The organism is Streptomyces sp. NPDC006624, assembly GCF_040611555.1.
Classification (GTDB): Bacteria; Actinomycetota; Actinomycetes; order Streptomycetales; family Streptomycetaceae; genus Streptomyces.
In genome coordinates, this window is the sequence record NZ_JBEXOM010000003.1 from 187353 (window position 1) to 302695 (window position 115343).

A 115343-nucleotide genomic window follows, 5' to 3' on the forward strand; every position below is an offset into this window, starting at 1 on the left:
CCGATGCGGTCAACCTCTTCGACAGCCAGCGCTACCTGGGCGGCGTGCTCGTGCTCTACGCGCTGCGGCAGCAGGTCGGCGAGGCCGCCTTCAACGCCCTGGAACGCGCCTTCCTCGCCCGCCACCGCGACTCCACGGCGTCCACCGAGGACTACATCGCGGTCGCCTCCCAGGTCTCCGGCCAGGACCTCACCGGCTTCCTGCGGGAGTGGCTGTACGGCACGAGGACGCCGCGGATGCCGGGGCACCCGGACTGGACCGTGACACCGGCGAAGGAGTCCCTCCGGGCACCGCGTGACCGGAGGGACACCCACCACCACGACAACTCCGCGACCCTGTAGGGCGCGAAGACCCGGCGCGGCTCAGTCGAGCCGGGCGGACGTCAGTTCGCCCGGCTCGAACCCGGCGGTCCGCTGCTGCGGGATGACGGCCGTCTCGCCCTGCTGGAGCGTCACCGTCCGGGCGGGCGCCGGGATGCGGATGCCCTCCGCGCGGTAGCGCCGGTGCAGGCGTTTGATGAACTCGTGCTTGATCCGGTACTGGTCGCTGAACTCGCCGACGCCCAGGATGACCGTGAAGCCGATCCGGGAGTCGCCGAAGGTGTGGAACCGGATGATCGGCTCGTGGTCCGGCACGGCGCCCTCGACCTCGGTCATGGTCTCCGCGATGACCTCGTTGGTCACCCGCTCCACGTGCTCCAGGTCGCTGTCGTAGGCCACCCCGACCTGCACCAGGATGGTCAGCTGCTCCTCGGGGCGCATGAAGTTGGTCATGTTCGCCTGCGCGAGCTGGCCGTTGGGGAGTACGACGAGGTTGTTGGACAGGTTGCGGATCGTCGTCTGCCGCCAGTTGATGTCCTCGACGTAGCCTTCCTCGCCGCTGCTGAGCTTGATGTAGTCGCCCGGCTGGACGGTCTTGGACGCGAGGATGTGGATGCCCGCGAAGAGGTTGGCGAGGGTGTCCTGCAGCGCCAGCGCCACCGCCAGACCGCCGACGCCCAGGGCGGTGAGCAGCGGGGCTATGGAGATGCCCAGCGTCTGCAGCACCACCAGGAAACCGATCGCCAGCACCAGGATCCGGGTGATGTTGACGAAGATCGTGGCCGACCCCGCGACCCCGGAGCGGGACTGGGTCACCGTGCGCACCAGCCCGGCCACCACCCGGGCCGCCGACACCGTGGCCACGAAGATCAGCAGCACGGTGAGCACCTGGTTGGTGGTGTGCTGCACCGTCCGGGTCAGCGGCAGCGCCGCCGCCGCGCCCGCCGCGCCGCCCACCACGGCGGCCCAGGGCACCACGGCCCGCAGCGCGTGCACGATCACGTCGTCCCCGCTCCAGCGGGTGCGGTCGGCGTGCCGGCCCAGCCAGCGCAGCAGGAGGCGCAGGGCGAACGCCGCCAGCAGGCCGGCGCCCAGGGCGATGCCGGCGAACAGCAGATCGTCCACGGTGAGCGCCCGGTTCACCGGTCGCCTCCCGGGACCTCGACTGCGGCGAACGCCGTCGCCGGCGGCCGGATGTGGAGTCTCGTCACGTCGTCACCTGCTCGTTTCCGGGATGTCCTACGGTGCCCGACCAGCCCGCCCGGCGGTCGGCGCAATCGTTCATCCTGCCGTATCCCGCACGGCGTTCCGTACCGGAGACGGCAGGCTGCGCCACGTGAGGTACTGCACATGACGCAGGGTCACCCCCGCCGGGCTCACAGGTCCGTGAACGTCCCGTGCCGGCCCGCGCCGGAGGCGAACCGGGCGGCGCCCCGCAGGCTTTCGGCCAGGACGGCCGAGCCGTGCCGGAACTCGGCGTCCAGCGCGGCCGGTTCGTCCAGCCCCTCCTGCTCCAGGACGGAGGCGCGGTCGGCACGCAGGCAGGCCTGCGGGAACCGGGCGATGGCGGCGGCCAGTTCCTCCGCCGCGGCGCGGGCCCGGCCGGGCGGTACGACGCGGTTGACCAGCCCCATGGCGTGGGCCTCGGGGGCGGGGACGGGACGGCCGGTGAGGATCAGGTCGAGCGCCCGGCCCGTGCCGATCAGCCGGGGCAGCCGTACCGTGCCGCCGTCGATCAGGGGCACGCCCCAGCGGCGGCAGAACACCCCGAACACGGCGTCCTCCTCGGCGACCCGCAGATCGCACCAGAGGGCCAGTTCCAGACCGCCGGCCACGGCGTGCCCGGCGACCGCGGCGATCACCGGCTTGGACAGCCGCATCCGGGTCGGTCCCATCGGGCCGTCGCCGTCCGCCTCGGCCCGGTTGCCGCGGTCGGTGCCGAGCGCCTTGAGGTCGGCGCCCGCGCAGAACGTGCCGCCCTCGCCCCACAGCACCGCCACGCGGGCATCCTCGTCCGCCTCGAACTGCCGAAAGGCGGCGGCCAGTTCCGCCGCCGTCGGGCCGTCCACGGCGTTGCGTGCCCCGGGACGGGAGAGGACGACCGTGGTCACGGGTCCCTGACGCTCGACGCGCACCGCCATGGCGCACTCCCTTCCGCGTGCCGCAACCGGCACGCCACCGCGGTCAGATCACCTTCAGCCGCACCAGAGCCGCGAGCGTCAGCGCGCCTGGCAGCAGCGGCAGCCAGACGGTGATGACCCGGAACGCCAGGACCACGGCCGTGGCCACCGCCGCCGGGCCGCCCGCCGCGACCAGCGCCACGACCAGCGCCGCCTCCACCGAGCCGATGCCGCCCGGCGTGGGCACCAGTGCCACGGCGACCGTCGCCGCCAGGTACGCCACCGCCATGTGCGCGGCCGGCACGTCCAGCCCCAGCCCCTGCCCCACCAGCACCAGCACGGAGGCCTGCAGCGCCGGGAAGGCGAACGACCCGCCCCACAGCGCCAGGGCACGGGCCGGACGGGTGTGCACCGAACGCGCCTCACCGAGGGCCGTGCGCAGGAAGGACACCAGCGCCGAACGCACCCGCCGCACCAGGACCAGCACGGCCACCACGAGAACGACCAGCGCGCCGGCACCGGCCAGCAGCGGCCCGAACGCCGTCTCCGGCACCAGCGCGCCGAGCCGCAACGCGTCGGGGAACGCCAGCAGCAGAGCGCCCAGCAGGGCCACCCGGCCCACGCTCTCCGCCAGCAGATACAGCGCGAGAGCGGCCGAGGAGCGGGCGAGCGGCAGCCCGCACACGGTCATGAACCGCAGGTTGACCGCGCTCGCGCCCAGCCCCGTCGGCAGCAGGTGGTTGGCCGCGCCCGCCGCGAACTGCGTGGCCAGCAGCCGCCGTCGGGGCAGCCGCTCGACGACCGCGCCCTGCCGGGTGCAGGACGCGGCGACCCAGGTCAGACAGGTCGTCCCGGCCGCGGCCAGCAGCCACGGCCACTCGGCGGTGCCCAGATGCGCGAAGCCCTCGGCGAGCACCGAGCGGTGCCGCACCGCGACCACGGTGACGAGCAGGAGCGGAAGCAGGCACAGGATCTGCCGCAGACGGCGGACCGGGACGCGCAGGGGGAGTCGTCCCGGGCGGATGCCGGGGCGGGTGTCGGGGAGTTGAACCGCTGTCACATCCGCAGAGGTTCCCCATTCCGGGCCAACGGCGGGTTGCCGGAGCGGAGCCTGCGCATTGCGCGCGGGAAGCGGCTGCGTGGGAAGCGTCATCGGGGCCTTCGCGCGGGAAACGGGGAGAGGGGAGTCGGGCTGATTGTGCGGTATGGCGGCGAAATGCGCGAGCGCCTTGACCTCGATGTTGCTTGAGGTTCTAGGTTCGCTCCCATGAGCATGGAGACCACAGCGTGGACCCAACTGCACAGCGTCATGAACGCCCAGGCGGATCGGCGCCCCTTCGCCCTGGCCACGCTGCGCCGCATCGGCACGTTCGCCCGCCCGCACCGGCGCCGCATCCTCCTCTTCGTCCTCCTCGGCGTAGGGACCGCCCTGCTCGCCGTGGCGACGCCCGTCCTGGCCGGGCGGGTGGTGGACGTGATCGTCTCGGACGGCGACGAGGACACCGTCGTACGGCTGGCGCTGCTCATCGCGCTGATCGCGGTGGCGGAGGCGGTGCTCGGCATCCTCGGCCGGCGGCTCTCGGCGAGGCTCGGCGAGCACCTCATCCTCGATCTGCGCACCGCCGTCTTCGACCATGTGCAGCGCATGCCGGTGGCGTTCTTCACACGCACTCGTACGGGCGCTCTCGTCTCGCGACTCAACAACGACGTCATCGGCGCCCAGCGCGCGTTCAGCAACACCCTGTCCGGAGTGGTCAGCAACCTCGTCACGCTGCTGCTCACCCTCGCCGTGATGCTCACCCTGTCCTGGCAGATCACGCTGCTCGCGCTGGTGCTGCTGCCGGTGTTCGTGATCCCGGCCCGCCGCATGGGCAGCCGGATGGCCCGGATGCAGCGGGAGGCGGCCACGCTGAACGCGGCGATGGGAACCCGGATGACCGAGCGCTTCTCCGCACCCGGCGCCACCCTCGTCAAGCTGTTCGGCCGGCCCGACGAGGAGTCGCGGGAGTTCGCCGAACGAGCGCACCGGGTCGCCGACATCGGCGTGCGCACGGCCACCGCGCAGGCGGCCTTCATCACCGCCCTCACCCTGGTCTCCGCCCTCGCCCTGGCCCTGGTCTACGGCCTCGGCGGCTACCTCGCCCTGCGCGGCACCCTGGAGGCGGGCGCGGTCGTGTCGCTCGCGCTGCTCCTGACCCGGCTGTACGCGCCGCTGACGGCGCTCGCCGGAGCGCGCGTCGAGGTGATGAGCGCCCTGGTGAGCTTCGAGCGCGTCTTCGAGGTGCTCGACCTGAAGCCGCTCATCGCGGAGAAGCCGGACGCCCGGGCGGTGCCCGAGGGTCCCGTGGCGGTCGAGTTCGAGGAGGTCCGCTTCGGCTACCCCGCCGCCGACAAGGTCTCCCTGGCCTCCCTGGAGGAGGTCGCCACCCTGGACGGACGGGGCGGCGACGAGGTCCTGCGCGGCATCTCCTTCCGCGCCGAACCGGGGCAGACGGTGGCGCTCGTCGGCTCCTCCGGCGCCGGCAAGTCGACGATCGCGCAGCTGCTGCCGCGCCTGTACGACGCCGACGAGGGCGCCGTGCGCGTCGGCGGCGTCGACGTCCGCGACCTCACGGCGCGGTCCCTGCGCGAGACCCTCGGCATGGTCACGCAGGACGGGCACCTCTTCCACGACACCGTCCGCGCCAACCTCCTGCTGGCCCGGCCCGGGGCCGCGGAGGCCGACCTGTGGGACGCGCTGCGCCGGGCCCGCCTCGACGGCCTCGTCCGCTCCCTGCCCGACGGCCTCGACACCGTCGTCGGCGAACGCGGCTACCGCCTGTCCGGAGGGGAACGCCAGCGCATGACCATCGCCCGCCTGCTGCTGGCCCGCCAGCGCGTCGTCATCCTCGACGAGGCCACCGCCCACCTCGACAACACCTCCGAGGCGGCGGTGCAGGAAGCCCTCACCGAGGCCCTCGCGGACCGCACCGCGGTGGTCATCGCCCACCGCCTGTCCACCGTCAGGGCGGCGGACCAGATCCTCGTCGTCGAGGCGGGACGCATCGTGGAGCGGGGCACGCACGAGGAGCTGCTGGCGGCGGGGCAGCGGTACGCGGAGCTGTACCGCACCCAGTTCGGCGCGGAGCCCGTGGCCGAGGCGGAGGAGGCCGCGTAGCGGCGTGAACACCGGGCCGGGCCTGCGCGTACTCCTGTCGAGTACTCCTGCCCGCAGTGACCCGGAGAGGCGACGTGTCCCAGCAGCAACCGCTCCCACGATCCGGCCGCCGGACCCCCGCCCGGGCCGGCCGGCTCCGCGCGACCGCCGCGGCCGGCGTCCTGGCCGCGCTCGCCCTCCTCACCGCCTGCGGCGGCGGTGAGGAGGGGAAAGCCGCCGGTGGGGGCGGAACCGCGGCACCGGGCGTGTCCGCCGCTCCCGCCGCCGGGGTCGTCGCGCCCGCGAAGGTGGAGGTGATCGCCGGACTGACCGGCTGCACGGCGAAGATCCGCACCGAGGCGGACGAACTGCGCGAGGGCGTGTGCCGCACCGAGCAGGGCGACTACCTCATCACCACCTTCCCCGAGGAGAGACTCAAGGAGACCTGGCTGGAGTCGGCCGCCGTCTACGGCGGCACCCACCTCGTCGGGATGCGCTGGGTGGTCAGCGCCGAGCCGGAGCTGCTGGAGTCCCTCCGCCCGAAACTGGGCGGCACGATCCGGGACCTGCAGGGCATCGGGCCCAAGCGGCACGAATAACCCCCTCCGCGCCGCCTCTCTTTCGATTTCCGCTGGTGGGCGTCATGATTGTGCGACTCGGCACATGAGCCGCCCCACCCTGCGCCGGCATCGAAGAGTGAGTTCACCGTGGTCACCATCTTCCGTCACCCTCCGCTCACGGGCCGGACGCCGGTGCTCCGGCCCGCCGTCGCCGCCCGCCCGCGGGCCACGCCCGACCCCGCCCAAGGGCGCCGGAGCGGCACGGTGGCGGAAGGAGCGGCCCCGTGACCGCGGGCAGCGACACCCCGGACGCGATCGACGTCCTCGTGGTCGACGACGACTTCATGGTGGCCAGGATCCACCGCGCCTTCGTCGAACGCGTCGAGCCGTTCCGCGTCGTCGGGGTCGCCCACACCGGCGCCCAGGCGATCGAGGCCGTGGACGAACTGCGCCCCGACCTCGTCCTGCTCGACCTGTACCTGCCGGACCTCTTCGGCCTGGACGTCATCCCGCGGCTGCGCGCCGCCGGCCATGACTGCGACATCATGGTCATCAGTGCCGCGCGGGAGGCCGAAACCGTCCGCGGCGCCGTCCGCCGCGGTGTGGTCGACTACCTCCTCAAGCCCTTCGACCTGGAGGAACTGCGCTCCCGGCTGCAGCGCTACGCCGCCCAGCGGGGCCGGCTGCTGACGACGGTGGTGCGCGGCCAGGCCGACATCGACCGCGTCCTGGCCGGCGCGTTCGCGCCCGCACCGGCCCACACCCTGCCCAAGGGCATGAGCGTGGAGACCGCCGGGCTCGTCGAACGGGCCCTGCGCGAGGCCGACGGCACCCTGTCGGCCACCGAGTGCGCCGCCCTGACCGGTGTGTCCCGCGTCAGCGCCCGCCGCTACCTGGAGTACTTCCACAGCACCGGCAGCGCGGAGGTCTCCCTGCGCTACGGGGCGGCGGGGCGGCCGGAACGCCGCTACGGCTGGCGGGCCTGACCCGGGCGGGAGGCGCCGCCCGCGAGGGCGGCTCCGCCGGGCCGGGGGACGGCACCCGGTAGCCTGGGGGCGACAGTGCTGGCCATCGCACAGGACGGGGAGGCACCAGGGTGCTGCACATCAGCGAGCGTGAGGGCGACCGCGTCGTGGCGGAACTGCCCGAGGACGTCGACCTCTACACGGCGCCCTCGGTCGTGACCGCGGTGCACGCACTGATCGACTCCGGGTGCCGCCACCTGGTCCTGGACGCGTCGCACACCCTGCACATGGACTCCACCGGCGTCAGCGCCCTGGTGGGCTGGTACCAGCGGCTGGACGAGGCCGGCGGCTCGCTCAGCGTCATCGGGCTGCACGACGGCCTGCTCCGCATGTTCGGCGTCCTCGGGCTCGACACCGTCATATCGCTCAAGCCCGCCGGCCCGGCCGCCACCGCCTGACCCCACCGCTTCCGCGCACCCGACCCCCGTCACACCGCCGTCGCCCCGTCATCGCGGGGAGGCGCCGGACCCAGGCCCCCCCGGTCCGTGCACCGGGACCAGCTCCGCCAGCCCCGACACGGCGAGCACCGGCGCCAGCAGCGGCGGCACCACCAGCTCCAGCCCGGCGCTGCGGGCGAACAGCACGTTCAGGCCCGCGCTGTCGAGATACTCCACCCCCGTCAGGTCCAGGACGACGGCCCCGCGGGCCTCGTCCAGGGCGGCCGCCAACGCGTCGGCGTTGCTCTGGTCGATCTCCCCTACGACCGTCAGGACGGACGCGCCGTCGGCGCGCCGAGCGTGGGACAGGGTCAGGGGGCTGGTCATCAATCGGTCCTCGTCTGCATCTCTACGACGGTGCCGTTCGGGCCCGGCGTCATGGTGACCCGCTGCATCAACGCCCGCATCAGCTTCACGCCGCGTCCGCGGTGCAGGTTCTGCTCGGGCCGGGGGTCCTTCCAGCGGCCGGTGTCGGCGACGGTGACGCACAGATCGTGGCTGTGGGCGCGAGCACTGAGGCGGATGGTGCCCCCGGGGTCGTCGCGATGCCCGTGCTCTATCGCGTTGGCGCACGCCTCACCCGCCGCGACCAGGACGTTCTGGACGATGTGGCGGGGCAGCGCGCATTGCTCCAGCCAGTCCCGCAGCGCCCTGCGCACCACGGAGAGCTGCGCCGACTCGGCGGGGAACGCCACCTCCAGCGGCACCGGGTGGTGGTACAGCAGCAGGGCCACGTCATCGGTGTACCCACCCTCGGGTTCGAGGCGCCTCATGATCCGCGAGGCCAGTTCCTCCACCCCGGCGTCCCGCCCCTCCTGCACCGCCCGGCCGGCCTCCTCCATCCCGACGGCCAGGGAGCGGCGGCGGCGCTCGACGAGCCCGTCCGTGTACAGCAGCAGCGTGCCGCGGCCCGGCACCGTGCAGGTGGCCTGCGGCCGCTCCCGCCCGGGACGGACCGCCAGCGGCAGGGCGCGGCCCTCCTCCAGCAGCCGGACCGTGCCGTCCGGCAGGGCGAGGATCCCCGGCGGGTGCCCCGCGCTCGAATACACCAGCCGCCCGGTGGCCGGCTCCAGCACACCGCAGAACACGGTCGTGCACACGGCACCGGGAACGCCCGCGGCGAACTGGTCCAGCGCCATCAGGGTGCGCGCCGGGTTCGGCTCCTGCAGCAGCAGCGCCCGGCACGCGCTGCGCAGCTGCCCCATGACGCTGGCCGCCTCCAGACCGTGCCCGACGCAGTCGCCGACGACGATGCCGATACGGCCGTCGGGCAGGCTCACCGTGTCGTACCAGTCGCCGCCGACCTCCAGGGGCGTGGTGGCGGGCTCGTAGCGCACGGCGAAACCGGCCGGGAGGCGCGACGGGCCCAGGATGGCGCGCTGCAGGGCGATGGCCGTCTCGCGCTGCTGGTCGATCTGGTGGACGCGGACCAGCCCCTGCGCGAGGTGCCCGGCCAGCAGGGTCAGCAGCAACTGGTCCTCGCCGGTGAAGGGCCGCCGCTCGCCCAGGTCCACCCAGAGCGCCAGCGGGCCGTGCGGGTGCCCGAGGAGGATGCCCGCCCCGCCCTCGGCGGCGACCGGGGTCAGCAGGGGCTGGCGCCGCAGCTCCTCGAGGAATCGCCGCCGCCCGTCGGGCAGCGCCGTCCACGTCAGGGACGCGTCGGTGGCGGTCACCACCGGTTCGCCGCGCGGGGCGAAGACCACGGCCAGCACGTTCCGCGCCCGCCACAGCCCCTTCAGCTCCAGCAGCGCCCCGGCGAGCGCCTCGGTCAGGCCCGCGGCCTCCGACAGCCGCGTGCTCAGGGCCGCCAGCGCGGTCTCCCGCTGGACGGCGTAGTGCTCCGCGGTCACGTCCCGGAAGGTGCCCACCGCCATCCGGCGCCCGGTGTCGGGGTCCTCCGCCGTGTTGAACGTCGCGCTCACCCACAGCCGGTGGCCGTCACGGTGCCGCACGGGTATCGCACGGGTCTCCCGCGGACCGCTCCTCAGCGGGTCGAAGGCCTCCCTGACCTGCCGGTACGCGTCGGGATCGGTCTCCGCCTCGGGCCACCACGGCTGCACCGGCCGGTACGGCAGCCCCTCGGGCGGGTAGCCGAGCATCTCGGTGAACGCCGTGTTGATCTCGATGACCGACCCTTCCTCGTCGCAGACGAAGAAGGCCTCCTGGAGCGAGTCGATCAGGGCGGTGCGCCACCGCAGGTGATGGGTGCGCAGCCGCGCCAGCTCCACGTTCGCGCGCACCCGCGCCAGCAGCTCGGCGGCGGCGAACGGCTTCACGAGATAGTCGTCGGCACCCGCCTGCAGACCCTCGATGGAGGCCTCCTGACCGGCGCGCGCAGACAGCAGCACCACGGGGATCGACGCCGTGCGCGGATCGGACCGCAGCGCCGCGACCAGCGCGAGACCGTCCAGACCCGGCATCATCACGTCGCTGACCACCAGGTCGGGCGGGTCGGCCCGGACGGCGTCCAGGGCGCTGGTCCCGTCGGTCACGGTGGTCACCCGGTACCCGGCCCCCGTCAGCAGGCGCTGCAGGTACTCGCGCATGTCCGCGTTGTCGTCGGCGACCACCACCCGCGCGGCACCCACGGCGGCCGGAGTGCCCTCGGGCGCCTGCCGGACCGCCGCCACAGCGGAGCAGGAGGCGTTCGGCAGCCAGCGGAGCGCCTCCTGCACGAACGGGTCCGCGGCCGACAGCCGGGCCGACCCGGTGGCCGCGGCCACGCCCTCGGCGGGCAGGTGCGCGGTGCCGAAGGGCAGCCGGACGGTGAACGTGGTGCCCCGCCCCTCGGCGCTGTCCGCGCTGATCGTCCCGCCGTGCAGCCCCACCAGCTCCTTCACCAGGGCCAGGCCGATACCGCTGCCCTCGTTGGACCGGGAGCGGGTGCTCTCGATCCGGTGGAACCGCTCGAACAGCCTCGGCATCTCCTCGGCGGGCACCCCGATGCCGGTGTCGGACACGGTCACCTGGGCATGGCCGTCCACCGCGCCCACGGCGACCCGGATCGTGCCCTCGAAGGTGAACTTCAGCGCGTTGCTGAGCAGGTTCAGCACCACCTTCTCCCACATGCCGCGGTCCAGGTGCACGGGCCGGTCCAGCGGCGGGCACTCCACCTCGAAGGCCAGCCCCGCCTTGTCGACGGCGGAACGGAAGACGCTCGCCAGCTCCGCGGTCACCGCGGCCAGGTCGACCGGCTCGTAGACCGCCCGCATCCGGCCCGCCTCGATGCGCGAGAAGTCCAGCAGCGCGTTGACCAGCTTGCCCATCCGCAGCCCGTTGCGGCGGATGGCCTCCAGCTCCTCCCGCAGCCCCGGGTCGTCGCCCCGCCGCGCCAGCAGCTCCTCCACCGGGCCCATGATCAGTGTCAGGGGGGTGCGGAACTCGTGGCTGATGTTGGAGAAGAACGCGGTCTTCGCCCGGTCCAGCTCGGCCAGCTCCTCGGCCCGGCGCTGCTGCGCCGCGTAGCTGCGCGCGCTGCCGACACCGGCCGCCACATGGTTCGCGACCAGCTCGACGAAGCCGTGGTACGTGTCGTCCGGCGGCCGGTACCGGTTGAGCCCCGCCACCAGGAACCCGTACGGCGAATCGCCCTGCCGCAGCAGCGGCACCACCAGCGCCCGGGCCGGGGGCCGCGGCCAGGCACCGGCGGGCAGGTCCCCGAACGCCGGACCGTCCAGGTCCACCAGCACCCGCTCGCCCCCGGCCGGCCGCGCCGCCGGCCACACGGCCCCGGGATCGTCGCACCGCAGGACCGGCGGCGCGGCCGGATGGCCGTCCGGGAGCCCGGTGGCGGCGGCCAGGCGCGCCGAGCCGTCGTCCTGGAAGAGGTAGGTGCAGGTGAACGGCAGGTCCTGGGGGTTGCGCGCGAGCTGGTGGGCGGCGAAGTCCAGCGCCTCCTGCTCGGTGCGCGCCACCTCCGGGTCGGAGCCCAGTTCGCGCAGCGTGGTCATGCGCCGGTCGCCGACGACCCGCGTGGTCTCCTCGCTGACCACGCACAGCATCCCCACGACCGCGCCGCAGTCGTCCCGCAGCGGGCTGTAGGAGAACGTGTGGTACGTCTCCTCCGGGTATCCCGACCGCTCCAGGAACAGCAGCAGGGCCTCGTCCCACGTGGCCCGTCCCGTCGCCAGCACACTGTCGATGCGCGGCGCGGCGTCGTCCCACACCTCGGCCCACACCTCGCGGGCGGGGCGGCCGAGCGCCCAGGGGTACTTGCGGCCGAGGGTGTCGCGGCGGTAGGCGTCGTTGCAGAAGAACGTCAGGTCCGGCCCCCACGCCATCCACATGGAGAAACGGGACGACAGCAGTGTGCTCACGGCCGTGCGCAGACTCTGCGGCCAGCCGTCCGGCGGACCCAGGGGCGTGGCGGCCCAGTCCACCGCGGCGAGCGCCGCGCCGACCTCGCCGTGCGCGGCGAAGACGTCGGCACGGTCCGGTCTGTGCTCCGCGTCGTCCTGTCCGGCCATGGCCACTCCCTCGTTCCCGGTGTGCGGCGGATCCCGCGCCCACGTGAGCGGATCCGCCCTCGCACCCCCTGCTGGTGCCCGCAAGCCCGTCGCCTGCACCTGATGACGAGGACATCTTCGTGCCCGCCCGGCCGCCGCGGTGACCGCCCGGTGCCGCCGCGCACCCGTGCTGGCCGACCGTCCGTTCCTCACGTACTGTGCAACTCCGGGCATCGGCTCCCCGATCGGTCCGTATCGCCCGCTCCGGCGCGGGACGGCGGGCCGCTGACCGGGAGCCGGCCACGCCTCCGCGGCCGGCGGACTCCGTCGGCAGGCTTGCGTCACGTCGTTTCGGGACATACGACGGGCGGGGCAGGACCGGGCCCCGCGCGCGACGAGGACCTGCCTCCCCTCCCCGGTTGCGGAAGCCGGCGGTGGCAGGCGCGGGGGCGACATGACGGCAGGGGTGAGCGACGTTTGACGCTGGAGACGCACGGCCGGGACGCGGCGAGGGCCCACGACGAGGACCTCTCGCTGCTGCTCGGCTCGTCCAGGGTGCTGTTCGCGTCGATGACCGGCCCCGCCCATGTGCTGGAGGCGGCGAACCCGGCCTTCTTCGCCGCGATCGGCGGCGAATCCAGGGAACGCACCGGTGTGCCCCTGGTGGAGCTCATGCCCGAGCTCAGCGCCCAGGGCTTCATCGGACTGCTGGACCGGGTCTACCGCACCGGGGAGCGCCACGTCGGCCGGGACGTCCGGGTCGTCCTCGGCGAGGGCGGATCCGCCCGCGAGGCCTACGTCGACTTCACCTACGAGGCACGCCGCGACCCCCGGGGCCACGTCCTCGGCGTGCGGATGATCGGCGTGGAGACCACCCCGGTCCAGCAGGCCCGGCGGATGGCCGCCGAGCAGCGCGCACTGCTCGAGCAGATCGCCCGCCAGGCGCCGCTGCCGGACGTCCTGGACGGCATGTGCCGGGCGATCGAGGAACTCTCCCAGGACGTCCTGGTCTCCGTGCTGCTGGCCGACGAGGACGGCCGCCATCTGCGCCACGGCGCGGCCCCCAGCCTGCCCGACTTCTACAACCGGGCCATCGACGGCATAGCCACCGGCGAGGGCGTCGGCTCCTGCGGCACCGCCGCGCACCGGCGCCGGCACGTGGCCGTCGGCGACATCGCCACCGACCCCCTCTGGACCGACTTCCGCGACCTGGCCGCCCGGGCGGGACTCGCCGCCTGCTGGTCGACGCCCATCCTCGCCCGCGACGGCCGGCTGCTCGGCACGTTCGCCCTCTACCACCGCACACCGAGAGCGCCCCAGGACGTCGACCTCGCCCTGGCCCGCGCCTTCGCCGACACCGCCGCCCTCGCCGTGGAGCGCCACCACACCGAGCGGGCCCGGCAGACGGCGATGGAGAGGGAGAAGGCCGCCCGCGACGACCTCGCCTTCCTGCTCGCCGCGAGCACCGCCCTGTCCGGGCGGCTGAACGAGACGCAGATCCTGGAGCGCCTGGCCTCCCTCGCCGCCCCGGCACTGGCGCCGCTGGCCGCCGTCGACGTCCTGGAGTCCGGCCGGGTCCGCCGCGTGGCGTCCGTGGCCCCGGCCGGCACCGCGCACAGCCGGCTCGCCGCGTCCGCGCCGGTCCACGACACCGTCGCCCGCGTCCTGCTGTCCGGCGCGACCGAAGTGGCCGATCTGCCCCCGGCCGGTCCCGGCGGCCTCGACACCACCGGCCACGTCTGCGTGCCCCTGGTGGACCGCGGGCGGCCCTTCGGCACCCTGACCCTGCTGTCCGCACCGGGACACTCCTTCGACGGCCACAGGATCGCCCTCGCGGAGGAACTCGCCCGCCGCGCCGCCTCGGCCGCCCACAGCGCACGTCAGTACACCCAGCGCGCCGTCCTCGCCCGCGACCTGCAGGCCGGCCTGCTCCTGCCCGACCTGCCCGACATCCCCGGCGCCCAGCTCGCCGCCTTCTACCACCCGGCCGGCGAAGGGCTGGACATCGGCGGTGACTTCTACGACGTCTTCCCCCGCGACGACGGCAGCTGGGCGTTCATCCTGGGCGACGTCTGCGGGCGCGGCGCCAAGGCCGCCACCACGACCGCCCTGGTGCGCCACACCGCCCGCGCCGTCGCCGCACTGCTCGACGACCCCGTCGACGTCGTCCGGGCCGTCGACAAGGCGCTGCACGACCGCACCGCCCACCGGGACAACGGCTTCGTGACCCTCGTCTACGGGCATCTGCGCCCCGTCGCCGACGGCCTCGCCGTCCACCTCGTGCGCGCCGGGCACACACCGCCGCTGCTGCTGGACGACGACCGGGCGGTCCGCACCGTGGAGGCGCCCGGCGGGCTGCTCGGCGTCGGCATCCCGCCCGGGCTCGAGGCCTGCCGGTTCGCCCTGCCTCCCGGTTCCAGCCTCGTCCTGTACACCGACGGCATCACCGAGTGCCGCGCCGTCAGCGCCGAGCAGTACGGCGAGGCACGCCTGCTCGGGGCGCTCGCCGCGGCGCCCCCGCGCCCCACCGCCGAGGACATCGTCCGGATCGTGGCCGAGGACGTACGCGGTTTCGCGGGCGGCAGGGACGTCGAGGACGACCAGGCCGCGCTCGTCATCACCGCCGGCGCCCGGCCCGCCTCCCTCCCGCCTCCCTAGAATGGGAGGGCAGGTGCCCCGGTCGCAGGGGTGTCGGACGGGAGGACGGCCGTGCGGCAGCGAGCCGGTCGACGCGACGCCACGCAGGACGCCCTGACCGGCGTGTTCGTCCACCGGGTGCCCGAGGACACCTGGTGGTGGTCGGACGAGCTGTACCGCCTGCTCGGCCACGCCCCGGACTCGGTGGAACCGACCAGCGAGCTGTTCCGCGAGCACTGGCACCCCGACGACCGCGAACGGGTGGAGAAGGCGCTGGCCTCCGTACGCGCGGACGGCAGGCCGTTCGGCTGCTACCACCGCCTCACGGACACCTCGGGCGAGGAGCACGCCGTCGTGCTGGTGGCCGACGGCCGGACGGACGACGGCGGCGACGTGGTGACGGTGCGGGGTTTCGTCGTCGACGTCACCGAGCCGCTGGCCGCGCACGCCCGGGATCTCGCCGAGGGCGACGTCGCCCGGGCCAGGGTCAGCCAGGAGGACATCGACCTGGCGCGCGGGATCCTGATGGCCCGGTACGGCGTGGACGCCGAGGTCGCCATGCGGCTGCTGCGCCGACGGTCCCAGGACACCAACCGCAAGGTCCGCGATCTCGCCCGGGAACTCCTGGCGGCGGCACCCGCACCGGCGGGAGAAGGACGGCACGACCCGGCGCGGCGGATCGGCGCGGTCCTGTACTCCCGGGAGACCGACTAGTTCCACCGCCGTGCCCGCACCCTCGGTGCCGGGGATCTCGGCGGACGTGCGCCGCGGTCACCCCCTGACCTGGCACCCGCCGACCGGACCTTCCGCCTCGACGGGCCGGGAGCCCCGGGCCGGAGCCGGTGCGCGGACTCACGGAGCCGCCGCCGAAGCGGTCCCGGAGGAAGGCCGCCGGGCCTGGCCACCTCCCCGCCGGAGACGGAGGTCCGCTCACCGGCGGACGCGGACGGCCGGCGGGCGCCGGCATCGGGCTCGGCCGTGCCGCGTACGGGTGCATCCGATCGCGGGCACGCCACCGAAGTACCCGTATCCGCCCAACGGGCCGACCGGCATCCGGAGGTGTGACCATGACCGAACCGCTGCCCCCGCCGGGGGAGACGCCGCCCGTGGAGGGGTCGACGGCCGAGGCCCACCCGGAACGGCCCGACGGCGGACTGTGGGAGCACCCGCGTCTGTGGCTGTCCCTGATCGTGATCGGCTGCCTGCTCGTCGCCGCGTTCTTCGTCGCGCGCGTCACGGGCCTGTGAGGACCGCGTGGGGCGGGGAATCCGGGGCACCAGGCACCTGCCCAGGCCGACACCCGAGGAGACGCCCAGGTGACGCACACCCTGCCCCGGAACGCCCCGCCACCCCGCCGCGCCCGGCGCCGGCCGCTGCTGCTCCTGCTGCTCGCGGTCTGCTACGCCGTCGCCGCCCTCGGCGGACTCGCGTCGTCCGACGCCGCGAGCACCTACCGCTCGCTCGACCGTCCGTCATGGGCCCCGCCCTCCTGGCTGTTCGGCCCGGTCTGGACGGTGCTGTACGCCACCGTCGCGGTGTCCGCCTGGCTCGTTCTGCGCCGCGGCCCCCTGGCCGAGGTCAGGGCGGGGATCGTCGCCTGGAGCGCGCAGCTCGCCTTCAACCTGGCCTGGACACCGCTGTTCTTCGCGGCCGGGCAGTACGGCCTCGCGTTCCTCGACATCTGCCTGCTGCTGGCCGCGCTCGGCACCACGATGCTGCTCTTCCGCCGCAGCAGCCGGGCCGCCTCGCTCCTCCTCGTCCCCTACGCGCTGTGGGTGCTGTACGCGGCGTCCCTCAACTTCGCCATCTGGCGGCTCAACGGCTGACGGCCCCGGAGCCGGTGTCGGGGCTCCGGGGCCGGAGAGGCGCGCTTACTTCAGGTACGGGCCGGCCGTCCCGATCTTGCCCGGGCCGTCGAGGACGTAGACGCGGAGGTTGCCCTTGCCGGGTGCCGCGACGGTCATGCTCCCGCCGGAGACGGTCCGGGTGTCACCGGTGACGGCGTCCCGGTAGGTGCCGTCGGGGATGCCGGTGAAGGTGGCGCCGTCGGTCACGGTGACGAGCGCGAAGCTGTCCGTGCCGCCGCCGGTGTAGCGGCGCTTGAACGCCATGCCGCCCGAGACGCCCTCCGTGGAGTACTGGCCCATCTGCAGGGCGGGCACGGCGCGGCGGATCTGGTTCAGCCGCTGCAGGTGCTTCACCAGCGGCTGGTCCAGGGTGGTGGCGACGGCGCCGCTCGCGGAGGCGACCGTGCCGAAGCCGGACGCGGTGACCGAGCCGGCCAGGTGGTCGCCGAAGTAGGCGCGTCCGGTGGTCGCCAGGGGGCAGGTGGGACCGCAGTCGATCTTCTTGCCCTTCTGGAACTCGATCTCCGACCCGTAGTACAGGGTGGGGATGCCGCGGAAGGTCCACATCAGCGACATGTTCTCCGCCCAGGCGTCGGTGCCGCCCGTGTAGCGCTCGTTGCTCTTGTTGGGGCCGTAGTCGTGGCTGTCGACGTAGACGACGTTGTAGGTGGCGTCGTTGACGCTGTCGTCGGAGTCCTTGCCGTTGCCGAAGGCGTTGTGCGCGTCACCGAAGTTCATGTGCATGCGCATGTCGATGATGTGCATGCCGGAGAACTTGCTGTGGTCGGGCGCGTGGTAGGCGTTGCCGTTCAGGAAGGCGTTGGTCGAGGTCGGCTGGTTGCCCGTGCCCTGGCCGTTCTCGTAGTCGTACTGCTCGATGGCCGCCTTCTCGTCGTCGGCGCTGTACTCCTTGCGTTCCTTCCACGTGTAGAACTGGGCGGAGTGGTTCACGGACCCGCGGTTCCACTTGTCGTTGACGAACGCGGCGACCTCGCCGAAGACGAAGAAGTTCTTCGCGGCCTCGGCCCCGAACCTCTGGGTGACGCGCTCCTGGATGGCCGGCAGGAAGCGGCGGTTCCAGGTGACGCGGGGAATGTGGACGGCCGTGTCCACGCGGAAGCCGTCGACGCCCATGTCGATGTACTTGCCGTACGCGCCGATGAGGTAGTTCTGCACGGGCGCCGACTCGGTGTCGAAGTCGGCGAGGTCGTCGTGCAGCCAGCAGGAGCGGGAGTCCTCGCCCTCCCAGTTGCCGATCCAGCAGTTGTGGTAGTACGCCTTCGGGAACATGCCCGAAGTCGGGCTGGGCCACTGGCAGTTGTAGAGCGTGTACCCCTCGGGGCTCTTGCCGCCGGTGGGCTTGCCCCAGTTGAGGCAGGTGTTGCCCGACGGCTCGGCGGTGGACCAGAGGTCGCCGTTGTAGTACGACTTGCCGGACTTGGTCTCGACGGTGAGGCCGTCGTACTCGAAGCCGGTGTTCTTCTCGTCGTAGTACCAGCTCCACTGGCTGTCCCGGACGCCGTACACGGTCGGGGTGAACAGGCCCTTGGCGCCCCAGCGGGAGCTGTGGTTGTAGACGACGTCCTGGTAGATCTTCATGCCCTTGGCGTGGGCGGCGTTGATCAGGTCCTGGTAGGTCGCGCCGGCCGACTCCAGGCGGGCGTCGACCTTGTAGAAGTCGTAGCCGTGGTAGCCGTGGTAGTCGTAGTCCGAGCGGTTGAGGACGACCGGGGTGATCCAGACCGCGGAGAAGCCGAGCGCCTTGATGTAGTCGAGCCGCTCGACCAGGCCCTTGAAGTCGCCGCGGAACATCGGGTCGTCGTGGGCGGCGTTGCCCGACTTTGCGTGCTGGCTGCCGCCCCGGTTGTTGGAGCTGTCGCCGTCGTGGAAGCGGGCGGTCATCACGAAGTAGATCGGGTCCTTGCGCGGATCCGTGCCCAGCTGGGCGCCCGCCGCGGGCGCGGGCGGCTTCGTGCCGGTGGTCGCGGTCGCCGCCGCGGAGGCCGCGGAGGTGTTCCCGGCCGCGTCCACGGCCCTGACCGTGTAGGTGTAGGCGGTCCTCTCCTCCAGACCGGTGTCCGAGTGCACGGTGGAGGTGACGTCGGTGACCGTGCTGCCCTTGGTGCCGCCGGTACGGGTGACCTGGTACTTCGTCACACCGGTGTTGTCGGTGGCGGCGTTCCAGGACAGCACCACGGAGGTGTCGGTCGCGCTCGCGCGGACGCCGGACGGGGCGGTGGGCGCCTCGGTGTCCGGTTCCTCGGCGGCGCACGGGTCCTTCGCCTGCGGGGTGACGGTGTTGTTCTTCACCGTGCTCGTCCCGGAGGGGAGGGTGTAGTCCGAGCCGTTGTTGTTGTCCCAGACCCCGTTGCCGTTGTTGAAGGCGGCCTTCAGCGAGGTCGCCGACCCCAGGCCGACCGTCCGCTTCCACCAGCCGGCGCAGGCGGCCTCCATGCCCACGCCGGGTGCGGTGGTCCAGGAGCCGCCGGCGGGCTGGTAGTGCAGGTTGGCGGTGGTCCAGCCGAGGGTCTGGGCCGAGTAGTAGACTGTCGCCTCGTTGCCGGGGTCCTCGCCGGAGCCGGAGCCGGCGCACGGGTCGCTGTGCGCCACCGCGCCGTCCTTGACCGTGATGTTCCCGGTGCCCAGGGCGTAGTTCTGCCCGCCGTTGTTGTCCCAGACGCCCTTGCCGTCGTTGAAGGTCGCCTGCAGTCCGGAGGCGGACCCCAGGTCGACGGTGAGCTTCACCCAGTCCGTGCAGGCGGCTTCCATGCGCCTGCCGGGGGCGGTGGTCCAGCTTTCGCCGTCGGGGGCGTAGTGGAGGTAGTGGTCCGTCCAGTTCTTCGTCTTGGTGTAGTAGAAGACCGTGGCCGATGCGGCGGTGGCGGAGACCGGCTCGGCGGCGGCCTCGGGCGCGGTGGGGGTGGTGACCGGCAGGACGAGGATGCTTGCGGCGAGGGCTCCTGCCGCCCAGGGGCGGGCGAGGGAGCGGCGGCGTCTCATGCGCGTCTCCAGACGGGGTGGGGGAGGGGAGCTGCCGTGCGGGACGCCGGCGGAGACCTAGACGCGCCTCGAGGTCCCCTGCGTCCGTGTCGCGCTGCTGCCGCGTGGTGAAAAGTTGCAGCAACAACTTGCAGGCATCCGGAGATTACTCGTACATGACAGGTGCGTAAAGGGTGAGGGAGCGGGTGCGGGCGCCCTCTGCGCCCCGGCGTCCGTGGCCGTCCGCGCTCAGCTCCGGCCCGCCGCGCGCGGCCCGCCCCGCGGGCCGGCGGCGGTGGATCCGCGCACCACCAGTTCCGGCATGAGGACGAACTCGGTGCGGGGCGGCGGCGCGCCGCCCATCTCCTCCAGCAGCGCGTCCACGGCCATCTGCCCCATCGCCTTGACGGGCTGTCTGATGGTGGTCAGCGGAGGGTCGGTGAAGGCGATGAGGGGCGAGTCGTCGAAGCCGACGACGGAGATGTCGCCGGGAACCGCGAGGCCCCTCTGCCGCGCCGCCCGCACGGCGCCGAGGGCCATCATGTCGCTGGCGCACAGGACGGCCGTGCAGCCCCGGCCGAGCAGCGCCGACGCCGCGGCCTGGCCGCCCTCCAGGGAGAACAGCGAGTGCTGGACCAGCCTCCCGGCCTCCTGCGCGGGCAGCCCCAGGTGCTCGCACAGGGCCGTGCGGAAACCCTCGATCTTGCGCTGCACCGGCACGAAACGCCCCGGGCCCACCGCGAGCCCGATCCGCTCGTGCCCCAGTTCGGCCAGGTGTGCCACCGCCAGCCGCATGGCGGCCCGGTCGTCCGGGGAGACGAAGGGCGCCTCGATGCGGGGCGAGAACCCGTTGACGAGCACGAAGGGCACGCGCCGCTCGCGCAGCCGGTCGTACCGCGCGGTGTCCGCGGTGGTGTCGGCGTGCAGCCCGGAGACGAAGACGATGCCGCTCACCCCGCGGCTCACCAGCATCTCCGTCAGCTCGTCCTCGGTCGAACCGCCCGGCGTCTGCGTGGCCAGCACGGGTGTGTAGCCCTCGCGCGTCAGTGCCCGCGCCATCACCTCGGCCATCGCCGGGAAGATGGGGTTGTCCAACTCCGGGGTGATGAGGCCGACCAGTTCGGCGCGGCGCTGGCGGACCGGGTACGCGTAGTCCAGCGCGTCGAGTGCGGTGAGCACGTTCTCGCGGGTCCGGGTCGCCACGCCGGGCGCGCCGTTGAGCACGCGGCTGACCGTCGCCTTGCTGACGCCCGCCCGGGCTGCGATGTCGGCGAGCCGCGTGGTCATGGCGACGCACTTTACCCGTCGTCCGCCGCTGTGCCCACTGCGTGCGGAAATCGCCGGGACCGGCGGTGATGGGCTGATTCCGCCGTCGGGCTCCGGAGTGCGCCCGGGGGTGTGGAAGTCCAGTCCGGCGGACCGGGCGCGTGGGCCCGGAGAGGTCCCCGGGCCTCCGGTCCGCCGGACCGGACGGTGATTGAAACTAACACCTCTGAAACACTTGCGAAAGAGCTTGCACAACTGCAATTCGCCTTCCTGTCAGTGACGTTGGGCTTTCCGCCGGAAGAGCCATGCCTCGTGGTGGGAAGGGTTGACCCGGCGTGGAGGGGCTCGTACGGTCTCGATCGCAAGGGCTTGCTGCAGCGTTTCAGCAAGTACCCCCCACTGGCCTGTCGGGCACGGCGCGTTGCTGCGGGAAGGCCTCTCGTCCGCATCACGTGGATCAGGAGGAACGATGGTCAAGAGGACCGTGGCCACTGCACTCGCCCTGGTGGCGGGAGCCGCTGTGGTCGTCACGGCACCGGGGACCGCGCAGGCGGCCCCACCGGGCGGCAAGGACGTCACCGCCGTGCTGTTCGAGTGGAACTTCGCCTCCGTGGCCAAGGCCTGCAGGGAGGATCTCGGGCCGGCCGGGTACGGGTACGTGCAGGTGTCGCCGCCCAACGAGCGGATCCAGGGACCGCAGTGGTGGACCGCGTACCAGCCCGTCAGCTACAAGATCTCCACCAGGCTGGGCGACCGGACCGCCTTCAAGGAGATGATCGACACCTGCCACGGAGCGGGCGTCGAGGTCGTCGTCGACACGGTCGTCAACCACATGGCCAACAGTTCCGGAACCGGCACCGCGGGCTCCTCCTTCAGCAAGTACGACTACCCCGGCCTGTACGCGTCGTCCGACATGGACGACTGCACGCGGGACATCAGCGACTACGGGGACGCCTGGAACATCCACCACTGCGAACTGGGGAGTCTGCCCGACCTGGACACCGGTGAGGAGCACGTCCGCAAGACGATCGCCGGGTACCTCAACGACCTGCTCTCCCTCGGCGTGGACGGCTTCCGCGTCGACGCGGCCAAGCACATCCCGCCGGGCGACCTGGCCGACATCAAGGGCCGGCTCGCCGACCCGGGCGCCTACTGGAAGCAGGAGACCATCGGGGCGTCCGGCGAGGCCGTGCAGCCCGGCCAGTACACGGGCACCGGCGACGTCCAGGAGTTCTCCTACGGCAGGGACCTGAAGCGGATCTTCACCGGGGAGAAGCTGGCGAGCCTGAAGAACATCGGCGAGGCCTGGGGATACGTCCCCAGCGGCAAGGCCGCCACCTTCGTCACCAACCACGACACCGAGCGCCACGACGCCACGCTCACCTACAGGGACGGCGCCCGCTACATGCTTGCTCACGTCTTCATGCTGGCCTGGCCCTACGGCTCGCCCGACGTCCACTCCGGCTACGCGTTCAGCGACAGCAACGCGGGCGGGCCCAACGGCGGCCAGGTGAACGCCTGTGGCGCCGACGGGTGGAAGTGCCAGCACGCCTGGCGGGAGATCGCCGGCATGGTCGGGTTCCGCAACACCGCCGGCGGCGCCGCGGTGACCGACTGGTGGGACAACGGCAGCAACGCCATCGCCTTCGGCCGCGGCAGCAAGGCCTACGTCGCGATCAACCACGAGTCCGGCCCGCTCAGCCGCACCTTCCAGACGTCGCTGCCGGCCGGCACCTACTGCGACGTCCAGAGCGGCAAGGCCGTCACCGTGGACGGCTCCGGGCGGTTCACCGCCACGCTCGGCGCCGACACGGCGCTCGCGCTGCACACCGGGGCGACCGGTTGCCCCGCACCCGGCGACGGGAATCCGGTCGAGGACCCCGGCACCGCCACCGGCGCCTCCTTCAGCGTCGACGCCACCACCGCCTGGGGCGAGAACATCTACGTCACCGGCGACAAGTCGGCGCTCGGCGACTGGAACCCGGCCGACGCGCTCAAGCTCGGCCCGGCGGCCTACCCCGTCTGGAAGCTCGACGTCGCCCTCCCGGCCGGCACCTCCTTCGCGTACAAGTTCCTCCGCAAGGACGCCTCCGGCAAGGTCACTTGGGAGAGCGGAGCCAACCGCACCGCCACCGTCCCGGCCGACGGCAGGACGCCGCTGAGCGACACCTGGCGCGGCTGAACCAGGAGCACGCCCCGCGATACCGCCCGGGATAGCGCCCGCAACACCGCCCGAATCGCCGCCCGGTTCGCCCCACGAGGGTGAACCGGGCGGTCCGCTGTGCCCGCCTCCAGCCGCGGCGACTGCTTTTGGCCTCTTCGCGGTCCCTTCACCCGGCACGGGCGCGCCTTCGATTCCCGACGGCGGCCAGGGCCGGTGGCAGGAGTAAGTCCAGCCGCTTCATCTGGAGGAAACCTTCCCCGATGATCCCCCGCGCGCGACGACCGTCATGGCGACCACTTCGCTCGCGCGACGCGCCACAGCGCGCTGACCTGGTTGTTCGTGGGCCGCATGGGGCGTATCCGGTCGTTGAAATCAGCACTGCAAGTCTCTGAAACGTGCCGCAAAATCTTTCATGACCGGTCCGGCCCCGCTTACGCTGGCCGCGTTCGTTCACCAAGTGAAGGGAAGCGGTCCCATGAAGCGGTTCGTGCGTTCAACTGTCATGGCGTGTGCGGTCGTTGTGGCCACGGTGGCGCCCGGTGCGGCGGCCCACGCCGAGACCCGGGAGGCTGCCGCAGAGCAGGTCCCCGCCCCCGACTGCCTGCACGTCAACGCGAGCTGGCGCTACACGTTCGTCGGCAACGACTGCGCCGCCACGTACACGGTGAAGGTGGTGTACCGCAACGGCGACGACGTCCCCTGCCGGGTGGCGCCTCCCGGAGCGCTGATCACCTTTCCGGGGTACGGGACCTCGGGCAACGAGGTCCTGGGCGTCGTCCTGTGCGACGGCGGTGACGGCGCCTGACCCGGCCGCTCCGCGTCACGGCGTCTGCCGGCGCAGCGCGTCGGACACGGACTTCACGCCCCCGTGCGCGGTGAGCCCGCCGTCGACGGGGATCTCGGCGCCCGTGATGAACGACGACTCCTGCGACAGCAGGAAGACGACGAGCGGGGTCACCTCGTCGACGGTCCCGGTGCGGCCCAGCGGGGTCTCGCGGATGTTGGCCGCGCGGAACGCCGGGGCGGCGGAGGCGGTCATCTCGGTCTCGATGTAGCCGGGGTGGACGGTGTTCACCCGGATCCCGCGCGGTCCGAGTTCCAGCGCGGCGGCCCTCGACAGCCCCCGCAGCCCCCACTTGCTGGCCGTGTAGGCGACCGGGTAGTGGGCGGTGAGCGCGGCCGAGGAGCCGACGTTGACGATCGAGGAGCCGGGCGGCATCAGCGGGGCGAGGTGCTGGATGCCGAGCAGGGGGCCGGTGACGTTGACCGCGTGGACCCGGTCGAAGTCCTCAGGCCGTACGTCGCCGAGCCGCGCCCGCCAGGTGACGCCCGCGTTGTTGACCAGGCCGTGGATCCGCCCGTACGCCTCCTTCAGCTCGGCGGCGAGGCCGGCCCACTCCTCCTCGCTGGTGACGTCGAGCCGGCGGCAGTCGCCCTCGGGCCGCACGTCGGTGGCGATCACCCGCGCCCCCTGCCGGCTGAGCGCCTCGGCCCCGGCGGCCCCCTGGCCGCGGGCCGCGCCGGTGACGACCACGACCCGGCCGAGGAGCCTGCCGGGGCGGGGCGTGCTCACGGCCGCTTCCTCTCGCGGCGCCGGCCGGCCGGAAGCGGCACCGGATCGGAGCCCGGGACGACCGTGCCGGACACCGTCCCGAGGCCCTCCACCGTGAGCGTGACGGTGTCGCCGGGCCGCAGCGGCGGCGGGATCTGCTCGCCGCGCCGGCCCCACAGTTCCGCGAGGCAGCCTCCGTTGCCGCAGGTGCCCGAGCCGAGGACGTCGCCGGGCACGACCCGGGTGCCGCGGGAGGCGTAGGCGGTCATCTCCTCGAACGTCCAGCTCATGTGGGACAGCAGGTCCTCGCCGACGATCTCGCCGTTGACCTCGGCGGTGAGCGCGAGGCGCAGGAAGCCCTCCTCGTCGCGGTACGGCTCCAGCTCGTCGGCGGTGACCAGGTACGGGCCGAGTGTGGTGGCGGTGTCCTTGCCCTTGCAGGGGCCGAGACCCACCCTCATCTCGGCGGACTGCAGGTCGCGGGCCGACCAGTCGTTGAGGACGGTGTAGCCGGCGATGTGGTCGCGGGCCCGCTCGGGCGTGAGGTCGCGGCCCTCGCGGCCGATGACGGCGGCGACCTCCAGCTCGAAGTCGAAGGCCGCCGAGCCGGGCGGCACCGGCACGTCGTCGTGCGGGCCGTACACGGCGTGCGGGTTGGTGAAGTAGAAGGTCGGGGCGGCGTACCACTGCCCGGGGACGCCCGCGGCGCCGTCGACGGACCGGCGGACGCCCTCGACGTGTTCCTCGAAGGTGACGAAGTCCCTGATCGAGGCCGGCCGGAGCGGTGGCAGCAGCCGTACCCCGGAGACATGGGGACCGGGGGGCACGTCGAGGGCGGCGGCACCGGCGGCGAGCAGTCCCGGCAGACCGCCGGTCTCCGCGAGCAGGGCGGTGAGCGAGGTGACGCCGGGCAGGGGGAGGAGGGTGCCGTCGTCCTCCACGACGGCCACCCGGTGGCGGTGCTGGTGCTCGTACGCGGCGAAGCGCATGGGACTACTCCTGGGGGAGCGGGGCCGGGGTCAGACGGGCGGGGCGACGAAGACGCCGCGGTCGGGGTCGTTGAACGACTCCTTGGCGACGAGCTCGTTCATCGGGTTGGCGGTGCCCCACTGGTCGGTGACCTCGGGCCGGGAGAAGTCGTAGACGTGGGGGTGCCAGGTGTCCTCGTCCAGGCACTCCAGCTCGGTGGTGTACTCGACGGTGTTGCCGTGCGGGTCGAGGAAGTACGTGAAGGTGTTGTCGCCCGCCATGTGCCGGCCCGGCCCCCAGATCTTCCGGAAGCCCGCCCGCATCACCCGGCCGGAGCCGCGCATGTACTCGTCGAGGCCGCGCATCTCGAAGGACACGTGGTGCAGGGAGGTGTGCGGGCCCTTTGCCAGGGCCATCGAGTGGTGCTGGTTGCTGATCCGCATGAAGTGCATGACCTCGCCCATGTGCGGAGAGCTGAGGGTGTCGGACAGCGCGAAACCGAGGTGCCGCTCGTACCACTCCCGTGTGCGGTTCAGGTCGGGGGAGTTGAGGACGACGTGGGACAGCTTGACCGGGATCGACTCCTTCTCCTCGATCTTGCGGTGCTGCCGCACCGCCACGTCGGCGGAGACCTCGACGGTGCGGCCGTCGACGTCGAAGAAGCGGAAGCCGTAGCCGCCGCCGGGGGTGCCGACCTGGCCCGGCCTGCTGATCAACCGCACTCCTGCGGCGAGCAGTTCCTCGGCGAGGGTGTCGACGTCCGCCCGGCTCGCGGCGCCGTAGGAGACGAGGTCGAGGCGCTTCTCCTCCGCCTTGCGCAGCCGGATCACGTACTGCTCGGGGGAGCCCTCGGCGGCGAGGAAGGAGATGCCGGAGTCCTCCGCGACCTTGGTCAGGCCCCAGACACCGGCGTAGAAGTCGAGTTGCTTGTCGTAGTCGGGCACGGCGAGGTCGACGTGCCGCAGGTGGGTGAGCAGACGGCGGCTCATGATGACTCCTTGGTGAGGAGGGCGGCGGCGTTGCCGCCGCGTACGGCGTGGAAGTCGGCGTCGGGCAGGCGGGCCGCCCGCAGTGCGCCCACGGGGTCCTCGGTGCCCATGTCGAAGGGGAAGTCGGAGCCGAGCAGCACCCGGTCGGCTCCGGCGGCCCGGACCAGTTCCCGAAGGACGTGCGGGTCGTGGACCAGGGAGTCGAAGTAGACGCGCTTGAGGTAACTGCTCGGCGGGTGCGCGCAGTCGGCCCGGGCGTCGCGGCGGGCCGACCAGGCGTGGTCCGCGCGGCCTATGTGGGTGGGCAGGTAGCCGCCGCCGTGCGCGGCGATCAGCCGCAGACCCGGGTGCCGGTCGAGCACCCCGGAGAAGATCAGGTGCGACAGCGCGACGGCGTTCTCGGTGGGCTGGCCGACGGTGTTGGACAGGTACCACCGGTCCAGGCGCTCCTCCAGCGTGCATCCGAAGGGGTGCAGGAAGACGATCGCACCCGTCTGCGCGGCCCGCGTCCAGAAGGGCTCGTACGCCGGGTCGGACAGTTCGCGTCCCGGGGCGTGGCTGGAGATCTCCACGCCCAGCAGCCCTTGGTCCAGGGCGTGTTGCAGCGCGTCGACGGCCTGGCCGGGCTGGTGCAGGGGCACCAGCCCGAGACCTTTGAGCCGGTCCGGGGCGGCCGAACAGTGCGCGGCCGTCGCCTCGTTGGCGAGGCGGTACACCTTCTCGGACGTCCCGGCGCCGGTCCAGTAGTGGTAGTGCGAGGGGGAGGGGCTGACCAGCTGCACGTCCACCCCCTGGGCGTCCATCGCGGCCAGCCGTACGGCCGGGTCGGTCAGCTTCGGGAGGCGCTCGCCGACCATGGGACCGTTGACGGCGAGGGCCGCCGGGCCGTTGCGGCGGGCGTCCAGCGCCTTCGCCCCGGCCAGTCCCGGCAGACCGGCCACCAGGGCGTCGACCTCGGGCAGCAGGACGTGCGCGTGCACGTCCACGGTGGGTGTCGCGGTCACGGCAGTTCCCTCAGCATCGTCATGGTGCGGCCGATCAGCCCCGGGACGTCGGCGTCGCGCACCCCGTCGAGCTGCCACTGCCCGAGCTGCACGGACGCCTCCACCACCGCCCGCACGCGCGGCATGCGGCGCTCGTAGTAGGCCCGGAACAGCGCCTCGTCCCACGCGCGGCCGCTCGTGAGCAGTTCGGCCAGCACCCAGGCGTCCTCCAGGGACATCGCCGCGCCCTGGGCGAGGGTGGGCGGGCAGCAGTGCGCGGCGTCCCCGGCGAGGACCACGCGGCCGCGGTGCCACGCCCCCTCCACCAGCAGGCGGTCGAACCAGGTGTAGTTGACCGTCGCCGGGTCGGTGATGTGCGCGGTGATCTCCGGCCAGCAGCCGCCGTAGGCGGACGCCAGGCGGCGCATCTCGTCGGCGTAGGTCTCCGGCGGGATGGACGCCCGGTCGCGCTTGGCCTCGACGACGTACGCGTAGAGGGTGGTGTCGCTGGTGGGGCAGTACCCGGCGATGTAGGCCGGGCCGCCGTAGGCGAGGTCCGTGCGGGTCACGCCGGCGGGGCGGGGCGTGGCGACGCGCCAGATGCCCATGCCGGTCGGCTCCGGCTTGTCGGTGACGCCGATCGCCGCCCGGGTGGCGGAGCCCAGCCCGTCGGCGGCGACCACCAGGTCGTAGCGGCCCTCGGTGCCGTCGCCGAAGCGGACCGTCACCCCGTCGCCGTCCTGGTCGAACGACTCCGCCCGCGTGCCCAGCCGCACCGTGGCGCCGCTTTCGCGGACCGCGTCGATCAGGATCCGCTGCAGCCGGGGCCGCTGCATGCCCACGGTGGCGGGCAGGTCGTCGCCGCCGGTGCGGATGTCCCGGGCGACGTGCAGGACGGTGCCGTCGGGTGCGGTGATGCCGACCGAGCCGAAACCGTAGCCGGACTCCCGTACCCGCTCCCACACGCCGAGTTCGCGCAGCACGCGCAGGGCGTTGCCCTGGAGGGTTATGCCGGAGCCCGCGGTGGCGTTCCAGTCGTCCTCGGCCTCGATCAGGTCGACGGCGACACCGGCCCGGCGCAGCAGGACCGTCACGGCGTTGCCGGCCGCGCCGCCGCCGACGACGAGGACGGTAGGGGATGTGCTCATGGGTGACTCCCTTGCTCCGCTGGTTACTTGACGGCGACCGGATTGACCGGGGAGCCGACGGCGCCGGTGATGGGCAGGGGCGCGGCGGTGAGCCAGAACGCGTACGCGCCGTCGGCCGCGCAGTCCTCCGCGAGCGCCTCCAGGTCCCACATCTCGCCGATCAGCAGGCCGATGTGCGGGATGACCACCTGGTGCAGGGGCTGGAAGGCGTGCTCGAACTCGTTGGGCCGCACCTCGAAGCCCCAGGTGTCCGTGGCGATCGCGGCGATCTCGGTGCGGTGCAGCCAGCCCGCGGTGGTGAACGACAGACCGGGTGCGGGGCCGCCGGCGTAGTCGCCCCAGCCGTCGCGCCGGACCCGGGCGAGCTGACCGGTGCGCACCAGGACGATGTCGCCCCGCCCGACCTCCACGCCCTGGGCGGCGGCGGTGGCGGTCAGGTGTTCCTCGGTGATCGCGAAGCCGTCCGGCAGTTCGCCGCCGGTCCCGACGACCCGGCCCACGTCCAGCAGCACACCGCGCCCGGCGACCTGGGACGCCATGTGCTCGATGCCGGTGACCAGGTCGCCGTCGGAGGTGACGACCTTCTCGGCCGCCCTGCCGTTCCACGCCCGGCCGTGGTCGAAGATGTGGCCGAGCCCGTCCCACTGGGTCGAGCACTGCAGCGGCATGCTGATCACGTCGTCGGCGCCGCCGATGCCGTGCGGGAAGCCCTGGTTGCCGAGCGCCGCGTCGGTGCCGGTGTCCAGCATGGTGTGCACGGGGTTCGTCCGCCGCCGCCAGCCCTTCTGCGGGCCGTCCATGTCGAAGCGCTGCGACAGCGAGAAGCTCACGCCCCGGCGTATCAGCGCCGCGCCTTCCCTGCGCTTGGCCGCGTCGAGGAAGTTGAGGGTGCCGAGCACGTCGTCCCCGCCCCAGCGGCCCCAGTTGGAGCACTGCTCGGCGGCCTCGGCGATCGCGCCCTCGGGGTCGTGCGGGTCCGGGGTCACGGCGTCGCCTCCGCCACACACCGGGTGCGCTGCACACCCAGCCCGGTGACCGAACCCTCCATGACGTCGCCGTCGCGCAGCAGCCGGCCCCAGTGCATGCCGTTGCCCGCCGGGCTGCCGGTCAGCACAAGGTCGCCGGGCAGCAGCCGGGCGGTCCGGGAGGCGTACGCCACCACGCGGGCGGCGTCGAAGACCATGTCCTTGGTGGACTCGTCCTGCATGGTCTCGCCGTTGAGCTTGAGCGTGACACGCAGGTCGCCGGGGTGCGCGATCGACTCGGCGGGCACGAGCCACGGGCCGAGCGGGGTGAAACCGGGGGCGTTCTTGCTGCGCAGCCAGTCGGTGCCGATGGCCGGCATGTCCCGGCGGAAGACGGTCGCCCGGTCGGTGAGGTCGTTGGCGATGGTGTACCCCGCGATGCAGTCCGCGGCCTCCGCCACGCCGACCCGGTGGGCGGGACGCCCGATCACGACGGCCAACTCCAGTTCCCAGTCGGGCTTCTCGGCCCAGGCGGGCAGGACGACGTCGTCGTACGGGCCGGTGATCGCGCTCGGCAGGCCGATGAAGACGTACGGCAGGTCCTCGGCCGCCCGGCGGTCCATGATCTCCGCCGCCTCGGCGCGCCGCTCCTCCTCGGGCCGGTCGTCGCCGGGGGCGCGGTGGGCCACGTGCAGGTCGATCACGTGCTGCCGGTAGTTCGCGCCGGACTGGAACACCTGGCGCGGCTCGACGGGCGCGTGCACGCGCAGGCCGTCCAGCGGACGGCGTTCCACGGTCCGGTCGGCGGCCAGGTCCCGCAGACGCGGCAGGACCGACTCCCAGTCGTCCAGCAGTCCCCGGATCGTCAGCGTGCCGTCGGACAGGGCCGCCCGGAGGTCGGTCACCCGGCTGTCGGACGTCACGAGGGCGGGGAAGGCGGGCCCGCCGGGGGCGGAGAGGGTGGCGAGGGCGAACGGCCCGGCGAACAGCGGGGAGGTGGGTTCAGGTTTCACGGACATGTCCTCCTGAGTGCGGTGCGACCACTCTGGACCCGGCACTGATGATCAGGGAAATAGATTCTGTGGATGACTGATATCCACCGGGTTTATCGTTGGTTCCGATGCCGCACCGCGAGGGAGCCCCCGTGAACCTGGCCCGTCTCGATCTCAACCTGGTCGTCGCCCTGCGCGCCCTGCTGGAGGAGCGCAACGTGACCCGCGCCGGGCAGCGCGTCGGGCTCAGCCAGCCCGCCATGAGCGCCGCCCTGGCCCGGCTGCGCCGGCACTTCGACGACGACCTGCTCGCCCGCGTCGGCGGCCACTACGAACTGACCGCCCTGGGCCAGGTCCTGCTCGACCGCACCACCACCGCGCACGACGTCCTGGAACGCCTCTTCGCGAGCCAGGCGGACTTCGACCCGGCCAGCGAGGAACGCGAGTTCAAGCTGCTGGCCTCGGACTACGCGGTCGCCGTCTTCGGCGCCGAACTCGCCCGCGCCGTGCACGAGGAGGCCCCCGGCATCCGGCTGCGCCTCACCCAGACCCCGCCCCACGTCACCGAGGACACCGCCACCCTGCTGAGCGCCACCGACGGCCTCCTCATGCCGCACGGCGTCATCAGCGGCTTCCCCGCCACCGACCTCTACGACGACCGCTGGGTCTTCCTCGTCTCGGAGGACCACCCCAGCGTCGAGGACCACCTCACCCGGCAGGACCTGGCCCGCCTGCCCTGGGTCGTCTACCAGCGGACCTACGACGCGCCCGCCGTGCGCCAGCTCGGCATGCTCGGCGTCGAGCCACGCGTCGAGGTCTCCGTGGACAGCTTCCACCTGCTGCCCCTGATGGTCGCCGGCACGCGCCGGATCGCCCTGGCGCAGGCCCGCCTCGCCCGCCTGCTGGCACCCCTGGCCGCCGTCCGGGTGGTGGAGCCGCCGTACGAGGCCGTACCGCTGCGGGAAGCGCTGTGGTGGCATCCGGTGCACACGCACGACGCCGCCCACATCTGGCTGCGCGAGACCGCCGCCAGGGTCGGCAGGCGCATGGCCGGCGTGGACCGGGAACCCGACGCGCCCTGACCGGGCGGTGTGCGGGGGCGGCCCGCGCCGCCGTCCCCGCGGGTATCGAGGCGCTGGATGGACGGCATCCGGAATACCGATGACGCCGGGGGTGCCCGTGCCCGCGCCGGGAACGCATAGTCATGGCACGCCACACGCCCCTGTGCCGGCTCCCTCACCGGAGGGCCCGCCCGCCGTGCGGTGTCACCCCTTCCCTTTCGCGCCCCGGAGTGCCGCCATGCCCGCTCCCGCCTCCCCGCCCGCCCCCGACCGGACCGGCCTCCCGTCGGTGCCGGGCCGGCTGCCCGCCGTCCTGCTGATGGCCGGCAGCTGCCTGCCCGTCCTCGGCGCCGTCCTGCTCGCCCCGGTCCTGCCGCGTATGCAGGACCACTTCGCGGGCGTTCCCGGCAGCGCGGCGCTGGTCCCCCTCGTGCTCACCGTCCCCGCGCTGTCCCTCGCCCTGCTCGCCCCCTTCGCGGGCGCCGTCGTCGACCGGCTCGGCCGCAAGCGGCTGCTGGTCGTGGCGACGGTCCTGTACGCGCTGTTCGGCACGGCTCCGCTGTGGCTGGACTCGCTGCACGCCATCCTGGCCAGCCGGATCCTCGTGGGGATCGCCGAGGCGGCCGTCATGACCGCCTGCACCACACTGATCGGCGACTACTACACGGGCCGGGTCCGCGACCGGTACCTCGCCCTGCAGACGATGTGCGCGTCGGCGTCCGCCACGGTGTTCTTCGTGGCCGGCGGTGCCCTGGGGGCGGCGGGCTGGCGCGCCCCCTTCTGGCTGTACGCGGTCGGGCTGCTGCTCGCCCTCGCCATGGCCAGGGCACTGCCGGACCCGCGTCCGGCGGCCGGAGCCGAGCGGCCCGGCGCCGCGACGGAGCGCCGCCCGGTCCCCCTGCGCCGGATGGCCGGCATCTGCCTGCTGACGGTGTTCGGCGCCGTCGTCTTCTACACCGTGCCCGTGGAGATGTCCTACCTCCTCGACGACCTGGGCGTCGGCTCCACCGGCGTCATCGGCGCCGCCACCGCGATCGCCAGCGCGGCCACCGTCGCCGGTTCCGTCCTGTTCACCCGGCTCACCGGCAGTCCGCGCCGCCGGCTCCCCGCCGTGCTCCTGCTGTGCGGCGCCGGATTCCTCCTGATGGGACTCGCCGGCAGCGCGCCCCTGCTGGTCGCCGGTGCCGTGGTCAACTGCGTCGGCACCGGGCTGCTGCTGCCGTCCCTGCTGACCCTGGCCATGTCCCGGCTCGACTTCGCCGACCGGGGGCGCGGCACCGGGCTGTGGACGTCGGCGTTCTTCCTGGGCGAGTTCGTGTGCCCCCTGGTCCTCCTCGGCGGACAGGGACCCCTCGGAGGTCTGGCCACGGCCGTCGCCGCGCTCGGGCTGGTCACCCTGCTGCTCGCGGGCGTACTGCTGCCGCTGACCCGCCGGGCCGCGGTGGCGCTGCCGCAGCCCGCTCCCGAACAACCCTGACGCCGTCCGCGCGGCCCGTGCCGCCGCCTCGGCGGCGGGCATCGCCGTCAGCACCACTCCGGGACTGCCCGACCAGGCGGCCTCGGCTCTCTACGCGGTCGACGTCGAAGGCAAGCGTCCGACCGTCCACCGGTCGGCCCCCAAGGAGCGCACCTGCCCCTCGCCGAACTGCGACGGCGGGGACCGCGCGCGGGCCGACCGGCGGTCCTTCAGCTGGGCCTCCTAGGGCCGTTGCGGGCGGATCCCCGCAACGGCCCCACCGGGCACGACGTCAGGCGCAGTCCGTGACCCGGACCGTGTTGTTGCGCGCGCCTTCCTCGAAGACGGTGTTGGCGGCGGTGCTGCGCAGCACGGAGCACACTCCGCCCCGCACGGTGATCGTCTTGTTGCGCACGCCGTCCTTCCAGACGTACAGGGGCGCGGTGCGCATGCCCGGGGCGGTGCTCCGGATCAGGCCCCGGCCCGTCAGCTGAACGGCCCGGCTGTCGGGCTTCGTGCCGCCGGCCCAGGAGAACAGGCCCTGGTTGTAGTGGTTCTTCGAGTGGGAGACGACCTTGAGCCCGTCCGCGACGAGGGTGCCCTCGCCGTAGTCGCCCCACGCCATCTGGACCGGCGCCCCGTTGGCGTTGTGCAGAACGGTGGTGTTCCGCACGGTCAGCTCGCCGTTGTACAGCTTGAACGTGTCGTCCCAGGTGTCGAAGTAGGAGTTCTCGATCACCGAGCCGTCGCCGCCGCCGAAACCGTCGGAGTTGTTGTGGTACTCGTCCCGGTCGTCGATGACACGGATCCCGGAGGCCAGCACCTTCGCCCTCTTGGCGATGATGTGGAAGTGGCGGGGGTTCAGCGACGTGAAGGTCCGCAGCGTCAGGTCCATCCTCGCTTCGGTGGAGACGGCCGCGAAGTCCGTGTCCTTCACATGGCCGCCGTCGCCGACCAGCCGGGACGTCTCTGCGTCCTCGCCCTGGATGGTCAGCGCGGTGGTGCGGTCGGCCGGGATCAGGAAGTTGCCGCGCAGGGTGACGCCCTCGCCGATGACGATCTTCTTCCAGGACGACGGCACGGACAGGCGCCCGATGGTCGCGTCGGAGTGGAAGGTCGCGACCCCGCCGACGACCTCGGGGCCGTCGGCCGCCTGCTGCTGCGGCGTGCCGGCCAGAGCGACGGAGCCGGCGGCGATGAAGCCGGCCGCCGCCGCGGCCGCGCCGGCCGTCTTCAGCCGGCGACGGGAGTTGCGGGTGTGTCGTGCCACGGGACACCTCTTCGATGGTCGGGAGTCGTACGGGCGCCCGTTCCGCCGGCGCCCTTCGCGGGAGACACTCCGCACGGCCCGGTCGGGTTTCGTCCGGCTTGGACTCGGGCGGGAGAGCAGTCCGTGGATCACCGGACCGGCCGCGGCACCGCGGATTAGACTCGGCCCGACCCGGCCGGGGCCGCGGCGGTGTGCGACCGTCGCGAGAGGGTGTGAAGAGGCGTGCGCGGACCGGGGCGGAGCACCGGCGCGAGGACCCGTTCACGCAGGGGTCGCCGGGGGATGAACGAGTTCGTCCAGGGGGAGGGGACCGCCGATGACACAGCACCGGCGAAGCCGGTCTCACGAGGCCGGTGCACGACGGTGGTGGAGTGGGAACCGCGCCTGGGTCGCCGCGGCCGTCGGGGTGCTCGCCCTGCTCACCGCCGCGCTGGTGCACCTGTTCGCGCGGCCGGTCGATCCCTTCGAGCCGCCGGTGCTCCTGCCACCCGCCGCCTCGGCGGCGACCGGGACCGCTCCGCCGGGCGGCGCCTCCCCGCCGGGCGAGGCAGGGACGAACACGCCGGAGAACCCGCCCCCTTCACCCTCGTCCGCACCACCCTCGCAGCCACCGGCCTCACCGTCGGGCGCCCCGTCCCCGACGCCGCCCGGGAACGGCGGCCTGGAGCCGGACGGATCGACCGGCGACGGCGCCGTCGTCCTGGCCCGCGGTGACCAGGGGCGTGAAGTGCTCGACCTGCAGCGCAGGTTGCGGGAAGCCGGTGTCGACACGGCACCGGTCGACGGGGTGTTCGGCCAGCCCACCGAGGCGGCCGTGCAGAACTACCAGGCCCTGAGGGGCATTCGGACGGACCCGCCCGGCGTGTACGGCCCGGACACCCGGTCGGCCCTGGAACGCGAAACCTGACGGTACGCCAGCGGTACTGCGGGGACCGACGGGCTGCGTGGGTGCGTCAGTAGGTCCCGCGTCCAAAGGTGGTGACGCGTCCTCGGGTCTGTCCGGGACCCTCGTCTCGTGGGTGGGGCCGGGCTGCTCGCCGTTCAGGGGTGTTGCTGGGACCGGTGGGCTGCGTGGGTACGCCAGGAGGCCGCGTCCGCAGCCGGTGACGCGTCCTCGGGTCCGTTCGGCGTGCCCGTCTCGTGGGTGGGGCCGGGTTGCTCGCTCGCCGTTCATGGGTGTTGCGGGGACCGGCGGGCCGCGCGTGCGCGTCAGGGGGCCGCGTCCGCAGCCGGTGACGTGCTCTCCGGGACGCCCCGCGTCCCCGGTCCCCGTGCTCGGCCCGGCCGGTCGCCGCCCAGCCGCAGGAGCAGCTGTGCCCCGCCGTGGCGGCTCCTGCCGATCAGCAGACGGCCCCCCGCCTCCTCGGCCACCCGCGCGGCGATGTCCAGGCCGAGGCCGCTCGACGCTCCTCCGCTGTGCCCGCGGACCGAGGCCGCCTCCAGGGCGGGGATCCCCGGCCCCGCGTCCTCGACCACCAGGGAGGGCACGCCGTCCAGCAGTCCGGCGTACACCTCGCACCGGGTGCCCGGCGGGGTGTGCCGGAAGACGTTGCCGAGCAGCGCGTCCAGCGCCGCCACGACCTCTTCCTCGCCCACCTCGACGGCGACGGGCGCCGGGTCCACCGTGACGTCGCAGTCTCTGCCCTGCGCGCGGGCCAGCGTCGCCCAGAAGGCCATGCGGGTGCCCACCACGGCGGTGAGGTCGGTGGCCTGGTCGCTCGCGGCCGTGGCGTCGGCGGACCCCTTGCGCGTCAGGCCGATCAGATGGGTCACCTGCTGGTCCAGCGCGGTCACGGCGGCCCGCAGGCGGTCCGCCGCCGGTCCCTCGACCGCGTCCAGGTCCAGCTTCAGGGCGGTCAGCGGAGTGCGCAGCCGGTGCGACAGGTCCGCCGCGAACTCCCTTTCCGACTGCATCAGTTCCGCTATCCGGTCGGTCATGGTGTTGAAGGCGGCGGCGACCTTGCGCACCTCCCGCGGTCCGCCGACCGGCACGCGCACCCCGAGCTCCCCCTGGCCGACCGCGGCCGCCGCGCGCACGAGTTGGCCCGCCGACCGCACGAGCCGGCGCGAGATGAGGTCCGCGCCCATGACCGCGATCAGCGTCAGCGCCGCGACGGCGGCGGCCAGCACCGCCCACGCGGCGGCCACGCCGTCGGTCCTCTCGGTCTCGCGCACCAGCGACTCCACGAAGGCGGTGCGCCCCTCGGGCAGGCGTACCGGGAGCAGCAGCACGTCCTGGCCGTCCGCGGTGCGGGTCCGCACCGCCCGGCCCTCCCGGGAGGCCTGCCCCAGCGCGCTGCCGGGAGCCCGGCAGCGTCCCACCTCGGCGGATCCCGGGACGCGCACGCACGTCGAGGCCGCGTCCGCTCCCGTGCTCTGCCAGGCGGCGCGCACCGCACGCGGATCACGGGTGGCCGCGAGCACCGTCACCAGGGCCGCGGCCCTGCGCTCCGACCGCTGCTGCGCCCGGTCGGCCGCCTGCTGCCGTGCCGCGTACCCGAGCGGGAGGGCGAAGGCGAGGGTGGTGAGCAGCGCGATCCCCAGGGAGAGCCGCAGTTGCCAGGTGCGCAGGGTCATGCCGCGGGCACCACCAGTCTCAGGCCGACGCCCCGGACGGTCTCCACGTAGTCGCGGGCCCCGCCGCTCTCGGCCAGCTTCCGCCGGAGCCAGTAGACGTGGACGTCGATGGTGCGGTCGTACACGTCGCAGCCACGCCACACCTCGGTCAGCAGCTCCCGGCGGGTGACGACGGCGCCCTGACGCCGCGCCAGGTAGGCCAGCAGGTCGAACTCCCTGCGGTTGAGGTCGACGGCCGCGCCGTCCAGGCAGACCTGACGCTGTGTCAGGTCGATGACCAGGCCGCCGACCCGCAGGGTGTCCGGCGGTGCCTGTCCCGAGCGGCGCAGCACCGCCAGTACCCGCGCGGCGAGTTGTTCCCCGGAGAACGGCTTGACCAGGTAGTCGTCGGCTCCGTCGCGCAGCAGCCGGATGATGTCCGACTCGTCACTGCGCGCGGTCGCGACGATGACCGGGATGCGGCTGACGGCGCGCATCATCTTCAGCGCCTGGCCGCCGTCGAGGTCGGGCAGCCCCAGGTCGAGGACGACCAGGTCGGGGAACGGCGGCACGAGCCGGCGCATCAGCTCCATGGCCGTGCCCACCGGGGTCACGCGATAGCCCGCGGACGTCAGGGAACGGGCGAGCGCTTCGCGGACGAGTATGTCGTCCTCGACGATGAGAACCGAGGTCATGCGATCACCGTAGGGCAGAGGCCGCGCGGTCAGAGGGGTCTCCGCTCCTCCAGCGCCGCGGCGAGACGCCGACGGCCGCGCGCGAGCCGGGTCTTGACGGTGGCCTCCGGGATGCCCAGGTGCTCGGCGACGTCGCGGACCGGCAGGTCGAGCAGATGGTGCAGGACGAGCACCTGGCGGTACGCGGACGGGAGTTCGCGCATGCTCTGCACCACCACGACGCGGTGCTCGTCGGCCGGCGGCTGAGGAGCGGCGGGGCCCAGGCGGACCAGGGCGGTCCTGGCACGCTGGGCCTGGCGCATGCGGGAGCAGGCGAGATTGTGGGCGACGCGCCGTACCCAGGCGTACGGGACGTCGTAGGACCGGATGCGCTCCCAGCGGGGTACGGCCCGGGTGAAGGCCTCCTGTGTGCAGTCCTCGGCGACGTGGGCGTCCCCGGTCATCAGATGGACGTGCCCTGCGACGCGCCGGAAGGTGCTGGCATAGAAGTCCTCGAACTGCGCCGTCTTGCTCACCGATGCTCCTCACGTACGGCTCCGTCCGGCGCCGGAGAGCGCCTCATGCCGTGATGTCGGCCCGGCCCTTCCGCTGGGGGCTGAAGGGACGGAGGGGGCCGGGCCGGTGTGGCCCTCCGCGGTGGGCGAGGCGTCAGGTGTCACTCGGGCACCGCGGGGGGCCATGCGGACGGTGGTCGTCCGAGGCAGATCCTTACGGGCCGGAGCGGGCGGGCACCATGCCTGCCGGGCACGTCAACGCGCCGCTGCGGCTCAGAAAACCCTGAGATAACACAAGCGCCCCGTGCGCCCTGCGAGGCGTGAGCACACGGTCCGGCGAAGGACAGTGTCCCTGCGGACCGCACGTGCGCGTCCGCAGCACCCCACGACGAGCAGCCCGAGGAGCGGAGCGGGGCCGTCGGACCGCGCCGGGACCGCCCACGGGGAGTCCGCACCGGCGGGCCGGTGCTGTGCGTGCGGATGCGCAGGCGCGTGACGGGCCGGCTGCACCGTGCGTCCGGAGGGCTCCTGGGCAGCGGTCACGGTCAGCGCCCCGAGGAAGGCGGCTGCGGCCGCACCGGTCAGTGCCGATCTCAGCCATGGGCGGTTCCGGCGGTCAGGGAGCATGCGGTCGTCTCTCCTTGTCGTCTTCGGCTGTGGGACGGGTGCCGGAGATCCGGCGGCCGGGAGAGACACCCCGCGCGACCCGGTCGGGTTTCGGCCGTGCAGTCCCGACGGCCCCGCACCGGGGCGCGTCGCGTTAACCAGGGCTTAGGTGAGGGTCAACGGTGCCTTCACCGCTTGTGCGGGCCCTTGCCGCGGTCCCACGCTCGATGGCGGTGAGGCACGGTGGCGGCGCTCCAAGGACGGGAGTCCGTGCGTCACGCGCATGCCGTGACCCGGTACAGGGACGACGTACCGGGTCACGGCCTTTTCCGTGTCTCCGCAGGCCGCCCGCCCCTCGCCCGCCCTCAGTGCATCGGGCCGCCCGCCCCACGCCCGCCGCACGCCCTCCGTGCACCGGGCCGCCCGCCGCAGGCCGCACGCCCTCCGTGCACCTGACGGAACCGGCCGGGAACGAGATTGAACGTTCAGCCTTCAGCGCCCGTACCTGTCCTCGACAAGCTGGCAGGGGTACTGGGGGCACCGGCACCCGTAGTGAAGGCCGACGGCTTCTCCGTGGAGAGGCCCGGCGGTCTTCGCAGGAGCCAGAGGACGTCATGACAGGCACGCGAGGAAAAGGAAAGTCCCGCACGTACCGGATCGCCGGGGTGGGTGTGCTCGGCGCCGGACTGATCGCAGGCACCTTCGCCGCGGCAGGCGCCTTCGCCGGGCAGGACGGCGGGGAGACGCCCGCCCGGACCTACAGTGCGCAGAGCATCGTCTGCCCCTCCGTCGAGGGTCTGCCGGAGATCCCGGCCCAGGCGCAGGAAGAGGTCACGAGGAACCTGGAGCTGCTGGACAAGCAGCTCGCCGAGGCCAACGACCGGCTGGCGCGTTCCCAGGGCGAAGGCGGCCCGAACTTCGTGCAGAACGCGATCCTCCGCCCCCTGGAGGGCAAGCGCACGGCCGCACTGAACCGCATCGAGACCGCCATCGGCCGCGTCGCCGAGAAGCCCGAAGGACTGGAGCGGTTCGCGCCCTGCGCCCTCGGGGGCGAGGGAGGCGCCGGCGACGCCGCGGCGGGCGGCGCCGAGGGCGGGGACGACGAGCAGGCGGAAGACGCGGGGGGTGAGCAGGAGGCCGGTGGCGAGGCCGCAGCGGGCGGGGCCCCGACCGTCAACTGCCCCGACGTGGCGAGCCGGTTGCCGGCCGACGTCCCTGCAGGGGCCCAGGGGCAGGTCGACCGCGAACTCGCGGCCCTGGCCAAGGAGATCGACGAGGCCGACGCGCGGCTGGCGCGGTCCCAGGGCGAGGGCGGCCCGAACTTCGTCGACAACGCCATCCTCGGTCCGCTCGGCAACAAGCGGAAGGCGGTGATCGACCGCATCGAGATCGCGTTCAAGCGCGAGGGCGGCACACCTCCGGCAGGGCTGGAAGCGCTGGCGGAGTGCCGGCTGAACGGCTGACCCACCTCTCCTCCGGCCGACCTCCTGGGACGGAGGGGCGCCTGGACTCGCCATGAGCCGGAGGTACGGCTCCCCACGCCGGCCCGCGTCGGCGTGGGGAGCCGGTCCGAGTCCAGGCAAACGTGCTGTCGGAAGTGAAGCGAGGACATGGTGACCCGATCGCCCGGCAGGGCTCCGCTGCAGAACCGGCTCAGGCTGATCACGGAACTCGGCAGCAGGGCGGGCGTCTCCCACTGGCTCGCCCGCGACGACTGCGACGGGCGGGAGCTGTACGCCCTGCAGGTCTCCGCGGGCCCGGGCGGTGGACTGCGACGCGCCCAGCAGGTCGCCGTGCGCTACCTCAGGCAGAGTGTCTACCTCCAGTCGGTCGACCCCGGCCGCTTCCCCGTCAGCGTCGGCGCCTTCGCGGCGGGCGGCAACGTGTGGTGCGTGGAGGAGCGTCCGCCCGGCCGGACCCTCGGGGACTTCGTCGCTCACCACCGGGTCTCCCGCCCGCATGCCGCGAGGATCGGTCTCGCCATGCTGAGCACGCTGTCCCTCGCCCACAGCAAGGGCATCGTCCGCGGGTTCATCGCCCCCGAGCAGGTGTGGATCGGGCGGTCCGGTGCGGTCGTGCTCAGCGGCAGCGGCTGCGGGGAGCTGCTGGCGTCCGGATGCGTGCCCCTGCCGCCCAGGGCGCGGATCCTCGCACCGGAGATCTGCTCTCGCTCGCCTCTCGAACCGGCGGCCGACCTGTGGGCCTTCGGCAGGATCCTGGCCTTCCTGCTCGTGGGCAACGTCAACCCGTCGAGCGGTGAGGCCGCCCGGGACCCCGCCGTGCGGCTCGTGCGCGGCCTCATGCGGGAGGAGAAGGACGCCAGACCGTCGGCGTCCGCGGCCCGCCGGGCCCTGCTGCGCATCCTCCAGGAGGAGAATCGTTTCCCCGACGCGCCGCCCCGTCCGACTGTTCCCCTCACCCGGCGTTCCCGGCGTCCTGAGGGGCCTTCCGGGACCGCCGAGACGGAGATGTCCTTCAGCTGACTCCCCTTAACGCCGAGGTGCGCGCTCTCCCTGGATGCGGGTGGCGGGACTGCTCTACCTTGCGATGCGTGGGGGCGCTTCCCCGGTGAGGCCGGCGGCGCGTGCCCCGAACGGGTTCCGGCAGCTGATGCGGAACGCGTACCCGCCGCTGCCGTAGCACCGGTGCCCGGCTGCCGCGTCGGCGGACGCGGCCGAGCGCGGGGGAGGCGACCGGGCGTCCCGGCCCGCGCCACCCCCGCGCCGTGCCTCACCCCCGGCGCCCGACCCGCCGCACCTCGATCAGCGCCAGGCTCTCCGGGTGGAGCGTCGGCGCCTGGACGCCGAGCACCGACAGGACGCGGCCCGGCAGTTCGACGCCCTCCGGTGTCCACCAGGGCAGCGGGCTGGTGACCGGGCCCCGGACCGCGTCCCCCGGCGGCAGCGGGGTGACGGCGTAGAGCGCGTCCTCCGCCAGGCCGGGCAGGCGCACGCGGCCCGTCGGCATCTGCACGCTGGTCGCCTTCTGCACCACCGCGTACACGGCACGGGACCGGTCGGGGGCCACCACGCCGTGCACCAGGACCGCGGGATCGTGGTGGTCGGCGTGGACCACCGTCCCGCCGTGCAGCAGCGGGCGCAGCCGCTTGTGGGTCTCGATCCACTCGGCGAGCCGGCGCCGCTCCTCGGGTGTCGCCCGGGTGAGGTCCCACTCGATGCCCATGTGGCCGAAGAGCGCGGTGCCCGCGCGGAAGTCCAGGCCGTGGGTCCGGCCCGTGGTGTGCGAGCCGGGGGCGCCGACGTGCGCACCCATCAGTTCGGGTGGCAGCAGCATCCCCGTCCAGAGCTGGATCTGCTGCCGCTCCAGGGCGTCGATGCAGTCGCTCGTCCACACCCGGTCGCTGCGTTCCAGGATGCCCAGGTCCACCCGGGCGCCCCCGGAGGAGCAGGACTCGATCTCCAGCCCGGGATGGCGCCGCCGCAGCTCGTCCATCAGCGCGTACACCGCGGTGGTCTGGGCGTGCACCCCGCCGACGCCGTACGGGCCGCTGCCGGCGTCGATCAGGTCGCGGTTGTGGTCCCACTTGAGGTAGTCGACGGCGTACTCGCCGACCAGGGCGTCCAGGCGTTCCAGCACGTACGCGTACGCCTCCGGGCGGCCCAGGTCCAGCACCTGCTGGTGCCGGGCCTCGGGCGGCATCCGCCCCGCCGCCGACAGGATCCACTCCGGGTGGGCCCTGGCCAGGTCCGAGTCCGGGTTGATCATCTCCGGCTCGACCCAGAGGCCGAACTGGAGCCCGAGGGAGCGGACGTGCTCGACGAGCGGGTGCAGCCCCTGGGGCCAGACCCCGGGATCCACGTACCAGTCGCCGAGCCCGGCCCGGTCGTCGCGGCGGCCGCGGAACCAGCCGTCGTCCAGGACGAACCGCTCGGCCCCGACCTCCGCCGCCGCGTCCGCCAGGGCGGTGAGGGTGGCCAGGTCCTGCCGGAAGTAGACGGCCTCCCAGGTGTTCAGCGTGACCGGCCGCGGCGTGGCCGGGTGGTGGGGGCGCTGCCGCAGGTGGGTGTGGAAACGCGCCGCCTGGTCGTCCAGGCCCCGGCCGTACGCGCCCATGAGCCACGGCGTGGTGTACGCGGCGCCGGGCGCGAGGCGCATCTCGCCCGGCAGCAGCAGCTCACCGCCGCCGAGGAGCGAGACCCCCGCGTTCGTCCGCTCGGCGAAGGTGCGGTGGTTGCCGCTCCACGCGACGTGCAGGGCCCACACCTCGCCCTCGCGGAAGCCGAAGCCGCGCTCGCCCACCGCGTGCAGCAGCGTGGCGTCGACGCCGGTGCGTCCGCGGCGGTTCTCCCGCAGGTGCGTGCCGAGCGTGAACTCGTGCCGCTGCGGGGAGCGTTCCCGAAGATGACGCCCCGTCAGGTCCAGTACCTCGGTGGCGTGCGCCGGTACGGGGAGCGTGAGCTGCAGCGCGTCCACCGTGTAGGGACCGGTGCCCTCGTTGGTGAGCACCGCGCGCTGGCGCACCAGACCGGACCCGGTCAGCTCCAGCTCCCACCGCAGGGCGAGCCGCGCATGGTCGTCCACGGCCTCGACGGTCAGCGACCGGGGGGCGGGGGAGCGGACCTCCCGGACGGTGAAGGCGCAGGAGAAGTCGGCGCCCTCGCGATGGCCGGACAGCCCCGGGGTGCCCAGCCAGCCGGCCGACTGCTCCGGCAGCACGCTCACCGGGACGGGGACGTCGGGAACGCTGGTGCCCAGCTCGGCGCGGCCGGCCGCGGCGAGTGAGGCGAGGACGCCCGGGCCGCCGGACGCCTCGTCGCCCGGATCGCCGATGCCGTCCGGATCGCCGATGCCGTCCGGGTCGCCCGGGTCACCAGGGTCGCCCAGGTCGCCGAGGTCGGCTCCCCAGTGCAGGATCCGGGGCAGCCGGGGGCCCGCACAGTCGAGGACGAGGCTCGTCCCCGCGGCGCGGAAGTGGAGGAGGTGCTCGGTGGTCACGTACCTGCGCTTTCGATCGGTCGGGTGGGCGCGGCCGGCTCGACGACGGTCAGCTCGCCGACGCCGGCCTCCAGTGCGTCCCGGGCGTGCGCGTCGATGCCCGAGTCGGTGATGAGCAGATCGGCCGTCCCCAGCGGGGCGATGGCCGCCAGGCCGGGGGTGTCCCACTTGGTGTGGTCGGCGAGCACCACGACCCGCCGTGCGGAGCGGCACATCGCCCGGTTCGTCTCCGCCTCCTCCAGGTTGGGGGTGCTGAAGCCGGTCCGGGCGTCCATGCCGTGGACCCCCATGAACAGTACGTCGACCCGCAGCGACGCCAGCGCGGCCACCGCGACCGGCCCCACCAGGGCGTCGGAGGGGGTGCGGACCCCACCGGTGAGCACGACCGTCTGCGTCTGCCGCCGGTGGGTCTCCAGGGTCTGCGCCGCCCGGACGCTGTTGGTGACCACCGTGATGTCGGGGACGTCGAGGAGGTACCGGGCCAGGGTCCAGGTGGTGGTCCCCGCGGTCAGCGCGACCGCGCAGCCCGGAGCGACCAGCCGGGCCGCCGCGGCCGCGATGGCCTCCTTGGCGCCGACCTCACGCGACCGCTTCTCGCCGAACCCGGGTTCCGCGGTACTGCCGTGCTCCGGTGTGACCGCCCCTCCGTGCACCTTGTCGAGATGACCCCGGCGCGCCAGGGACTCCAGATCGCGCCGGATCGTCATGTGGGACACGCCGAACCGCTCGGTCAGCGCGCCGACCCGGATCGAGCCGTGCTGCCGGACGAGCTCGGCGATCCTCTCCTGCCGTTGCCTTGCGAGCATCCCGTCACCGCTCCGGTGACGGGACGCTGTTCTCCCGGACGACCACGACGTCGCCCGCCCGCACGACGGCCCCGCCGTCGGCGACGGCGCCGCTCAGCAGGTCGGTGCCCACGGCGGGGACGGACACGTCACGGGAGGTGTGGTTGATCAGGAAGAGGTACGTCGCGTCCGGGCCGCGCCTGCGGACCGCCTCCACCCCGGCCGGGACCTCGGCCGCAGCCGTGACACCGGCCTCGCGGCAGACCCTGGCCAGCAGCGCGCGCAGGGCGTCCGCGTCCGGCCGCGTCGCCACGTACCAGGACACTCCGGCGCCATGGTCGTTGCGGGTGACCGCGGGGTGCCCCGCGACCGGGCCGCCGCGCGCGGGGTCCGGGTCGAACGACACCACCGTCCGGGCGCCGCGCGGTTCCACGAGCTCGCTCCACACCGTGGCCGCCGAGCCGTCGGAGAGCCGTACGGTCTCCGCCTCGCGCAGCGGGAAGAACTCGTCGACGCGCACGCCGAGCAGGTCCCGGTACGCCCCGGGGTGACCGCCGAGCCGCACGTGGTCGTTCTCGTCCACCACACCGCTGAAGAAGCCGACGGCCGCGTGCCCGCCCTCCCGTACGAAGGCGTCCAGCCGCGACGCGTCCGCGTCGGAGGTCAGGCACAGGCTGGGCACCAGCACCAGCCGGTGGCCGCTCAGATCGCTCGCGGGGTGCACCAGGTCGCAGGTGATGCCCAGCGACCACAGCGCCTCGTACCAGGCGCGCACCAGGTCGAGATAGCGCACGTCCCGCGAGGGGGTCGCGTCCATCTCCAGCGCCCACCAGGCGTTCCAGTCGAAGAGGAGGGCCACGTCCGACTCGACGCGGCTGCCGCGCACCTCCGCCAGGGCCTTCAGGTCCTGCCCGAGAGCGGTGACCTCGCGCCAGGTCTTGGTTTCGGTGCCGCCGTGCGGGAGCATCGCCGAGTGCCACTTCTCGGCACCGGCCCGCGACTGGCGCCACTGGAAGTACAGGACGCCGTCGGCGCCGCGTGCCACGTGCGCGAGACTGTTGCGCCGCATCTGCCCCGGGGTCTTCGCCACGTTGCGCGGCTGCCAGTTCACCGCGGAGGTGGAGTGCTCCATCAGCAGCCACGGAGCGCCGCCGCCCATGCCGCGCGCGAGGTCGGCGTCGAGCGACAGCCCGATGTGCGCCCCGGGGTCCGCGGCCGTGAGGTACTGGTCCACGGAGACGAAGTCGCACGCGTCGGCGAAGGAGAACCCGTCCACCTTCTTCTCCAGCGTGACCAGGAGGTTGGTGGTCAGCGGCACACCGGGGGAGAGGCGGCGCACGATCTCCGCCTCGCGCCGGTGCAGCGCCAGCAGCGCGTCCGAGGAGAACCTCCAGAAGTCGAGCTGCTGCGTCGGATTGGGTACGGCGGCGGTGGCGCGCGGCGGCATGACCTCCGCCCAGTCGCCGTAGCGCTGGCTCCAGAACGCCGTCCCCCACGCCTGGTTGAGCCCGTCGAGGTCCCCGTACCGCTCCCGCAGCCAGTCCCGGAACGCCTCGGCGCTGGTGTCGCAGTAGCAGTGCGCGTTGTGGTTGCCCCACTCGTTGTGCAGGTGCCACAGCGCGAGTGCGGGGTGGTCGCGGTACCGCTCCACGAGCCGTTCGGCGAGCCGCCCGGCCGCCTCGGCGTAGGCGGGACTGCTCGGGCAGAACGTCTGCCGCGAGCCGTGGGTGAGCCGGACGCCGTCGGCGGTCACCGGCAGCGCCTCGGGGTGCCGCAGCGAGAACCACGGCGGCGGGGACGCCGTGGCCGTCGCCAGGTCGGCGGCGACGCCGTTGGCGTGCAGCAGGTCCAGGACCTCGTCGAGCAGCCCGAACTCGTACTCCCCGGGGCGCGGTTCGAGGAACGCCCAGGAGAAGACACCGACGGTGACGAGGTTGACGCCGGCCTCCCGCATGAGGCGGACGTCCTCGTCCCACACCTCGCGCGGCCACTGCTCCGGGTTGTAGTCGCCGCCGTACGCGATGCCGCCGAGACGGTCGGACAGCTGCTTGAGGGCGTCGGTCACGACTTCACCGCTCCCGCCGCCAGGCCGGCCTTCCAGTACCGCTGGAGCACCAGGAAGGTGATGACGATCGGCACCACCGACACGAGGGAGCCGGTGAGGCTCAGGATCTGCAGCGAGGGGTCGCGGCTGACCTGGGACTGCCAGGTGAACAGCCCGAGGGTGACCGGGTAGAGGCGGTCGTCCTGGAGCATCACCAGCGGCAGCAGGAAGTTGTTCCAGATGACCACGAACTGGAACAGGAAGATCGTGACCATGGCGGGTGACATCAGCCGCAGCGACATGGTGAAGAACGTCCGCAGCTCGCCCGACCCGTCGATCCGGGCCGCCTCCAGCAGCTCGTCGGGCACGGAGGCGGCCGCGAAGATGCGCGAGAGGTAGACGCCGAACGGGCTGACGATGCTGGGCAGGAACACCGACCAGAACGTGTTGGTGGCGTCCACCTCGGCGAACAGCAGGAACAGCGGCAGTGCCAGCGCGGTGGCGGGGACCAGGACGCCGCCGAGCACCACGGAGAACAGGAACTCCCGCCCCCGGAAGCGGTACTTGGCCAGGGCGTAGCCGGCCATCGCGGACAGCAGGGTGCCGACGGCCGCGCCGGCCCCGGCGTAGAGGAGGCTGTTGAGGAGCCAGGGCAGGTACACCCCGTCCTGCTTGGCGAACAGCGCCCGCAGGTTGTCGAACAGGTGGAAGTCGGAGAACCACAGTCCGAACGAGTCGACCAGATCGCCCTGGCTCTTGGTCGCGGAGACGATCAGCCAGAACACCGGCAGCAGCATGTAGACAGCGATGACGACCAGGAATCCGGTGGCCGCGATCACGGACAGACGGCTCTCCCGGGGGCCGCGCGGTGCGGTCGTGGAGGTCTTGCGGGGCGCGTGGGCGCCCGCGGTGTCGGTGAGGAGGCTCATGACTCGGCCTTTCGCCCCGTGAGCTTGAGGAATCCGAACGACAGGACGAACGTGGCCAGCGCCAGCGTCACGGACATGGCCGCGGCCTCGCTGTAGTTGTTCGCCGAGGCGAGCGAGTAGGCCGCCAGGTTGGGCGTGTAGGTGCTGGTCACGCTGGTGGAGATGGAGCGCAGCACCTGCGGTTCGGTGAACAGCTGCAGCGTGCCGATGATGGAGAAGACGCCCGTCAGGATGAGGGCCGGACGCAGGATCGGCACCTTGATCCGCCAGGCGATCTTCGCCTCGCTCGCGCCGTCCATCCGGGCCGCCTCGTAGATGTCGCTCGGTATGGCCTGCAGGGCGGCGTAGAGGATCAGCATGTTGTAGCCGGTGTACGTCCAGGTCACGACGTTGCCGATGGACCACAGCATCATCGACGAGCCGAGGAAGTCCGGCGCGGAGCCGGCCTTGTCCAGCAGGTCCACGATGGGCGACAGCCGCGGGTCGTACAGGAAGGCCCACATGAGCGCGGCGATCACACCGGGGATGCCGTACGGCACGAAGTAGGCGATTCGGAAGAAGCGCTTGAGGCGGGCCACCGTCGAGTCCAGCAGCAGCGCGAGCACCAGCGCCAGCAGCAGCATCACCGGGATCTGCACCAGCCCGAAGACCAGCACCCGGCCGACGCTGCCGAGGAACTCGGCGTCGCCGAGCACTTCCTTGTACTGGTCGAGACCGGCGAACACGGTCGTCTTGCGGCCGAAGGTGCCGCCGGTCCGCTCGGTCTTCAGCAGGCTCTGGTAGAAGGCGTAGCCGACCGGCACCAGGGTGAACAGGACGAACGGCACGAAGAACGGCAGGAGAAAGAAGACGGGCGCCCAGTTCCGTCTGCGGCGGGCCGGGACACGGGCGGGGGCGGATTGCGCCGGCGGTGCGGCTGTGGCCGCTATGGGGTCGGCGGTCATGTCGTGGTCTCTTCCTGGGCTGGGCTGTGCTGGCGAGGGGGAACGGGCCGCGAGCGGGACCCGGCGGGCGGGGCCGGGGCCGCGGTGTCACACCGCGGCCCCGGCCCCCTGCCGCCTACTTGGCGACCTCGAGGGACTGCTTCTCCAGCGAGTCCACCGTCTTGGCGTCGGTCGTCTTCAGCGCGTCCTCGAGCGTGCCCTTGCCGCCCAGCGCCCCGGCGATGCCGTCGCCCATGAAGCGGTAGGTGTCGGTCATCGTCGGACCGAACGTCCAGTCCGTGGTGACGTTCTTGGAGGCGTCCGCGAAGACGTCGAAGACCTTCTGGCCGTCGTAGAAGTCCACCGGCTTCTTCAGCGCCGCCAGTTCCAGACCCGCGGTGGCCGCGGGGTAGAGACCGCCCTCGCGGTTGAGGATCTCCAGCGCCTTCGGGTCGGTGTTCAGCCACAGCGCGAACTTCGCGGCCTCGTAGGGGTGCTCGCTCTTGCCGAGGACGGCCGTGGTCGAGCCGCCCCAGTTGCCGGCCTTGTTCTCGCCCGCGGACCACTGCGGCATCGGGGCCACCGCCCACTTGCCGTCGGTCGCCTTGGCGTTGTCACGGATGGTGCTGTAGCCCCAGGCGGCGCTGACCCAGGTCGCCACCTCGCCGTTGTTCCACGCCTTGTACAGCGCCGGGGAGAAGCCCTGCAGATCGGTCGCGACCAGCTTCTCGTCGATCATCTTCTGCCAGTAGTCGGCCACCTCGCCGGCGGCCGGGCTGTCGACGTCGACCTTCCACGTGTCACCCTCCTGCGCGAACATGTTCGCGCCCTTCTGCCACAGCAGACCGCTGAACCAGTTCGGGTCCGTCTGCGAGAAGTGCGTCATGTACGCCTTGGGGTCGGCCTTCTTCAGCTTCTTGGCGGCCTCGTAGTACTCGTCCCAGGTCTTCGGCACGGCTATGCCGTGCTTCTCGAACAGGTCCTTGCGGTAGAAGAGGGCCATCGGGCCGGTGTCCTGCGGCACGGCCCAGACGCCGTCCTTGCCGTCGGCGCCGAAGGTCACCTGCGACCAGGTCCAGTCGACGAAGTCGCCCTGGGCCTCCTTGACGCCGGCGCACGAGGCGATGTCGGTGAGGCCCTCCTGCAGACGGAAGCTCGCCAGCGAGTCGTACTCGATCTGCCCGAGATCGGGGGCATTGCCCGCCTTCAGGGCGTTCGACATGTTCTGGTAGGTGCCCGCGTTGCCGGCGGGCGTCGACTTGACGGTCACCTGGATGTCGGGGTTCTGGCGGTTCCACTCGGCCACCGCCTTGTCGACGCCGGGGATCCAGGACCAGTACGTGAGCTTGACCTTGCCGTCGCTCTTCTCGCACTTCGCCTGCTCGCCCGACGCGCTGTCCTCGCTGCCCGAGCCGCCGCACGCCGCGGTGGCGAGCAGGGGGAGTGCGGCAAGGGCCACCAGGGCCCGGCGGAACGCGGGGCGATGGGTCCGCAGTGACATGGCGTCTCCTCGGGTACGTGCCGCTCCGCTATGTGTCCCGGTGCGGCGGGGTGTCGACACATTGACTGTTAACTACTCGTAAAGTCAACACATCCCATCGCTAGATAACGGAATCAAACAAGAACCGTTATCGGACGCCCGGGCGCTTCACGGATTGGTCTCTACCTGCGGGGATTGGCTTTGCCGATCACGGGACGGGATTGTCGAACGTTGTCAGAAAACGATTCAGTGAATGTGCGGATGTGAACGTTTGGGGTGGGGTGTGGGGCCCGCCCCGCCCTCGCGCGGTCGGCGGCACCGGGCGGCGCGGCATCCGGCGTGACACCTCAAAGTGCCCTGTTCGACTGGCTGAACGCGGGGTCGGGTGGTCATCGGTGTACGGCGCACGGGGCGGCGCTCGACCGTCACGCCGGGCCGGACTCGGCATATGCGGGCGCATACGGGCCCCCGGCCGCCGCTCACGGGCTCGGCGCACCCGCGAGCGGCCCGTGCCGGGGGCCTCACGCTCAGAGGTGGTCCCGCAGGTGGTCGAAGATCGCCCGGCCGTGGTCGCAGAGCTGGTCGGTCGGGGCAGCCGGGGCTGCTCGCCGTCCAGTGGGTCACGACGCGCACCTTGGCGAGGTAGGCGGGCGCGTGGGTCTCCAGTCACCGGACGGCGAGCGCGGTCTCCGTCGTCGGGCCCCAGTTGAGCACGGTCGGCCCGCCCGCGCGGATCGCCTCGACGAGATCGCCGACGGTGCCGGGCTTCGTGCCCTTGAGCGCGCTGTAGTCCTTTCCGCAGGTGGACGACCTGACCACGGGGCGGATGCGGGAGCCGAAGGCGTCGCGTGCGTAGGTGTGCGCCGCGTCGCAGTCGATCCGGACGGTCGTGGACCCGACGGAGACCCTGGCGATGTCGAATCCCGAGGCGTACGTGCCCAGTGCCGCCAGGGCCACGATGTCGTCACGGTCGGTTCCGCCACCGGGCGCTGAGGTCGCTCAGCACCCAGATCCTGGGCTTCGCGCCCACCGGGTCCGGGTCCGGGGCCGGGGGCCTGGCCGTGGCCCGTCGTCGGAGGTGCCGTCGGGGCGCCGGCGCGCTGCACGACGATCCGGCGGACGCGGTCGTTGAACCCGCCGCCGCAGACGTCGCGGTCGGCGGTGAGGGTGAGGGCGGGCCGGGTGGTGGCCGTGGCGTCGTCGAAGAGACGTCCTCGGTTCATGGGCCGTTCCGTTCTGTCGATCGGATGGGAGGAGGGCGGCGGGGTCCGGAGCGGCACGGCACGCCGGAGGGCATACTCCGCACGCGTCAGGTGGGTTTCACGGGTGCGGGACTTGGATTGTGGATCCGACGGCTGCTACCTGAGAGCGCTCTCAAGAAGTCGTCGGTCCCACCGGCGATCGCGAGAGAGCACCTGACGCCGAACGCGCACAACAGAGCCCTCGCGCATACGCCGTTGCCGAGGTCAGTCGCCGACTCGCCCCCGCCCGGTGACTCCCGTACCGATCGCCCCGTCGGCGGCCAACTCGCCCCGCGTGTAACGGATTCCTGTTTGAAGTGTTGACCGTCCCTTGACCTGAGCCTACGTTGACGGCGACTTGAGAGCGCTCTCAGAAGGGTTGCGCATGAGATTCCGCAGACGTCTCGCACTCCTGTCGGCGGCCGCCCTGGCCGCGACGGGCCTGGTGTCCACCGTCGGCAGCGGTGTCGCCTCCGCCGCCACCATCGAGGTGGGCAAGGGAAGTTACAGCGACACCCGGCCGGCCGGGAGACAGGGGCCGTCCAACAACGGGGGCCAGGCGGTCAAACCGAAGGTCACGCCCGCCATGGCGGACAAGCCGGTGCCGACCAACGACTGGTGGTCCTCGCTGATCTTCCAGCGGTTCGCCTCCAACCCGTGGTCGGAGAACATGTACGGCCACCCCCTCACCTACAAGGCGGTCTCCGGAGGTCTGGAGGTCGGCTATCCCACGGACCATCAGATCGTCGGCGGCGGACGGCAGTACGAGTTCGCGCACAAGGCCGACCTGACCCTCGGCCTCGCGGGCCTCAACTCGCCCGACGCCAAGGCGGACGGGTGGAGCGACTGGACCGTCACCCCGTACTGGAAGGACTCCGCGCGCACCCTGCGGGCGACCATCGGCCACGGCCTGCCGTACGTGTACGCCGAGGGCTCCGGCGGCGCGGCGCAGATCAGTGCGGCGGCCCCGCCGACGGTCTTCGCCGACCAGGGCAACGTCCTCGGCGTCACCATCTCCGGTCACCACTACGCGCTGTTCGCCCCGAGCAGCAGCGACTGGACGGTCTCCGGCAACGAGATCCGCGCCGACCTCGGCTCCAAGGACTACTTCTCCCTGGCCGTCCTGCCCGACAAGGAGGCGCTCGCCGACTACGAGAAGTACGCCTTCAGCTTCGTGACCGGCTCCGAGGTCGACTGGGACTACCGGGAGGGCGACGGCGAGGTCAAGGCGACCTACTCGCTGACCACCGAGGCGAAGGAGGGAGAGGAGACCGGCACCCTCCAGGCGCTCTACCGCCACCAGTGGCTGCACACCTCCGACCCGCTGACCGACCACGCCTACGTCTCCTCGCGCGGCGAGATGAAGGTCCGCGAGGGCAAGTCGTTCACCACCACGCAGAAGGTGAACGGCGTGCTGCCCGGGCTGCCGAGCGCCGCGGGCGTCGACAAGGCGAAGCTGAAGACCTACATCAACGACGTGCTGACGCAGGGTGATCCGTTCAGCGGCGCCATCGACACGTACTGGACCGGCAAGGCCCTGGGCAAGCTCGCCCAGCTCGTGCCCATCGCCGACCAGATCGGCGACACGGCCGCCCGCGACAAGCTCCTCCAGCTCATCAAGGCCCGGATGGAGGAGTGGTTCACCGTCGGCGGTCCCTCCGAGTTCTCCTACGACAAGGACTGGCGCACCCTCATCGGCTACCCGGCCTCGTACGGCAGCGACCAGGAGCTGAACGACCACCACTTCCACTACTCGTACTACGTGATGGCCGCGGCGATCGTGGCGCAGTACGACCCGCGGTGGGCCGCCGACTCCGAGTGGGGCGGCATGGTGAAGGAGCTGATCAAGGACGCCGCCAACCCGGCCAGGGACGACGCCAAGTACCCGTTCCTGCGCGGTTTCGACGCCTACGCCGGGCACAGCTGGGCCGCCGGCCACGAGGCGTTCGCCGCCGGCAACAACCAGGAGTCCTCCTCGGAGTCGATCAACCTCAGCGCCGGCCTGATCATGTGGGGCTCGGCCATGGGGGACAAGGCGCTGCGCGACCAGGGCGTCTACATGATGATGACCGAGTCGGAGTCGATCGCGCAGTACTGGTTCGACGCCGACCAGAAGGTCTACCCCGAGGACTTCACCCATGACGTCGTCGGCATGGTCTGGAGCAGCGGCGGCGCCTACGCCACCTGGTGGACCGCCAACCCCGAGGAGATCCACGGCATCAATTTCCTGCCCGTGACCGGCGGTTCGCTGCACCTGGCCCGCGAGAAGGAGATGCTCCGCCGCAGCGTGACCGAGATGGAGAAGGAGAACGGCGGCCCGGCCGTCGAGTGGAAGGACATCTTCTGGCAGGTCCAGGCCCTGTACGACCCGGGCAAGGCCATGCAGTACTGGAACCAGTGGAACGGCGGCTACGTCCCCGAGGCCGGCGAGACCAAGGCCCACACCTACCACTGGGTCGCCACCATGGACTCCGTCGGCGCGCCGGACATGACCGTCACGGCCAACACGCCGACCGCCGTGGCCTTCACCAAGAGCGACACCACGACGTACGCCGCGCACAACTACGGTGCCGAGGAGTGCTCGGTGGTCTTCTCCGACGGTGCCGTGCTGAACGTCCCGGCGAAGTCGACCGCGTCCGGAGCGGGCGACGACACCAGGCTCGGCACGCTGTGCGGCGCCACGGGCGGCGGCGAGGAACCGCCCCCGGCCGACGAGAAGCCCTCCGCGCCCGGCACCCCGGTCGCCGGCGACGTCACCGAGACCTCGGTCAAGCTGACCTGGGAGGCGGCGACCGACGACAAGGGCGTGAAGAACTACGACGTCCTCCGCGGCACGACCAAGGTCGCCACCGTCACCGGGACCACGCACACGGACACCGGGCTGACCCCCGGCACCGAGTACACCTACACCGTCAAGGCCCGCGACACGGCCAACCAGGTCGGACCGGCCAGCGGCGGCGTGACCGTCACCACCGCGGGCGACCCGCCCCCGCCGTACGTCACGGGCGACACCTTCTACCTGCGCTCCGGCGGCGCGCTCGCCACCGAGGCGACCGCGACGAGTTCCTCGGACACCATCCCGTCCGCGGGCGGCACCAACAACGACGGGACGCCGAAGAACCCGGCCGTCTACGAGGTGAAGAACGTCAAGGGCGCACTGAAGGCGGGCGCGGGCACCGCCTTCGCCTTCAAGGTGGACGCCGGCGCCAACGTCGGCTACGCCCAGCAGGCCCGGGTCTCCTACGACCTGACCGGCGACGGCACCTTCGACCGCGTCGAGACGTACCGCTACTTCGCCACCGACCCGGTCCCCGGCTGGGAGGAGTACTCCTCGGCCCGGCAGGGGCTGCACTCCGCGTCGGGCACCCTGGGCGATCTGAACGGCGGCACCGTCCGCGTCGAGCTGTGGAGCGCGCTCGGCAACGGCCCGTCGACCGTCGAGGTGGGCAAGGGCTCCGTCCTCACCATCCCGTTCGCCTGACCCGGAGGCCGGGCTCCGCCCCGGTGGGCACCCCTCCCGCCCACCGGGCCGGGCCGGGCTCCGGCAGCCGGTCCGAGGTGAGTGCGTGTGCGCGTCGTGCGTCGTGCGTCGTGCGTCGTGCGTCGTACGGCCGGCGCCGGGTGGGCGGCGTGCCGTCCCGGCCGCTGTCCGGAGCCGGCCGCCGTCCCGGGCCGGTCCGCTGCCCGCGCGGGGACCGTGCCCGGCCCGGGGCCTGGTCCGCCGCGGGTGACGGCCGGACGAGATCGGTGACATGACACCGCACCGGGCGGTGGGGCGCCGGGCGGGCGGGGTACTCCCCGCCACGGGGGCTACCGGCTTGTCGCCGGGCGGGGCTCCGTGCTTCTGCGGGTTCGTGCCGCGGAGGTTGTCGGCTTCCCGCCGGGCGGGGCTCGGGGCTTTCCCGGGTTCGTGCCGCGGGGGTTGTCGGCTTTCCGCCGGGCGGGCTCCGGGCTTCCCTGGGTTCGTGGCCCGGGGGCTGCTGGCTTCCCGCCGCGGGGGCTCTCCGGACCGGGCCGTTACGGAACGGAACCAGGCGTCACCGGCCGACGGGATCACCGTCGGCCCCGTCGCCATGGGCGCGCAGCGCCATGTGGCCGCCGTGGTGCAGCGGTGTGCTCAGCCGTACACGGGTCGCCTCGCGGCCCGTCGCCGCGTCGACGAGGTGCACCTCCCCGTGGCCGCCGCGGGTGACCGCGATCCAGTCGGAGCCCGGTGAGGCGGCCACCGCTCGCCGCTGGACGCCCTCCCAGGGGGTGCCGCCGCGCCGCGGAGCGCCGTCCATGGCGGGCAGGGGGACGCGGCGGATGCCGGCGGCGCCCTCGTCGGCGTCCAGCAGTACGAGTTCGTCGCCGTCGGGGTGGATACGGGTGAACGCGGTGTGGCGCCGCGCGAGCGCAAGGCGGAAGACGAGCCCGGGGCCGAGTTCCGTCAGCCGCGTGCGGCCCGTCTCCAGGTCGTGGTGCCATGCCTGGTTGGTCCACTCCGGCCAGCGCAGCGGGTCCGGGTCACCGCCGCGCAGCGTGCTCCACAGTGCCGGCCGGCGGGTGTCGAGCCGGAGGTACCAGCCCCGGGCGGGTGCTCCCCAGGGCAGGATCTCCTCGGCGGCGAGGCCGTGGCCCTCCCTCCGGGCCCGGTGCACCCCCTCGCCCGTGGCCGCGAACACCCGCCCCGCGCCGGGTGACTGGGCGTCTCCGTGCCCGTCATCAGGGAGCGGCAGGAGCGCGTGCGGTGTGACCGCCGGGCAGCCGGGCGCGGCCGCGAGGAGGTCCGCGAACCGGTGCACGGCCAGCGCGCCGGGCTCCCGGTGCCGCAGCACGACCAGCGGGTCGCCGCCGCCCAGCACCGTCACGCCCGGTTCGCCGGCGCGCGTGCGCACCCGCGCCGCGTCCCCGGTGGCCAGGTCGAGGACCGTCAGCAGGTCCGACCAGGGCTCGGTGTTCTTGCCCAGGCCGGTGGTCACTGCCAAGAAACGACCGGACGGGTCGCAGGCGAGGTGCTCGGCCGGTACGGCGACCGGGACCGTGCGTTCCACGAGCCGCTCGGCGAAGGGGTCGAGCACGAGGAGTTCCCCGCGACGGTCGTCGACGCAGGCCACCCGCCCTCCCGGCAGCGCCAGGAACCCGGCGTGCTCGGACAGATGCCGCCCGGTGAGCCGTCCCACCACGGCGCCGTCCGGCACGGTCAGCACATGGACGCAGCCGTCCACGTGGTCGGAGACGAACAGGACGGCAGGGGCAGCGGGCATGGTGTCCTCCGGAAAACAGACTGTTGAAAACGATTATCATGTATCTTCGGTGCGTTCCCGGCACCTGAAGAAGAAGCGAGGGCATCAATTGCTGCGCTCACCGTCCACGTTCGTCCGCAGTTGGATCACCGCAGCGATGGTGGGTTCCGTCCTGGTCGGCTGCGGTTCGTCGTCCCCAGAACCCGCGAGTGACAAGGCCGAGCCCGCGACGAGGACCGAGGTCACCGTCGAACCCATCAAGGCGGCGACGGAGTTGACCGACACGAACGGCGTCGAGGTCTCCCTGAAGAAGAAGCCCGAGCGCATCGTCTGCCTGTTCGCGCTGTGCGACGACATCCTGACCGAACTGGGCGTCGTCCCGGCGGCCACCAACAGCACGCTGCTCGCCCACCCGGACTTCCTGGGGAAGGAGAAGGCCAAGGAAGTCGACGTCATCCCCGGCGGATTCATCGCCCCGGAGGTCGAGGCGATCCTCTCCCACAAGCCCGACCTGGTGATCGGGCTGGGGGACACCCACGGCAAGCTCGCCCCGGCGCTCAAGGGCGCCACCACGTTCTGGGCCATGCAGCCCGAGACGTGGCAGGACAGCGTCGGGTACCTGCGCGACGTCGCCGCGCTCACCGGCCGCACCGCCGAGGGGGAGAAGGCGGAGCGCACCTTCCGGACCAAGCTCGCCGCGGCCGAGAAGACCCCGAGCGAGAAGACCGCGCTCATCATCTACGGCAGTGACGAGAACTTCGGCGTCGCCACCCCGGAGGGCGACGTCACCGCCAGCCTGTTCCCGAAGATCGCCCAGTACCCGTGGAAGTCCCGCGGCGTGGAGGGCAGTTACAGCCTGGAGGAGATCCTCGCCCAGGGCGTCGACGTGCTGTTCGTCGAGACGATGAGCTTCGGCGAGGCGGACGGCAAGCTCTCGGAGAAGCTCGCCGGCAATCCGCTCTGGGGCAAGATCCCGGCGGTGAAGAACGGCGACGTCCACGAGGTCAACTCCGAGGTGTGGGCCAAGGGCCGCGGCACCCGTTCGCTGGGCATCGTCCTCGACGAGGCCACGGCCGCGCTGCGGTGAGGACGCCCCTCTCGGCGCCCGCCGCGGCCGATCGCGCCGCGGCGGGCGGACAGCGGCCGAAGCCCGCGGCCCGGAGGTGGCAACCACCCCTGGTGCTCGTGCTCCTGGCCGCCTCCGCGCTCTGCGCCCTCAGCCTCGGCACCCCCTACGTCCCCCCGCACCGGCTGGCCGCCGCGGTGACGGACGTCGACGGCACCGGTCTCGCCGGGATCGTCGTCACCGAACTCCGTGTGCCCCGCCTGCTGCTGGCGCTCGTCGCCGGAGCCTGTCTGGGGGCGGCCGGACTGGTGCTCCAGGAGGCGCTGCGCAACCCCCTGGCGGTGCCGGAGATGCTGGGTGTGTCGTCCGGGGCCGCGCTGGGGGTGGCCGCGCCGCTGGTGCTGACCCTGTCCCTGCCCGCCGCCGTCCAGCCGCTGCTGGCCATCGGCGGCGCCGCGCTGGGCGGTGGGCTGACGTTGCTGGTCGCGGGGCTGGGCCGCAGTCCGTCCGCCGTGCTGCTCACCGGCGCCGCGGTGGCGGCCGCGCTGCAGGCCGCGCTGCTCGTCCTGATGGTGATGGCCGACCAGCTCGACCTCCAGCTGATCTACCGCTATCTGCTCGGTTCCCTCTCCGCCCGGACCTGGGACGACGTGACGGGACTGTGGCCGTGGCTGCTCGTCGCGGTGCCCGCCCTGGTGCTGTGTGCACCGGTGCTGTCGGTGATGCGCCTGGGCGACGAGGACGCCGAGGCACTCGGCGTGCGTGCCCATCGCGCACGGCTGGCGGCGCTGGCCATCGCCGTGGTGCTGATCGCCCCGGTGACGGCGGTGTGCGGGCCCGTCGCGTGGGTGGGGTTCCTCGCCCCGCATCTGGCCCGCTGGTTCGACCCGGCGGCGGGCCCGGTGCGCTGGCTTCCGTGGTCCGCCGCCTGGGGTGCCGTCGTGGTGACGGCCGCCGACGTCCCGGCCCGGCTCGCACTGGCGCCCGTGGAGACACCGGCCGGTGCCTGGACGGCGTTGCTGGGGGTACCGGCCGGGATCGCGCTGATGCGGTCGGGCCGCCGGGGCGGACCGGCCCGACGCGGCCGGACCGCTTCGGCCGCCGTGCGTGCGCTGCTGCCCGGAGCGCACCGCCCGGCACCGGGTGCGGCGGGCGACGTGCCCGGCGTCCGTGCGTCGGGCCAGGCCGTCGTGGACGTGCCCGGCGTCCGTGCGTCGGGCCAGGCCGTCGTGGACGTGCCCGGCGTCCGGGCGTCGGGCCAGGCCGTCGTGGACGTGCCCGGCGTCCGGGCTTCGGGACACGCCCACCCGGACGCGCCCCGCACCCGGGCGTCGGACCGAGCCGTCGCGGACGGGCTCCCCACCCGCGCACCGGCCCACGCCCACCCGAACGAGCCCTCCACCCCGGCATCGGGTCAAGCCCACCCGGACGAGCCCGGGCCCGGCGGCGAGGGTCCGCTGCCTGTCGACACGACCAGAACGGAGGAAGCGCGGTGACCCGGCGTTTCACGGTGCTCGCGGCGCTGGCCGTCGTGTGCGCCGGTGCGGAGCTGGTGGCCGGGCGCGGCATGTCGCCCGGTGTGGTCTGGGACGTGCTGAACGGGGGCGGTGACGCGACGGAACGCCACATCCTCCTCCAACTGCGCCTGCCGCGGATGCTGGTGGCCCTCGGCGCGGGAGCATGCCTGGCCGTGGCGGGGCTGGTCCTGCAGTCCGCCCTGCGCAACCCCCTGGCCGGGCCCGAGGTGACGGGTGTGACCCCGGGGGCTGTGCTCGGCGCCGTCACCGCCACCGCCCTGGGGCTCGCCGGGTGGGACTCGCCGCTGGCCGTGGTCCTCGCCGCCTGCGTGGGCGGGTGCGGCGGAGCGGCCCTGCTGTGGCTGCTGGCCGGGCGCGGGCGCGGTGACCCCGCGCAGACCGCCGTGCACGGGGTGCTGGTGTCGGCGGTGCTCGGCGGCCTCACCGCCATGGTGCTGCTGGTGGAGCCGGGTGAACTCGGCAGCGTGGTGCAGTGGTTGGTGGGCACCACGGAGGGCCGGGTGTGGGAGCACTGGCACCTGCTGTGGCCGTGGGCACTGCTCTGGGGGATCGCCGCCTGGCTGCTGGCCGGGCCGCTGACCCTGCTGCGCTGCGGGGACGACATCGCCCTCGCCGCCGGCCTCTCCGCCCGCCGGGCCCGGACCCTGGCCCTGCTGTGCGCGGTGGCCTTGACGGCGGGCGCGGTGGCCGCCGTCGGGGCGCTGGGCTTCGTCGGGCTGCTCGTCCCGCATCTGGCCGTCGCCGTCTTCGGCGCGGACCTGCGGGCGAGCCTTCCTGGTGCCGCCCTGGTGGGGGCGGTCGTGGTGTGCGGGGCGGACGCGGCGGCGCAGCTGTCCTCGCGGCTGCTGGCGACGGCGCTCGACTCCGGGGGGCTCACGCTGCCGGTCGGGGCGCTCACCGCCTGCCTCGGCGCCGCGCTGTTGCTGGTCGTCGTGCGCCGCACGCCGAGCCGTTCGTTCTGAAGTCGACCGGAGGACAGAGCATGACCGAGTCCGTGGGGATCCACGTCGAGGGGGTCCATTTCGGCTACCCCGGACGACCCGTGCTGCGGGGCGTCGACATGACCGTCCGGCCGGGCGAACTGACCGCCCTCATCGGCCTGAACGGCTGCGGCAAGTCGACCCTGCTGCGGCTGGCCGCCGGGCTGCTGCGCCCCGGCGAAGGGCGCGTGCTGCTCGGCGGGGACGACCTCGCCCGCCTCTCCCGGCGCGCCACCGCACGCAGGGTGGCGCTGCTGCACCAGTCCGCCCCCGCCGTCCCGGGGATGACGGTCGGTCACCTCGTCCGTCAAGGGCGGTACGCGGCCCGCGGCCCGCTGGGCATGCTGCGTGAGGGCGACGACCCCGTGGTGCGCCGGGCGCTGCGCGACGTCGGGGTGGAGGAGTGGGCCGACCGTGACGTCGACGCGCTGTCCGGCGGGGAACGGCAGCGGGTCCGGCTCGCGATGGCGCTCGCCCAGGACACCCGCGTCCTGCTGCTCGACGAGCCCACCACCTACCTGGACCTGCACCACCAGCTCGACGTGCTGCAGACCGTGGTGCGCCTGCGCGAGGAACGCGGGCTGACGGTGGTGATGGTGCTGCACGACCTGGCCCACGCCGCCCGGTTCGCCGAACGCGTCGTCGCCCTGCGCGACGGCCGTGTGGTCGCCGACGGCACGCCCCAGGAGGTCGTGACGCCGGGGCTGCTGGCGGACGTGCTGAAGGTGGCGGGCCGGGTCGGCCGGGACCCCGAGGGGGGCTGGCCGGTGTGTTATCCAGATCACCCCCTCCCCGCACTAGAATATGAAAATCAGATTCATTAAGGTGAGTGTCACGGCGCTCAACCGAACGCCGTATCTCCCCGTAGATGAAGGAGAGTTCATGGACCGCGAGCAGGTCTTCGCACCGATCGCCGACCCGGGTCAGCTGGCGCACGACTCGGCCTCCCACTCCAACGCCCTCGTCGAGAACCCCTTCGAGGACACCGAGGAGTAAGCGAGGGCCTAGCCACCCTCGACCGTGGGCCCGCCCGTTGCCTTCCGGGCGGGCCCCTTCCCGTCCCGCACCCCCCGCACCCCGTCGTCAGGAGGATCCCCGTGTCCCGCAGCCGACTCGTCCCCGGTGCCGAGGTCGTCGCCGTACCCGGGCGAGGGCTCGCCGTCCGTACCCCGGAAGGGGAGTTCTTCAGCGTCCGGACCGGGGACGCCGACGAGGACGCCCTGCTCTCCTTGCTCACGGGCACCGCCACCGGTCCGATGGACGACGAACTCGCGCGTGTGCTGCGGGCGTTCGAGGAGACCGGCTATCTGGCCGAAGAGCCGCCCGACCCGGAGTGGCCCGCCGCCCGCCGGGACATCCGCCTCCTCGGCGACCCGGTCCTGACCGCGCCCCTCGCCGAGCAACTGACCGCCCTGGGCGCGCGGCCCCGCACCACCTCGGCCGTGACCGCCTCCGGCACCACCCCGGCCGTGACCGCCTCCGGCACCACCTCGGCCGTGACCGCCTCCGGCAGCACCTCGACCGTCACCGACTCCGGCAGCACCCCGGTGACCGTCGACGACCTGCTCGACGGGGACCCCGCCGCCGTCGTGTGGTGCCTCGACGGACCCGTGCCGGACGGGCTGTGGGACGCCGCCGACAGCCTGCCCCAGCACGGCGTCGCATGGCTGCGCTGCCACCGCGAGGGCTGGCAGGCGTACGTCGAACCGGTGGCCGCCGCACCCGGCGACGTCACCTCGGCGCACGTCCGCTCCCGCCGGCTCGCCGCCACACCCGCCCACCGCGAACTGGCCGCCTACTGGAGCGGACCCCGCACCTCCGGCGCCCCGGTCCGGCTCGCCGCCCCCGCCGCCACCCTGCTCACGGCCCTCCTCGCGGACGACCTCGCCCGATGGGCCACCGGCGCCCCCGACCGGACCGGCCTCCCGGCCCGCCGCCGGCTCCGGCGCGTGGACCTGCGCACGCTGACCGTCACCGAGCACCCCGTCCTGCCGGTGCCCGACGTCGCCCCGATGCCGAAGAGGGACACGTGACGGCGTTCAGCGCGCCGGTGGGGGAACTCGCCACCGACGTTCAACTCCCGGACGGGGACGGCCCCTTCCCGGCCGTCCTGCTGCGCACCCCCTACGACCGGACACGGCACCGCGCCGAGGCGCGCGGCTGGGCCCGCCGCGGGTTCGCCGCCGTCGTCCAGGACGTACGGGGCCGGCACGGATCACCGGGGGAGTGGCACCCGTACGCCCACGAGACGGCCGACGGCGCCGCGACCGCCCGCTGGATCCGCCGGCAGCCCTGGAACGACGGCCGGCTGGTCGCCTCCGGCGCCTCCTACGCGGCCCACTGCGCCCTCGTCCTCGCCCTCGACGCGCCCGAGGAGGCACGGCCCGACGCCGTCATCGCCGCCGTGCCCGCCCTCGGCGCGGCCGAGACGGCACGCGAGGCGTCCGGCGTGGAACGGCTGCTGTCCCGCGCCGGATGGTGGGTCGCCCACGGCGACCGCCGGGACTCCGACGAGAGCGCCCTGGACAAGGCCCTCGCCGCCGACCCCGGGCTGCTCACCCACCTGCCGCTCACCGAACTCCCCGAGCGGCTGGGCCGCGCCCTGCCCTCCTGGGCCGGCCTGTGGCGGCGGCACGACCGCGGCCGCCTCGTCTCCCGGGCGGCACACGCCGGTGTGCCCCTGCTCGCCGTGGGCGGCCACCACGACCACTTCACCGAGGACACCGTCGCGCTGTGGCGGCACTGGGGCGGACCCTCGGCCCGGCTGCTGCTTGGCCCCTGGGGGCACGGCCTCGTCACCGCCCCCGGACCCGACGCCGGCCCGGCCCACCGGCTGAACCTCGGCGACCTGTACGTGCGCTGGGCCCGGCGCGCCCTGGCCGGCGACCTCGCACCCGGCCGCCACGGCGCGGTCGCGCTCGGCGGCGCCGGACTGTGGCTGCCCGCAGGCACCGAGGGCGAGCCGCGCGCGCAGCGGCTGCGGCTGCTGCACGGCGCCGCCTTCACCGCCGACCCCGGCCGCCCCGTCCGCTCCGACGACCTCACCGTCCCCGCCGACGGGCCCGCCGACCGCTGCCTGCTGCTCTCCCCACCGCTGCCGCGTCCGCTCGACCTGGCCGGACCCGTGCGGGTCCGGCTGCGGGCCACCGCCCACACGCCGTCCGCCGACTGGGCCGCCCGGCTCGTCGCCCTCACGCCGCAGGGGACCGCCGAGCGACTCGCCGTCGGCATCCTGCGGCGCGCGGAACCGGCGGGCCGGGAGAGCGGGTTCACCGTCGAGCTCGGCCGGCTCGCGCGCCGGCTGCGGGCCGGCACCCGGCTGCGCCTGGAGATCGCCGGACACCACTTCCCGGCCCACGCCCGCAACCCCCACACCGGCGACGACCCGATCACGGCCGTCCGGCTGGACGCCTCGCGGCGCGAGGTCGACCCGGACAGCGTGACGCTGACCCTGCCCGTGCTCCCCTCCCGTCCCACCCCCACCGACCCCGCCGAGGAGACCCTGCGATGACGGCGCTGCCGCTGGAAGCACTCGTCGACCCCGTCTGCGGCATCGTCCGCAAGGTCAAGCCCGTCGAGCACCCCGCGGGCGCCCCGCCCCGCTACACCGCGCTCACCGCCGAGATATCCGACGCCCGCAGACTCGGGCTGTGGCCCGCCGACCGGGTCTCCCTCGGCACGACCTTCGGCGACCCCGCACAAGCCCGCATCGCCGCCATAGCCGAGGGCGTCGAGCGGTACTGCGGCAACCGCGTGCCGCCGCCCGGCCACCCCGACGCCCCCCTGCGCGCCACCGCCGCCGAACTGGCCGAGAAGGGCCTGCGGCTCTACGGCCCCGGCGACCTGCCCGCCTACGCCGACTGGCAGTACACCCGGGAGAAGTTCCCCTACCGCCCCCTCACCGAGACCACCCCGGCCCTGTGGACGCGCGGCACCGAACGGCTGCCCGGCGGACGGGAGGCGGAGGTCTGGGCACCCGTCGCGCTCACCCACCTCAACTGGCGTCAGGGCGCTCTGCGCGAGCTGCCCCGCACCCACCACCTCAACTACGCCGGGATCGCCACCGGCCAGGGCCTCGACGACGCCGTCGACCGCGGCCTGCTGGAGATCGTCGAACGCGACGCCCTGGAACTCTGGTGGCATCTCGACGGCCCGGCCCGCGGCATCGACCCGGCGAGCGTGCCCGGCCTCGCCGACGACCTGGCCGGCTCCGCGCTCGACGTCCACATCGTCGAGATGCGCTCGGAGTTCGCCCCCTGCATGGCCGCGCTCGTCCACGACCCGCGCCTCGGCCTGTACGCCGCCGGGTTCGCCTGCAAGTACGACCCGGCCGAAGCCGCCCGCAAGGCCGTCCTGGAAGCCGTCCACACCTGGGTCTTCACCCAGGGCCTGACGGACCCCGACGGCTGGGTGTTCCAGGCCGTGGAGGCCGGGCTGCTCGCCCGCGGGCTCTACCTGGAGCACCGCGCCGACGGACGCTACCTCGACGCGTGCGGCGGGCAGTTCGAGCACGTCCGCGACCTGGGCGCGCACGTGCAGGTGTGGCTGGACGAGCGGATGGCGCCCGAGGCCCGGCGGTTCACCGCGCCCGCGCTCGGGACCGTGCCCGTCGACGCGGTCGAGCCCGGCAGCCGGGAGCGGCTCCTCGGCGCGCTGCACGCGGGCGGCCACCGCGTGATGACCTTCGACCTCACCACAGAGGACGTGGCCGAGACGCCCCTGCGCGTCGCCCGGGTCCTCGTCTCCGGACTCCTGCCCAACGCCCCCGCCGCCTTCGGCTACTTCGGCTGCCCGCGCCTCGCCGAGGCCGCCGTCGCGCGCGGCTGGCGCACCACCCCGCCGAGCGCGCCGGAGGACTTCACGCTGGCGCCTCCGCCGCACATGTGAGGGACGCGGTGGAACACCCCCACGAGGACCGCCCGGTGGAACACCCCCACGAGGACCGCCCGGTGGACCTCGTCGCCGCCCTCGCCCACGCCCGCTCCGCGCAGCGCCCCGGACCCGACACGTCCGCCGGGGCAGCCGTCCGCGCCTGGCCCGGACCGCCGCTGCCCATCCCGCGGTCCGGCCCGGCGGACCTCGACCTGGGAGCCCTGCTGCGCCTGTCCCTGGCGGCCTCGGACGACTCCGGACGCCTCAGGCCCGCGCCCTCCGCCGGTGCGCTGCACCCGGTCGACACCGAACTGGTCGTGGGCACCGGCTGCTCCCTGCCACCCGGCCGCTACGGCTACGACCCGCTGCGCCACCGCGTCCACCACCTCGGGCGGCACCCCGACGGCACGCCACCGGGCGTGACCGCGCGGCTCACCGTCACCGCGCGGCGCACGGTCTCCCACTACGGCCACCGCGCCTGGCCCCTGCTGCTGCTGGACACCGGGCACGCCGCCGCCGCGCTGTACCTCGCCGCCCACGCGCTCGGCACGCAGGAGCCGGACGTACGGCTCGACGGACTCGCCGAGAGCCCGCTGGCCGCCGTGCACATCCCACCGCCCGGCGACCGCGACCCGGCGCACCCCGCCGACGGCGCCCGCACCTCGGCGGCCGCCCGGCCGGCACCGCCCGACGCCGCCCCGGATCCCGCGCCGCCCCTCGGGCAGCCGCCGGATGGCCTGCCCGCTTCCGCCGAGCTGTTGGAGCGCCGCAGTACCCCGCCGCCGCTGTCGGAGGGCGCGCCCGCTCCCGGCGAGGCGTCGGCGCGCCGCGCTGCCCGACCGGCGTCGGTGGACGGTGCCCGTGCTTCCGCCGAGTTGATGGCGCGCAGCAGCACCCGACCGCAGTCGCCGGAGAGCCCACCGGCTCCCGCCGAACTGCTGGCCCGCCGCACTGCCCGACCGCAGTCGGCGGAGGGCCTGCCCGCTCCCGGCGAGGCGTCGGCGCGCCGCACCGCCCGACCGGCGTCGGTGGACGGCTCGCCCGCTTCCGCCGAACTGCTGGAGCGCCGCAGTACCCCGCCGCCGCTGTCGGAGGGCGCGCCCGCTCCCGCCGAGGCGTCGGCGTGCCGTACTGCCCGACCGCTGCTGCCGGGCGGCTCGCCCGCTCCCGCCGAACTGCTGGCGCGCCGCAGCACCCCGCCGCCGCTGCCGGGCGGCCCGTCGCAGGACGCGCTGCGGGCGGTCCTCGGCACCGCCGTACGGGCGAGCACCGCGCTCTTCCCGCCGGCCGCCGCCGACGGCCTGCGCTGGAGCGTGGCGGTCGGTCCGCCGCGGCCCGGCCTGGCCGAACTCGCCCCGGACGGGACGACGCTGCGGCGGTACGCGGCGGGCGAGGCCCGTCCGGCGCTCGCCGCCTGGGCCGCGGGACAGGCCTGGATCGCCGACGCGGGCGCCGTCCTGCTCGCGCACGGCTGCCCGGCGGACGCCGACGCCGCGCACATCCGCCGCACCCACCTGGTGGCCGGCTTCGCCGTCCACCTGGCCCATGTCACCGCCCTGCGCCACGGGCTGGCCGCCCGGCCCGTCGGCTCCTGGCAGCAGGCGGATCTCGGCGCCGCGCTCGGCGCCGCCCCGGGCCGCGACTGGGTCGTCCACGCCCTGGCCCTCGGCACCCGCCACGCCGACGAGGAGAACACCACGTGATCGTCCACCCCGAACTGCGCCGCGCCGCCGGACACGCACGGCGCCCCCTGCTCACGGCCACCCTCCTGCAGGGCGCCGTCACCCTCACCCACCTGGCGCAGGCCGCACTGCTCGCCCTGGCGCTCGCCGCCCTGGCCCGCGGCGACACCGGCCGGCTCCCGTGGCTGCTGGCCGCGGTGCTCGCCGTCGTCGCCGCCCGGGCCGGACTCGCCGTGTGGCAGCGGCGCACCGCCACCCGGGCCGGAGCCCGGGTCAGGGTGGCCCTGCGCGACGAACTCCTCACCCGCCTCGGCCGGTTGGGGCCCGCCCACCTGACCACCGCGAGGGCCGGAGCCGTCCGCACCACCCTCGTGGAGGGCGTGGAGGGCGTCGACGCCTACGTCTCCCGTTACCTGCCCCAGCTCCTGATCACCCTCACCGTGCCGCCCCTGGTCCTCGCCGCCCTGGCCCTGGTCGAACCGCTCGCCCTGCTCGGCCTGGTCCCCGCCCTGCTCCTCGCCCTGGCCGGGCCGCGCGCCTGGGACCGGCTCCTCGCCGCCCGCGGCAAGGAACACTGGGACACCTACGAAGGACTGGGCGCCGACTACCTGGAGGCCCTCCAGGGCATGCCCGCGCTGCGCGCCGCCGGCGCGGTCGGCCGGACCCGGGCACGCCTGGAGAAGCGGTCCGCGGCGCTGCACCGGGCGACCGTCGCCAAACTGCGGGTGTCGCTGGCCGACACCGGCATCACCGACCTCGCCATCCAGGGCGGCACCGTCGCCGCCGCGCTCCTGGCGTGCCGGTCGGCCGTCACCGGATCGACCACGGCGACCGGCACCTACCTGATGCTGCTGCTGGCCTCCGAGTGCTTCCGGCCGGTCCGCGACCTGGCCCGCGAGTGGCACGCCGGATACCTGGGCGTGTCCGCCGCGGACGGACTCGCGGCCCTGCGCACCGCCGAGCCGGCCGTCCCCGACACCGGTACGGCCCCCGCACACTGGCAGGCGCCGCCCGAACTGCGCTTCGAGAACGTCCACTTCACCTACGACGGAGCACCGGCACCCGCTCTGCACGGCGTCTCCTTCACCGCGCAGCCGGGCCGGACCACCGCGCTCGTCGGCCCGTCCGGCGCGGGCAAGTCCACGCTCCTGGCCCTGCTCCTGCGCCACCACGATCCGCAGCAGGGCCGGATCACCCTCGACGGGAGCCCCACGACCGCCTACGCGCTCGACGCGCTGCGCCAGGGCATCGCCGTCGTCTCCCAGGAGACGTACCTCTTCCACGCCACCATCGCCGACAACCTGCGCCTGGCCCGGCCGGACGCCACCGACGAGGACCTGACCCGGGCGGCGCGCGTCGCCGGCGTCCACGACGAGATCGCCGCCCTCCCCGACGGCTATGCCACCGTCCTCGGCGAGCGCGGCGCCACCCTCTCGGGTGGCCAGCGCCAGCGCCTGGCCCTCGCGCGGGCCCTGCTGGCGGACGCCCCGGTGCTCGTCCTCGACGAGGCCACCAGCTCCGTCGACGAGCGCCGCGAGGCGGACATCGTCCGGGAACTGCTGAACGCCGCACGCGGCCGGACCGTCCTGGTGGTCGCACATCGGCTGGACGCCGTCCGGCACGCCGACCGCATCGTCGTCCTCGACGAGGGACGGGTGGACGCCGTCGGCGAGCACGCCGAACTCGTCGGGGCCGGCGGCGTCTACACGCGGCTCGTCGAGGCCGGCCGCGCCCACCGAGGAGAACTCGCCGCATGAGCACCGCCACCCCCACCACCACTCCACCCAGCGCCACCACCACTCCAGCCGCCACCACCGACGCTCCCCGCGACCCGGACGCCCCCGCGCGGGGCGCGCTGCGCGCCCTCCTCCCCGCCCTCGCCGAGCACCGCGCCATGACGGCACGCACCTGCGCCGTCGCGCTCCTCGAACAGGGCTCCCTCGTCGCGCTGCTGACCCTGGCCGCGCACACCGTCGGCACCGCCGTCATCGAAGGACGCGCCCCCTCCGCAGCCACCGTCACCGCGCTCGTCGCCCTGGTCCTCGTCCGCGCCCTGACGACTTGGCGGGAGATGGACCTGTCGCACGACCTCGCCTACCGGGTGCTGGCCGCCCTGCGGATCCGCGTCTTCGACGGGCTGGCCCGCAGCGCGCCCGCCCGGGTCGCGGGCCGGCGCAGCGGCGACCTCGCCGCCACCGCGATGGCCGACGTGGAGGCACTGGAGTTCTTCTACGCCCACACCACGGCCCAACTGCTCGCCGCGGGAACGGTGTTCACCGGCGGTTCCGTCGTCCTCGCCGCCGTGGAGCCGTGGCTGCTGACCGCCGTGCTGCCGGTCGCGGCCCTGCTCGCCGCGGCGCCCTTCGCCGACGCCCGCGCCCGCGCGGCGCGCGGCAGCCGCACCCGCACGGCCGTGGCGGGACTGTCGGCCGACACCGTCGAGACCGTCGACGGGCTGCGCGAACTGCTCGCCTTCGGCGCTCTGGAGCAGCGCCGCCGCCGACTGGCCGAGCGGGGGCGGCAGGTGGGCGACGCCCAGCGCGCCGAGGCCACCTGGGAAGCCGTCGCGGGCGCGGTCCGCGACCTCCTCATCGTGGCCGCGGTCCTCGGCGTGGTCGCGGCGGCCGCCCAGTCGGTGACCTCCGGACGCCTGCACGGCGCGTGGGCCCCGGCGGCGATGACCCTGGCCCTGTCCGTCCTCGGCCCGGTCGCGGAGTCGGCCCGCGCCCTCAGCCAGGCCGTGGCCCTGCGCGCCGCCGCCGCCCGCGTCGGCGCGGCCGTCACGGCCCCCGCGCTCGCGCCGCCGCCCGCCGCACCCCGCGCCCTGCCCCCGGGACCGCTGGGCGTCCGGCTGCACCGGGTGCGGTTCGACTACGGCGGCGGGCCCGTCCTGGACGGCGTCGAACTGACCGTCCGCGCGGGGCAGACGCTCGCGCTGGTCGGCGCCTCGGGCGCGGGCAAGTCGACCTGCGCCCACCTGCTGGCCCGCTTCTGGGATCCGTCCGAGGGCGCGGTCCAGCTGGTGCCCGCCCACGGCGACCCGGTGGACGTGCGGGAGGTCAGCGACGAGGAACTGCGGCGCACGGTCGTCCTCGTGGGACAGGAGACGCCCCTGTTCCACGGCACCCTCGCCGAGAACCTGCGGCTCGCCGCACCCGACGCGGACGACGACCGCCTCACCGAGACGGCACGGCTGTGCGGCGTCGACCGCATCGCCCCGATGGACACCCTCGTCGGCGAGCGCGGCGCGACGCTCTCGGGCGGCCAGCGGGCCCGCATCGCCCTCGCCCGCGCGCTGCTGGCCGGGCCGAGGGTCCTCGTCCTCGACGAGTCCACCGCCCACCTCGACAACGCTGGCGACGCCCAACTCGCCACCGCGCTACGGCAGGAGGGCCGCACCACCATCGTCATCGCACACCGCCGCACCACCGTCCGCCGCGCCGACCGCGTGGCCGTCCTGGAGGAAGGCCGCATCACGGAGGAAGGCACCTGGGAGGAACTCACCGCCCGCCCGGACAGCGCGCTCAACCGCGTACTGGCCACGACTCCTTCGTGAGCGCGGGGCGCCCGGGGCGGCTGCGGACGTCCGGTGGCTCGGGGGCCGGGCAGGAGGACGGGACGGGCAGCCGGCGCACGGGCCTGGGTGGGGAGCGGAGGGCTTGCCGCTCACGTCGCCGGCAACGCCGTGGCGAGCAGGACGACCCCGAGGGAGCCGACGAGGGAGACGACCGCCAGGGCACGGGCCAGGTCGGCGCGGCCCCTGGCGTGGGCGATACCGTGGCCCGCGGCGGCGAGCATCACCGCCGCGAACAGGGCGAGTTTGACCGCCAGGGTGCGGCCGTAGCCGGGTTCGGCCAGGGAGGCCCAGGTCACGCCCTTGTGCCAGGCCATGGCCCAGCCGGTGGCCAGCTGCACGGGCAGGAACACCGCGCCCGTCAGCATGCCGAAACGGCGGCCGGCGGCGGCGGTGAAGGGGTCCTTGGCCTCCGGGGCGAGCAGGTGGCGGGCCAGCGGCAGCACCACCAGGGAGAGGGCCAGCTGGCCGCCGACCCACAGGGCGGCTCCGGCCACGTGCGCGAAGCGGACCAGGGACCACCAGCCGACGGTGTCCACTACTCGCTCACCTCCACCGTGCCGTGGGCTCCGGCCTCGGCGTGGCGCATGTCGTGGTCGACGAAGGCGTAGTGGCCGGCCTCGGGGAACGTCGTCTCGACGAAACCGCCCTGCGCCGGGGCCAGGTCCAGCACCTGCGCGCCGCCCGCCCCGGCCGGCCGGAGCAGGTGGGCGCCCTCCTTGTACACGGTGTCGAAGACGGTGCCGACCACGTGGAAGGCGATGCCGTCGCCGGGGCCCGCGGCGACCACCCAGAAGCGGGCCCGCTCGCCGGCCCTGGCCTTCAGGGGCCGCTGGGCGTACTGGTTCGCGATGCCGTTGAACACCCAGGCGTCGGGGGTGTTCCGCCGCATCTTCGTCACCTGGGCGGTGCTGCCCGGGGTGCCGAGGTAGAGCGCGGAGGAGAGCAGCAGGTACTCGCGGTCGACCCGGTCCAGGCCGGGCGGGTCGATGACGACGGCGCCGTACATGCCGTTGCCGATGTGCTGGAGCATCGGTGCGGTGCTGCAGTGGTACAGCCATGCCCCGGCCCGCTCGGCGCGGAAGCGGTAGACCAGGCGCTCGCCGGGCCGGATCGTGCGCATGGGCCGGTCGGGGGCGAGGGCGCCGGCGTGGAAGTCGATGCCGTGGCCCATGCCGTGGTCGTCGTTGACGAGGGTGATCTCGAAGACGTCGCCGACCTTGCCGCGCAGGGTGGGGCCGGGCGCGGTGCCGCCGAAGGTCCACATCTGCTGCTTCACACCGGGAGCGACCTCGACGGTGGTGTGCGCGGCGTGCAGTTCGGTCCGGTGGACCCTGCCGCCGGGGGCGGGGGAGAGGCGGGCGTCGCGTGGCCGCCAGCCGGGGGAGAAGCCGGCGGAGAGGTCCAGGGCGCCGTCGGGGGGTTCGGCCGTGGCGTGGCCGGAGTGCGCGCTCGACTCGGGCGTGCCGCCGGTCAGGACGATGTCCATGGACATCCCGGCCGCCCGGTGACCCGGCAGGGTGCACCACGCCTCGCGGTCGCCGGTGACCGGCCCGAGGTCGAGGACGCGGGTGTCGCCCTTGCCGAGCATGGGGGTGGCGGGCCCGTTCTCTACCTTCAGGTCGTGGCGCTGGGCACTGGTGTTGGTGACCCGCAGCCGTAGCCGGGTGCCTGCCGGGACTTCGATGCGGGCCGGGCGGATGCGCAGGTCGGTGAGGGTGACGGCCACCGTCCGGACGGCACCGGTTCCCGTGCCCCCGCCTCCGGTGGCCAGGGACCCGCCGCCCGTGCCGCCACCGCTGTTGGCCACCAGCACGGCCAGCACGATCAGCACGGTCCCCGCGGCGGAGCCCCATAGGACGGGACGCCGTCCCCCACCGCTGCCCCCGGTGTCCGTCCGGTGCGCCCGGCCACTGCGGACGAGCACCGCCACGGTCAGCGTGAGGAAGGCGACCGCCGACGCGGCGGCCAGCAGGGTGCCCGCCGTGCCGGCGGGGCCGGGCAGGGGCAGCGCCAGCAGGACCACACCAACGTTGAAGGGCAGCAGCCGGTGCGGCCAGCCCCGCTCGAGCACCGCCCGCAGACCGGCACGCTCCTGGGGGCCGGAGGCGAGCACCACCGGCAGCAGGTAGGTGAGGGCGCCGACGAGGATCTGGGCGACGAACCCGATCAGCAGCACCGGGACCAAGGTGTCGAAGCCGGTCTGTGCGGCGGGCAGCGGGCGGGTGAGGAGGAGCGCCAGGTCCGCCGTCACGGCGATGAGCAGCCAGCAGCCGGACGCGGCCAGCGTCCAGGCCGCCGCGGCGGACACGGGCCTGCCGCCGCGTACGGTGCGCACCAGCAGGTCGACGGCGACGGCGACTCCCTGCGCGTACAGGGCGAGACCGGCGGCGGCCGGCCAGCGCCACCCGAACGCCAGCGCGACCACCGTCAGCAGCAGTCCGCCGCCGGTGAGCCGCAGCACCCACCGCGCCACCCGGGTGGTCCGCTCCTTCATCCGCACGCCCAGCACGGTGGGCCACAGCATGAACAGCGTGCCCAGCACGGGCAGCCCGATCCAGCCCAGCAGCGTGACGTGCACATGGGCCAGCCGCAGCCCGGTGTGGTGCTGCGGACCGGCGCTGCCGGTGGCCAGCAGCCAGCCCAGCACACCGCCGACGACCAGTGCCGCGGCGGCGACCCGGTAGTAGCCGGCGATCGGCGCGAGCCGCCCGCCCAGCGCCCCCCGGCCCAGCCGGACCAGCACGGCCAGGTGCGCCGTGATCGCGACGACCAGCAGCGCGCACCCGGCACCCGTCAGCAGCGGCAGATCACCCCAGACGCCCGTGAGCACCCCGGCGACCGCCGCGTTGACGGCGGCCAGCCGGACGGCGCTCCACCGCCGGTCGGGCCGGGGCGCGTGCAGCATGGCGACGGCGAAGTGCTCGCTCCACACCACGATCGCCGTGGTGGCCGCGCCGAGCAGGAACAGGTGGACGGCCAGCCAGCGGGCCACCGGGAGCGTCTGCTGGGCGCTCGCCGCCAGCAGCGCGAGGACGGCCCACACCGCGACCAGGGCGTGGGCGGCCAGATGGTGTCCACGCCGGCCGGACGCCTTGAACCTGCTGGGCGGGGGACCGCCGGCGGGGGCGGGGTCTTCAGTCTTGCGGTACACGGTGCTCCTCGCCGCCCGGGGCGGCGGTCGGACGGTTGCGTGCGGGGGATGCGGTCCCGGTGGCGCCGGACAGCAGCGCGGCCAGTTCCCGCTGGTGGGGGAAGGAGCCCGGGACGTAGCCGCACCAGGGCTCCTCGGCGTACGGGTCGCCGTGGACGCCGTAGGCCCGCGACCGCGAGCCGCCGCACACCCGGCGGAACTCGCACCGCCCGCAGCGGCCGCCCAGCATGTCGGCGGCGCGCAGGCCGGTGAACAGCGGTGAGGTCCGGTAGATCGAGGTCAGGGGCGACTCGCGCACGCTCCCCGCGCTCAGCGGCAGGAAGCCGCTGGGATGGACGGTGCCGGTGTGGGAGACGAAGACGAAGCCGCGGGCCGCGTTGACGTCCAGGGGCGGGCGGCGCACCCGCCGCTCTCCCGCGTCCAGGCCCAACTCGGCTACGCGCTCGCGCAGTTCCCGGTACAGGGGACCGAGTCCGAGGGCCGCCACGTGGTCGTCCCCCTTGGCGGCGAGGATCTGCCGCTGCAGGGCGACACGGCGGAAGTGATGGGCCTCGGTCGTCTTGGCGGGCACGGTCAGACCCACGTCGTACACGAAGTTCAGGACGTCCTCCACTTCGCCCGGCGTCAGCGCGCCGAGGGCCCGGCCGCGCCCGGTGGGCACCAGGAAGAAGGCGCTCCACAGCATCGCCCCGTGCTCGGCGACCAGCCGGACGATGTCGGGCAGGTCGTGCAGGTTGTGCCGGGCGACGGTGGTGTTGATCTGCACCCTCATCCCGAGGGCGAGGGCGGCGTCCCAGGCGTCCAGGGTCCAGCGGAACACGCCGGGCACGCCCCGGAAGTCGTCGTGGAGCGCGGCGGTGGAGCCGTCCAGGCTCAGCGACAGCCCGGCCGCCCCCGCGGCGTGCACGGCCCGCAGCCTCTCCTCGGTGAGGGTCGGCGTGCCGGACGGCGACACGGCCACCCGGACCCCGATCTCCCGCCCGTACGCGATGAGTTCGGTCAGGTCGGGGCGCTGGAACGGGTCTCCGCCGGTGATCACGAACAGCGGGGCGGGCTGCCCGAAGGCGGCCACCTGACGCAGCAGGTCCCGGGCGGCGGCGGTGTCCAGCTCGCGCGGGTCGCGGTCGGGCACCGCCTCGGCCCGGCAGTGGCGGCAGGCCAGCGGGCAGGCGCGGGTGGACTCCCAGATGACGATGAAGGGCCGCTCGGTGGCGTCGTGCCGCTGGCGGCGGATCGCGCGGGCGGTGCCGGCGCTCATCGCGCCGCCCTCCCCGGGCCGTTGAGGGTGTGTCCGGCCGCCCTGGAGTCAGGGCAGACGAGGCGGGCGGCCGGACGGTGACCGGTCCCGACCATGCGCGGCAGCCCTCGCGAGCGCCGGCGGCGGAGCCGGCCGAGCGGGGGCCGGTAACGGTCGTGCACGGGAAACCTCCAGGATCGGTCGGCTGTCAGCATCCACCGGGGACCGCGGGCGGCGCGGCGGCCGATGGTCCCGCGAACACGGGGCAACGGTCCCTGTTCCGCGCATCTGCGGGGTCCGGGGGACCGCCGGGGGTGCGCGCGCCTACGGGTTCGGCGGGTCGCCGGGGTTACGGGCGCTTACGGGGTTCGGCGGACTGCCGGGGTTCGGCGGACTGCCAGGGTTTCGGGCGTCTGCGGGATTCGGCGGGCCGCCGGGGTTTGGGGCGTTTGCGGGGTTCGGCGGACTGCCAGGGTTTCGGGCGTCCGCGGGGTTCGGCGGACCGTCCGGGTATTTCGCGCGTCCACGAGGTCCGGCGGACCGCCGGGGTTCCGCGCGTCGACGGGGTCCGGCGGACCGTCCGGCCCCCGGGCCGGGGCGTGTTCAGAGGTGCCGCGGGCCGGCCGTGTTCAGCGGTGGTGCGCGGTACGGGGCGTCAGGGCGTCCGCGGTGGCGAGCAGGGCGACGCCCAGACCGGTCAGTGCGGCGCCGAGGCCCGTGACCAGGGTGGTGAGGTGCCACGCCTGGTAGGCGGACAGCAGCGAGGCGCGCAGGGTCTGGCCCATGAACGCGGTCTGGCGCAGCTCGGCCAGCTTCTCGTCGTCACCCCCGGCGGCATACAGCTCCGACGTGATCTCGGCGTAGGTGCGGCCGCCCGTGGCGTGGGCGAGATTGCCCTGGATGAACCGGGCGTAGGCGTGCGCCGCGGGGCCGGTGTCGACGTCGCCGCCGGCGTAGGAGGCGAGTTCGGCGGGCAGCCCGCGGCGAGGGAAGGTGATCTTCTGGGCCGTCAGCTCGGCGCGGATCTCCTTCCTGCCGCTGCGGGCGCGCAGCAGCATGACCGGTCCGGCGACCGACAGCGCGACACCGACCGTCCCGAGCAGGGCGGCGGCGCGCCGGTGTGATCCGTTCATGACCTGGTGTTCTCTCTTTCCTCGGACTCGGATCCGGATCCGGATCCGGATTCGGAGTCGGACTCGGACGCGGGGTGGTGTCGTACGCGTGTCAGTGACGGCTGAGCCGCAGCCGCCAGGCCTCCGGGCCGCGTACGAGGTACTCGACGGAGAAGGCCCCGGGGTGGCGCTGCTCGATCTGGGCCAGCAGCGGCAGCGGGTCGTGCGGGGCGACCAGCACCATCGCGGTGCCCGCCGGGACGGCGTCGAGCGCGCCGAAGACGGTGGCGTGGCGCAGGGCGTGCGGCACCTCCCGCACGTCCAGCTCCGGTTCGGCCGCCTCCGGCGCGTCGCCGCAGCCGCACGCGCCACCGCAGCCCCCGGCCTCCTCGGGCCGTCCCGCGCGCGGGGCGCGGCCCTCCGCAGCGCCCCCGGCGTCCCCGGCGTCCCTGGCGTCCCTGGCGTCGTCCCCGGCGCTCCCGGCGCGCGGGTCACCGGCGAGCCTGCGGTGCATGTCCGTCATCAGCCCGGCGAGGGAGACCTCGGGTGCCAGGGCGAGCAGCGGCAGCACGAGGCCGTTCTCCTTGGCCACGTGCTCTTCGAAGAGGACCTGCAGCGCCCGGGCGTCGGCCGCCGCGTCCGCCGGGCCGGGCGCGGCGCGCAGGGTGTCGGCCAGCGTGGCGAGGCAGCGGTGTTCGCCGACCAGGCTCTCGACGAGCAGGCGGGCCTCCGGCAGCCCGTGCGCGGCGGGATACAGCGCGGCCTCCTCGGCCGCGGCGTGCGGCAGCAGCGAGCGGTCGCAGAAGGCCACCAGCCCGGCGTGGATCCTCTCGGCGGCGCCGGGGTCGCGGCCCACGGCCGTGAGCAGCATCTGCACCCGGCCGGCCAGTTCCCCCGCCAGGCGGGCGTGGTGCGCCTCGGCGCTTTCGAGGGCCGCGGCGTCCTGAGGGTCCGAGGCGAGAGTGAGCACGCTCATGGTCGTGTCCTTGGCAGGTCGGGCCGGCGCGGCCGGGGTGTGCGCGCACAGGCGGCAGTCCGGGCGCCGGCTCTCGGGCGGGTGCCGCGTCCGGCCGCACCGCGCGACCGGACGCGCGAAGGAACCGGAGGGCACACGCCGTGCGCGCCGCGTCTCCTGCGGCCGGGGGACGGGTGAACGGCCGCAGACGGACACGGGAACTCGGTCGCACGGGCGGACGGGCCTCCGCGGTTCGATCCGTGCTCAGCATGCGGCCCCGGTCCCGGCGGTCCCCCCGGCCGACCGGACCCCATCACCGGGACCATTGGTCCCCTCTCCGGCCGGCAGGATGGGGCCGGAGGGACACCGTGCAGGGACCGCCGGCCCCGGGTGCGGCAGGTGCCGCGCCCCCTAGCGTTCCGGTCCATGGAGAACGATCACAAAGCCCGGCGTCAGGCGCCGGGCGCCGGTGCGGGCTGGCCGCTGGCCACCCGCAGACTGCTCACCCGCCGCGAGGTGTCGGCCGACGGACGCGCCGTGTTCGGCACGGGCGACCCCAAGTGGGAGGGCTTCTACCGGGACAGGTGGGCCCACGACAAGGTCGTGCGCTCCACCCACGGAGTGAACTGCACCGGCTCGTGCTCGTGGATGGTGTACGTCAAGGACGGCATCATCACCTGGGAGCACCAGGCCACCGACTACCCGTCGATCGGCGCCGACTGCCCCGAGTACGAGCCGCGCGGCTGCCCGCGCGGGGCGTCGTTCTCCTGGTACACGTACTCGCCCAGCCGGGTCCGCTACCCGTATGTGCGGGGCGCGCTGCTGAAGCTGTGGCGCGAGGCCCGCAAGCGGCTCGGCGACCCGGTGGCGGCCTGGGCGGAGATCACCTCCGACCCGGCCAAGGCCCGCGCCTACAAGCGGGCCCGGGGCAAGGGCGGCCTGGTGCGGGCCGACTGGGACGAGGTGAGCGAGCTGGTCGCCGCCGCGCAGGTGCACACCGTCAAGGCGTACGGCCCCGACCGGGTCGCCGGGTTCTCGCCCATCCCGGCGATGTCGATGGCGTCGTTCGCGGCCGGGGCGCGCTTCCACTCGCTGATCGGCGGCACGCTGCTGTCCTTCTACGACTGGTACGCCGACCTGCCGATCGCCTCCCCGCAGGTCTTCGGCGACCAGACCGACGTACCGGAGGCCGCGGACTGGTGGAACGCCGGCTACCTGATCATGTGGGGCTCCAACATCCCCGTCACCCGCACCCCCGACGCGCACTTCCTCACCGAGACCCGCTACAACGGCACCAAGGTCGTCGCCGTCAGCCCCGACTACGCCGACAACGTCAAGCACGCCGACGAATGGCTGGCCCCGCACCCGGGCACGGACGGCGCGCTGGCGATGGCCATGGGCCACGTGATCCTGCGCGAGTTCCTCGTGGAGCGCGAAGTGCCGTACTTCCAGCGGTACTTGCGGACCTACACGGACGCGCCGTTCCTGGTGACCCTGCGCGAGCACGCACACGGACTGGTCCCCGACGGGTTCCTCACCGCGGCCGATCTCGGCCGGGACGACGAGGAGCACGCCGAGCACAAGACCGTCCTGCTGGACCGGGCCACCGGAGAACCGGTGGTCCCCGGCGGCTCGCTCGGCTTCCGGTGGGGGGAAGCCGGGCGGGGCCGCTGGAACCTCGAACTCGGAGACGTCGAACCCGAGCTGAGCCTGCTGGAGTCGGCCGAGGAGACGGTGCAGATCGCCCTGCCCCGGTTCGACGAGGGCACCACCGAGGGCGGCACGGCCATGCTGCGGGGCGTGCCGGTCCGCACCGTCGGCGGCCGTCTGGTCACCACCGTCTTCGACCTGATGCTCGCCCAGTACGGCGTCGCGCGCCCCGGCCTGCCCGGCACCTGGCCCACCGGCTACGACGACGCGGCCGAGCCGTACACCCCCGCCTGGCAGGAGACGATCACCTCCGTCCCGGCCGGGCAGGCGGCGCGGATCGCCCGGGAGTTCGCCCGCAACGCCGAACGCACCGAAGGCCGCTCCATGATCGCCCTCGGCGCCGGCACCAACCACTGGTTCCACTCCGACACCATCTACCGGGCCTTCCTGGCGCTGACCACGATGACCGGCTGCCAGGGCGTCAACGGCGGCGGCTGGGCGCACTACGTCGGCCAGGAGAAGGTCCGCCCCGTCACCGGGCAGCAGCACCTGTCCTTCGCCTTCGACTGGCAGCGCCCCACCCGGCACATGGCGGGCACCTCCTACTGGTACCTGAACTCCGACCAGTGGCGCTACGAGGCGTTCGGGCCGGAGGAGCTGGCCTCCCCGCTCGGCAAGGGGCGGTTCGCGGGCAAGGGGTTCGCGGACTGCCTGGCGCAGGCCGTGCGGATGGGCTGGACACCCGGCCACCCCGGCTTCAACCGCAACCCGCTCGACCTGGCCGACGAGGCGGAGCGCGCCGGCCGGCCCGTCGCGGAGCACGTCGTCGAGGAACTGAAGTCGGGACGGCTGCGGTTCGCGGTCGAGGACCCGGACGACCCGGCCAACTTCCCGCGCGTGCTGACCGTGTGGCGGGCCAACCTGCTGGGCTCCTCCGGCAAGGGCAACGAGTACTTCCTGCGGCACCTGCTGGGCACGGACGCGGCGGTCCGCTCCGAGCAGACCCCGCCCGAGCACCGGCCCAGGGACGTGGTCTGGCGGGAGGAGGCACCCGAGGGCAAGCTCGACCTGCTGGTCACCATGGACTTCCGGATGACCTCCACCGGCCTGCTCTCCGACGTCGTCCTGCCCGCCGCCACCTGGTACGAGAAGGACGACCTGTCCAGCACGGACATGCACCCCTTCGTGCACGCCTTCACCCCGGCCATCGCCCCGCCCTGGCAGGCCCGCACCGACTACGACACGTTCCTGACGATGGCCGACCGGTTCAGCGAGCTGGCCGCCGAGCACCTGGGCACCCGCACCGACGTCCTCGCGGTGCCCCTGCTGCACGACACCCCCGACGAACTCGCCCAGCCCGGCGGGGTGGTACGGGACTGGAAGGCCGGAGAGTGCGAGCCGGTCCCCGGGCGGACCATGCCGAAGCTGGCCGTCGTCGAACGGGACTACGCCGCGATCGGGCAGAAGATGCGCGCCGTCGGCCCGCTGCTCGACACCCTCGGCACCACCACCAAGGGCGTCACCGTCCACCCGGACCGGGAGATCGAGGAACTGCGGCACCGCAACGGGACCGTACGGGACGGGATCGCCGCCGGGCGGCCCTCGCTGGCCACCGCGAGCGAGATGTGCGAGGCGATCCTCGCCCTGTCCGGCACCACCAACGGCCGGCTCGCCACCGAGGGCTTCCGCGAACTGCAGCGGCGCACCGGCAGCGAGGGCCTGGTGGAACTCGCCTCCGAGCGGGAGGCGGAGCGCATCACCTTCGCCGACACCCGCACCCAGCCCCGGGCCGTGATGACCTCCTACGAGTGGTCCGGCTCGGAGACCGGCGGGCGCCGCTACTCGCCGTTCGTCATCAACACCGAGCACAAGAAGCCCTGGCACACCCTCACCGGCCGGCAGCACTTCTTCGTCCAGCACGACTGGATGGCCGAACTCGGCGAACAACTCCCCGTCTACCGGCCCCCGCTGAACACCCCGCGCCACTACGGCGACGAGCACCTGCACGACACGGACCGGGCGGAGGTCACCGTCCGCTACCTCACCCCGCACTCCAAGTGGTCCATCCACTCGAACTACCAGGACAACAAGTACATGCTCGACCTGTCCCGCGGCGGACCCACCGTCTGGATGTCCACCGCCGACGCCGAGAAGATCGGCGTCAGGGACAACGAGTGGATCGAGGCCTACAACCGCAACGGCGTCGTCGCCGCCCGCGCCGTGGTCACGCACCGCATGCCCGAGGGCACCGTGTACATGTACCACGCCCAGGACCGCACCGTGAACGTGCCGAAGACCGAGGTCAGCGGCAGGCGCGGCGGCATCCACAACTCGCTGACGCGACTGCTGCTCAAGCCCACCCATCTCGCGGGCGGCTACGCGCAGTTCACGTACGCCTTCAACTACTACGGCCCGACCGGCAACCAGCGCGACGAGGTCACGGTCATCCGCCGCCGCTCGCAGAACGTGGAGTACTGACATGCGCGTGATGGCTCAGGTCGCCATGGTCATGAACCTGGACAAGTGCATCGGCTGCCACACCTGCTCGGTCACCTGCAAGCAGACGTGGACCAACCGCACCGGCGTCGAGTACGCCTGGTTCAACAACGTCGAGACCAAGCCGGGCGTCGGCTACCCGCGCCGCTACGAGGACCAGGAGCAGTGGAAGGGCGGCTGGATGCTCGACCGGCGCGGCCGGCTCGTGCTGCGCTCCGGCGGCCGGGTCAAGCGGCTGCTGTCGCTGTTCTCCAACCCGGACCTGCCGTCCCTCGAGGACTACTACGAGCCGGTCACCTACGACTACGACAACCTCGTCAGCGCCCCCGCCCGGAACGACATGCCCGTCGCCCGGCCCCGCTCGGTCCTCACCGGCCGGCCCACCGCCATCACCTGGGGCGCCAACTGGGAGGACGGCCTGGGAGGCGCGCCCGAGAACGCGGGCGGCGACCCCAACCTCACCGGGGAATGGGCCCGGAAGGTGAAGTTCGAGTTCGAGCAGACCTTCCTCTTCCACCTGCCCCGGCTGTGCGAGCACTGCCTCAACCCCGCCTGCGTGTCCGCCTGCCCGTCCGGCGCGATGTACAAGCGGGTCGAGGACGGCATCGTCCTGGTCGACCAGGACCGCTGCCGCGGCTGGCGCATGTGCGTCACCGCGTGCCCGTACAAGAAGGTGTACGTCAACCACGCCACCGGCAAGGCCGAGAAGTGCACCTTCTGCTTCCCCCGGATCGAGGCCGGCCAGCCCACCGTCTGCTCCGAGACCTGCGTCGGCCGGCTGCGCTACCTCGGCCTGCTCCTCTACGACGCCGACAAGGTCGGCGAGGCCGCCGCCACCCCGGACGAGAAGGACCTGCTGGACGCCCAGCGCGGCGTGTTCCTCGACCCGCACGATCCCGAGGTGCGCGCGGCCGCACGCGAGGCGGGCATCCCCGAGGACTGGCTGGAGGCCGCCCGGCGCTCCCCGGTGTACGACCTGGTCATGCGGCACAAGGTGGCGCTGCCGCTGCACCCGGAGTACCGCACCCTGCCCATGGTCTGGTACGTGCCGCCGCTGTCCCCCGTCCTCGACGCCGTCGACGCTGCGGGCGGCGACCAGGACGACCCCGACCACGTCTTCGCCGCCGTCACGCGGCTGCGCATCCCGCTGGAGTACCTGGCGGAACTGTTCACCGCCGGGGACACCGACGTCGTCGCGGGTGTGCTGATGAAGCTCACCGCGCTGCGCTCGTACATGCGCGAGCGCACCCTGGGCGAGGAGGGCGACGAGACCCTGCTGGAGGCCGTCGGCCTGACGGCACGTCAGGCAGAGGACCTGCACCGGCTCCTCGCCGTCGCCAAGTACCAGGACCGCTACGTCGTCCCCGCCGCCCACAAGGAGGACGCCGCCGCGCTCTCCGCCCTGGAGAACCGCTGCCCCGTCGAGACCTCCGGGGACGCCGAGCCCCGCAAGGTCATGCTCGGCATCCCCACCCTGCGCCGCAACACCCCCGCCGGAGGCCGTCCGTGAGCCCGATCCCGTCGACCATCCCCGGCCTCGTCCGCACCCGGGTCCGCGCGGCCGTACGCCGCCCGACCCGGCTCACCCCGCAGGAGACGGCGGGCCGGGCGCTGACCTTGCGGCTGGTGTCGCTGCTGCTGCAGTACCCGGACACCGAACTGACCGCTTCCCGAGCCGAGTTGGCGACTGTGGTGGGGGCCCTGCCGGCCACGCCCGCGGCGGACCACTTGGCCCGGTTCACCGACTGGTTCGCCGCGCAGGAGCCCGAGGCCCTGGAGCGGACCTACGTCGACATGTTCGACCTGCGCCGCAAGAGCAGCCTGTACCTCACCTACTACCTGCACGGCGACACCCGCCGCCGGGGCATGGCCCTGCTCACCCTGAACCAGCGCTACCGGGCCGCCGGCTGGGACACCGACGGCAGCGAACTGCCCGACCACCTCCCGGTCGTGCTGGAGTTCGCCGCCCTGGCCGGCCCCGGCGGCGGCGAGGCACCGCTGCGCCAGCACCGGCGCGGCCTTGAGCTGATCCACCGCGCCCTGACCGACGCCGACTCGCCGTACCGGCACGTCCTGGCCGCGCTGCTCACCCTGCTGCCGCCGCCCACCGAGGCGGACCGCGCCGCGGTGGCCGAACTCATCGCCGAGGGCCCGCCCGGCGAGGAGGTCGGCCTGGACCCGTACGGGACGTACGGGGACGGCGAGTTCGCGCCTCCCGGCACCTTCGTCCCGCCGGTGCCCGCCCCGCCGACCCGCGTACCGCCCGCCCCGACCAGCCGTACGGAAGGCCCACGATGACCACCCCGCTCCTCCCTCTGGCCGCCGGCCCGGCGAACGGCGCCGAACTGCTCCTGTGGGTCGCCGTCCCCTACATCTGCCTCGCCGTGTTCGCCGTCGGGCACGTCTGGCGGTACCGCCAGGACCAGTTCGGCTGGACCTCCCGCACGACCCAGCTGCTGGAGCACCGCTGGCTGCGCTGGGGCAGCCCGCTGTTCCACCTCGGCGCCTTCATGGTGATCGCCGGGCATGTCGTGGGGCTGGCGGTCCCCGACTCCTGGACCGAGGCCGCCGGCATCACCGAGCACGCCTACCACACCACGGCCGTCTGGGCCGGATCGGTCGCCGGCGTCGCCATGGTCGCCGGCCTCGGCATGCTGTGCGCCCGCCGGCTGCTGACCCGGCAGATCCGCCTCGGCACCGACCGCAGCGACAAACTCCTGTTCCCCCTGCTGTCCGCCACCGTCCTGCTCGGCATCACCGCCACCGCCGCGCACAACGTCTTCGGCGCCGGCTACGACTACCGTGCCACCGTCTCCGTCTGGTTCCGCGGCCTGTTCGTCCTCCAGCCCCACCCCGAGGCCATCGCGGGCGCGCCGCTGCTGTTCCAGCTGCACGCCCTGAGCGCCTTCCTGCTCTTCGCCGCCTGGCCCTTCACCCGGCTGGTCCACGTGTGGAGCGCCCCCATCGGCTACCTCGCCCGCCCGTACCTCGTCTACCGGCGGCGCGCCACGACCACCGCGGCCCCGACGGCCACCCGCCGGACCCGGCCGCCCTCCGGCTCCCGACGCGCCGCATGAGCAGCGGACCGGCGCTCGCACAGGACACCGCGGCCGTCCGGCGCCCGCGCACCGTCGGCGCGTCCCGCCGGACGGGCCTGGTCATGCTGCTCACCGGGATCGCAGGCTGGCTCGCCTCCTTCCAGCTCACCGCGGACGACTGGCGCCTGCTGCGCGATCCCGGCTACCGGCCGCCGTGCGACCTCAGCCCCGTCGTGAGCTGCGGCAGCGTCATGACCAGCCCGCAGGGCAGTCTGCTCGGCTTCCCCAACATGCTGCTCGGGCTGGGCGCCTTCGCCGCCGTGGCCGCCCTGGGCGCCGCCGTGCTCACCGGTGCCCGTCTGCACCGGCGGCTGTGGCTGACGCTGAACGCCGGGGCCCTCGCCGCGGTGGTGTTCGTCCACTGGCTGATCGGGCAGTCGCTGTACGAGCTCAACCGGCTGTGCCCCTACTGCGCCGTCGTCTGGGTCGTCACCATCGCCCTCTTCTTCCACGTCACCCTGCACTGCCTGGAACAGGGCATCGTCCCCGCCCCCAGGGGTGTGCTGGAGGTCGTCCGGGACACGCACGTGCTGCTGCTCGGCGCCTGGTACGGGGTGATCGCGCTGCTCGTCCTCACCCGCTTCTGGCCGTACTGGAGCAGCCTGCTGTGACCGCCGGCAGCCGGACCACCTGCCCTGTCGAACGGGACGTTCGGCCCTCTCCCCGCGACGGCTCCGCGGGTTAGGTTCGCCCGAGCGGCACCCGTGCGGTCAGAGAGCGAGGCACGGACGATGGCACCGACACACCACCCGAGCCCGCGGACCGTCCCGGTCCCGGTCCCCGTCCCGGTCCCGGTCCCCGTCCCGGTCCCAGTCCCCGTCCCCGGCGACGGACCGGCCGCGGACCGCCCGCCCGGGCACCGGCCGCCGGCCCTCCGGGGCAAGCGGATGCCGGGCCCCGGCGGAGGGGAGCCCACCCGCTGGATGCTCGGCTCGCCGGCCATCGGCCCCGGCTACCGGGTCGTGCAGCCGCCCGGCGGCCTACGCGCCACCGCCCGGCTGACCCGCGCCCTCCCGCCCTCCGCCGCAGTCGACCGCGACCCGGCCGCGGTCGCCCGCCCGGGCACCCCCGCCGCCCCGCCGCCCCGGCCCGACGCAGCCGTGCGCCGCACGGGCGGGCACCGCGGGCAGGCGGACCGCCCGCCGGGCGCCGTCAGCGTCAGACTGATCGCCGCCCCCGCCCCCGCCCCCGCCCCCGACCACCGTGTGAGGAGACGCCCGTATGTCCGCCACCGTCATCACCGATCTCGCCGCCGAACTGCCGCTGCCCGAGGACGGCACCCTCAGCCGCGTCCTCTACCGCGACGACCGGCTGCGCGTGGTCGGCTTCGCCTTCGCCGCCGGCCAGGAACTGACCGAGCACACCTCGGCCCTGCCCGTGGTCATCCAGGTCGTCCAGGGCCGCCTCGACCTCGTCCTCGGCCAGCAGAAGACCGAGGCCCTCCCCGGGAGCTGGATCCGCCTGCCCGCCAGGCTGCCGCACACCGTGCGGGCCGTCGAGCCCAGCATCATGCTGCTGACCATGCTGCCCGCCCCGGCACCCGCCGGCTCCGGCGACGGCGACGAACAGGGAGAAGCCGGTGTGTGAGTACTGCGGATGCCAGTCGCTGGCGTCGATCGACGAGCTGACCCGCGAGCACGACGAGGTCGTCCGTCTGATCAGTCACCTCCGCTCGTCCCACCGGGACGGCGACGTGGCCGCCATGGCGCGCGTCGTCCGCGGGATCGGTGCCGTGCTCGGCCCGCACACGCAGGTGGAGGAGCACGGCCTGTTCCCCGCGCTGGCCGCGGACTTCCCGGACCAGATCGCCGCCCTGGAGGCCGAGCACCGCCGCATCGAGGCCGTGCTGGCCGAGGCCGCCGGCGGCGCGACGCCCACCGACCCGGCCTGGTCGGACCGGCTCATGGAGGCGATGGCCGTGCTGCGCGACCACATCCTCAAGGAACAGGACGGCGTCTTCCCGGCCGCACTCGCGAACCTGGGCACCGAGGAATGGGAAACGGTCGAGGCCGTGCGCGCCAGGGCGGGCAGCGCCCTGGCCAGGCCCACCGCCTGACCGGCCGCACTCCCGCCCAGGCAGCCCCGTGCCCCCGCTCGGCCGAGCGGGGGCACGGGGCTGCCTGGGCGGGTCACCGGCGGTGCACGGTCTCCAGGGCGGCGGCCAACTCGTGGGCAGCGTGACGCCCCGTGAACACGGCGGGCGGCTGTCCGTCGAGGTGGAGGAGCCGGGCCACCGCCGTCCAGGCGGTGCGCACGGAGTACTCGACGCCGAAGGCGACGTCGTCCGGCACCTCCGCGAACCGGCCGACGAACGCCAGGTTCACCGACCCGGCGGGTACGACCTGCGGCCGGTCGCCCCGGCGCCGGGCCAGGAACGGGCTGGTGAGGTACGGCATCAGACACGGCACGACCGTCGACGCCGCGAGGACGCGCGCGGTCGTCGCCTCGTCCAACCTCAGGTGGTGCAGGACCTCTTCGAGGATCTCCCGGCCGGAGCACATCGTCATCGGCTTGGGTGTGGCGTCGCCCGCGCGGTCGGTGTACAGGCCGTGACCCCGCAGCACCACAGGGCCGTCGGGCCGGTCGCGGTGGCCGGGCCGGGGGCCGGCCGCGACGGTGAGCAACCACGGGGAGCCGGTGAAGGTCACCGAGCCGCCCTCGCCGGCGCCGAGCGCCTCCAGAGCCGTGAGGAGGGCGGGATCCTCCGTGGTGACGGTGAACGACACCAGGGCGGACTCCTTGACGGACTTGTCGAACACCGCCGGGTCGCCGAAGTCGTCGCGCCCGCGCGCCAGCCGGTGCCAGAGCAGCCAGGCGTCGGAGCGGTGCGGACGCGGAGCCGGTGCGGTGGTGTGCGAGCCGGTGCTGCACGCGTCGGTGACGGACCCGTTGGTCACCAGGACCAGGTCGCCGGGGGCCACGGCGATCTTCTCGTTGCGTCCGTGCCGCGTGACGTAGAGGGTCTCGACCGTGGTGCCGCGGCGTCCCGGTGCGAGTCCGAGGTCGGTGACGCGGCATCCGCTGTGGAAGGTGACGCGGTGTCCCCGCAGCCAGGCCGTCAAGGGGCGGGTGATGGAGACGTGGACGTCGTCTCGGGTGCGGATGACGCCGGACGTGGACGGGAGGCCGGGGGAGCGGCGCAGGAAGTGCCTCAGATGACGACGGAAGTCGATGGCGCTGTGCCAGGGCTGCAAGGCGAAGGGGGCGCACCACAGGAACCAGAAGCGCGTGGTGAAGAAGTGCTCGCCGAAGCAGTCGCTGATCCGCTTGCCGTCCAGCTGCCCCTCGGGCGTGGCCAGGCACAGGACCAGCTCCAGCCGGTCGCGCTCGGAGAAGCCCATCGAGAGCGTGTCGACGGTCTTCCCGTCCCCGTCGACGAGCCGGGCGATGCCGTCCAGGGTGACGTCCTCGTGCCCGTCCAGGACCTGCCGCGCCACGGACACGCAGGGGTCGTCGAGTGAGGGAACACCCGAGAGCAGGTCGCGGGTGCAGCGGGACTCGGCCTCGAACATCCGCCCGCCGAACGGGCCGTACGCGGCTTCCGCCGTACTGTGCGCGTCCGGGCCGGGGTTCGGCTCCTCCTCGTAGAGGTGGATGTCCGTTCCGTCGAAACCGCCGTCGCGGATCAGGAACGCCGCGGCCGCGAGCGCCGCGATCCCGCTGCCCACCACATGGGCCTTCGCCATCACACAACTCCTTCTTCTCACAAGGTCGTTCGGGCACCCCGCGGCGTCACGTCCCGGGGCCTGGACGGACCGAGCCGGACGGGCGAGGGCACGGTGCCCGCCCGTCCGGCCTCGGTCGCCCCTCGGTCGACTGCGCTCAGCCGTAGTAGGCGGCGCGCATGAGCTCCTGCATGTCGTCGAGCATCGGCATCCGCGGGTTCGCGGGGGCGCACTGGTCCTCGTAGGCGTTGAGGGCCTGCTGAGGGAGTGCGTCGAGGAAGGCGCGCTCGTCGACGCCGAGGGCCCGGAACGCCGGCTCGATGCCGACGGCGTCCCGGAGCCGTTCGACGGCCGCGGCGAGCGACTCCACGCCCTCGGCCGGGGTCGCCGCCGGCAGGCCCAGCGTGCGGGCGATGTCCTGGAAGCGTTCGGGGGCGCGGTAGTTCTCGTACTTGGGCCAGCCGGTCAGCTTCGTCGGGACGGTGCCGTTGTAGCGGATGACGTGGGGGAGCAGGACCGCGTTGGTGCGGCCGTGGGCGATGTGGAACGTGGCGCCGAGGGTGTGGGACATGGCGTGGACGATGCCGAGGAAGGCGTTGCCGAAGGCCATGCCCGCGATGGTGCCGGCGTTGTGCATCTTCTCCCGCGCCCCGGCCGAGCCGTCACGCTCGTTCACCGCCGCCTCGATGTTGCCGAAGATGAGGCGGATCGCGTGCAGGGCGAGGCCGTCGGTGAAGTCGTTGGCGTAGACCGACACGTACGCCTCGATGGCGTGGGTGAGGGCGTCGAAGCCGCTGTCGGCGGCCAGCGCCGGGGGCAGTTCGGTGGTGAGCAGCGGGTCGACGATGGCCACGCTGGGGGTGAGAGCGTAGTCGGCCAGCGGGTACTTCTTGCCGGACGCCGGGTCGGAGATCACGGCGAACGGGGTGACCTCCGCGCCGGTCCCGGACGTGGTGGGCACGCACACCAGGCGGGCCAGCCTGCCCAGGGTGGGGAAGCGGAAGGCACGCTTGCGGATGTCGGAGAACTTCTGCCGCATGTCGGCGAAGTCGATGTCCGGCTGCTCGTACAGCAGCCACATCACCTTCGCCGCGTCCATGGGCGAGCCGCCGCCCAGCGCGATGATCGTGTCCGGGCGGAAGTCCCGCATCAGGCGGGCGCCGCGCTGCACGGAGTCGATGCTGGGCTCCGGTTCGACGTTGTCGATGATCTGCAGGGTCACCGGCTGCGGCCGGCGCTGCAGGACCCGGCTCACCCGGTCGGTGAAACCGAGGCGCGTCATGGTGGCGTCGGTGACGATCGTGACGCGGTGGACGTCCGGCATGGAGGTCAGGTAGCGGATGGCCTGCGGCTCGAAGTAGATCTTCGGCGGGACCTTGAACCACTGCAGGTTGTTGCGCCGGGCGGAGACCCGCTTGACGTTGAGCAGCTGGGCGGCGGTGACGTTGTTGGACACCGACGTGCTGCCCCAGGAGCCGCAGCCCAGGGTCAGCGAGGGCAGCAGCCCGTTGTAGATGCCGCCGATGGCGCCGTGCGAGGAGGGCGAGTTGACGATGACGCGGACGGTCTTCATCCGCCTGCCGTACGCCTCGGCGAGTTCCCGGTCCTCGGTGTGGATGACGGAGCTGTGGCCCTGGCCGTGGAAGGCGACCATGTCGGCGGCCAGGTCGAAGCCCTGCCGCTCGTCCGCCGCCCGCAGCACCGCCAGCACCGGGCAGAGCTTCTCCCGGGTCAGCGGCTCGTCCGGGCCGACCCGTTCGGCCTCGACCAGGATGACCGAGGTGTGCTCCGGCACGAAGAACCCGGCCTGCTCGGCGATCCACGCCGGGCTCCGGCCGACGGCCGCCGCGTTGACCTTCGGTTCGCAGCCGCCGCCCGAACCGCCGGCGGCGGGGAACAGGAAGGACTCCAGCTTCGCCTTCTCCTCTGCGGTGGCCAGGTGGGCGTGCAGGGCGCGGAACTCGGCGAGCGCCGCGTCGTAGACCTCGTCGTCCAGGATGACGGCCTGCTCGGAGGCGCAGATCATGCCGTTGTCGAACGACTTGGACAGCACCAGGTCGTTGACGGCCCGGGACAGCTTCGCGCTCCTGTGGACGTAGGCGGGGACGTTGCCGGCGCCCACGCCGAGGGCGGGCTTGCCGGCCGAATAGGCCGCCTTGACCATGGCGTTGCCGCCGGTGGCCAGGATGAGGGAGACACCGGGGTGGTGCATGAGCGTCCTGGTCGCCTCGACGGACGGGCTCTCGATCCACTGCACGCAGTGCTCCGGCGCGCCCGCGGCGACGGCGGCGTCCCGCACGACGCGGGCGGCCTCGGCGCTGCAGCGCTGCGCGGAGGGGTGGAAGGCGAACACCACCGGGTTGCGGGTCTTCAGCGCCATCAGCGCCTTGAAGATCGTCGTGGAGGTCGGGTTGGTGACGGGCGTGATCGCGCACACGACACCCACCGGCTCCGCGATCTCGACCACGTCCTCGATGTCGTCGCGGGCTATGACACCGACGGTCTTCATGCGGCCCATGCTGTGCGTGACGTGCTCGCACGCGAACATGTTCTTCGCGGCCTTGTCCTCGAAGACGCCGCGCCCGGTCTCCTCGACCGCCAGCCGGGCCAGCGCGGTGTGCTGGTCCAGGGCGGCGACCGACGCCTTCTTGACGATGTGGTCGACCTGCTCCTGAGTGAGGGACTCGTAGTCGGCGAGCGCCTTGAGGCCGGCGGTGACCAGACGGTCCACGGCGACCGCGGTGTCGGAGGGGGCCTCGGTGGCCAGGGTGGCCGCGGTCCGCGAGTCCTGTCGGGTCATGGTGGTCTGCCTCCGTTGTCAGGGGCCGCCGTGCGAGGGCGGCGGCGTCGGAACGGGAGGGGCACCGCGGGGGATCGGTGCCCCTCCCTGACTCCACTGTCCTGCCTGGCCGGGCGCCGCAGCAGGCTCCGAAGGTCCCCTTGCGCACCCCTTGGGCCCTCTTCGGCAGGGACCCTCGGCCCGGGCCCCGGTCGTGCCCGCACGTGCGCGGGCCGGGCGGGTCACCGGACCTCGGTGCTGCCGGCGGCGACGGGCGGCGCGACGTCGTCGACGCGGAACGTCAGCGCGTTCATCACGCCGACGACACCCTCCAGCCGCCACACGGCGTGGACGGCTTCCGGCACCTGGCTGCGCAGCTCCACCCGGCCGTCGAGGGTCACGACACCGTCGCGGACAAAGACGCGGACGGCCCCGTCCGGCAGCCCCAGGGCACCGGCCAGCACCTCGTCGGTCACCTGGCGGCGGATGTCGTCGTCCGTGCGCAGGAAGACGCGGAGCAGGTCACGGCGGGTGGCGATGCCGATGAGCCGGTCCTCCTCGTCGACCACGGGCAGCCGCTCGACGCCACGGCGCTCCATCAGCCGGGCCGCGTCGGGGACGGACTGCTCCGGGTGCACGGTGATCGCGGGACTCGACATGACGTCCGCCGCCGTGACGGCGGCCGACGGATCCCGGTCGGCCCGCTGCGCCTGCGCGCGCACGAGGTCGGTTCCGGAGACCACGCCGAGCACCTTGTCGTCGTCGTCGAGCACCGGCAGCCCGCTGATCCGGTGCTGGTCGAGCAGCCGGACCACTTCCTTGAACGGTGTCGTCCGGCGGGCCTGCACGACGTTCCTGGTCATCACTTCACCGACACTGCGAGTGGGCACGGTGTCTCCTCCTTCACGAGCACGGCGGGGAAGGGGCATGAGGCCTCACCTCCCCGCCGGACCGGGCGCCGGGCGCGCTAACGGTCCGGGCCGCCGCGCCACGGGGGCGGCGTGGCCGTCCTGCGGGTGGCGTCCCAGCGGTGTGCGGCACGGTTGGTGCTGCTGCGCAGCCTGTCCTGCAGCCGGTCGGCGAGTTCCCGGGCGGTGGCCTCGCGTGCGTGGACGACCACCAGGTCGTGTCCCACCCGGATCTCCGCGCCGGCCGACCAGGGCAGCTCGTCGTGGTGGGCCGCGGCCCTGACCACGCGCACCTCGCCGCCGACGGGCGGCAGGCCGGGACGGTCCAGCGCGGCGCCGACCTTCTCCCGGATGTAGGCGAGCGACTGCTCGTCGACCTCGCCCTGGGCGCGCACCCGGACGGTGGTGCCGGGGCCGCCGATACCGATGTCCTGGTCAGTCATGTGCGCCACTCCTCCTGATCGCTGCGTCCTGTGTCCAGCCTGCCGCGCGACCCGTCCCGCTCCCAGGGGCGGTCGGCCCCGCTCCCAGGGGCCGACCGTCCTGCTCCCTCACCTGGTGTCGCTCCCCTCGGCACCCTCCAGCGCGGCCCGTCCCGCCTCCAGCCGCGCCACCGGGACCCGGAACGGCGAGCAGGAGACGTAGTCGAGGCCGGCGGCGTGGAAGAAGTGCACCGACTCGGGGTCCCCGCCGTGCTCGCCGCAGACGCCGATCTTCAGGTCCGGCCGCGCGGCACGGCCCTCCGCCACGCCGATCCGCACCAGCCGGCCCACGCCGTCCCGGTCGATCGTCTCGAACGGGGAGGCGGGGAAGACGCCCTTGTCGAGGTAGGCGGAGAAGAACTCCGCCTCGACGTCGTCGCGGGAGAAGCCCCAGGTGGTCTGGGTCAGGTCGTTGGTGCCGAAGGAGAAGAACTCCGCCTCCTCGGCGATCCGGCCCGCCGTCAGCGCCGCCCTGGGCAGCTCGATCATGGTGCCGACGGGGCAGGTGACCGGCACGCCCGACGCCTCGGAGACCTCGGCCAGCACCCGCCGGACCTCCTCCCGGACGATCCGCAGTTCGCTGACGTCCCCGACGAGCGGGACCATGATCTCCGCCCGGGGGTCGCCGCCGTCCAGGCGGCGCTGCGCGACCGCCTCGCCGATCGCCCGGACCTGCATGGCGATCAGCCCCGGGACCACCAGGCCCAGGCGCACGCCCCGCAGGCCGAGCATCGGGTTCTCCTCGTGCATGCGGTTCACCGCGGCCAGCAGTTCGGCCTCGTGCGCGTCCGGCACGTCGCCGCGGGCCTCCGCGGCGGCGATCCGCACCGCCAGTTCGGTGCGGTCCGGCAGGAACTCGTGCAGCGGCGGGTCCAGGAGGCGGATGGTCACCGGCAGGCCGTCCATCGCCTGAAGGATGCCGGTGAAGTCCGCCCGCTGGAGCGGCAGCAGGGCCGCCAGCGCCCGGTCGCGCCGGGTGTCCGTACCGGCCAGGATCATCTCCTCCACGAGCTTGCGGCGCTCGCCGAGGAACATGTGCTCGGTGCGGCACAGGCCGATGCCCTGCGCACCGAACCGGCGTGCGCGGGCGGCGTCCTCAGGGGTGTCGGCGTTGGCGCGCACCTCCAGCCGCCGCACCGCGTCGGCCCGGTCCAGCGCGCGGGCCACCGCGCCGACCACCCCGGTCGCCGCGCGGTCACCCGCACCGCCCTCCTCCAGGAAGCGCATGACGGCCGAGTCCACCAGCGGAACGGAACCCGGGTACACGGCACCCGCGGTGCCGTCCACGGACAGCAGCGTGCCCTCCTCGACGACGGTGCCGTCCGCCGCGGTGAAGCGCCGCGCCCCGGTGTCCACCGAGAGTTCCTCGGCACCGCAGACGCAGACCTTGCCCATCCCGCGGGCCACCACGGCGGCGTGGCTCGTCTTGCCGCCGCGGCTGGTGAGCACGGCCTGGGCGGCGATCATGCCGGGCAGGTCGTCGGGAGTGGTCTCCTGACGGACCAGCACCACCTGCTCGCCGGCGGCGGCACGCCGTACCGCCTCGGCGGAGTCGAAGACCGCGATCCCCACCGCGGCGCCGGGGGAGGCCGGAAGGCCGTGGGCCAGCGGGTCACCGGTCCCGGCGGTGTCGAAGCGCGGGAACATCAGCCGGGCCAGGCCCTCACCGCTCACCCGGGCGAGACCCTCGTCCGGGGTGATGAGCCCCTCGTCGGCCAGTGCGGCGGCGAGCGCGAAGGCCGCCTCGGCGGTGCGCTTGCCCACCCGGGTCTGCAGCATCCACAGGGTGCCGCGTTCGATCGTGAACTCGATGTCGCACAGGTCCCGGTAGTGCCGCTCCAGGGTCTCCATGTGCGCCCGCAGCCGGGTGTACGACTCCGGGTCCAGCCGCTCCAGCTCGCTCAGCGGCACGGTGTTGCGGATGCCGGCGACGACGTCCTCGCCCTGGGCGTTGGGCAGGTAGTCGCCGTAGAGCCCGGGACGGCCGGTGGCCGGGTCGCGGGTGAAGGCGACGCCGCTGCCGGAGTCGGGGCCCAGGTTGCCGAAGACCATGCGCTGCACGGAGACGGCGGTGCCCAGGTCGTCGGGGATGTGCTCGCGCCGGCGGTACAGGCGCGCCCGCTGCCCGTTCCAGGACTCGAAGACGGCCAGGATCGCCCGGCGCAGCTGCTCGGCGGGCGACTGCGGGAAGTCCTCGCCCGTCTCCCGCCGGATCAGGCTCTTGTACGTCTCCACCAGCCCGGCCAGGTCGTCGGCGTCCAGGCCCAGGTCGTCGCGGGCGCCTCGCCGCTCCTTGAGCCCGGCCATCGCCCGCTCGAACAGGCCGCCGTCGACCCCCATGACCGTACTGCCGAACATCTGCACGAGACGGCGGTAGGAGTCCCAGGCGAAACGCTCACTGCCGGCGGCCTTGGCCAGGCCGCGGACGGAGTCGTCGTTCAGCCCGATGTCGAGGATCGTCTCCATCATGCCCGGCATGGAGAAGCGGGCTCCCGAGCGGACGGACAGCAGCAGCGGATCGTCCCGCTGCCCCAGCTGCCGGCCCGCCGCCTCCTCGACGGCCTTCAGGTGCTCGGCGACCTCCTCCGACATGCCCGCGGGCTCACCGCCGCTCTCCAGGAAGGCGCGGCACGCCTCGGTGGTGATGACGAAACCGGGCGGCACCGGCAGACCGAGCCGGGTCATCTCGGCCAGATTCGATCCCTTGCCACCGAGCAGGCCGGCCATCTCGCGGCCGCCCTCGGTGAAGTCGTACACGTAGCGCGCCATGACGTTGCTCTCCTCGGCTGGGGGCGTGGCTCCTCCAGCGTCGGCCGCCGGCGCCGTGCCGGGGAGGTACCGGCAGGTCCCGACCCGAGGGCCGGCCGACCCCCTCCGGCCGCCCCCGCAGGGTCCAAAGGACCGGAATCAGGGCTGTGCAGCCCCTGAGCACCGGCCCCCGGACGGAGGAGGCTCGAAGCCATCCGAAAGCCACTCGGCAAGTCATCCGGAATCATCCGGAATCATCCGGAAGTCTTCCGGAAATCATCCGGAAGCCGGCCGATCAGGGAGGGGACGCGTCATGATCCACGACATCGCGGTGGGGGTCGACGGATCGCCCGCGAGCCTTGCTGCCGCACTGTGGGCGGCCCAGGAGGCCGAGCGGCGGGGGACCGGGCTCAGCGTGGTGCACGCCTGGTACCGCCATGTCCGCTCCGCGCCGTACGTACCCGGGGACAGCACCGAGCACGACTGGGCCGAGCGGACGCTGCAGGAGGCCGTGCGCACGGTGCGGGCGGCCCACCCCGGTCTGCGGGTCACCGAGCGGCTGGTGTGCGACGCGCCGGTCACCGCGCTGGTCGCCGCCGCGGCCGACGCCGAGATGCTGGTCCTCGGCTCCCTCGGTCTGGGGCCCGCGAGCGGGTTCGTGACGGGCTCCGTGTCCCAGCGGGTCGTGGCCCGGTCCGCCCGCCCCGTGGTGCTGGTCCGGGCGGGCCGCGGCGCCGCCGACGAGCACCTGCCGGCCGCCGACGGCCTCGCCCCGGAGGAGATCCCGCGGACGCCGTACCGCGAGGTCGTGCTGGGACTGAACGTCGAGCACCCCTGCGACGAGCTGATCGCATGGGCCTTCGACGCCGCCCGGCGGCGCGGCACCGGACTGCGGGTGGTCCACGCGTGCCGGACGCCCGCCCGGCACACCCCCGTGCCGTCGGTGCCGCTGCCGTTCACGGACGTCGAGGACGTGCCACCGGAGGGCCAGGCGCGGGGGCAGGCGCGGGGCCAGGCGCTGGGTGACGCGGAGCGCACGGTGACCGCGGTCCTGCGCCCCTGGCGGGAGAAGTACCCGGCTGTCCCGGTGACCGAGACCGTCACCGAGGGCCGGGCCGCCGTCGTCCTGGTGCACGCGGCGCGGGACGCCGGACTCCTCGTCGTGGGCCGCCGCACGAACGGACGCCGGATCGGCGCCCACTCGGGTCCGGTCACACACGCCGTCCTGCACCACGTGGGCTGCCCCGTCGCCGTGGTCCCGCACGACTGAGCCCACGCGCACGCACACGCGGCCCGGCCCGCCCGGGACCGGCCGGATCGGGCCGCCCAGGACCGTGCCGGGCCGGGCCGCTTGGGAACGGCCGGGCCGGGACGCCCACTGCCCCGGCACGGTCGGTGGCGGCGTACACCCGACGCCGACGAGGGGCCCGGCCCGGGCCCCTACCCGCCGTCCACGGGCCGCCGTCCACGGGCCGCCGTCCACGGGGCCGCCGTCCACGGGCCGCTGCCCCCTGGCCGCCGCCCCCGGCCGAGTTCTCCACGGTGGCGTGCGGCCCGGACCCCAAGGTCCCCGAAACGCCGACGCCTGGCGGCAGTTCACCGGAAGCGGCCGGCGTGAGCGCATCGACGTGTCCGACTTCCCCAGGCCGGGCGGTCCGGACAAGGACCCATGGCCCCACCGAGGGACCAGCGGCCACTCACGGTGGGAGGCGCCGCGCCGGAAGATCGTTGACGAAGGATCACGTCCTCAGTCGCCCGTGGCGTCCCCACGGACCAGTCCAAGGAGCAGCCCCGTCATGTCTCCCACCCCACGCGGCGACGCGAAACCCGCGCCAGGAGCGTCGCTCGGTCTGCCCGCGGCGTCGGCGCTGGTGATCGGCAGCATCATCGGCACCGGCGTGTTCGCGCTCCCCGCGGCCCTGGCACCGTACGGTCCCATCTCCCTCGTCGCGTTCGTCGTGGTCACGCTCGGTGCGCTCGCGCTGGCCATGACGTTCGGATCGCTGTCGAAGCGGGCGCCGGCGAGCGGCGGGCCCTACGTCTACGCCCGGGAGGCGTTCGGCGAGTTCGCCGGATTCCTCAACGCCTGGTCGTACTGGATCACCGCGTGGGCCGGCAACGCCGCGATAGTGGTGGCCTGGGTCGGCTACGTCGAGGTCTTCGTCAACACCCAGCACCGCACCTGGGTCTCCGCCCTCATCGCGCTGATCGGACTGTGGATCCCCGCGGCGATCAACCTCACGGGGGTGCGGAACACGGGCGCGTTCCAGGTGCTGACCACCGTGCTGAAGTTCGTGCCGCTGGTCTTCATGGCCACCGTCGGGCTGTTGTTCATCGACCCGGACAACTTCGGTGCGTTCAACGCCGGCGGCGGTTCCGCGCTCGGCGCCATCTCGGCGGCCGGTGCGATCGCCCTGTTCAGCTACCTCGGACTGGAAGCCGCCTCCGTGGTCGCGAGCCGGGTCCGGGAGCCGGGCCGCAACGTACCGCGCGCCACCGTCTACGGCACCCTCGCCTGCGCGGCCATCTACATCCTCGGCACCCTCGCCGTCTTCGGGACCGTCTCGCACGGTGAACTCGCGGTGACCTCCGCCCCGTTCACCGACGCCGCCAACAACATCACGGGCGGCACCTGGGCCGGTGACGTCGTCGCCGTGGCCGCGATCGTGTCCGGCATCGGTGCCCTGAACGGCTGGACCATGCTGTGCGCGGAGATGCCGTACGCGGCCGCCCGCGACGGTCTGTTCCCCCGTGCCTTCGCGACGCTGCGCGGGAAGAACGACGTGCCCGTGTTCGGCATCGTGGCGTCCACCGTGCTCGCCTCGCTGATCACCGTCTTCAGCTACACCCGCTTCGACGACGTCTTCACGAAGATCGTCCTGCTGAGCGTGCTGACCGCGGTGATCCCCTACCTGTTCTCGGCCGCCGCGCAGCTGTACTGGCTGCTGGAGCACGGCCGCGGGAGCCTGCGCCCGCGCACGCTGGCCAGGGACGTGACCGTCGCCGTGCTCGCCATGGCCTTCTCCTACTGGTCGATCCAGGGCAGTGGCTACCAGACCGTCTACTACGGGCTGTTCGTGCTGCTTCTCGGCCTGCCGGTCTACATCTGGCTGCGGCACGGCCGCGAGGACGACGCGCGGCCCAAGCCCGGCCGCCCGGTGACCCCCGACGAGCGGGCCGCGACCCCCGACGAGCGCCCCGCCGAGACCCCACCGCCCGCCCCCGCCCGCCGCCGGCCGGGAATCCCGCGCCCCCGCGGCACCGTCAGGGCCCCCCTCCCGCACCACGACTGACATGACCGACGTGACCGACGTGACTGACGCGGCCCTACGGCCTGACCGGCCTGACCGGCCTGGAGGTCACCGACGAGGTCTTCTCCTCACCCGCCCCACTCGTCTTCGACCAGGCGGAGAACCGGCTGCACACCATCAAGGCCGTACCCGCCGCCACCCTAAAGGACTCAAGCCATGCGCATCGTCATCGCCCTCGGCGGCAACGCCCTGCTGCACCGGGGGGAACGCCCCGACGCCGACGTGCAGAAGGCGAACATCGACCGCGTCGCCACGGCGGTCGCCTCCCTCGCCCGCGACCACGAGATCGTCATCACCCACGGCAACGGCCCCCAGATCGGGCTGCTGGCCGTGGAGAGCTCGGCCGACCCCGCCCTCAGCGCGCCGTACCCGCTGGACCTGCTCGGCGCGCAGACCCAGGGCATGATCGGCTCGCTGCTGGCCCGCACGCTGCACGACGTGCTGCCCGCCCAGCGGATCGCCGCCCTCGTCACCCACACCGTCGTCCGCGCGGACGACCCCGCCTTCAAACGGCCCACCAAGTTCGTCGGCCAGGTCTACTCCTACTCGCAGGCCAAGACGCTGGCCCGCAGACTGCGCTGGCGGATCGGCCAGGACACCACCGGCTGGCGCCGGGTCGTCGCGTCGCCCACCCCCGAGCGGATCCTCGAAGCCGGAACCATCCACGACCTGCTCAGCCTGGGCACGCTCGTGATCTGCGCCGGCGGAGGCGGTGTCCCCGTGGTCGCCGACCCGGCCACCGGCGCGCTCAGCGGCACGGAGGCCGTCATCGACAAGGACCTGACCGCCGCCCTCCTGGCCGAGGACCTCAAGGCCGACTTCCTCCTGATCCTCACCGACGTCCCCAACGTCTACACCGACTTCGGCACCCCGAGACAGCGCCCCGTCCTCGACGCCACCCCCGCCGAACTGCGCCGCGCCGGCTTCGCGGAAGGCTCGATGGGCCCCAAGGCAGAGGCCGCCGCCCGCTTCGTCGAACGCACGGGAGGAATCGCCGCGATCGGCGCCCTGGACGCGGCGTACGAGATCGTCCACGGCAGATCGGGCACGCTGGTGCGTCCGGAGATCCCGGCGGCTTGATGTATCCGGGGCGTATCCGTTGCACACCCGGGTGCGCGTTCCGGTCAAGGTCCGCCCAGATGGGCTTCCAGGGCCGACGGCCAGGAGCCGTAGGCCGCTTCCGGCCGGGCGTCGTCTACTCTGCCCGACATGGCCCACGCGAAGACCTCGTACGTCTGCCTCCCCTGCCGGGCCGCATACAAGCAGCCCCACGACAGGGACAGGCAGCGGATCTGCCCTCGTTGCGCGCAGCCGCTGGTCCACGTCGGCTCCGCCTTCGCCACGCCCCGCCGCCGGGACACCGCGGCCTGGCGGACGCTGGCCGTGCTGCTGCACGCGGGCGTCCGCTTCCACAAGAGTTGCTGCGGCGGGCCCGGTTACCGTCCCCGGACCTTGTCCGAGGTCCGCGAGCGGATGGCGTACGCCCGTCGCAGCGGTGAGCCCTTCGCGACCGCACTCGTACGGCGCGCAGTGCCCTGAGCCAGCAGGAAGTCCCGGTCGACGCCGGCGTGCTCCTCACCACCGTCATCGTCCTCGTCGGCGGGCCAACCCGTGTGGGGGACCAGCACACCGGCCCGGCCGCCGAACCGCAACGCGCCAACGCCGCCCCTGCGCCTCACGCAGGGCAATCGGCCTGCGCAGTGGCCGTGCCCCAGCGGATCATCAGGTAGCCGGATCCGCCGATCTCCGCCACCGCGTAGCGGTGGTACGGCCATGCGCCGCCCGCACTCCGCGATTCGCTCACGAGGGCTCGGCATGCCTTGCCGGCGGCCATGTCCGCCCAGGACTCGACCTGTTGCTCGTTCCACTGCACGTAGTCCGACCAGACGTACATCACCGATCCGACCGGATCGAAGCCCACCTTGATCTCCGCGTTCCCGAGTACCCGATCGGTGCCGAGGCTCTGGCGCATGCCGTTGGCACCCGCGATGATCTGCCGGGCGGCCCCGTCCGCGACCCGGATCTCGGCGCGGTCCGTGCTCGGGATCATCGCCAGGCCGAGACCGTCTTCGTCCGGCTCCCAGTCCTGCGGGGGGCCGACGGGGACCTGCCCGGTGTCGTCGTCGGCCGCCGACCGGCACCCTGCGTTCGTGACGAAGTCGTCCTGCCATGTGATGTGGGGACTCCGGCCGCTCCCCGTCTTGACCAGGATGTACTTGCGATACGGCAGATCCGCATGAAGGCGGAGAACGACATCCCGCAGCGTCAGACACATGGTGCCGGCGATCTCCGTCTCGGCGTACAGTGCCCCCTGCTCGTCGGAGGCCAGCGTGTACGAGAGGTAGACCTCGCCGCGCGACGGGTGAAACCGCACGGCCCCCGGGTCGAAGTCGATGCCGCCGCTGAGGTCCTGTGCCACCACACCCTCGTCGTGCAGAACGGCGCGCGCGACGTCATGCTCGGCCGCGCCCTCCGCGGGCCGCGCCTGCTCCCAGCTCTTCACGGTCGCCGAACCGCTCTCGGTCGTCTGACGTTCCGCGGCCGTATCGGCCTGCGCGGTGCTCGCCGAAGGCTGCGGGGATCCGGCCGCGGAGGAGTGCGGGGCAGAGGCCTTGGGGCCGGTTTCGGCGTCCAGGGGCAACAGCGACGCCGCGCCTCCGGCCAAGCCACCGATGACGCCAGCCACGAGAACGATCGCGCCGGCCAGGCGCTTGCGTGAACGGCCGCCACCCGGGGGCAGGGGCCAGGCGGGATCGTCCCCGGCGGGTACGTCCCACGCCGAAGCGACCATGTCGACGGTCGTTGCCGGCATCGCGTCGGAGCGCACCACCTGGGTGACCTGGGCGGCCAGCAGGGCCGCGCAGGCCTGGGCGGCCTCGGCTGCCGACGGGCGGTCAGCCGGTTCCTGCGCCAGGGCCGCCTCCACGATCCCGCGCAGCGTGGCGGGGACGCCCTCCAGGTCCGCCTCACCCGACATCACGCGAAAGGCCACCACATCGGGCGCGCCCGCCCCGAACGGCAGACGCCCGGTGGCCGCATAGGCCACCAGCGCTCCCCACGCGAACACGTCCCCCGCCGGAGTTGCGGTGCCCTGACGGTATTGCTCGGGACTGATCCAGCCGGGGGTACCGGTCATCACACCGGTGCGGGTGACGCTGGTGCCGTCGCCGGCACGGGCGATGCCGAAGTCCAGCACACGAGGCCCGGCGGGGGTGAGGAGGACGTTCTGCGGCTTCACGTCCCGGTGCACCACCGCCGCGGCGTGAACGGCGGCCAGCGCCTGCGCCGTGGCGGCGGCGAAAGCGTAGAGGCTCCCCTCCCTCAGAGACCCGTGCGCGCTCACATGCTGGTCCAGCGTCGGCCCCGGCACATAGGCGGTGGCCAGCCACGGTAGGTGCGCTTCCGGGTCGGCGGCGAGCAGCGGGACGAGATGAGGCCCGGTGACCCGCGAGGACAGTTCCACCTCACGCCGGAACCTGGCCCGGAACTCGGGATCCTGGGCGTACTCGGGATGGACGACCTTGACTGCCACACGTGTTCCGTCGGAGGTGACCCCGGCGTGCACGGTGCCCATGCCTCCGGCGCCGAGGCGGCCGATGATGCGGTAGGGGCCTATGAGGGTGGGATCGCCGGGGCGCGCCGGCTGAACTCTTCCGCCGGAGCCGTTCTCACTCACGCGCACTTCCTTGCCTGTGCATCCGACCTGAACAGGTCGGTGATCCAATGGGCGTTCAGGGAAAGATCGGTCTTGCCTGTGCGGCCCGCTCGCCACAGGTGCCCACCTCCCTCATACGTCGTCGGACCACAGCCAGCCGATGTGCCGCAGCACCGGCATGATCCGGAAGCAGACGAATGCCGCCTGTCGCGGGTCAGCGTGAGGTCGTTCATGAGTCGCATGACGGTTGTCCCCCTGTCGACGTCTCCGACGGCATCCAGTCCCGCCTCGCGAGATCCAGCGCCGCCGCCCCCACGAACCAGTCCGCTGCCTCGCGGATCCCTTCACCGTCTTCTGCGAAGACCGTCGCCGGAAAGGAGGAGCACGGCTCGTTGCATGTCCGGCGCTTCCCGGGCAGGGAGTGGCCGTCGGCTGAATCTACGTCTTGTCAGGCGCCGTTGTCCGCCGATGTCAGGGCGGAGCGACTGGAGATGCGGTGCATCGGGCGCGGATGCGCCGGCCGGTGTCCGTGCACGCCCCCACGAGAGTCGCGGCTCGCTGAGGTCTCGACCGGCAGGGACGTCAGCAAAGATCAATGTGAGTCCGGAGACACCCGGCGACAGCTGACCGGACATGCGAATGGTTGTACGCTGCGGGCACCGCCCTTGACCTGCACGGCAGGCAGGGAGCAGACGAACCGGGAGTTTCCTCATGCTTCGTACGATGTTCAAGTCCAAGATCCACCGCGCCACCGTCACCCAGGCCGACCTGCACTACGTGGGATCCGTGACCATCGACGCCGATCTGCTCGACGTCGCCGACCTGCTGCCCGGCGAGCTGGTGCACATCGTGGACATCACCAACGGCGCCCGGCTGGAGACGTACGTCATCGAGGGCGAGCGCGGTTCCGGCGTCATCGGGATCAACGGCGCCGCCGCGCACCTCGTGCACCCCGGCGACCTCGTCATCATCATCAGCTACGCCCAGGTGACGGACGCCGAGGCGCGGGCACTCACGCCCCGGGTCGTGCACGTGGACCGCGACAACCGGATCGTGGCCCTGGGCGCCGACCCGTCCGAGCCGGTACCCGGCACGGACCAGCAGCGCAGCCCGCAGGCCGTCAGTGGCTGACCGACACAGAGGAGCGTGGGAATGAGCGACACGGAGATCCGTGACGACCGGGCGGCGGGCCGTCTGGAGGCCGTGGCGGACGGTGAAGTGGTCGGCCGCATCGAGTACTTCGTCCTCGACAGTCCCGAGCGCGCCCTCGTCCCCGTCCACACGATCGTCGAGCCGGCCCACGAGGGCAAGGGCATCGCGGGCTCCCTCGCCCGCGAGCTGTACGGCATCGCCGCCCGGGAGGACAGCGCGGTCGCCCCGCTCTGCCCCTACGTCGCCAAGTGGGCCGAACGCCATCCGGACGAGGCCCCACCGGCGGGCCAGGACCTGCTGACGGCGGCGAAGGGCTGGCTGGCCGTCCATCCGGGCAGGTTCTGACGACGAGCCTGCGCCCGGGGCTGACGACGAACCTGCGACCGGTCCCGCGGCCCGTCTCCACGATCAGTTCCGCGACCTGTCTCCACGACCGGTTCCGTGACGCCCCTCCACCGGCGGGGCCGGGGCAGCCCTGCCGCCCCGGCCCCCCCCGCCGCTTCCCCACCAACCCCCACCGCCCCCAGCACCCCCCGCTACCCCCATCTGGCCCCCACCCCGTCCCGCCACGGGGTGACTGCCGAAGCCGCTGTCGGGTAGGCGGGGGAGTAGTCCAGAGCCGGAGTCGATCCACTGGCTGGAGGACCTGATGACCGACCCGTATCCCGACCCCGTGTCGCCGGCACCGACACCGGGCCCGGAGCCCCAGCCCCCGGAGCCCCCGGGCCCCGATCCGGTGCCGAACCCGCAGCCCCCGCCGGGGCCCGAGCCGACGCCGCCCCCGCCGTCGCCCACCCCGCCGCCGGGGCCCACCCCGCCCCCACCCGGCCCGACGCCCCCGGGGCCCACGCCCCCGGGCCCCGGTCCCGGTCCCGTGCCGGGCCCCGACCCGTCCCCGATCCCCCCGGGACCGGAGCCCGTACCGAACCCCGAGCCCGGGCCCCCGCTGTCCTGAGCGACGGCACCGCAGCACGCCACCTACCGACGGAACGGGCCGGTGGACAGCCGCCGATCCACGGCTGTCCACCGGCCCGTTCACCGTCATCCCGGCACAGAGCGCCTACGCAAGCGCCTATGCGGAGCGCCTACGCGGAGACCTCCGACCGGTCCCCGCCCCACAGCGTGTGGAACGACCCGTCCCGGTCCACCCTCCGGTAGGTGTGCGCACCGAAGTAGTCCCGCTGCCCCTGCGTCAGCGCCGCCGGCAGCCGCTCCGCGCGCAGGGCGTCGTAGTAGGCGAGGGCCGCGGCGAAGCCCGGCGTCGGTACGCCCTGGCGGGTCGCGGCGACCAGCACCTCGCGCCAGTCGTCCTGGGCGTCGGCGATCTCCTGCGCGAACGTCGCGTCCGACAGCAGGCTCGGCAGGTCGGGCCGGGCGTCGTAGGCCGCGCGGATCCGGTCCAGGAAGGCCGCGCGGATGATGCAGCCGCCACGCCACAGCGCGGACACCGCGCCCAGGTCGATGTCCCAGCCGTACTCACCGCGCGCCGCGTCGATCTCGTGGAAGCCCTGCGTGTACGACACGATCTTCGACGCGTACAGCGCCTGCTCCACCCGGTCGGCGAAGGCCCGGGCCTCCGCCTCGCCCAGCGGCTTCGCCTGCGGGCCGGCCAGCCCCCGCGAGGCCTCCCGCAGCTCCGCGTGGCCGGAGAGGGAGCGCGCGAACACGGCCTCCGCGATGCCGGACACCGGAACGCCCAGGTCGAGGGCGATCTGGACCGTCCAGCGGCCGGTGCCCTTCTGCTCGGCCTGGTCCACCACCACGTCCACGAACGGCTTGCCCGTCTCCGCGTCCACGTGGGAGAGCACCTCGGCGGTGATCTCGATCAGGTAGGAGTCGAGACGGCCCTGGTTCCAGGTGCGGAAGATGTCCGCGATCTCGGCGGGGGAGTACCCGGCGACGTCCCGCAGCAGCTGGTACGCCTCGCCGATGAGCTGCATGTCCGCGTACTCGATGCCGTTGTGCACCATCTTCACGAAGTGCCCGGCGCCGTCGGGGCCGACGTGGGAGACGCACGGCGTGCCGTCGGCCGCCTTGGCCGAGATCTTCTCCAGCATCGGGCCCAGCGAGTCGTAGGACTCCTTCGGGCCGCCCGGCATGATGCTCGGGCCGTTCAGCGCGCCCTCCTCGCCGCCGGAGACGCCCATGCCGACGAAGTGGATGCCCTGCTCGCGCAGGTCCCGCTCGCGGCGCCGGGTGTCGGCGAAGTGCGCGTTGCCGCCGTCGATGATCATGTCGCCGGGCTCCAGCAGCGGCGCGAACTCCTGGATCACCGCGTCTGTCGGCTCACCGGCCTTCACCATCACCACCAGCCGGCGCGGCCGCTCCAGCGCGGCCACGAAGTCCTTCGCGCTCTCGCACGCGATGAACTCGCCCTCCCCGCCGAACTCCTCGACCAGGGCGTGCGTGCGTGAGGGCGTCCGGTTGTGCACCGCCACCGTGTAGCCGTTGCGGGCGAAGTTGCGGGCGAGGTTGCGGCCCATGACCGCGAGACCCGTGACGCCGATCTGCGCTGTACTGCTCATTCGGTTCGCTCCTAAAGACCTCGGTATAGGTGCTGCCGGGGCATGCCCGCCGGCACGACCCCCGGCGACCATCCTGTCGTGCTCCACCCGCGTCCGCACGCGCGGGTCGTGCGGCGTGGCGCGGGGCGGGACGGCATGGCGCAGGACCATACGCACGAGAGCACCCGGGGCACTCAGCCGAGGCACGCGTCCCCGCGTACGCCGCACCCGTGCACCGCGTGGCGTACGCGGTGCACCGCCGGGGCGCACGTCGCGCAACAGGGGCCTCATACCGGCCATTTGTGACTCCCGGGCGGCCGATAGCCGTCTTGTTCCGGCCGGTTCGCCGCGCTTACTTTTGCCCCTCCTGACGCATGTCTAGGGGGGGCAATCGATGGCCGTACGCGGCCGGCACCGCCGGTATCAGCCGAACAGGATCAACCGCGCCTCACTCACCGTCACGGCGGGCGGCGCGGGGATGGCGCTCCCGTTCCTGGGCGCCGGCACCGTCCACGCGGCGGACGTGGGCACCTGGAACAAGGTCGCCGCCTGCGAGTCGAGCAACGACTGGGACATCAACAGCGGCAACGGCTTCTACGGCGGGCTGCAGTTCACCCAGTCCACCTGGGAGGCGTACGGCGGCCGGGCCTACGCGGCACGCGCCGACCTCGCCACCAAGGACCAGCAGATCGCCGTCGCCGAGAAGGTGCTGGACGGGCAGGGCCCGGGCGCCTGGCCGGTGTGCTCGGTACGGGCCGGGCTGACCCGGGGCGGTGCCGAGCCCGACATCCGCCCGGCCTCCGGGAGCACGAGGCAGGAGACCGGGAAGGGCACCGAGCGCGACGCGCGGAAGAAGGCCAGGACCTCCGTCGAGGACGTACGGCCGCAGTCCACACCGCAGTCCCGGGCGGGCAAGGCCGAGATGTACACGGTCGTCCGCGGCGACACGCTCTCCGGCATCGCCTCGGACCAGGACGTCCGGGGCGGCTGGCGGGGCCTGTACACGGCCAACCGCTCGACCATCGGGGCCGATCCCGACCTGATCGTGCCCGGCCAGCGGCTCGCGCTGCGCGGCGAGGGCGCGGCGAAGACGCGTCCGGCGCCCAAGCCGTCCGAGTCGGCCCGGCCCGTCCCGCACAAGCCGTCCGAGGAGCGTGGGAAGGAGCGCGCCAAGGAGGCCGCCAAGGAGCGGGCCAAGGTCGAGAGCAAGGACCGGGCGAGGGACCAGCGCAAGGACCGGGCCGAGGACGAGCGCAAGGAGCGCGCGGCCCGGTCCACGGCCACCCGGCAGGGACTCGTCGCCCCGGTCGGCGCCTCCCTGGGCACGCCCTACCGCAAGGCGGGCTCGTCCTGGTCGAAGGGCTACCACACCGGCATCGACTTCCCCGTGCCCACCGGCACGTCCGTGAAGTCGGTCGCCTCGGGCAGCGTCGTCAGCGCGGGGTGGGGCGGCTCGTTCGGCTACCAGGTCGTGATCCGGCACGCCGACGGCCGCTACAGCCAGTACGCCCATCTGTCGGCGATCTCCGTACGGGACGGGCAGACGGTGAGCGCCGGCCAGCGCATCGGCCGGTCCGGCTCCACGGGCAACAGTTCGGGCCCGCATCTGCACTTCGAGGTGCGGACGGGGCCCGGTTTCGGCTCGGACGTCGACCCCGTGGCGTACCTCAGGGCCGGCGGCGTCAGGATCTGACGCGCGTGCGGTGCCGGTTCACCGCGGGCAGCGGCACGTACGGGACGCCGTAGAAGGGCACGTAGGAGAGCGGGTGCCGGTCGTCGGCGGGCCCCGGCGCCGCCCCGCCGCCGTACGCCGCGTCCGGCCCGGCGGGGGCTGCCGGCCCCGGCACGAGCAGGTCGTCGACAAGCAGGTCCTCGGCGAGCAGCGGACCGCTGCCCCCGGGCGCGGCGTCCGGCCCGGCGGCAGCGGGGTCGGGCGGCCCGCCCGGGTCGGCGGGGGCAGCGGTGCCGTCCGGTGTCAGTGCCAGGGGGACGCCGGGCCCGCCGGCTGCCGACGGCATGCCGACCGGAGACGGCCCGGCCCGCTCCGCCACCCCGCACAGCGCTCCCACCGTCTCCGGGATCTCCCGCGGGCTCCCGGCCGGCCCGTCCGCGCGACCGCCCAGGACGCCCGTCGCCACGAGGTCCGCGTCCAGGTCCGCCCCGATGCTCGTCCGGCGAACCGCCTCCGCCCCGAGGCCCGCCCCGATGCTCGTCCGGCGACCCGTCTCCGCGTCGAGGACCGCCCTGCCGATGCTCGTCCCGCGACCCGCCGCCACCGCGACCGGCTGCCTCCCGGCCGACTCCGTCTCCGGCTGCGCCGCCTCGTGCTCCGGCTGGGTCCGGGCGAGCCGTTCCGTCGTCAGCAGGATCAGACCGCCGGCCGCCACCACGCCGCAGCTCAGGGCCAGCGCCGTGCCGGTCGTGCCGTAGCGGAAGGTCTCGCCGAACATGGTGATGCCGACCGCGGCCGCCACCACCGGGTTCACGACCGTCAGCGTGGCCAGCGGGGCCGCGAGGCCGGCACCCCGGTAGGACGCCTGCGACAGCAGCATGCCGGCCGTGGCCAGGACGCCGATCACGGCGAGGGAGGGCACGTCCGCCGCCGACACGCCGCCGGTCCAGTCGACCGCGACGGTCTTGGTGAACACCGAGGACATGCCGAACGCGATGCCCGAGGCCGTCGCCAGCAGCATGCTGCGGACCGCCGGGTGCCGGTGCGCGGCCCGCGCGGCGATCATCAGCGACACGACCACGCCCGCGGTGACCAGGGCCACCGCCACCCGCTCCGCCGCGTTCAGCGACTGCGCGTCGGACGCGGCGACCAGGGACAGCAGACCGGCGAGACCGACCGTCGCCATGATCGCGCCCCGCCAGGCCGTGGCACCGGCCCTGCGGCCGACGAAGAGGGCCGCCATCGGCAGCGCCACCACGATGGTCAGCGCGCCCAGCGGCTGCACCAGGCTCAGCGGACCGTAGGCCAGCGCCACCACGTGCAGCAGTCCGCCGAGGCCGTTCAGCGCGACCGCCGCCCACCAGCCCGGCCGCCGCAGCGGCGCGTACTGCTCACCCGGCGACGACTCCGCCACCCGCTCCTGCACGATCGCCCCGCCCGCGTAGGCGAACGCGGAGACGAGGGACAGCAGGACGGACAACGCGAGGGCGCTCATCGGCTGCTCCTCTGCGTCTGGCGGGGGCGCTCGGCCCGGCGCGGCGAAAGGTCGGCTTTCATGACCAACACCCTGCCGTGTCCAGGTGTTCCCGTCGTCGTCCCTGAGCACTCATTGGGTCCTACTGCCGATGGAGTACGAGGAGAACCCGGTCATCCCCAGGGTGGGCGCCGCCGGTGGGGGGTCCCCTGGTCGCATCCCTTAGGGGCCTTGGTACTACTGCTCTTCGTGGACCTCGACCCCGACCTCGCCGCGCTCCGGCCGCTCGGCGGCTTCTTCGTCCTGCGCACGGGGGGAACGCCGGCCGGGTCCCTTCCCACTCTCGCACAGGCCTACGCACAGAGGTCACCGGAGGTGTCACGAAATCCGCTGAACTTCCGGGTGCGCAAGGTCGCGCACGCCCTGCGCACCCCGGAGCCGCGCGTCGCCGCGTCCGTGGCCCACCAGGGCCTGGCGGCCCGGCTCTGGTCGGTCGCGCTGGGCTGCGCCGCGCTGTACGGCCGCCTCCCCGACCTCGACGCCCGGCTGCTGCGCTGGGACCCGGACGGCAGCGCCCCCGACGACCTGTGGCTGTCCGGCGTGCGGTCCTCGCCCGCGGATCCCGGCCGGCTCGCGGACACCGTGCTGCGCGGTCACCTCGAACCCCTGGCGGCGGCCCTGCGCGTCCACCACCGCCTCGCCCCGGGCCTGCTGCGCGGCAACGCGGCCTCCGCGCTGGCGGGCGCCGCACGCGAACTCGACCGCTGGGCCCGGCGGAACGACCGCGGCGACATCGCGGCCCGCGCCCGCTCCCTGACGGCCGGACTCCTCGCCCACCCCCTGCTCGACGGCGCCGGAACGCTCACCGGCACGGCCTTCCGGCGCCGCAGCTGCTGCCTGTACTACCGGGTGCCCGGCGGGGGCGTCTGCGGCGACTGTTGCTTCACAAGTCCGCCTCGCTCTTCCCCGGGCGCCCCATCTGGGTGACCATGAAAGGGAACGGCCGCTGAGAGCAGGGAGTTGCGGGTGCGAGTGGGACTGCTGACCCGGGAGTACCCGCCGGATGTGTACGGCGGCGCGGGCGTCCACGTGGAGTTCCTCGCGAGGGAGCTGAGACCGCTCGTCGACCTCGACGTGCACTGCTGGGGCGAGGGCCGCGTCGACGGCGTCCGGCGCCACCGGCCCTGGTCCGCCCTCGACGGGGCGAACGACGCGCTGCGCACCTTCTCCGTGGACCTCGCCATGGCCGCCGCCCTGGAGGGCCGCGAGCTGGTCCACTCCCACACCTGGTACGCCAACCTCGGCGGCCACCTCGCCAAGCTGCTGTACGGCATCCCGCACGTGATGACCGCGCACTCCCTGGAGCCGCTGCGCCCCTGGAAGGCCGAGCAGCTCGGCGGCGGCTACGAGCTGTCGAGCTGGGCCGAGCGCACCGCGATCGAGGCCGCCGACGCGGTGATCGCCGTCTCCTCGGCCATGCGCGAGGACATCCTCGGCTGCTACCCGGCGCTGGACCCGGAGAAGGTCCACGTCGTGCACAACGGCATCGACACGAGCCTGTACCGCCCCGACCACGGCTCGGACGCCCTGGACCGGATCGGCCTGGACCGCTCCCGCCCGTACGTGCTGTTCGTCGGCCGCATCACCCGGCAGAAGGGCGTGCCCCACCTGCTGCGCGCGGTGCGCGGCATCGACCCGGCCGCCCAGGTCGTGCTGTGCGCGGGCGCGCCGGACACGCCGGAGATCGACCGGGAGTTCCGCGAGCTGTTCGCGGAGCTGAGCGAGGTCCGCGACGGCGTGTTCTGGATCCCGAGGATGCTGCCGCGCCCGGAGGTCATCCAGCTCCTGACGCACGCCGCGCTGTTCGTCTGCCCCTCGGTGTACGAGCCGCTCGGCATCGTGAACCTGGAGGCGATGGCCTGCGGCACGCCCGTGGTGGCCTCGGCGGTCGGCGGCATCCCCGAGGTCGTGGACGACGGCCGGACCGGACTGCTCGTCCCGGCCGGTGACGGCTTCGAGGCAGGGCTCGCCCGGGCCATGGACACCGTCCTCGGCGATCCGGGGGCCGCGCGGCGGATGGGCGAGGCCGGGCGGGAGCGCGCGGTCGGCGAGTTCGGCTGGGACGCGGTGGCCCGCCGCACGGTCCGGCTCTACGAGGAGATCGTCAAACAGGCTTAGCGGGTACTGCTCGGGGGCAGGCAGAGGGAAATCGGCGTGAGGGGAGCGGCCATGCGTGGTGGTGGTCCTTCGGTCCTGGGGATCGTGCTGGCGGGCGGCGAGGGCAAGCGGCTGATGCCCCTGACCGCGGACCGGGCCAAACCGGCGGTGACCTTCGGCGGCACGTACCGCCTGGTCGACTTCGTGCTGTCCAACCTCGTGAACGCCGACGTGCTGCGCATCTGCGTGCTGACGCAGTACAAGTCGCACTCGCTGGACCGGCACATCACCACCACCTGGCGGATGTCCAACCTCCTCGGGAACTACGTCACGCCCGTCCCCGCCCAGCAGCGCCTGGGCCCCCGCTGGTACCTGGGCAGCGCCGACGCGATCCTGCAGTCGCTGAACCTGATCTACGACGAGCGCCCCGAGTACGTCGCCGTCTTCGGTGCCGACCACGTCTACCGCATGGACCCGCGCCAGATGCTCACCCAGCACATCGAGAGCGGGGCGGGTGTGACGGTGGCCGGGATCCGGGTGCCGCGCACCGAGTCCTCGTCCTTCGGTGTGATCACGCCGGGCTCGGACGGCCAGACGGTGGAGCGCTTCCTGGAGAAGCCGTCGGCCCCGCCCGGCCTGGCGGACGACCCCAACTCCGTCTTCGCCTCGATGGGCAACTACATCTTCACCACCAAGGCCCTCATCGAGGCGCTCCGGCGGGACGCCGAGGACGAGTCCTCCGTGCACGACATGGGCGGCTCGATCCTGCCCCAGCTGACCGACCGGGGCGAGGCCGCGCTGTACGACTTCAGCGACAACCACGTGCCCGGCGAGACCACCCGCGACCAGGGCTACTGGCGGGACGTCGGGACGCTGGACGCGTACTACGAGGCCCACATGGACCTGATCGCCGAGCGGCCCGCCTTCAACCTGTACAACCGCAGCTGGCCGATCTACACGCACTCGTACCAGCTCTCGCCGGCCCGCTTCAACGCCGGCGGCATCGCCAGCGAGTCCATCATCAGCGCGGGCTGCCTGGTGCGCGGGCAGGTCACGCGATCGGTGCTGTCGCCGGGCGTGGTGGTCGACCCGGGGGCCGTGGTGCAGGGGTCGGTGCTGCACGACAACGTGCACATCGGCCGGGGTGCGGTGGTGCGCGGCGCCGTCCTGGACAAGAACGTCGAGGTGCCGCCGGGCGCGACGATCGGCGTCAACCCGGAGCGGGACGCGGAGCTGTACTCGGTCTCCAAGGGCGGGGTCATCGCGCTCGGGAAGGGCCAGCTGGTCACCTGACGGGCTGTGGCCGGGACGGACTTTGTCCTGGCTCTGGACGAAGAAGCGGAATCCATGTTGTCATGCCACCTCCTGTACATGACAACGTTGTAACGGAGGATCCGTGCGTACCGGACGCCTCAGAGACCGGCTCGCGTTACTGCTCGCCGCACTCCTCGCCCTCACGGGCCTGACCGCCGCCCCCGCCCTCGCCGACGACCCCGCCGACCCGGCCGGGATCCACGGCCTCAAGGGCGAGTACTACACCCACTCCGCCCCCGGCGCCTTCGACTTCCACACCCTCAAGGCGACGACCTTCGACCAGGACCTCGACTTCGACAACCTGGAACCGCGCCTGGCCTTCACCACCGGCAGGTCCGACGACGTCAGCGTCCGCTGGACCGGGAAGATCGTCCCGGAGAAGACCGGGCCGCACACCTTCTCCCTCACCGCCGACAACGGCTTCCGCCTCTGGATCGACGGCCGGCTCGCCATCGACCACTGGGTCGACGACTGGGACCGCGAACAGACCGCCGAGCCCGTCGAGCTGACCGCCGGCCGGGCCTACGACCTCAAGGTCGAGTACTTCGAGCACTACGGCGGCTCCAACCTCCACCTGCGCTGGACCCAGCCCGGCGCCGCCAAGGCCCCCGTCCCGCAGTCGGCCTTCCGCCTGCCCGACGGCTTCGACTACGACGGCGCCCTCGCGGCCACCGTGCAGCCCACCGGCCGCACCCTGAAGCTCGACTTCGCCCAGGAGCTCACCGCACCCCCGGCGGGCTTCACCGGCCACCTGGACGCCGTGATCGGCGGCGCCGCCTGGCCCCTGGGGGAGGCCCGCCTCGACCCGGCCGACCCCACCGCCCTCCTGGTCGCCCTCGACGAGCCCGTCGTCGGCAACAAGACCGGCACGGCCCGCGGCACGGCCGACGTCCGCTACGACGGGGAAGGAGGCCTCACCGACACCGACGGCAACGTTGTCAAAGAGTTCTGGTCGTCCGGCCCGAACCACTCGACCCACCAGCTGCGCACCCGCTGGGCCGGCGAGGTCGGACCGGACAACGCCCTCCCGGAGTACCCGCGCCCGCAGCTGACCCGCAACGCCTGGCGCAGCCTCAACGGCCGCTGGCAGTTCGCCGCCGCCGAGGAGGGCGAGCAGCCGCCCGTCGGCAGGACGCTGAAGGAGCGCATCCTCGTCCCGTACCCGGTGGAGTCCCAGCTCTCCGGCATCGAGCGGCACGAGGACCGCATGTGGTACCGCCGCACCTTCACCGTCCCCGCCGACTGGCGGATCGGCTCCGGCAAGCGGCTCAGGCTCAACTTCGGCGCCGTCGACTGGCGCTCCGAGGTCTACGTCAACGGCACGAAGGTCGCCACGCACGAGGGCGGCTACGACAAGTTCAGCGCCGACGTCACCGACGCGCTCGAGCCCGGCCGCACCCAGGAGCTCATCGTCGGCGTGTACGACCCGACCGACGCCGCCTCCGGGGAGAACCCGCCGCTGGGCAAGCAGCGCCTGGACCCCAGCGGCATCTGGTACACCCCGTCCTCCGGCATCTGGCAGACGGTCTGGATGGAGCCGGTGGCCCGCGACCACGTCGACTCCCTCAAGATCACGCCCGACGTGGCCGGCGAGAAGGTCACCGTCGAGGCCCGGGGCGTCCGGGACGGCGTGCCGATCACGGCGACGGCGTACGACGGCCGGCGCAAGGTGGCCACGGCGAGCGGCCGCACCGGCGGCCCGCTGACGCTGACCGTCCGCGACCCGCACCTGTGGTCGCCCGACGACCCGTTCCTCTACGGCCTGAAGGTCACGGTCGGCGGCGACCGGGTCGGCAGCTACTTCGGCATGCGCTCCATCGCCGTCGAGAAGGTGAACGGCGTCCCGCGCACGGTCCTCAACGGCGAGCCGGTGTTCATGATGGCCACCCTCGACCAGGGCTTCTGGCCCGACGGCCTGCACACCGCACCCACCGACGAGGCCCTGGCCTACGACCTGAAGGCGCACAAGCGGCTCGGCTTCAACTCGGTGCGCAAGCACATCAAGGTCGAGCCGGACCGCTGGTTCTACTGGGCCGACAGGCTCGGGCTGCTGGTGTGGCAGGACATGCCCGCGATGACGGCCGGGGTGAACCCGAGCGCCTCCTCCCGCGCCCGCTACGAGCGCGAGCTGAAGGAGATGATCGACGAGCACAGCAGCAGCCCGTCGGTCGTCATGTGGGTGACCTTCAACGAGGGCTGGGGCCAGTACGACGTCGGCCGGATCGCCGAGCAGGCCAAGGCATGGGACCCCACCCGGCTGGTCAACGGCCAGTCCGGGCTGAACCTCGGCGCCGACGGCGGAACCGGCGACATCATGGACGAGCACGGCTACCCGAGCCCCGCCCTGCCGCCCCGCCCCGACGGGGAGCGCGCCCTGGTCAGCGGCGAGTACGGCGGCCTGGGCCTCGCGGTGCCGGGCCACGCCTGGTCGGTGCAGCAGTCGTACGTCGACGTCGACCCGGCCACCTACACGGAGGACTACCTGGAGAAGCTGGACGAGGTCCGCGCGCTGGTCTGCAAGGGCGGCAACGGCGCCGTGTACACCCAGATCGCGGACGTCGAGGGTGAACTGAACGGCTTCCTCACCTACGACCGCGCCGTGCTGAAACCCGACACGGCACGGCTGAAGGCGGCCCACCAGGAGCTGATCCGTGACGCCTCCCGGGTGACACCCACGGGGTGCCCGGCGCCGCAACCTGTGCTGGACTGACCGGACATGCACCATGTGTCCCGCCCCGGATCACGGGGCGGGACACGTAATCTGCTGTTAACTGTACGTAGCCTGATCGTACTTGACCGTAATCGGCGGGGGGCGGTTGACTGCTGACCCACCCGTCGTCGACGCGAGGCAAGCCCTTGACTGCTGACCTGCTCGCTCCTCTGGACCTGGCGTTCTGGAACATCGAGTCCGCCGACCACCCGATGCACCTCGGTGCGCTCGGGGTCTTCTCCGCGCACTCGCCCGCCGCGGGCGCCCACGCGGCGGACCTGCTCGCGGCCCGGGCCGCCGGGGTCTCCGGACTGCGCATGCGGATCCGCGACGTGTGGCAGCCGCTGCCCGGCGCCCTGCGCCGGCCGCTCGCCTTCGGGGGTGCCGCCCGCGAGCCCGACCCGGACTTCGACCCCCTGAACCACGTCCGGCTGCACGCGCCGACCGCCGACTTCCAGGCCGCGGCGGGCCGGCTCATGGGGCGTCCGCTGGAGCGCGGCAGGCCGCCCTGGGAGGCCCATGTGCTGCCCGGCGAGGACGGGGTGTGCTTCGCGGTGCTGTTCAAGTTCCACCACGCCCTGGCCGACGGGCTGCGGGCCCTGACCCTCGCCGCGGGCGTCATGGACCCCATGGACATGCCCGCACCCCGGCCCCGCCCGGCCGAACCGCCGCGCGGCCTGCTCCCGGACGTGCGCGACCTGCCCGGACTCATGCGCGGCGCCCTGTCCGACGTGGGCCGCGCCCTGGACATCGGCGCCTCCCTCGCCCGCTCCTCCCTGGAGGTGCGCTCCAGCCCCGCGCTCACCTGCGAGCCGAGCGGCACCCGCCGCACCACAGGAGTGGTCCTCGACCTCGACGACGTGCACCGGGTGCGCAAGACCGTCGGCGGCACCGTCAACGACGTCCTCATCGCCGTCGTCGCGGGGGCCCTGCGCCGCTGGCTCGACGAGCGCGGCGACGGCAGCCGGGACGTCGCGCCCCGCGCCCTGATCCCCGTCTCCAAGCGCCGCCCGCGCACCGCGTATCCGCAGGGCAACCGGCTCTCCGGGTACTTGATACGGCTTCCGGTGGACGATCCGGACCCGCTGGCCCGCCTCGCCTGCGTCCGCACCGCCATGGACCGCAACAAGGACGCCGGGCCCA

Annotated in this window: 85 protein-coding genes and 2 pseudogenes (2 of these 87 cut by a window edge); 48 read left to right on the forward strand and 39 right to left on the reverse strand. The window is 73.6% G+C overall.

The window, feature by feature from the left end:
• On the forward strand, positions 1-341 hold the end of the coding sequence (locus ABZY20_RS07280; RefSeq protein ID WP_356437847.1) for a M1 family metallopeptidase. The gene continues 1216 nt to the left of window position 1, outside the view; the window shows 341 of its 1557 coding nt (coding positions 1217-1557); its start codon lies off the left edge, out of view; the stop codon is at positions 339-341.
• 21 nt (positions 342-362) lie between these two features.
• Here the strand turns inward: ABZY20_RS07280 and ABZY20_RS07285 are convergent, their stop codons facing one another.
• The 3 genes from ABZY20_RS07285 to ABZY20_RS07295 all read right to left on the reverse strand — a co-directional run bounded on the left by ABZY20_RS07285 (position 363) and on the right by ABZY20_RS07295 (position 3404).
• Positions 363-1463 (reverse strand): mechanosensitive ion channel family protein, encoded by a 1101-nt coding sequence (locus ABZY20_RS07285; RefSeq protein WP_356437850.1) that lies wholly within the window; start codon positions 1461-1463, stop codon positions 363-365.
• 233 nt (positions 1464-1696) lie between these two features.
• Positions 1697-2461 (reverse strand): crotonase/enoyl-CoA hydratase family protein, encoded by a 765-nt coding sequence (locus ABZY20_RS07290; RefSeq protein ID WP_356437853.1) that lies wholly within the window; start codon positions 2459-2461, stop codon positions 1697-1699.
• A gap of 43 nt (positions 2462-2504) precedes the next feature.
• Positions 2505-3404 carry a lysylphosphatidylglycerol synthase domain-containing protein gene (locus ABZY20_RS07295; RefSeq protein WP_356438666.1) on the reverse strand — a complete coding sequence of 300 codons (900 nt, stop codon included), beginning with the start codon at positions 3402-3404 and terminating at the stop codon, positions 2505-2507.
• 309 nt (positions 3405-3713) lie between these two features.
• Here ABZY20_RS07295 and ABZY20_RS07300 point away from each other — a divergent pair, with 309 nt between their 5' ends.
• The 4 genes from ABZY20_RS07300 (at position 3714) to ABZY20_RS07315 (ending at position 7559) form a co-directional block, all read left to right on the forward strand.
• Entirely contained in the window at positions 3714-5597 is a 1884-nt protein-coding gene (locus ABZY20_RS07300) for an ABC transporter ATP-binding protein (protein ID WP_356438669.1), read from the forward strand.
• 74 nt (positions 5598-5671) lie between these two features.
• The gene (locus tag ABZY20_RS07305; protein WP_356437856.1) at positions 5672-6175 is read left to right on the forward strand and encodes a hypothetical protein; all 504 of its coding nucleotides are present in this window, start codon (positions 5672-5674) and stop codon (positions 6173-6175) included.
• A gap of 245 nt (positions 6176-6420) precedes the next feature.
• A complete protein-coding gene (locus tag ABZY20_RS07310; RefSeq protein WP_356437858.1) occupies positions 6421-7122 on the forward strand; it encodes a response regulator in 702 nt (233 codons plus the stop codon).
• Between the two features lie 110 nt (positions 7123-7232).
• A complete protein-coding gene (locus tag ABZY20_RS07315) occupies positions 7233-7559 on the forward strand; it encodes an STAS domain-containing protein (RefSeq protein WP_356437860.1) in 327 nt (108 codons plus the stop codon).
• Between the two features lie 48 nt (positions 7560-7607).
• Here ABZY20_RS07315 and ABZY20_RS07320 read toward each other — a convergent pair whose 3' ends face one another.
• On the reverse strand, positions 7608-7925 hold the full coding sequence (locus ABZY20_RS07320; RefSeq protein WP_356437862.1) for an STAS domain-containing protein: 318 nt from the start codon (positions 7923-7925) through the stop codon (positions 7608-7610).
• Positions 7925-12064 (reverse strand): SpoIIE family protein phosphatase, encoded by a 4140-nt coding sequence (locus ABZY20_RS07325; protein WP_356437863.1) that lies wholly within the window; start codon positions 12062-12064, stop codon positions 7925-7927. Before ABZY20_RS07325 ends, ABZY20_RS07320 begins: the two co-directional genes overlap by 1 nt.
• Before the next feature lie 456 nt (positions 12065-12520).
• Here ABZY20_RS07325 and ABZY20_RS07330 point away from each other — a divergent pair, with 456 nt between their 5' ends.
• The 4 genes from ABZY20_RS07330 to ABZY20_RS07345 all read left to right on the forward strand — a co-directional run bounded on the left by ABZY20_RS07330 (position 12521) and on the right by ABZY20_RS07345 (position 16506).
• Entirely contained in the window at positions 12521-14701 is a 2181-nt protein-coding gene (locus ABZY20_RS07330) for a SpoIIE family protein phosphatase (protein ID WP_356437864.1), read from the forward strand.
• A gap of 51 nt (positions 14702-14752) precedes the next feature.
• Positions 14753-15394, forward strand: coding sequence for a PAS and ANTAR domain-containing protein (locus tag ABZY20_RS07335; protein ID WP_356437865.1), 642 nt, complete (start codon positions 14753-14755; stop codon positions 15392-15394).
• 353 nt (positions 15395-15747) lie between these two features.
• The gene (locus ABZY20_RS07340) at positions 15748-15927 is read left to right on the forward strand and encodes a DUF6480 family protein (protein WP_356437867.1); all 180 of its coding nucleotides are present in this window, start codon (positions 15748-15750) and stop codon (positions 15925-15927) included.
• Positions 15928-15996: 69 nt separating this feature from the next.
• The gene (locus tag ABZY20_RS07345; RefSeq protein ID WP_356437870.1) at positions 15997-16506 is read left to right on the forward strand and encodes a TspO/MBR family protein; all 510 of its coding nucleotides are present in this window, start codon (positions 15997-15999) and stop codon (positions 16504-16506) included.
• 45 nt (positions 16507-16551) lie between these two features.
• Here the strand turns inward: ABZY20_RS07345 and ABZY20_RS07350 are convergent, their stop codons facing one another.
• Both ABZY20_RS07350 and ABZY20_RS07355 read right to left on the reverse strand, forming a co-directional pair.
• Positions 16552-19527 (reverse strand): carbohydrate binding domain-containing protein, encoded by a 2976-nt coding sequence (locus ABZY20_RS07350; protein WP_356437872.1) that lies wholly within the window; start codon positions 19525-19527, stop codon positions 16552-16554.
• Positions 19528-19755: 228 nt separating this feature from the next.
• Positions 19756-20793 (reverse strand): LacI family DNA-binding transcriptional regulator, encoded by a 1038-nt coding sequence (locus ABZY20_RS07355; protein WP_356437874.1) that lies wholly within the window; start codon positions 20791-20793, stop codon positions 19756-19758.
• A 448-nt stretch (positions 20794-21241) separates the two neighbouring features.
• Here ABZY20_RS07355 and ABZY20_RS07360 point away from each other — a divergent pair, with 448 nt between their 5' ends.
• Both ABZY20_RS07360 and ABZY20_RS07365 read left to right on the forward strand, forming a co-directional pair.
• Complete coding sequence (locus ABZY20_RS07360; RefSeq protein WP_356437876.1) at positions 21242-22954, forward strand: carbohydrate-binding module family 20 domain-containing protein; 1713 nt, start codon at positions 21242-21244, stop codon at positions 22952-22954.
• A 457-nt stretch (positions 22955-23411) separates the two neighbouring features.
• Entirely contained in the window at positions 23412-23741 is a 330-nt protein-coding gene (locus tag ABZY20_RS07365) for an alpha-amylase (protein WP_356437879.1), read from the forward strand.
• Positions 23742-23756: 15 nt separating this feature from the next.
• On the opposite strand, the gene ABZY20_RS07370 is transcribed toward ABZY20_RS07365, so the two are convergent.
• From ABZY20_RS07370 to ABZY20_RS07400, 7 genes are read right to left on the reverse strand one after another with little or no spacing between them, the layout of a single operon-like run.
• Positions 23757-24509, reverse strand: coding sequence for an SDR family oxidoreductase (locus tag ABZY20_RS07370; RefSeq protein WP_356437881.1), 753 nt, complete (start codon positions 24507-24509; stop codon positions 23757-23759).
• Positions 24506-25477 carry a fumarylacetoacetate hydrolase family protein gene (locus ABZY20_RS07375; protein ID WP_356437884.1) on the reverse strand — a complete coding sequence of 324 codons (972 nt, stop codon included), beginning with the start codon at positions 25475-25477 and terminating at the stop codon, positions 24506-24508. The genes ABZY20_RS07370 and ABZY20_RS07375 overlap by 4 nt, the downstream gene beginning before the upstream one ends.
• A 30-nt stretch (positions 25478-25507) precedes the next feature.
• On the reverse strand, positions 25508-26446 hold the full coding sequence (locus ABZY20_RS07380; RefSeq protein ID WP_356437886.1) for a VOC family protein: 939 nt from the start codon (positions 26444-26446) through the stop codon (positions 25508-25510).
• Positions 26443-27450 carry an amidohydrolase family protein gene (locus ABZY20_RS07385; protein WP_356437888.1) on the reverse strand — a complete coding sequence of 336 codons (1008 nt, stop codon included), beginning with the start codon at positions 27448-27450 and terminating at the stop codon, positions 26443-26445. Before ABZY20_RS07385 ends, ABZY20_RS07380 begins: the two co-directional genes overlap by 4 nt.
• Positions 27447-28577: an FAD-dependent oxidoreductase gene (locus tag ABZY20_RS07390; protein WP_356437890.1), complete on the reverse strand. Its 1131-nt coding sequence runs from the start codon at positions 28575-28577 to the stop codon at positions 27447-27449. Before ABZY20_RS07390 ends, ABZY20_RS07385 begins: the two co-directional genes overlap by 4 nt.
• 23 nt (positions 28578-28600) lie before the next feature.
• A complete protein-coding gene (locus ABZY20_RS07395; RefSeq protein ID WP_356437892.1) occupies positions 28601-29563 on the reverse strand; it encodes a cyclase family protein in 963 nt (320 codons plus the stop codon).
• Positions 29560-30561, reverse strand: a complete 1002-nt coding sequence (locus ABZY20_RS07400; protein ID WP_356437894.1) for a fumarylacetoacetate hydrolase family protein — start codon at positions 30559-30561, stop codon at positions 29560-29562. Before ABZY20_RS07400 ends, ABZY20_RS07395 begins: the two co-directional genes overlap by 4 nt.
• Before the next feature lie 125 nt (positions 30562-30686).
• Here ABZY20_RS07400 and ABZY20_RS07405 point away from each other — a divergent pair, with 125 nt between their 5' ends.
• Together ABZY20_RS07405 and ABZY20_RS07410 are read left to right on the forward strand one after the other, a co-directional pair.
• Positions 30687-31616: a LysR family transcriptional regulator gene (locus tag ABZY20_RS07405; protein ID WP_356437897.1), complete on the forward strand. Its 930-nt coding sequence runs from the start codon at positions 30687-30689 to the stop codon at positions 31614-31616.
• Between the two features lie 217 nt (positions 31617-31833).
• Positions 31834-33072: an MFS transporter gene (locus ABZY20_RS07410; protein ID WP_356437900.1), complete on the forward strand. Its 1239-nt coding sequence runs from the start codon at positions 31834-31836 to the stop codon at positions 33070-33072.
• Positions 33073-33343: 271 nt separating this feature from the next.
• On the opposite strand, the gene ABZY20_RS07415 is transcribed toward ABZY20_RS07410, so the two are convergent.
• Positions 33344-34321: a hypothetical protein gene (locus ABZY20_RS07415; protein ID WP_356437902.1), complete on the reverse strand. Its 978-nt coding sequence runs from the start codon at positions 34319-34321 to the stop codon at positions 33344-33346.
• A 316-nt stretch (positions 34322-34637) separates the two neighbouring features.
• Here ABZY20_RS07415 and ABZY20_RS07420 point away from each other — a divergent pair, with 316 nt between their 5' ends.
• A complete protein-coding gene (locus ABZY20_RS07420; protein ID WP_356437904.1) occupies positions 34638-35228 on the forward strand; it encodes a peptidoglycan-binding domain-containing protein in 591 nt (196 codons plus the stop codon).
• A 302-nt stretch (positions 35229-35530) separates the two neighbouring features.
• On the opposite strand, the gene ABZY20_RS07425 is transcribed toward ABZY20_RS07420, so the two are convergent.
• The 3 genes from ABZY20_RS07425 to ABZY20_RS07435 are packed head-to-tail and all read right to left on the reverse strand — an operon-like array spanning position 35531 to position 38087.
• The gene (locus ABZY20_RS07425) at positions 35531-36898 is read right to left on the reverse strand and encodes a HAMP domain-containing sensor histidine kinase (RefSeq protein WP_356437906.1); all 1368 of its coding nucleotides are present in this window, start codon (positions 36896-36898) and stop codon (positions 35531-35533) included.
• The gene (locus tag ABZY20_RS07430) at positions 36895-37572 is read right to left on the reverse strand and encodes a response regulator transcription factor (RefSeq protein ID WP_356437908.1); all 678 of its coding nucleotides are present in this window, start codon (positions 37570-37572) and stop codon (positions 36895-36897) included. The genes ABZY20_RS07425 and ABZY20_RS07430 overlap by 4 nt, the downstream gene beginning before the upstream one ends.
• 29 nt (positions 37573-37601) lie before the next feature.
• Positions 37602-38087, reverse strand: coding sequence for a sigma-70 family RNA polymerase sigma factor (locus tag ABZY20_RS07435; RefSeq protein WP_356437910.1), 486 nt, complete (start codon positions 38085-38087; stop codon positions 37602-37604).
• A gap of 1199 nt (positions 38088-39286) precedes the next feature.
• On the opposite strand from ABZY20_RS07435, the gene ABZY20_RS07440 reads away from it, so the two are divergent.
• Together ABZY20_RS07440 and ABZY20_RS07445 are read left to right on the forward strand one after the other, a co-directional pair.
• Complete coding sequence (locus ABZY20_RS07440; RefSeq protein WP_356437913.1) at positions 39287-40135, forward strand: hypothetical protein; 849 nt, start codon at positions 39287-39289, stop codon at positions 40133-40135.
• Between the two features lie 147 nt (positions 40136-40282).
• Positions 40283-41155 (forward strand): hypothetical protein, encoded by an 873-nt coding sequence (locus ABZY20_RS07445; RefSeq protein WP_356437916.1) that lies wholly within the window; start codon positions 40283-40285, stop codon positions 41153-41155.
• A gap of 247 nt (positions 41156-41402) precedes the next feature.
• Here the strand turns inward: ABZY20_RS07445 and ABZY20_RS07450 are convergent, their stop codons facing one another.
• The 7 genes from ABZY20_RS07450 to ABZY20_RS07480 all read right to left on the reverse strand — a co-directional run bounded on the left by ABZY20_RS07450 (position 41403) and on the right by ABZY20_RS07480 (position 50746).
• Positions 41403-43628: an alpha-galactosidase gene (locus tag ABZY20_RS07450; protein WP_356437919.1), complete on the reverse strand. Its 2226-nt coding sequence runs from the start codon at positions 43626-43628 to the stop codon at positions 41403-41405.
• Positions 43625-44434 carry a DeoR/GlpR family DNA-binding transcription regulator gene (locus ABZY20_RS07455; protein ID WP_356437921.1) on the reverse strand — a complete coding sequence of 270 codons (810 nt, stop codon included), beginning with the start codon at positions 44432-44434 and terminating at the stop codon, positions 43625-43627. The genes ABZY20_RS07450 and ABZY20_RS07455 overlap by 4 nt, the downstream gene beginning before the upstream one ends.
• A gap of 4 nt (positions 44435-44438) precedes the next feature.
• Positions 44439-46478 (reverse strand): beta-galactosidase, encoded by a 2040-nt coding sequence (locus tag ABZY20_RS07460; RefSeq protein ID WP_356437923.1) that lies wholly within the window; start codon positions 46476-46478, stop codon positions 44439-44441.
• Positions 46475-47386 carry a carbohydrate ABC transporter permease gene (locus ABZY20_RS07465; RefSeq protein ID WP_356437925.1) on the reverse strand — a complete coding sequence of 304 codons (912 nt, stop codon included), beginning with the start codon at positions 47384-47386 and terminating at the stop codon, positions 46475-46477. Before ABZY20_RS07465 ends, ABZY20_RS07460 begins: the two co-directional genes overlap by 4 nt.
• Positions 47383-48330, reverse strand: coding sequence for a sugar ABC transporter permease (locus ABZY20_RS07470; protein ID WP_356437928.1), 948 nt, complete (start codon positions 48328-48330; stop codon positions 47383-47385). Before ABZY20_RS07470 ends, ABZY20_RS07465 begins: the two co-directional genes overlap by 4 nt.
• A gap of 115 nt (positions 48331-48445) precedes the next feature.
• Positions 48446-49810 carry a sugar ABC transporter substrate-binding protein gene (locus ABZY20_RS07475; protein WP_356437931.1) on the reverse strand — a complete coding sequence of 455 codons (1365 nt, stop codon included), beginning with the start codon at positions 49808-49810 and terminating at the stop codon, positions 48446-48448.
• Between the two features lie 645 nt (positions 49811-50455).
• The gene (locus tag ABZY20_RS07480) at positions 50456-50746 is read right to left on the reverse strand and encodes a hypothetical protein (RefSeq protein ID WP_356437934.1); all 291 of its coding nucleotides are present in this window, start codon (positions 50744-50746) and stop codon (positions 50456-50458) included.
• A gap of 669 nt (positions 50747-51415) precedes the next feature.
• On the opposite strand from ABZY20_RS07480, the gene ABZY20_RS07485 reads away from it, so the two are divergent.
• On the forward strand, positions 51416-54511 hold the full coding sequence (locus tag ABZY20_RS07485) for a glycosyl hydrolase (protein ID WP_356437936.1): 3096 nt from the start codon (positions 51416-51418) through the stop codon (positions 54509-54511).
• Positions 54512-55067: 556 nt separating this feature from the next.
• Here the strand turns inward: ABZY20_RS07485 and ABZY20_RS07490 are convergent.
• Positions 55068-56276 carry a hypothetical protein gene (locus ABZY20_RS07490; protein ID WP_356437939.1) on the reverse strand — a complete coding sequence of 403 codons (1209 nt, stop codon included), beginning with the start codon at positions 56274-56276 and terminating at the stop codon, positions 55068-55070.
• A gap of 136 nt (positions 56277-56412) precedes the next feature.
• Here ABZY20_RS07490 and ABZY20_RS07495 point away from each other — a divergent pair, with 136 nt between their 5' ends.
• From ABZY20_RS07495 to ABZY20_RS07545, 11 genes and pseudogenes are all read left to right on the forward strand, one after another.
• Positions 56413-57342: an ABC transporter substrate-binding protein gene (locus tag ABZY20_RS07495; RefSeq protein WP_356438671.1), complete on the forward strand. Its 930-nt coding sequence runs from the start codon at positions 56413-56415 to the stop codon at positions 57340-57342.
• 89 nt (positions 57343-57431) lie between these two features.
• Positions 57432-58400, forward strand: a pseudogene (locus ABZY20_RS07500) (iron ABC transporter permease); the annotation flags it as partial.
• 413 nt (positions 58401-58813) lie between these two features.
• The gene (locus ABZY20_RS07505) at positions 58814-59821 is read left to right on the forward strand and encodes an iron ABC transporter permease (RefSeq protein ID WP_356437941.1); all 1008 of its coding nucleotides are present in this window, start codon (positions 58814-58816) and stop codon (positions 59819-59821) included.
• 20 nt (positions 59822-59841) lie between these two features.
• Positions 59842-60663: an ABC transporter ATP-binding protein gene (locus ABZY20_RS07510; protein WP_356437944.1), complete on the forward strand. Its 822-nt coding sequence runs from the start codon at positions 59842-59844 to the stop codon at positions 60661-60663.
• A 58-nt stretch (positions 60664-60721) separates the two neighbouring features.
• Complete coding sequence (amiA, locus tag ABZY20_RS07515) at positions 60722-60835, forward strand: streptamidine family RiPP (protein ID WP_356437947.1); 114 nt, start codon at positions 60722-60724, stop codon at positions 60833-60835.
• 101 nt (positions 60836-60936) lie between these two features.
• A complete protein-coding gene (locus ABZY20_RS07520) occupies positions 60937-61872 on the forward strand; it encodes a hypothetical protein (RefSeq protein ID WP_356437950.1) in 936 nt (311 codons plus the stop codon).
• Entirely contained in the window at positions 61869-63350 is a 1482-nt protein-coding gene (locus ABZY20_RS07525; RefSeq protein ID WP_356437953.1) for a CocE/NonD family hydrolase, read from the forward strand. Before ABZY20_RS07520 ends, ABZY20_RS07525 begins: the two co-directional genes overlap by 4 nt.
• Positions 63347-64726 (forward strand): YcaO-like family protein, encoded by a 1380-nt coding sequence (locus ABZY20_RS07530; RefSeq protein WP_356437955.1) that lies wholly within the window; start codon positions 63347-63349, stop codon positions 64724-64726. Before ABZY20_RS07525 ends, ABZY20_RS07530 begins: the two co-directional genes overlap by 4 nt.
• 35 nt (positions 64727-64761) lie before the next feature.
• Positions 64762-66414, forward strand: coding sequence for a nitroreductase (locus ABZY20_RS07535; RefSeq protein WP_356437958.1), 1653 nt, complete (start codon positions 64762-64764; stop codon positions 66412-66414).
• Positions 66411-68150 (forward strand): ATP-binding cassette domain-containing protein, encoded by a 1740-nt coding sequence (locus ABZY20_RS07540; protein ID WP_356437961.1) that lies wholly within the window; start codon positions 66411-66413, stop codon positions 68148-68150. The genes ABZY20_RS07535 and ABZY20_RS07540 overlap by 4 nt, the downstream gene beginning before the upstream one ends.
• The gene (locus ABZY20_RS07545) at positions 68147-69949 is read left to right on the forward strand and encodes an ABC transporter ATP-binding protein (protein WP_356437964.1); all 1803 of its coding nucleotides are present in this window, start codon (positions 68147-68149) and stop codon (positions 69947-69949) included. The genes ABZY20_RS07540 and ABZY20_RS07545 overlap by 4 nt, the downstream gene beginning before the upstream one ends.
• 110 nt (positions 69950-70059) lie before the next feature.
• Here ABZY20_RS07545 and ABZY20_RS07550 read toward each other — a convergent pair whose 3' ends face one another.
• The 5 genes from ABZY20_RS07550 to ABZY20_RS07570 all read right to left on the reverse strand — a co-directional run bounded on the left by ABZY20_RS07550 (position 70060) and on the right by ABZY20_RS07570 (position 76446).
• Positions 70060-70506 carry a hypothetical protein gene (locus tag ABZY20_RS07550; RefSeq protein ID WP_356437967.1) on the reverse strand — a complete coding sequence of 149 codons (447 nt, stop codon included), beginning with the start codon at positions 70504-70506 and terminating at the stop codon, positions 70060-70062.
• A complete protein-coding gene (locus ABZY20_RS07555) occupies positions 70506-73121 on the reverse strand; it encodes a multicopper oxidase domain-containing protein (RefSeq protein ID WP_356437970.1) in 2616 nt (871 codons plus the stop codon). The genes ABZY20_RS07550 and ABZY20_RS07555 overlap by 1 nt, the downstream gene beginning before the upstream one ends.
• Positions 73105-74379, reverse strand: a complete 1275-nt coding sequence (locus ABZY20_RS07560) for a TIGR04053 family radical SAM/SPASM domain-containing protein (protein ID WP_356437973.1) — start codon at positions 74377-74379, stop codon at positions 73105-73107. The genes ABZY20_RS07555 and ABZY20_RS07560 overlap by 17 nt, the downstream gene beginning before the upstream one ends.
• 608 nt (positions 74380-74987) lie before the next feature.
• Positions 74988-75491, reverse strand: a complete 504-nt coding sequence (locus ABZY20_RS07565; protein ID WP_356437976.1) for a hypothetical protein — start codon at positions 75489-75491, stop codon at positions 74988-74990.
• A 91-nt stretch (positions 75492-75582) separates the two neighbouring features.
• Complete coding sequence (locus tag ABZY20_RS07570) at positions 75583-76446, reverse strand: DUF2249 domain-containing protein (RefSeq protein ID WP_356437979.1); 864 nt, start codon at positions 76444-76446, stop codon at positions 75583-75585.
• Between the two features lie 405 nt (positions 76447-76851).
• Here ABZY20_RS07570 and ABZY20_RS07575 point away from each other — a divergent pair, with 405 nt between their 5' ends.
• The 7 genes from ABZY20_RS07575 (at position 76852) to ABZY20_RS07605 (ending at position 85725) form a co-directional block, all read left to right on the forward strand.
• Positions 76852-80553 carry a nitrate reductase subunit alpha gene (locus tag ABZY20_RS07575; protein WP_356437982.1) on the forward strand — a complete coding sequence of 1234 codons (3702 nt, stop codon included), beginning with the start codon at positions 76852-76854 and terminating at the stop codon, positions 80551-80553.
• Position 80554: 1 nt separating this feature from the next.
• Positions 80555-82081 carry a nitrate reductase subunit beta gene (narH, locus tag ABZY20_RS07580; protein ID WP_356437985.1) on the forward strand — a complete coding sequence of 509 codons (1527 nt, stop codon included), beginning with the start codon at positions 80555-80557 and terminating at the stop codon, positions 82079-82081.
• Positions 82078-82869 (forward strand): nitrate reductase molybdenum cofactor assembly chaperone, encoded by a 792-nt coding sequence (narJ, locus tag ABZY20_RS07585; RefSeq protein ID WP_356437987.1) that lies wholly within the window; start codon positions 82078-82080, stop codon positions 82867-82869. The genes narH and narJ overlap by 4 nt, the downstream gene beginning before the upstream one ends.
• Entirely contained in the window at positions 82866-83648 is a 783-nt protein-coding gene (gene narI, locus ABZY20_RS07590) for a respiratory nitrate reductase subunit gamma (RefSeq protein WP_356437989.1), read from the forward strand. The genes narJ and narI overlap by 4 nt, the downstream gene beginning before the upstream one ends.
• Positions 83645-84280 (forward strand): vitamin K epoxide reductase family protein, encoded by a 636-nt coding sequence (locus tag ABZY20_RS07595; RefSeq protein WP_356437991.1) that lies wholly within the window; start codon positions 83645-83647, stop codon positions 84278-84280. Before narI ends, ABZY20_RS07595 begins: the two co-directional genes overlap by 4 nt.
• Positions 84281-84890: 610 nt before the next feature.
• On the forward strand, positions 84891-85256 hold the full coding sequence (locus tag ABZY20_RS07600; protein WP_356437993.1) for a cupin domain-containing protein: 366 nt from the start codon (positions 84891-84893) through the stop codon (positions 85254-85256).
• The gene (locus tag ABZY20_RS07605) at positions 85249-85725 is read left to right on the forward strand and encodes a hemerythrin domain-containing protein (RefSeq protein ID WP_356437994.1); all 477 of its coding nucleotides are present in this window, start codon (positions 85249-85251) and stop codon (positions 85723-85725) included. The genes ABZY20_RS07600 and ABZY20_RS07605 overlap by 8 nt, the downstream gene beginning before the upstream one ends.
• A 73-nt stretch (positions 85726-85798) precedes the next feature.
• Here the strand turns inward: ABZY20_RS07605 and ABZY20_RS07610 are convergent, their stop codons facing one another.
• The 5 genes from ABZY20_RS07610 to ppdK all read right to left on the reverse strand — a co-directional run bounded on the left by ABZY20_RS07610 (position 85799) and on the right by ppdK (position 94272).
• Positions 85799-87355, reverse strand: a complete 1557-nt coding sequence (locus ABZY20_RS07610) for an oleate hydratase (protein ID WP_356437996.1) — start codon at positions 87353-87355, stop codon at positions 85799-85801.
• A gap of 136 nt (positions 87356-87491) precedes the next feature.
• Complete coding sequence (gene adhE / locus ABZY20_RS07615) at positions 87492-90134, reverse strand: bifunctional acetaldehyde-CoA/alcohol dehydrogenase (RefSeq protein WP_356437999.1); 2643 nt, start codon at positions 90132-90134, stop codon at positions 87492-87494.
• A 221-nt stretch (positions 90135-90355) separates the two neighbouring features.
• The gene (locus ABZY20_RS07620; protein WP_356438000.1) at positions 90356-91003 is read right to left on the reverse strand and encodes a CBS domain-containing protein; all 648 of its coding nucleotides are present in this window, start codon (positions 91001-91003) and stop codon (positions 90356-90358) included.
• A 77-nt stretch (positions 91004-91080) separates the two neighbouring features.
• Positions 91081-91464 (reverse strand): hypothetical protein, encoded by a 384-nt coding sequence (locus tag ABZY20_RS07625; RefSeq protein ID WP_356438002.1) that lies wholly within the window; start codon positions 91462-91464, stop codon positions 91081-91083.
• 108 nt (positions 91465-91572) lie between these two features.
• Positions 91573-94272, reverse strand: a complete 2700-nt coding sequence (ppdK, locus tag ABZY20_RS07630; protein WP_356438005.1) for a pyruvate, phosphate dikinase — start codon at positions 94270-94272, stop codon at positions 91573-91575.
• Between the two features lie 292 nt (positions 94273-94564).
• Between ppdK and ABZY20_RS07635 the strand changes: the two genes are divergently transcribed.
• The 5 genes and pseudogenes from ABZY20_RS07635 (at position 94565) to ABZY20_RS07655 (ending at position 99101) form a co-directional block, all read left to right on the forward strand.
• Positions 94565-95521, forward strand: coding sequence for a universal stress protein (locus tag ABZY20_RS07635; RefSeq protein WP_356438007.1), 957 nt, complete (start codon positions 94565-94567; stop codon positions 95519-95521).
• 526 nt (positions 95522-96047) lie between these two features.
• Positions 96048-97544 (forward strand): amino acid permease, encoded by a 1497-nt coding sequence (locus tag ABZY20_RS07640; RefSeq protein ID WP_356438009.1) that lies wholly within the window; start codon positions 96048-96050, stop codon positions 97542-97544.
• A gap of 47 nt (positions 97545-97591) precedes the next feature.
• A pseudogene (locus ABZY20_RS07645) lies at positions 97592-97711 on the forward strand (ornithine carbamoyltransferase subunit F); the annotation flags it as partial.
• A 7-nt stretch (positions 97712-97718) separates the two neighbouring features.
• Entirely contained in the window at positions 97719-98642 is a 924-nt protein-coding gene (locus ABZY20_RS07650; protein ID WP_356438012.1) for a carbamate kinase, read from the forward strand.
• Between the two features lie 129 nt (positions 98643-98771).
• Entirely contained in the window at positions 98772-99101 is a 330-nt protein-coding gene (locus tag ABZY20_RS07655; protein ID WP_356438014.1) for a deoxyxylulose-5-phosphate synthase, read from the forward strand.
• Between the two features lie 136 nt (positions 99102-99237).
• Here the strand turns inward: ABZY20_RS07655 and ABZY20_RS07660 are convergent, their stop codons facing one another.
• Entirely contained in the window at positions 99238-101238 is a 2001-nt protein-coding gene (locus ABZY20_RS07660) for a serine/threonine-protein kinase (protein WP_356438017.1), read from the reverse strand.
• Positions 101239-101928: 690 nt separating this feature from the next.
• On the opposite strand from ABZY20_RS07660, the gene panD reads away from it, so the two are divergent.
• Both panD and ABZY20_RS07670 read left to right on the forward strand, forming a co-directional pair.
• A complete protein-coding gene (gene panD, locus ABZY20_RS07665) occupies positions 101929-102348 on the forward strand; it encodes an aspartate 1-decarboxylase (protein ID WP_356438019.1) in 420 nt (139 codons plus the stop codon).
• Positions 102349-102369: 21 nt separating this feature from the next.
• Positions 102370-102714, forward strand: coding sequence for a GNAT family N-acetyltransferase (locus tag ABZY20_RS07670; RefSeq protein ID WP_356438022.1), 345 nt, complete (start codon positions 102370-102372; stop codon positions 102712-102714).
• A 740-nt stretch (positions 102715-103454) separates the two neighbouring features.
• Here ABZY20_RS07670 and gndA read toward each other — a convergent pair.
• Positions 103455-104894 carry an NADP-dependent phosphogluconate dehydrogenase gene (gene gndA / locus ABZY20_RS07675; RefSeq protein ID WP_356438025.1) on the reverse strand — a complete coding sequence of 480 codons (1440 nt, stop codon included), beginning with the start codon at positions 104892-104894 and terminating at the stop codon, positions 103455-103457.
• 373 nt (positions 104895-105267) lie between these two features.
• Between gndA and ABZY20_RS07680 the strand changes: the two genes are divergently transcribed.
• Positions 105268-106566 carry a transglycosylase family protein gene (locus ABZY20_RS07680; RefSeq protein WP_356438027.1) on the forward strand — a complete coding sequence of 433 codons (1299 nt, stop codon included), beginning with the start codon at positions 105268-105270 and terminating at the stop codon, positions 106564-106566.
• Here the strand turns inward: ABZY20_RS07680 and ABZY20_RS07685 are convergent.
• The gene (locus tag ABZY20_RS07685) at positions 106556-108040 is read right to left on the reverse strand and encodes a DMT family transporter (protein WP_356438030.1); all 1485 of its coding nucleotides are present in this window, start codon (positions 108038-108040) and stop codon (positions 106556-106558) included. The two genes, ABZY20_RS07680 and ABZY20_RS07685, sit on opposite strands and share 11 nt — an antisense overlap.
• Positions 108041-108250: 210 nt before the next feature.
• Between ABZY20_RS07685 and ABZY20_RS07690 the strand changes: the two genes are divergently transcribed.
• From ABZY20_RS07690 to ABZY20_RS07710, 5 genes are all read left to right on the forward strand, one after another.
• Positions 108251-109006, forward strand: coding sequence for a (2Fe-2S)-binding protein (locus ABZY20_RS07690; protein WP_356438031.1), 756 nt, complete (start codon positions 108251-108253; stop codon positions 109004-109006).
• Positions 109007-109045: 39 nt separating this feature from the next.
• A complete protein-coding gene (glgA, locus tag ABZY20_RS07695) occupies positions 109046-110197 on the forward strand; it encodes a glycogen synthase (protein WP_356438034.1) in 1152 nt (383 codons plus the stop codon).
• Positions 110198-110248: 51 nt separating this feature from the next.
• A complete protein-coding gene (gene glgC, locus ABZY20_RS07700; protein ID WP_356438037.1) occupies positions 110249-111469 on the forward strand; it encodes a glucose-1-phosphate adenylyltransferase in 1221 nt (406 codons plus the stop codon).
• 103 nt (positions 111470-111572) lie between these two features.
• Entirely contained in the window at positions 111573-114200 is a 2628-nt protein-coding gene (locus ABZY20_RS07705) for a PA14 domain-containing protein (RefSeq protein ID WP_356438040.1), read from the forward strand.
• Between the two features lie 146 nt (positions 114201-114346).
• A protein-coding gene (locus tag ABZY20_RS07710) for a wax ester/triacylglycerol synthase family O-acyltransferase (protein WP_356438042.1) crosses the window boundary here: on the forward strand, positions 114347-115343 show its 5' portion. It continues 347 nt past the right edge of the window; the window shows 997 of its 1344 coding nt (coding positions 1-997); its start codon is at positions 114347-114349; its stop codon lies beyond the right edge, outside the window.

Bases quoted from the DNA above. Each gene is read 5' to 3' on its own strand.
- ABZY20_RS07290 (WP_356437853.1), bottom strand. From the start codon at position 2,461: ATGGCGGTGCGCGTCGAGCGTCAGGGACCCGTGACCACGGTCGTCCTC.
- ABZY20_RS07300 (WP_356438669.1), top strand. From the start codon at position 3,714: ATGGAGACCACAGCGTGGACCCAACTGCACAGCGTCATGAACGCCCAG.
- ABZY20_RS07320 (WP_356437862.1), bottom strand. From the start codon at position 7,925: ATGACCAGCCCCCTGACCCTGTCCCACGCTCGGCGCGCCGACGGCGCG.
- ABZY20_RS07325 (WP_356437863.1), bottom strand. From the start codon at position 12,064: ATGGCCGGACAGGACGACGCGGAGCACAGACCGGACCGTGCCGACGTC.
- ABZY20_RS07340 (WP_356437867.1), top strand. From the start codon at position 15,748: ATGACCGAACCGCTGCCCCCGCCGGGGGAGACGCCGCCCGTGGAGGGG.
- ABZY20_RS07350 (WP_356437872.1), bottom strand. From the start codon at position 19,527: ATGAGACGCCGCCGCTCCCTCGCCCGCCCCTGGGCGGCAGGAGCCCTC.
- ABZY20_RS07355 (WP_356437874.1), bottom strand. From the start codon at position 20,793: ATGACCACGCGGCTCGCCGACATCGCAGCCCGGGCGGGCGTCAGCAAG.
- ABZY20_RS07360 (WP_356437876.1), top strand. From the start codon at position 21,242: ATGGTCAAGAGGACCGTGGCCACTGCACTCGCCCTGGTGGCGGGAGCC.
- ABZY20_RS07365 (WP_356437879.1), top strand. From the start codon at position 23,412: ATGAAGCGGTTCGTGCGTTCAACTGTCATGGCGTGTGCGGTCGTTGTG.
- ABZY20_RS07375 (WP_356437884.1), bottom strand. From the start codon at position 25,477: ATGCGCTTCGCCGCGTACGAGCACCAGCACCGCCACCGGGTGGCCGTC.
- ABZY20_RS07380 (WP_356437886.1), bottom strand. From the start codon at position 26,446: ATGAGCCGCCGTCTGCTCACCCACCTGCGGCACGTCGACCTCGCCGTG.
- ABZY20_RS07390 (WP_356437890.1), bottom strand. From the start codon at position 28,577: ATGAGCACATCCCCTACCGTCCTCGTCGTCGGCGGCGGCGCGGCCGGC.
- ABZY20_RS07400 (WP_356437894.1), bottom strand. From the start codon at position 30,561: ATGTCCGTGAAACCTGAACCCACCTCCCCGCTGTTCGCCGGGCCGTTC.
- ABZY20_RS07410 (WP_356437900.1), top strand. From the start codon at position 31,834: ATGCCCGCTCCCGCCTCCCCGCCCGCCCCCGACCGGACCGGCCTCCCG.
- ABZY20_RS07420 (WP_356437904.1), top strand. From the start codon at position 34,638: ATGACACAGCACCGGCGAAGCCGGTCTCACGAGGCCGGTGCACGACGG.
- ABZY20_RS07425 (WP_356437906.1), bottom strand. From the start codon at position 36,898: ATGACCCTGCGCACCTGGCAACTGCGGCTCTCCCTGGGGATCGCGCTG.
- ABZY20_RS07430 (WP_356437908.1), bottom strand. From the start codon at position 37,572: ATGACCTCGGTTCTCATCGTCGAGGACGACATACTCGTCCGCGAAGCG.
- ABZY20_RS07440 (WP_356437913.1), top strand. From the start codon at position 39,287: ATGACAGGCACGCGAGGAAAAGGAAAGTCCCGCACGTACCGGATCGCC.
- ABZY20_RS07445 (WP_356437916.1), top strand. From the start codon at position 40,283: ATGGTGACCCGATCGCCCGGCAGGGCTCCGCTGCAGAACCGGCTCAGG.
- ABZY20_RS07455 (WP_356437921.1), bottom strand. From the start codon at position 44,434: ATGCTCGCAAGGCAACGGCAGGAGAGGATCGCCGAGCTCGTCCGGCAG.
- ABZY20_RS07465 (WP_356437925.1), bottom strand. From the start codon at position 47,386: ATGAGCCTCCTCACCGACACCGCGGGCGCCCACGCGCCCCGCAAGACC.
- ABZY20_RS07470 (WP_356437928.1), bottom strand. From the start codon at position 48,330: ATGACCGCCGACCCCATAGCGGCCACAGCCGCACCGCCGGCGCAATCC.
- ABZY20_RS07475 (WP_356437931.1), bottom strand. From the start codon at position 49,810: ATGTCACTGCGGACCCATCGCCCCGCGTTCCGCCGGGCCCTGGTGGCC.
- ABZY20_RS07485 (WP_356437936.1), top strand. From the start codon at position 51,416: ATGAGATTCCGCAGACGTCTCGCACTCCTGTCGGCGGCCGCCCTGGCC.
- ABZY20_RS07490 (WP_356437939.1), bottom strand. From the start codon at position 56,276: ATGCCCGCTGCCCCTGCCGTCCTGTTCGTCTCCGACCACGTGGACGGC.
- ABZY20_RS07495 (WP_356438671.1), top strand. From the start codon at position 56,413: ATGGTGGGTTCCGTCCTGGTCGGCTGCGGTTCGTCGTCCCCAGAACCC.
- ABZY20_RS07510 (WP_356437944.1), top strand. From the start codon at position 59,842: ATGACCGAGTCCGTGGGGATCCACGTCGAGGGGGTCCATTTCGGCTAC.
- amiA (WP_356437947.1), top strand. From the start codon at position 60,722: ATGGACCGCGAGCAGGTCTTCGCACCGATCGCCGACCCGGGTCAGCTG.
- ABZY20_RS07530 (WP_356437955.1), top strand. From the start codon at position 63,347: ATGACGGCGCTGCCGCTGGAAGCACTCGTCGACCCCGTCTGCGGCATC.
- ABZY20_RS07545 (WP_356437964.1), top strand. From the start codon at position 68,147: ATGAGCACCGCCACCCCCACCACCACTCCACCCAGCGCCACCACCACT.
- ABZY20_RS07560 (WP_356437973.1), bottom strand. From the start codon at position 74,379: ATGAGCGCCGGCACCGCCCGCGCGATCCGCCGCCAGCGGCACGACGCC.
- ABZY20_RS07565 (WP_356437976.1), bottom strand. From the start codon at position 75,491: ATGAACGGATCACACCGGCGCGCCGCCGCCCTGCTCGGGACGGTCGGT.
- ABZY20_RS07570 (WP_356437979.1), bottom strand. From the start codon at position 76,446: ATGAGCGTGCTCACTCTCGCCTCGGACCCTCAGGACGCCGCGGCCCTC.
- ABZY20_RS07575 (WP_356437982.1), top strand. From the start codon at position 76,852: ATGGAGAACGATCACAAAGCCCGGCGTCAGGCGCCGGGCGCCGGTGCG.
- narH (WP_356437985.1), top strand. From the start codon at position 80,555: ATGCGCGTGATGGCTCAGGTCGCCATGGTCATGAACCTGGACAAGTGC.
- narI (WP_356437989.1), top strand. From the start codon at position 82,866: ATGACCACCCCGCTCCTCCCTCTGGCCGCCGGCCCGGCGAACGGCGCC.
- ABZY20_RS07595 (WP_356437991.1), top strand. From the start codon at position 83,645: ATGAGCAGCGGACCGGCGCTCGCACAGGACACCGCGGCCGTCCGGCGC.
- ABZY20_RS07600 (WP_356437993.1), top strand. From the start codon at position 84,891: ATGTCCGCCACCGTCATCACCGATCTCGCCGCCGAACTGCCGCTGCCC.
- ABZY20_RS07610 (WP_356437996.1), bottom strand. From the start codon at position 87,355: ATGGCGAAGGCCCATGTGGTGGGCAGCGGGATCGCGGCGCTCGCGGCC.
- adhE (WP_356437999.1), bottom strand. From the start codon at position 90,134: ATGACCCGACAGGACTCGCGGACCGCGGCCACCCTGGCCACCGAGGCC.
- ABZY20_RS07625 (WP_356438002.1), bottom strand. From the start codon at position 91,464: ATGACTGACCAGGACATCGGTATCGGCGGCCCCGGCACCACCGTCCGG.
- ppdK (WP_356438005.1), bottom strand. From the start codon at position 94,272: ATGGCGCGCTACGTGTACGACTTCACCGAGGGCGGCCGCGAGATGGCC.
- ABZY20_RS07635 (WP_356438007.1), top strand. From the start codon at position 94,565: ATGATCCACGACATCGCGGTGGGGGTCGACGGATCGCCCGCGAGCCTT.
- ABZY20_RS07640 (WP_356438009.1), top strand. From the start codon at position 96,048: ATGTCTCCCACCCCACGCGGCGACGCGAAACCCGCGCCAGGAGCGTCG.
- ABZY20_RS07650 (WP_356438012.1), top strand. From the start codon at position 97,719: ATGCGCATCGTCATCGCCCTCGGCGGCAACGCCCTGCTGCACCGGGGG.
- ABZY20_RS07655 (WP_356438014.1), top strand. From the start codon at position 98,772: ATGGCCCACGCGAAGACCTCGTACGTCTGCCTCCCCTGCCGGGCCGCA.
- panD (WP_356438019.1), top strand. From the start codon at position 101,929: ATGCTTCGTACGATGTTCAAGTCCAAGATCCACCGCGCCACCGTCACC.
- ABZY20_RS07670 (WP_356438022.1), top strand. From the start codon at position 102,370: ATGAGCGACACGGAGATCCGTGACGACCGGGCGGCGGGCCGTCTGGAG.
- gndA (WP_356438025.1), bottom strand. From the start codon at position 104,894: ATGAGCAGTACAGCGCAGATCGGCGTCACGGGTCTCGCGGTCATGGGC.
- ABZY20_RS07680 (WP_356438027.1), top strand. From the start codon at position 105,268: ATGGCCGTACGCGGCCGGCACCGCCGGTATCAGCCGAACAGGATCAAC.
- ABZY20_RS07685 (WP_356438030.1), bottom strand. From the start codon at position 108,040: ATGAGCGCCCTCGCGTTGTCCGTCCTGCTGTCCCTCGTCTCCGCGTTC.
- glgC (WP_356438037.1), top strand. From the start codon at position 110,249: ATGCGTGGTGGTGGTCCTTCGGTCCTGGGGATCGTGCTGGCGGGCGGC.